Raw genomic sequence first — 115,343 nt, 5'->3', positions numbered from 1 at the left:
ATGCCTTGATAGCAGAAGCGGCACTACCTAGTCAAATCAAGGTAAACTTAATCGCAGAATTGTCGTTAGCGGCTGGAACTTTTGGTATGGTCGGAGGTCAAGTCCTTGATATGCAGGGCGAAGGAAAGGACATCAGTTTAGCAGAGCTGCAGAATATTCATGCCAATAAAACTGGTAAACTCCTGACCTATCCTTTTATTGCTGCGGGTTTGATTGCTGAAGTAGGAGAATCACAGCAGGAAAAATTGAAAGTAATAGGTCAGCTGCTGGGACTAGCCTTTCAGGTGCGAGATGATATTTTAGATATCACAGCAAACTTTGAAGACTTGGGCAAGACACCGCAGAAAGATGTGGCAGCAGAAAAAGCCACCTATCCAGCTATTTTGGGCTTGAATGGAGCAAAGCGATTCTTTGAAGAACAGCTAGAGGAAACAGAATATTTATTGGCAGAAGTAGAAGCAGAGATTGCTTTTTCAGGCGCGGCTATCAGAAAGATAATAGAAAGTTTAAAACTCAATGACGAAAGAAAGAGTAGATGTTCTAGCTTATAAGCAAGGGCTTTTTGAAACAAGAGAACAGGCCAAGCGCGGTGTGATGGCGGGCTTAGTCGTTGCTGTTGCGAATGGTGAGCGTTTTGATAAACCTGGCGAAAAAATTGATGAAGGCATTGAGTTGAAGCTCAAAGGCGAAAAGCTCAAATATGTCAGCCGTGGTGGCTTAAAATTAGAAAAGGCTTTGCAGGTTTTTGAGATTTCAGTTGAAAATCAGATTACGTTGGACATTGGGGCATCAACGGGTGGGTTTACGGACGTCATGCTGCAAAACGGGGCACGACAGGTCTATGCGGTAGATGTCGGCACCAATCAACTGGCATGGAAACTCCGCCAAGATGAACGCGTCATCAGCATGGAGCAGTTTAATTTTCGTTATGCCAAAGTAACTGATTTTGAGGAGACACCTAGCTTTGCTTCCATTGATGTCAGTTTTATCTCGCTTGGTCTCATTTTGCCAGCTCTGTATAAGATTTTGGCTGAAAATGGAAAAGTTGTGGCTCTCATCAAACCTCAGTTTGAAGCAGGAAGAGAGCAAATTGGCAAAAATGGGATTGTGAAAGATAAAAAAGTGCATCAAGCAGTTTTAGAAAAAGTAACGGACTTTATGGTTGAAGCCGGATTTTCTGTCCAAGGTCTGGATTTCTCCCCTATTCAAGGTGGGCATGGGAATGTGGAATTTTTAGCCTATTTAGAAAAAAGTTCTCACCCAGAAAATCTAGTAAAAACAATGATTACAACGGTCGTAGAGACAGCACATAAGGAATTTAAAGATGAATAAAAAGGAAAGATTAGAAAAAATTAGACATTTTGTGTCGGACTATGAAGTTGGAACACAAGAAGCAATTGTAGAATATTTGAAGAAATCAGGAATTACAGCAACACAGGCAACTGTTTCGCGTGATATTAAAGAATTGGGCATTGTCAAAATTCCGCTGAAAAATAACACTTATATTTATGAACTACCGAAATCAGCTAGTACGAGTTTGAAGTTAGCAGACAATAATATCTTAAAGTTTGAGCTATTGGGAAGTATGATCAATCTCAATCTTGTCCCTGGAAGCACAGCTTTTGTGAAGCGACACATTGTAGAAGACTTCTCTGATGACATTTTTAGTATTTTAGCCGATGATGACACGATTCTCCTTATTTTCCGTAGCGAAGAAATGGCTCATCAGGTATTGGAACAAATCAGGAATTGGTAGATAGCCTATGTTACTTGAAATTTCCATTAAAAATTTTGCAATTATTGAAGAGATTTCCCTCAATTTTGAGCAAGGCATGACTGTTTTGACAGGTGAAACAGGGGCCGGAAAGTCTATTATCATTGATGCTATGAACATGATGCTAGGAAGCCGCGCGACAACAGATGTGATTCGTCACGGTGCATCAAAAGCAGAGATTGAAGGGCTTTTTGCAATTGAGCAGAGTAAGGCTTTGGTTGAAATTTTTGAGCAGCAAGGACTTGATATGACAGAGGAGCTGATTATTCGGCGAGAAATTTTTCAAAATGGACGTAGTGTCAGTCGTATTAATGGTCAAATGGTTAATTTGTCTGTCTTGCGAGCTGTTGGACAGCATTTGGTGGATATTCACGGTCAGCACGACCAAGAAGAACTCATGCGACCGCAGCTGCATATTGCCATGCTGGACGAGTTTGGAGATGACGCATTTTTCAAGCTCAAAGCGGATTATCAACAGATTTTTGATCAGTATCGTCAGTTGCGCAAGCAGGTCTTGATGATTCAAAAGAATCAAGAAGAAAATAAAGCGCGGATTGATATGCTGGAATATCAGATTGCAGAGATTGAAGCAGCTAATTTAAAAGCAGGTGAAGATTTAGCTTTAAATCAAGAACGTGATAAGTTGCTCAATCATAAGCAGATTGCGGACACTTTGACCAATGCTTATGCCATGCTGGATGATGAAGAATTTTCTAGTTTAGCAAATGTTCGATCTGCCATGAATGACATGGAAGCTATTGAAGACTACGACGCCACTTACAAAGAAATTGCGGCCAACCTTTCTGAATCTTACTATGTGTTGGAAGATGTGACAAAGCGTTTGGAGGATATTCTAGAAGACTTGGATTTTGATGGCGGTCGTCTCTTAGAAGTAGAAAGTCGCCTAGACTTAATCTATAGCATTACTCGCAAATACGGCGGTCAAGTAGATGATGTCCTAGCTTATTTTGATCAGATTTCTAAAGAATATGCTCTACTTACTGGGAAAAATCTTTCATCAGACGATTTGGACAAAGAGCTGAAAAAGCTGGAAAAAAGCTTGGTTTCTCTAGCAAGCAGTCTTAGTCAGGCTCGGCACGAATTAGCCCAGCAGTTAGAAGCAGAGATTCAGCAAGAACTGCAAGACCTCTATATGGAAAAGGCGAATTTTCGAGTTCAATTTACCAAGGGAAAATTTAGTCGTGAAGGAAATGAACACGTTGAATTTTATATTTCGACTAATCCCGGTGAAGATTACAAACCACTCGTTAAGGTTGCTTCAGGAGGTGAATTGTCTCGTTTGATGTTGGCAATCAAATCTGCTTTTTCTCGTAAGGAAGGCAAGACTAGCATTGTCTTTGATGAAGTGGACACAGGCGTATCGGGACGTGTTGCACAAGCTATTGCTCAAAAGATTCATAAAATTGGCTCAAACGGACAAGTCCTCGCAATTTCGCACCTGCCACAAGTGATTGCCATTGCGGATTATCAATTTTTCATTGAGAAAATATCTGATGAACATTCGACTGTTTCAACTGTTCGTTTGTTATCAGATGAGGAGCGTGTCGAAGAAATTGCCAAAATGTTGGCGGGTGAAAATGTGACCCAAGCAGCCCTCACGCAGGCTAGAGAGCTCTTGAAAAAATGAAACACTTCTTGGCTTGTGCTAAATGAGTTGTTATCAGGAGGTAATCATGACAAATTATTTTGTAATTGGTGACGTACATGGAAAAGCAAAAATGCTAAAAGAATTACTCAAAAAATGGGATGGAGAGAGCCAACTCATCTTTTTAGGGGATTTGATTGACCGTGGGGAAGCTAGCCGCGCTGTTTTGGAGTGTGTGAAAGAACTTGTTGAAAAGCAAGGAGCGATTTGTATTTCTGGAAATCACGAGTACATGTTTTTAACTTGGTTGGACAATCCTGAGAGCGGCTATGCTCATTATCGTCGCAATGGCGGAGACACAACAATCAATTCCATTTTGGGGCGACCTTTAGATACTCCTGTTGATGGAGTTGAAGACGCAAAGCGCGTGTCGGAAGAAGCGCCAGACCTCGTGTCTTTTATTCGTCAGATGCCTTTCTTTGTTGAAACAGATAACTATATTTTTGTACACGCTGGAGTTGACTTAACTTTAAAAGATTGGCATGAAACAAGCGATTATCAAAAGGTTTGGATACGTGAGCCCTTTCATCAAGGTCTTAATCAAACAGGAAAGATAATTGTATTTGGGCATACTCCGACTTTTTATCTTTTTTCTGAGATGCCTGGGACAAGTCGCCTTTGGCAAACGCAGGATCAAAAAATCGGTATGGATGGCGGAGCTGTCTATGGCGGTGTTCTCCACGGAGTTTTATTTGGAAATGAGGGAATTTTAGAACATCATTTCATCACAAATGATGGTTTCGCGGTAGAAGATGATTAGAAGTTGGGGACGATAAAAGAGCTGGAGAAAATTCATTTAAGGTTTTCTTCAGCTCTTTTATATTATTTCCCAGCTACATTTTTTACATCTTCAATCATCAATTTTGTTGATTCGAGTCCGCCTCCGCTGAGGTACCAAAGGTCAGATGTCAAGTTTACAATAGTTTTATTTTTAGCTGCATTTGTTTCTTGGATCAGTGAGTTATTCAGTAAGTCTTTATTGGCTGAATTGTCCCCACCGATAGCAAGAGTGCGGTTCAGAACAAAGATAATTTCTGGATTGATTTGTTTGATACTTTCAAAGCTGACTTCTTGTCCATGTCTTGATTCCTTAATTTTAGCATCTGTTGGTTTGAACTTCAAAGTGCTGTAAAGAAAAGAAAAACGTGATTTAGCTCCGAAAGCAGACATTGCACCTTCATTTAACATCATCGTCAGAGCCCTTTTATTTGATTTTTCATTGGCAGCAGCAACAGTTTGAATTTCTTTGTCTAATTTAGCTAATTCACTTTTAGCTTTTTTGGTTCCGTATTCCTCAAAGATACTTGCTAAAGAAAGGATGTTTTTCTTGGTAGAACCCCAGTAGTCTTTGTTGTCTGTTTGGAATAATACAGTAGGGGCAATCTCCTTGAGTTTCTTGACATATTGAGCTGTACGACCAGAAGCAATAATCAAGTCTGGTTTTAAAGCTGCGATAGCTTCCATATCTGGTTCTTTCATGTTACCTACATTTTTAATGCTACTTGGTAAATTTTTTAAGTAAGTAGGAAGAGTTTTCTTTGGCATACCGACAATGCTGCTTTCTTTACCTAAAGCACGAATGGTATCAGCTGCACCTAAATCCAGTGTTACAATTTTTTTAGGGTTGGTAGGGACTTTCACATCTCCATTTGCTGTTTTGATAGTGACTTCACTAGAAGCAGATGAAGAGTTTGTCGTTTTTGAATTGGACTGTTTATTGTCGCTGCAAGCAGCGAGTAGCACAACTGCAACAGCTGCGAAGAGAGATAGAAGTAGTGTTTTTGTATTCTTTTTCATTAAAATTCCTCCAAAATTAATATTTATAGGTAAATACAAACTTTTTTACCATTGATTTCTCCAAGGGTAATGTCCATTTCATACAATGGATCTAAAATTTCTTTTCTCATGACCTGATTGGTTGTACCTTGATAAAAGACTTTTCCGTCTTTAAAGGCGACAATTTCATCAACATACTGACTGGCAATATTGATGTCATGAATGACAATGATAATCGTTTTTCCTAAGTCATCAACGAGAGAACGCAAGATTTTCATCATAGAAATACTTTGCTTAATATCTAGATTGTTTAGTGGCTCGTCCAAAAGGATAAAATCAGTGTCTTGAGTGAGCACCATAGCGATAAAAACGCGCTGCAATTGACCTCCGGATAGTGTATCAATAAAACGGTCTCTTAAATCAAGAATGTCCAGATATTCAAGTGCTTGCTCTACTTTTTTGAAATCTTCTTTTGTCAAACGATCCTGACTATAAGGAAAGCGACCGAAAGAAACCAATTCTTCAACCGTTAATTTAGATTGGTAATTGATTTTTTGTTTTAAAATGGTTAATTCTTTGGCGAGCTCTTTTGAGTTCCACGCTTCAATTTCTTTTCCCTTGATACTGAGAAGCCCCTGATCTTTCTTGAGCAAACGGCTCATAATAGAAAGCAGCGTTGATTTTCCAGCACCATTTGGTCCAATAAAGGCGGTGAATTTGCTCGGTGAAATATTCAGTTGAATATCTTCTAAAATTGCTTGATTTCCAAATGATTTGCCAACATTTTTAAATTGCATTCTAGCGTTTTGCCTCCTTAGCTAAAAGATAAAAGAAGAATAGCCCTCCGACAAGCTCAATGACCATGCTGACATTGATTTGGAGCTGAAAGACGCGCTCTACCAGCATTTGCCCAGTGGTCAGAGAAAGAAAACCGAGTAAAATTGCTACTGAGAACAACCATTTGTGTTGGTATTCTTTGATTAACAGATAGGCTAAATTGGACATCATAAAGCCGAAGAACATCATAGGTCCAACGAGAGCAGTTGTCGTTGAAGTCAGCAAAACAATTGCCCATAGTATCTTTTTTTGCTCTTTTTCAACTTCTACACCTAAAATAGTCGCTGTCTTTTTATCCAAATGAAAAACATTCAAAATAGCGTTCTTCTTTAACAAATACAAACCTGCTAGTCCAATGATGATTGTAGCGACAGATAGAATATCCATATTCATTCGTTGAAAGGAAGGAAAAAGTTTTGTCTGCAGTTTATCATATTCGTTAGGATCCATTAGCACTTGCAAGAATGTACTAGCGCTTCTAAATAGCGTCCCTAGTGCCATACAAATCAATAAAATAAATAGAAATCCTTGCTGGAGTAGCTTTTTTAATGCAGGTTGCAGGCAGAAAAAGAAGCCGCACTGTATGAGTAAGACTAAGATAAACTCAAGCAAAGGATGACTGGTATTGCCGATGAATTTGCTAGCAAAGAAAAGATAAATCGTCTGCATAAAGACATAGAGAGATTCTATTCCAAGAATGCTTGGTGTTAAAAAACGATTTTCTGTGATTGCTTGAAAGCTGATTGTAGCAAGACTTCCAGCTATGGCGACTAAGAGATAGGCTAGTAACTTTTGCAAGCGCAATTTCATAATAAAACCTGTTAAAGGATAGTCCATCGGCATGAGATATAACAAGCCACTCAAGCTGGCTAACAAAAGCAATAGAAGTAAGAGATTTCTTGTTTGACTCTTCATTTTATTCATGAGCAGCACCTCGCCACAAAAGATACACGAACGCCAAACTACCCAAAATTCCTAAAATCAAGCTGACGGAGACTTCGTAGGGACGAATGACTAGACGCGCTACAATATCACAGGCTAAGATGAGACAGGCACCAGTTAATGCGGTCAGTCCCTTAATGCGCGTGATATGGTCACCATAAAATTTCCGAATGATGTTTGGAACAATGACTCCGATAAATGGAAGAGAGCCGACTGTAATCATCGTCACACTTGTTGTCAATGCAATGAGAAACAACGTCATTCCCTCCATTTGGTAAAAGGAAATGCCTAGATTATGACTGGCGTCTTCCCCTAGATTCATAATGGTAAACGTGGCTGATAGTTTCCATACCGCAATCAAGATGATTAAGCTTAAAAATAACCATTCATATTGATGTTTCTGAATCATGGAAAAAGAGCCTTGTGTCCATGAAGCCATGCTTTGGATAAGATCAAAACGATAAGCAATGATTTCTCCAGCTGCGCTAATCACCCCACTATAAATAATTCCGACAAGCGGTAACAACCATTTTTCTTTAAATGAGAATTTTCTGATAAATCTAATAAAAATAATTGTAAAAAAAATAGCAGATACAAAAGCAAATAGCATTTTTTGCGCTAATGTGGCTGACGGAAAGAAAAATAAACTGAGCAACATACCAAATTTCGCAGCCTCGACCGTTCCAACTGTACTAGGAGCAGCAAAATGATTTTGTGTAACAGTCTGCATAAGAAGCCCGGCAATGCTCATACTAGAGCCTGCTAGGAGAATACTAATTGTCCTTGGCAAGCGTGACTCCCAAAATAGCAGCCCGGTCTGCTTATCTCCATATAGCAGTTGCCACCACGAAAAGTGGCTAGAACCAACTGTAATTGAAATCATAACCTGAGCAAGACAAAGAATTCCTAAAAATTTTGTCTGTTTCATTTATCAACCCTTTCTTAAAAGCAATTGCTTCAGCATGATACATCACTAGGCTAACAAAAAAATAAAAGACTGTCAATTATTTTCTGAAAATTTAATAATTATGTCTATTTAGAAAAGTAAGAGGTTCTTACACAACTTTTACATATTTTATCCAGAAAAATTATTCCACAAAAAGTTATTTTTTTGATATAATAAATTAAATAGATAAAATTTATAAAAGTAGGAAAACCATGACAAAAATCAAAATTGTAACGGATTCATCTATTACGATTGAACCGCAAGTTGTAGAGGATTTAGAGATTACAATCGTCCCTTTGTCTGTAATGGTAGACGGTGTTGTTTATTCAGACGCTGACTTAAAAGAAGGAGAATTTCTTCATTTGATGCAGTCAAGTAAAAATCTACCGAAGACCAGTCAACCACCAGTTGGTGTTTTTGCAGAAATCTTTGAAACACTCGGAGAAACTGCCGATAAAATCATATCTATTCATATGTCGCATGCTTTATCTGGAACGGTCGAAGCTGCACGTCAAGGTGCAACCTTGGCAAATGTGGATGTAACAGTGATTGATAGCTCCTTTACGGATCAAGCATTGAAGTTTCAAGTGGTTGAAGCTGCAAAACTAGCAAAAGAAGGTGCAGACTTTGATGCTATTTTAGCAAAAATCGAAGAAGTGCGCGAAAAAACAGAATTGTATATTGGTGTTTCAACGCTTGAAAATCTTGTAAAAGGCGGTCGTATTAGTCGTGTGACTGGTCTTCTCAGTTCGCTGCTTAATATTCGAGTGGTTATGCAAATGAAAAACCACGAATTACAACCGATTGTTAAGGGGCGTGGTGTAAAAACCTTTAAAAAATGGGTCAATGATTTAGCTGAAGGCTTAAAAGATAAAAAAGTGGCTGAGATTGGAATCTCGTATGCAGGGACTGCTGAGTTGGCAAATGAGATGAAACAGGTGTTGCAACAATTTGTGACAGCTCCGATTCCTGTTTTAGAAACGGGTTCTATTATCCAAACACATACTGGGGAAAATGCTTGGGCAGTTCTTATTCGCTATGAATAAGTTGGATATTTTCGGAAAGATAGAAAAAAGTTCGTTTTGTGCTTGACCTAATAGTAATTTTTAGATATGATAATACTTGTTAGAGTTAGTAACTGCTAACTCATAAAATTTTTTGGAGGATTTGTTAAATGGCTAACAAACAAGATTTGATTGCAAAAGTAGCAGAAGCTACAGAATTGACTAAGAAAGATTCAGCAGCAGCAGTTGACGCTGTATTTGCAGCAGTAACTGAATACCTTGCAGCTGGTGAAAAAGTTCAATTGATTGGTTTTGGTAACTTTGAAGTTCGTGAACGTGCAGCTCGTAAAGGTCGCAACCCACAAACTGGTGCAGAAATCACAATTGCAGCTTCTAAAGTACCAGCATTTAAAGCAGGTAAAGCTCTTAAAGACGCTGTTAAATAATGCAATTTTTAAAAAAACCTATTGTTTCAACGTTTCGGCGTTGAACAATAGGTTTTTTTCTTGTAAAAGGGCAGATAAGGAGACTAACTTTATCATTTGCATTTATTTGCAATCATTCTAAATACGCATTTTCCTATTTTCGTGATATAATAAAGGAAAAAATTATGAGCAGGTAGGAAATGAAGTCACATCCTTATTTAGAACTCACGGTTCAAGGTGATTATGAAAACGTTATTCAACGATTGAAAACAAAGGGAGTCCGTATTACAGAGACTAGAAAGGCAGTCATTGACTATATGATTCGGACGCATGAACACCCAAGTGCGGAAGCAATTTATCATGATTTACTTCCTGACTTTCCTAATATGAGTTTAGCAACAGTTTATAATAATCTCAAAGTTTTGGTGGAAGAGGGCTTTGTAGAAGAAATTAAGATTAGCCATGATAAAACGACTTATTTTGATTTTATGGGGCACGAACATCTGAATGTTGTCTGTGAAAAATGTGGTCGAATTGCAGACTTTGAAGATGTAGATATACCTGATTTGAAGCGCGAAGCTGAAGAACAAACAGGTTATAAAATTACAAAGACACAAGTCTTGATGTACGGAATTTGTCATGAGTGCTCGAAAAATAGTTAAGGAATTGATGTATACGCTTGAATAAAGTAAATTATCAAAAATCAAATATTCTCCCACTGATACTGGATTTTTTTGAAAAAATTTTGTAAAATATAGTAGTGACTGTGAGACAGTTTTCAAAAATCAAAGGAGAATTTCTAATGGTAAAATTAGTTTTTGCTCGCCACGGTGAGTCTGAATGGAACAAAGCAAACCTCTTTACAGGTTGGGCTGATGTTGATTTGTCTGAAAAGGGAACGCAACAAGCTATTGATGCTGGTAAATTGATTAAAGAAGCTGGTATTGAGTTTGACCAAGCATACACATCTGTTTTGACACGTGCTATTAAAACAACAAATCTTGCTCTTGAAGCAGCAGATCAACTTTGGGTACCAGTTGAAAAATCATGGCGCTTGAATGAACGTCACTATGGTGGTTTGACAGGTCAAAACAAAGCTGAAGCAGCTGAAAAATGGGGTGACGAACAAGTTCATATTTGGCGTCGTTCTTATGATGTATTGCCACCAGCTATGGCAAAAGATGATCAATATTCAGCACATACTGACCGTCGCTATGCAAACCTTGATGACTCTGTTATTCCAGATGCAGAAAACTTGAAAGTAACCTTGGAACGTGCTCTTCCATTCTGGGAAGATAAAATCGCTCCAGCTTTGAAAGACGGTAAAAATGTATTCGTAGGTGCACATGGTAATTCTATCCGTGCCCTTGTAAAACATATCAAACAATTATCAGATGATGAAATCATGAATGTGGAAATTCCTAATTTCCCACCGCTTGTATTTGAATTTGATGAAAAATTGAATCTTGTCAACGAATACTATCTTGGGAAATAAGCCCAATAAAATATTGTAAGCTCTGCGTAAGCAGGGCTTTTTAATATCATGCAAAGCTTTCATTTTTTAGCTGTGTATTTTATCAATTTTTTCCATTTTCCACGACTTCATTTAGGTGGATTTATGGTACAATAAAAGATAGCATTTTGACTAGAATGAGAGATACCATGTCTAAGAAAAAAAGAACATTTAATAGCCATTCAATCCCACGACGCTTGAATTTATTATTTGGAATTGTGATTTTACTGTTTATGAGTTTGATTGTGCGTTTGGGCTATATGCAGGTTATCCATAGGAGTTTTTATACAAAAAAATTAGCGACAGCTAGCAAGACTAAAGTGACGACCAGTTCGGTTCGTGGTCAGATTTATGATGCGAGTGGGAAACCGTTGGTTGAGAATACAACTAAGCAAGTTGTCTCTTTCACACGTAGCAACAAAATGACGGCTGCAGAGATTAAAGAAATTGCTCAAAAATTGCTTCCATTGGTTTCTATTTCCAACGCAGATGTTACTGAGCGTCAACAAGTAGATTATTATTTGGCAGACAGCGAGGTTTATAAGAAGGTCGTTAATCAGCTGCCTAAAAATAAAAAATATGGTACAGATGGAAATCGTTTGGCAGAGTCTAAGATTTATAATAATGCTGTTAAGAGTGTTGATGTAGCAAAGTTAAACTACTCAGATGAAGATAAAAAAGCTATTTATTTGTTCAGTCAGATGAATGCTATTTCTAATTTTGAAACGGGAAATATTCGTACGGATAATTTATCAGCTGATCAGATTGCGACAATCGCCTCTAGCTCGAAAGAACTGTCTGGTATCAGTATCACCACCAGCTGGGACAGGAAAGTGTTGGATACTTCTTTGGCTTCTATCATCGGAAGTGTTTCAAGTGAAAAGGCAGGGCTACCCGCAGAAGAAGTGGATACTTATTTGAAAAAAGGATATTCCCTTAATGATCGTGTTGGGACGAGTTATTTGGAAAAACAATATGAGTCTACACTTCAAGGAAAACGCGCAGTCAAAGAAATCAATCTTGATAAAAATGGAAATATGGAAAGCGTGAAAAATATTTCCAATGGTAGTAAGGGAAATAATTTAAAATTAACAACAGATTTAGCTTTTCAGAACGGTGTAGAAGACATTTTGAGAAAGTATTTTAGTGCGGAATTAGCGAGCGGAAATGCGACATATTCTGAAGGGGTCTATGCTGTTGCGATGAATCCTAAAACAGGTGCTATTTTAGCCATGGCTGGTCTGAAGCACGATACCAATACAGGAGAACTAACAACAGACTCTCTTGGAACGATTATGAACAACTTTGTACCGGGTTCTGTGGTGAAAGGAGCTACTTTAACAGCTGGCTGGGAATCTGGAGCCATCACAGGAAATCAAGTCATGACGGATCAACCAATTTCTTTTGGAGGCTCCTCTGCCATCACTTCTTGGTTCACACAATATGGAGCTCGTCAAATTACGGCTTTAGAGGCACTAGAATATTCATCCAATACTTATATGGTTCAACTAGCTTTAAATATGATGGGAACGCCTTATACGCCCAATATGGCGATTGATTTGACGAATTTGGATTCCTCTATGGACAAATTGCGTAAAGCTTTTGCTCAATATGGTTTGGGAGCATCTACAGGAATTGATTTACCAAGTGAATCAGAAGGTTACACACCTAAGAAATATACGTTTGCGAACTACTTAACCAATGCTTTTGGGCAGTTTGATAACTATACTCCAATGCAGTTGGCGCAATATGCTGCAACGGTGGCTAATGGCGGTACTCGTATTGCACCACACTTAGTAGAAGGAATTTATGACAATAATGAGATGGGTGGTCTTGGAAAGCTGATTGAATCCAAGTCAACCAAAGAGCTGAATAAAGTTGATATTTCAAAAGAGAATATGGATTTGATTCAACAAGGTTTTTATCAAGTAGTTCATGGTACAAGCGGATTTACTACAGGGCGTACTTTGTCACAAGGTGAAGCAGTGTCGATTAGCGCCAAAACAGGGACAGCAGAAACCTTCGCGGGTGGAAAGGAAGCTATTAATACGAATGTAGTGGCTTATGCGCCAAGTAACAACCCGCAGATTGCAGTGGCAGTTGTGTTCCCGCACAATACAAACTTATCATCAACCGTTAGCCATAGTATAACTCGTGATATTATTAACTTGTATCAACAACAACATCCAATGAATTAGAAAGGATACTATGCTTTATCCAACACCGATTGCAAAATTGATTGATAGCTTTTCTAAATTACCAGGAATTGGTATAAAAACAGCAACGCGTTTGGCGTTTTATACGATTGGTATGAGTGATGATGATGTCAATGAATTTGCTAAAAATTTGCTTGCAGCAAAACGTGAGCTGACCTATTGTTCTATTTGTGGTAATCTAACAGATGATGATCCTTGTGCTATCTGCACCGATGAGACACGGGATCAATCTACTATTTTGGTTGTAGAAGATAGCCGAGATGTTTCTGCTATGGAAAATATTCAAGAATACCATGGCTTGTACCATGTTTTGCAGGGATTGATTTCTCCTATGAATGGTATTGGACCAGACGACATCAATCTGAAAAGTCTCATTACACGGTTGATGGATAGTGAGGTAACGGAGGTAATTGTGGCAACCAATGCGACAGCAGATGGGGAAGCGACTTCCATGTATATCTCGAGGGTGTTAAAGCCAGCTGGTATCAAGGTAACGCGCCTGGCTCGTGGATTAGCAGTTGGTTCTGATATTGAATATGCAGACGAAGTAACACTGCTTCGGGCTATTGAGAATCGCACAGAATTGTAAAAAAGAAAATAGAGCTTTCCTTTAAAAGAAAATGGAAGCTCTTTTTCTATTCAAAAACAATCTAAAATATGATATACTAAAAAGCGATTAAATTTGTAAATTTCTTTTAAGATAAGAAGGTTAGGTATAAAAATGGCAAAACAACAAATTATTCTCCTTTACGGTGGTCGTAGTGCCGAACGAAAGGTCTCTGTCTTATCAGCGGAGAGTGTCATGCGTGCGATTGACTATGATAAATTCTTTGTGAAGACTTATTTTATCACACAAGCGGGTGACTTTATCAAGACGCAAGAATTTTCAAGCAAACCTGCTGACAATGAAAAATTAATGACAAACGATAGTGTTGTTGAAAGTCAAAAGATTAAACCAAGTGATATTTACGAAGAAGGGGCAGTTGTGTTCCCCGTTCTTCATGGTCCAATGGGAGAAGACGGGTCTATCCAAGGATTTCTTGAAGTGTTGAAAATGCCTTATGTGGGTTGCAATATCCTTTCTTCTAGTGTTGCTATGGACAAAATCACGACAAAACGAGTGTTAGCTTCTGCTGGCATTCCGCAAGTTCCCTATGTAGCAGTGATTGAAGGGGAAAATATAGACGAAAAGATTGCAGCAGTAGAAGCCAATCTAACTTATCCAGTTTTTACAAAACCGTCAAATATGGGCTCTAGCGTCGGCATTTCTAAGTCTGAAAATCAAGATGAATTGCGCTCTGCTCTTGAATTGGCTTTCAAATATGATAGCCGTGTCTTGATTGAGCAAGGTGTCAATGCGCGTGAAATTGAAGTTGGTTTACTTGAGAATGAAGGAGTCAAAAGCAGTTTGCCAGGTGAGGTAGTGAAAGATGTTGCTTTCTATGACTACGAAGCCAAGTACATTGACAACAAAATCACCATGGATATTCCTGCAAAACTCTCTGAAGATGTCATTGCCACTATGCGACAATATGCAGAAAAAGCTTTCCATGCTATTGGCGGTGTTGGTTTAGCTCGCTGCGATTTCTTTTATACTGATAAGGGCGAGATTTTCCTTAATGAGCTAAATACGATGCCAGGTTTCACTCAATGGTCGATGTATCCGCTGCTTTGGGAAAATATGGGCATTTCTTATACAGATTTGATTGAGAAATTAGTTCTCTTAGCGCAAGAAACATTTACAAAACATGAAGAGCATTTGTTGTAAGACAAGATTGAAAGAGCCAAAAGGTTCTTTTTTCTATTGTTTTAGTATGTCTTTGGCGAGTGTGTGTAAAAGTAGGTTATTCTGTGGTATAATGAGAGAGTTAGAGAAATTTAAGACATATAGGTGAAAAAATGCAATTAACGTTCTATGAAGTAGCTTCTGTATTGAAAGCACAAAATGATGTTCATCAATTTCCAGATTGTACATTTGGAAAGGTAGAATTTGACAGCCGATTGATTGGAGAGGGAGACTTGTTTTTTCCTCTTAAAGGAGCACGTGACGGGCACGATTTTATTGTGACGGCATTTGAAAATGGTGCTGCGGCAACCTTGTCAGAAAAAGAATTGGACGACTATCCTTATATTTTAGTTGATAATGTGTTGGCAGCATTGCAGCGTTTGGCACAGTATTATCTGGAAAAAATGAAGGTAGATGTCTTTGCAGTTACGGGTTCTAACGGTAAGACGACGACTAAAGATATGCTGGCTCACCTCTTGTCAACAACTTACAAGACTTATAAAACGCAAGGAAACTACAATAATGAAATTGGTCTTCCTTATACGGTTTTACACATGCCAGATGACACCGAAAAATTGGTTTTGGAAATGGGGCAAGATCACATGGGGGATATTCACCTTCTGTCCACAATTGCGCAGCCAAAAGTAGGTATTGTGACGCTGATTGGCGAAGCGCATTTAGAATTCTTTAAAAGTCGTTATGAAATTGCAAAAGGAAAAATGCAAATTGTCGACGGCATGAAAGACGGGGCTCTTTTGGTTGTTCCAGCGGACAAGATTATTAATGATTTTCTACCGAGCCAGCTAAATGTAGTCCGTTTTGGTCCAGACGAAGATATTTTCCTAACGAAATTAGAAGAACGAAAAGATAGTTTGAGTTTTGAAACCAATTTCTTAGATAACGCCATTGACCTTCCAGTAACTGGAAAATACAATGCAACAAATGCCATGATTGCAGCTTATGTGGCATTGAAAGAAGGAGTAACACAAGATAAGATCCAAAAAGCATTTGCCACGCTTGAATTAACACGAAATCGCACCGAGTGGAAGAAAGCTAAAAATGGTGCAGATATCCTTTCAGATGTTTACAATGCCAATCCAACCGCTATGCGATTGATTTTAGAGACATTTTCAACGATTCCGTTTAATGAAAAAGGTCGGAAACTGGCAGTTTTAGCTGATATGAAAGAATTGGGGGCTGATTCTAAACAAATGCACGGTGCCATGATAACCAGCCTAAATCCAGAAATTCTCTCAGAAATTTTCCTTTATGGAGAGGACATGGCTGCTCTATTTGCCTATGCTAAGGAAATTTTCCCGCCTGGGAAAGCCCATTATTTTGTAAAAAATGCTGAAAAAGATCAATTTTCTGACTTAGTAAAAGCTGTTAAAGAAGCACTCAAACCAACGGACCAATTGCTGATAAAAGGAAGTAACTCTATGAACTTAGCTAGTTTAGTGGAGAAATTGGAGAATGACGGATAACAATAAAGTACAGTATCTTGCCCTCCTTCGTGGCGTGATGCCAACAGGACCAAATCGGATCCCTAAGATGAGTGATTTGGTTCAAATGTTGGAACAATCTGGTTTAGATAATGTTTCAAGTTATATTCAATCAGGTAATGTGATTTGCGAAACAAGCCTACCAGCTGAAGAATTAGCACAACACATGCATCAGGTGATATTGGAAAGCATTGGTGCAAATTTATCCATTATCGTAAAAGAAAAGTCCGATTTAGAAAGGGCTATTTTAGGAAATCCCTTTTCTGAGGAGTTGGATTCGTCACGGATTCATCTCGTTTTTACAAACAATTACATTTCAACGGAGCAATTGGCAGAACTGCAAGTAATGAACTTTATGGACGAAATATTTGCAGTTGGAACTGCTTGCCTTTATATGTATTTACCAAGAGATGCCAAAAAAAAGAAGTTAAATAATAATTTTCTTGAAAAGAAGTTAGGTATTGTCGCCACAACAAGAAAGCTGAGTGTTATCAAAGAATTAAGTAATAGGATGGTTGAGTAGGAGATGAATCTACAAGAATTTTTTACAAGTCATAAAACGGAGGCCCCTCAATTAACTCCATTTTGGTATGGAATGATGTTTTTAGGAATCATTTATGTCATGTATAGTGCTGTAAAATATCATAAAAACAGGCGCTATCAGAACTTTTTGAAAGCTGTACAAGGTTTACAAATTTTAGTGCTTTATGGCTGGTATATTGTGACCTTGTCACCAATTTCTGAATCACTTCCTTTTTATCATTGCAGATTGGCGATGTTTGCTGTTTTGCTACTGCCTGATTCTTCAACCTATAAACAGTATTTTGCGCTTTTAGGAGTATTTGGACCTATTTGTGCATTGGTCTATCCTTTATTTGACCCATTTGCTTTTCCTCACATCACTTTAGTCTCCTATTTGATTGGTCACTATGCTCTTTTAGGAAATTCTCTCACCTATTTGCTGAATCATTATGATAGCGAGTTATTGAGTTTACGGCGAATTGGAGAGATTAGCTTTAGTATGAATCTTTTATTACTATTTGTAAATTTGGTGAGTGGTGGAAATTATGGATTTTTGAAAGTACCACCTTTAGTTGGAAGTCATGGAATGATTGCTAACTATATTTTTGTTTCATTGATCTTGATTTTAGCAATTTTCGTGGTTTCTCTGATCTTTAAACAAATTAGACGAGAACAAGGAGAAACAGTAAGACAGGAAAATTAAGCTATGCTGAATGATTTTTTAACGACTCAAAAGACAGCACCGCCTCCCATTTCTGCTATGGGCTATGTGACGATGATAGGAATTCTCTTGTTCCTCATTTATATTTCAGTTCGCTATGCGCAAACCCCACTGTATCAGAAAACTTTTAAATATTTACAAGCTTTTCAATTAGTTATACTTTATTCTTAGTATTTTGGTTTCCATATTTCATTTGCAAATAATCTGCCTTTTTATCATTGCCGCTTAGCCATGTTTGCCATGTTGCTGCTGCCAGATAAATGCCGAAGCAAGCAGTATTTTGCACTTTTAGGTGTCAGCGGGGCAATTTTTGCCATTGGTTATCCAGTTTTTGATCCCTATGATTTTCCGCATCTCACCAGCTTTTCTTTTCTTCTGGGGCATTACTGTCTCTTGGTTAATTCGCTGGTTTATCTTATCAACCACTATGACAAGCAGCTGTTGGAGAAGTATGAGATTGTGGGCTACACATTTGCTTTGGATTTGTTTTTAGTTGGTGTCAATGCCGTAACTGGTGGAAATTATGGATTGATGACTCATCCCCCGATTATAAAAGGAGACCGAATCTGGGTGAACTACGTACTTGTCTCACTGGTTCTGGCCACCACTTTGCTCCTTTTTGATGAATATTTTAAAAGGCGATGGAAAAAGCAATCAAAATTAGTTTAAAGCTTTAAGCATTACATCTTCTGTCAAGTTTATTTGGCAGGATTTTTTCTAAATGTAAAAAAAATTTTGCTAGATTTTATAAACGAAAATAGTAAAATAAAGGTAGAAAGATAGGAGAGGGATAATGGAAATTGGGAAAAAATTAAAAGAAGCACGTCAGATGAGTGGTTTGACACAAGAAAATGTCGCAGAAAAATTAAATGTATCTAGACAAACCATCTCAAATTGGGAAACAGAAAAATTTTATCCGGATATTTTGTATGTTTTGCAGTTAAGTGATTTGTATTAGGTTAGTTTGGATGAATTGCTGAAAGGATATGAGCGCATGATTCAGCACTTAGAGGATTCGACAAACGTTGTAAAGAGCAACAAAAAGATTTTGCTGGCCTTTATATGTAATATTTGTCTCTTGTTTCTTTTCTTTATTTTTATCATTCCAATTTCTAAGAGTTATCTGCTGACCTTGATTGGTTTACTCGTCGTAACAAATGGGCTGTTTGTGTATCAATTGTTTAAACTAGTTGAATTAGACGCTGCGGTTCGCGTGGGATGAAGCATCCTAATTTCTGGGGAGTTTTGGCAGCTGGCGGTCAACGGGGAGAAGGCTTGATTTTGTACTTATTAAACCGAAACAAGGCTGTTTTTTCCATGACGACAGAAGAAAAAGAAGAACTTCAAATGAGGAAACAACGGATTATCTATTTACTGGTTTTAATCGTTATATTGGTAATTTTTCTCTTTGCTAGTGTGATTGTGAGATTCTAAAATGTAGTCTCTTATATCAAGAAACTGCGTCTTATAATTATGACTATACAAACAAAGGAAGCTGAGTCTTTTGCCCCAGCTTCTTTATATGTTCTAAGCAATTGAAAAAATCCTTTAAATCCGCTATAATAGGTAAGTTGAAACAAGTTAGGAGTAGTCCAATGTAATAAGAATTTTCACAGAAATCGAAAGAAAAAGTATAAAAAAGAAAAAGAGGACAAAATGACGATTCAAGACGAAATTAAAAAACGCCGAACTTTTGCGATTATCTCTCACCCGGATGCAGGGAAGACCACGATTACAGAGCAGTTGCTTTACTTTGGAGGCGAGATTCGTGAAGCGGGTACGGTCAAGGGTAAGAAGACCGGGAACTTTGCAAAATCTGACTGGATGGATATTGAGAAGCAGCGGGGGATTTCAGTGACCTCTTCTGTCATGCAGTTTGACTATGCCGGAAAACGGGTCAATATTCTTGATACGCCTGGGCACGAAGATTTTTCAGAAGATACCTACCGCACTCTCATGGCCGTGGATGCCGCAGTCATGGTGGTGGACTCTGCCAAAGGGATTGAGGCTCAGACTAAAAAGCTCTTTGAAGTTGTCAAACACCGCAATATCCCAGTCTTTACGTTTATCAATAAACTGGACCGCGACGGGCGTGAACCCCTTGATTTGCTGGAAGAATTAGAAGAAGTACTTGGCATTGCCAGCTATCCGATGAATTGGCCAATTGGGATGGGGAAATCCTTTGAAGGTCTCTATGATTTGCACAATCAGCGACTGGAGCTTTATAAGGGTGATGAGCGCTTTGCCAGCATCGAAGAGGGAGAAAAAATATTTGGCAACAATCCATTTTATGCTCAGGTTTTAGAGGATATTGAACTCCTACAGGAAGCAGGAAATGAATTTTCACAGGAAGCTATTTTTAATGGGGAATTAACCCCTGTCTTCTTTGGTTCAGCCCTGACCAATTTTGGAGTGCAGACTTTTCTTGACACTTTCTTGGAGTTTGCACCAGAACCTCACGGACACAAAACCACAGACAATCAGGAAATCAGCCCGCTGGATAAGGATTTTTCAGGATTTGTCTTTAAAATCCAAGCCAATATGGATCCAAGACACCGTGATCGCATCGCTTTTGTCCGCATCGTATCGGGCGAATTTGAGCGCGGCATGAGTGTGAATCTGACCCGTATCAAAAAAGCTGTCAAACTCTCAAATGTCACCCAGTTTATGGCTGAGTCACGTGAAAATGTAGAAAATGCGGTGGCTGGAGATATTATTGGAGTTTACGATACCGGCACTTACCAAGTTGGCGATACCTTGACTGTCGGTAAAAACAAATTTGAGTTTGAACCGCTTCCAACTTTTACCCCGGAAATTTTCATGAAGGTTGCAGCTAAAAATGTCATGAAGCAAAAATCTTTTCACAAAGGGATTGAGCAATTGGTACAGGAAGGAGCTATCCAGCTTTATAGCAATTACCAGACTGGTGAATATATGTTGGGAGCTGTTGGTCAGCTTCAGTTTGAGGTCTTCAAGCACCGCATGGAAAATGAATATAATGCCGAAGTAGTCATGACACCCATGGGCAAAAAGACTGTTCGCTGGATTTCACCAGATGATCTGGACGAGCGAATGTCCTCAAGTCGCAATATCTTAGCCAAAGACCGCTTTGACCAGCCAGTCTTTCTCTTTGAAAATGACTTCGCCTTGCGCTGGTTTGCCGATAAATATCCAGATGTCAAGTTGGAAGAGAAGATGTGAGAGCGTTAAAAATCCGACAGAAAATTAGGAAATCTGGAGAAGAAGCAATTGCTTCTAGGAGGATTTATCTATTTTCCGAGGATTTAGTTTGAACTCAGTTAAAGAAAATGTGAGACTTGCACGGCATATGAGCAAAGTTTGAAAATTACGCTATTATTCGAGCTTTCTCATAATAATTTTTGAAACAGAACTGGGTTTTAAGTGAGTTTGTTTGTTAGAATCTTAAGCGTTTAGATAGATAAAGAAGTGTAATAACGATTGGTGAAGAATTGAGCATCTTTTTCAATTCTTTATATTAAAAGTCAATAAAGGAGAAAAGGGTGTTTATTGAAAAAGAATTAAAAGATGGAATGTCTTGGATAAACTTAGATGCAGATATTTTAAGTCAACATCCAGATTCTTATAAGGAATACAATATTGATGAAGAAACGATAGAGTACGCGTTAGATAAAAATGAACGAGCACACATGGATTACAATCGTGAAACAGGAACAGTCGTTTTTATTTTCAACGTATTAAACTTAAAAAGGGATAAGGATTATTATGAAACTATTCCTATGACCTTTATTGTACAGAAAGATAAACTCTTAACAGTTAGCAATAAAGCAAATACTTATGTTGTAGATATGATGAAAAATTATGTTGAACACCATGAGCCTGTAACAGTTTATAAATTTCTATTTGCTAGTTTAGAATTAGTGTGTAATTCTTATTATCCTGTAATTGAAAAAATGGATGAAACAAAGGATAACATCAATAGTCTATTGCACAAAACAACCACTAAGAAAAATCTCTTTGCTTTAGCAGACTTGGAAACTTCCATAGTCTACTTGGTAGCAGCTGCAAAGCAAAATCGTATGCTGTTAGAGCACATTAAAGGACATGCACTTTATCGTCATTTAGATGAAATTGAAAAAGAGCAGTTTGACGATGTCATGATTGAAGCTCGCCAATTAGTAGCAATGACAGACTTGATTTCTCAAGTTCTCAGTCAATTGTCAGGTTCTTACAACAATATTTTGAACAACAATCTGAATGATAATTTGACTGTTTTAACAATCATTTCAGTCCTCCTAGCAGTCCTAGCAGTTATCACGGGATTCTTTGGTATGAATGTGCCACTTCCGTTGTCTAATGATAAAAATGCTTGGATTTATATAGTTATTATCAGTCTTATTCTTTGGATTGTATTGACCAAAGCTTTGAAATGGTTGGCTAATAAAAAATAAAAATGATGTAGCCTTACCCCAATTTAGGACCTAGCTTCATCACTTTTATTTCTTTTTTTGCTTTCCAAATACCAGCCCAGCAGCCGGAGCAGAACCAAAAAATAGTTTTCCAGCCAGCCTAGAAGGTTGGCATTATTAGGCAGTTGTAGGTAGCCTAGCAGATAGTTGGTTCCAAAACCTAGCCCGCCAAGAATTAGTGCTAAGAGTACTAGACGCAGATAAAACCAGTCATATTTAATGAGAACACCAATCAGCAGAGGCAGAAGGGCTAAGTTCCAAAAGTCGATTTCTCGCTGCCAGTAGACGGAAAGACCGTAAGCTGAGTCAGAACCTAAAAGTTGGGGTTGGAAAATTTGAATAACAGCAGCCCCTAGCATGGCTACAATCAGTAGGATAAAGGCAAAGCGTAAAAACTTATTCATAGTGACTCTTTTTTATTTTTTTTCATTATAAAAGAAAATAGTACATTTTCAAGTTAAATCTTATATCAAAAAAGAAAGTTAGCAGAAATCCTATCTTTTTATCATTCTTTGTGTTATACTAGATAAGTTACAAAATAGTCAGCTTTCTCAGTTGCTTTTGGCAAGTAATTAAGATAAAGTCTTTTCTATTGGAATACTGGTATCAAATTTACTGAATGAGAAAGCAAAATATGTTTTATAAGGTAGCTTCGCACTACCTTTTTAGAAAGAAGAAAAAATTGAAATTTAATGAATTACATTTGTCTGCTGAATTGTTAGCAGAAATTGAAAAAGCAGGCTTTGTTGAAGCCAGTCCAATCCAAGAACAAACAATCCCGCTTGCTATGGCAGGGAAAGATGTGATTGGACAAGCTCAGACTGGTACAGGAAAGACAGCTGCTTTTGGTTTTCCAACTCTCGAAAAAATTAACACAGAAAATCCTGTTGTTCAGGCTTTAGTCATTGCACCAACTCGTGAATTGGCTGTTCAAAGTCAAGAGGAACTCTTCCGCTTTGGTCGAAGCAAAGGAGTGAAAGTTCGCTCGGTTTATGGTGGATCTAGCATTGAAAAGCAAATCAAGGCTCTCCGTTCAGGCGCGCACATTGTCGTTGGAACTCCAGGACGTTTATTAGACCTCATTAAGCGCAAAGCACTGAAACTCAATCATGTAGAAACGCTAATTTTAGACGAAGCGGATGAAATGCTCAATATGGGTTTCTTAGAAGACATTGAAGCAATCATCTCACGCGTGCCGGAAGAGCGTCAGACCCTTCTCTTTTCAGCTACTATGCCAGATGCTATCAAGCGGATTGGCGTGAAGTTTATGAAAGAGCCAACACATGTCAAAATTGCAGCAAAAGAATTGACAACAGAACTGGTGGATCAATATTATATCCGTGTAAAAGAAAATGAAAAATTTGATACCATGACACGTCTCATGGATGTGGAACAACCAGAACTTTCTATCGTTTTTGGGCGTACCAAACGCCGAGTTGATGAATTGACTCGTGGACTTAAAATCCGTGGTTTCCGCACAGAGGGGATTCATGGCGATTTAGACCAAGGAAAACGTCTCCGTGTTCTTCGTGACTTCAAAAATGGTAATTTAGATATTCTTGTTGCAACGGACGTCGCAGCACGTGGATTGGACATTTCTGGTGTCACGCATGTTTACAATTACGATATTCCACAAGATCCCGAAAGTTATGTGCATCGTATCGGACGGACAGGTCGTGCTGGGAAATCTGGTCAATCCATTACATTTGTTGCACCAAATGAAATGGGGTATCTTCAAGTCATTGAAAGCTTAACTAAAAAACGGATGAAAGGTATGAAGCCAGCAACGGCAGAAGAAGCCTTTCAAGCTAAGAAAAAAGTTGCACTCAAAAAGATTGAGCGAGATTTTGCAGATGAAAGTATTCGCAACCAATTTGAAAAGTTTGGCAAAGACGCTCGCAAGCTGGCAGCTGAATTTACACCGGAGGAATTGGCTTTATATATATTGACCTTAACCGTACAAGATCCAGACACTCTACCAGAAGTAGAAATTGCGCGTGAAAAGCCATTACCATTTAAGTATGTTTCGGGAGCTAATAAAGGCAATCGTAACAGCAAAAATGGGCGTCGTAGTAATGATCGTCGTGACCGTACTAATGGGCGTGACAATTACAAAAAGGGTGGTCGCCACGATCGCTTTGACAAAGAAAAGCGTTACCGCAAAGACCACAAAAAACCTCGTAATACTTCAAGTGAGAAGAAAACAGGATTTGTCATCCGTAATAAAGGTGATAAGTAATTATACAATAATAAAAAGGCGAATAGAAGTTCGTCTTTTTATGTTTTTATAAGGAGATACAAAGTTATTTAAATACAATAGGCGTAGCAGTCTCTTGGAGAACTGCATCTAATTCAACGATATTTTGTTTACCTATTGTTTCAAGCCATTTAATTGTAGCAGCTTCGCCACCTTCTTGATAGGCTTTGGTAGCACCAGCCCAAGTTGCACGACCGCAAAGGACACCGTTGAAAGTTGAGCCGGATTCCTTAGCAAAGCGAAGTGTATCTTGGAAAAGCTGTGCGGATACTCCAGCAGATAAGAAAATAAATGGAAGAGAAGTGGCATCACTTTGTTCTTTGTAGAAGGCAGCAGCTTCTTCTTTGGTGTAAAGAACTTCATTTTCTGCGAATCCTTCAACATATTTCATATTGACTGGAACTTCAACTTTGAGAACATCTACACCAAATCGTTCTTGTGAGTAAAGCTTCATTGCTTCAATGACTTTGCGAGGTTTGAGTTTAGCATATTCTTTTTCATCCGTCACCTTGGCATCGTAAGAAACTAACTCAAGGAAAAAAGGTATGTCTTCTGCTTTGCATTCAGAAGCTATTCGCTCAATAAAGGCTTCTTTGACGTCATTGACTGCTCTATCTTCGTCAATATCTATATAGAGTAAGACTTTCACAGCATCAGCACCGTTTGCTTTGAGACGTTGGACGGAGACATTTTCGACGAGGTCAGGATAGCGACCGGGAACAGTTTTGTCATAACCTGTTTTTTCATAGGCAACTAATAATCCAGCGTTTTTATCACGAGCTTCCGCCGCTTTCCAACCTAACTCTGGATCAAGAAGGATAGAAGAAGCGTATTTTGTTAAGTATTTCGAAACTAGCACTTTAAAGGTTTCCAATTGCTCAACTGGAGTGTCTTCACCAAGCATACGACGCAAAGCCCCTCGTTGGTCAATAGCCAAAGCGCCGATAATTCTGTTTTTATCACATAAACGTTTTAATTTTTCTTGTTTTGTTGTCATCTTTAGACTCCTTTTGTTTTGTATAGTTTAATTATAGAATACAAATAAAACAAAGTCAAACAATATTTTACAAAAATCAAAAAAATATTGTTTTTAATTTTTCAAAATGAATAAATTGTTGTATAATATATTTGAGGAATAAAATTATATAAAACTAGAAAGGAGACAAAATGAAAGAAGGACGGCATAGAGTGATTCTCCAAGAATTGGATCAGCAAGGAGTGGTTTCTGTCAAGAAATTAAAAGAGTTACTAGATGTAACAGATATGACAATACGTCGTGATTTGATTGACTTGGAAAAGCAAGGTTTGTTGACTCGTGTTCATGGAGGAGCTCATAAAAAAGTAAAAAATGGCTTGAACGAAGCCTCCCATACTGAAAAAACAATGTTAAATATTGAAGAAAAACGAACAATTGCTCAAAAATGTGCCAATTTGATTTTTTCTGGTGATACAGTTTTTATCGGTTCGGGAACAACGACGGATTTTATCGGAGATTATTTGGCTGATAAAAGTGTGAGTATTGTGACAAATTCGCTTCCTATTTTTGAAAAATTAAAAGATAATCCCAATTGTGACATTATTCTGATTGGCGGTCGTTATCGGGTGAAAACACAAACGTTTGTCGGACAATTTGCTAATAAATTATTGAAAGAAATCAAAGTTTCTAAAGCATTTATTGGTGTCAATGGAATTGACGGTCATAATGTCACGACTGCCAATGAAGAAGAAGGAAATGGCAATGCCATTATCTTGAACAATGCGATTGAAAAGTACATTGTGGCAGATAATAGCAAATTTGACAGCTATTCTTTCTATTGTTTCTATCAGTTGGATGGTTTGGATGCAGTAATCACAGATGATCATATCTCACCAAAGGTCAAGGAAAAGTATAAATCATATACAAATGTTTTATAGTTAATATTTTTATCACCTGTTCATATAGGAGCAGGTGATTTTTGTTTTGTATCTTTCGTGCGGTATTGATACATCCTATTAAAAAACAGGCCTCGTCCATATTAGACTGAGCCTGATTTTCTGAGTATTGAGTTTTTAGTCGTGGTATTCACCGCGAGCCCATTTAGCATTTTCTTCATCGAAAATATGGTTATTTTTAGCGATTTCAGGGCTAACTTCAATGCTATTATCGATTTTTTCAATCAATTGTTTGTTGGTTTCTGTTGGTTCATACTCTGTTTCAAGAAAGACATCAACGATATTGTGAATAAGATTTTGACCAAGAATACGTCCACCAAAAGCGATGATATTTGCATTGAGTTCTTTCTTTGCATAGTGTGCGGTTAGAACGTCACCAACAAGAGCTACACGAGTACCGGGAACTTTGTCAGCAGAAGCAGAAATACCGACTCCTGTACCGCAAAGGGCAATTCCAAGATCAGCTTTTCCTGAAACAACATTTTCTGCAATCAGACGACCAAAGATTGGGTAATGAGTCCGGTGAAAGTCGTAGGTTCCGACATCAATGACTTCATGACCGAGGTCTTTTAAATGTTCAGAAATTTTCATTTTTGTATCTGTTACGATATGGTCACAGCCGAGAGCGATTTTCATAATTTTTCCTCCTACCCTTTAACATAATTTATTAAGCATATCAATGCGAACTTGGTGACGCCCAGCATCATAGTCAGCTTTTAAATAAGCTTCTGCACAGGCATTTGCCAATTCTTCACCGAGAATAGCTGTACCGAGAGTGATAATGCGTGTAGAATTGTGGCGAATGGTCATCATGGCAGAATGCTCATCTGAAACAGCAGCACAAATGATCCCACGGTGTTTATTCGCAACCATATAAGAACCAACTGCAAAACGGTCAAACAAAATACCACGGGCAGTATCATCTTTTCGTAATTCTTCAACAAGAGCGTCTGTCGAGTCGACAAAATCAGCAGCACCTTCTTGTTCGTTGAGATCTTTAATGTCATAACCAAGTTGGAGTAAATGAGTTTTTACTTTATTTTTTAACTCAAAACCATCACGGTCTGTACCTAGTATAACTTTCATTGTTATACCTCCTTTTTTTATTTCACAACAACATCATAACATCTCACACAAATATTGTCAAACAAAAAATAACATAAAAAAACAAAACAAACTATTGACACCGTTTACATATAATGATATACTTTGTTTATAAACAAAATAAAACAAAATAGAAGGGGGAATATGATGGAACTTTATCAGTTATTCGATAAAGATTTAGTCTTTTGTCTGCAAGCCGACAGTCAGGAAGACCTTTTTAATCAAGTTGCTGACCTTCTTGAAGATAGACACATTGTAACGTCTTCTTATAAGAATGCCTTAATTGAACGAGAGAAGTCCTTTCCTACGGGGCTGGACATGGAATTTTTAGGGAAAGATTTGCCGAATGTAGCAATTCCGCATACGGATATTGTTCATAATTTAGCAGAAAAAGTGGTTGTAGTCCGCTTGGATCAGCCGGTGACTTTTCATAATATGATTGTTCCGTCAAATGAAGTACAAGTATCGCTTTTGTTCTTCATTATCAATAATTCTAATGCCAGTCAAACGAATATCTTGGCTCAATTGATGGACTTCTTTACTGCTGACGGCAACCTAGAGTCCTTATCCAAGTTGGATGAGGAAGATAAACTATTTCATTATATATCGGAAACAATAAATCATTAAAAATAAAAATGGAGGATTTTACAATGATTAAAATTTTAGCAGCCTGTGGAGCAGGGGTAAACTCAAGCCACCAAATCAAAAATGCTCTTGAAGAAGAACTTTCAAATCGCGGCTATGATGTCCAATGCGATGCGGTAATGGTCAAAGATGTGAATGAAGACTTGATAAAAGGTTATGATATTTTCACCCCAATAGCAGCCACGGATTTGGGATTTGAACCGGGGATTCCTGTTATTGAAGCAGGACCAATTTTATTCCGTATTCCAGCCATGAGTGCACCAGTATATGACAATATTGAAGCAGCTATTAAGGAACATGGACTTAGTTAAAGTAATTCATTAGAAAAAATGAAAAATTGAAACGCTAGATAAAAACAATTTTTATCTACTGAAATAGTTATTTCACTTTTCGTTCACTATCTTTCAAAAAATAAAATCGGGAGGATTTTTTATGAATGTCATTATTGACTTAGCCAATCGCTTCTTTAAACCCATTTTAGATATGGGGGCACCAATTATCATGTTGATAGTCTTAACGGTGCTTGCTTTATGCTTTGGAGTGAAGTTTTCCAAAGCTTTAGAAGGCGGTATTAAACTTGCCATAGCTCTTACGGGGATTGGTGCTATTATCGGTATGTTAAATGGCGCTTTCTCGGCTTCACTTGCGAAATTCGTTGAAAACACAGGAATTCAACTTAATATTACAGACGTTGGTTGGGCACCATTGGCGACGATTACATGGGGTTCTGCTTGGACGCTTTACTTCTTACTCATTATGCTCATCGTTAATGTCGTGATGTTAATTACGAAAAAAACGGATACCTTAGATGTTGATATTTTTGATATTTGGCATTTATCAATTACAGGTCTATTGATTAAGTGGTATGCGGATAATAATGGTGTTAGCCAAGGTGTGTCGCTCTTTGTAGCAACGCTTGCAGTCGTACTTGTCGGAGTAATGAAAATTATTAACTCTGACTTAATGAAACCAACATTTGATGACTTGCTTAATGCGCCTAGCTCCTCGCCAATGACCTCTACTCACATGAACTACATGATGAATCCAGTTATCATGGTTTTGGATAAGATTTTTGATAAATTCTTCCCTTGGTTGGATAAATATGACTTTGACGCTGCAAAATTGAATAAGAAAATTGGTTTCTGGGGCTCTAAATTCTTTATTGGATTTATCCTTGGGATTGTGATAGGGATTATGGGAACGCCACATCCAGTATCTGGCATTGCCGAAGCAGCAAAATGGTCACTTGTTATCAAAGGTTGGTTGTCTCTTGGTTTGACAGCTGGTGTCTGCTTGGAATTGTTCTCACTTATTGGTTCTTGGTTCATCGCGGCAGTAGAACCTCTTTCACAAGGAATTACAAATGTTGCAACAAAACGTCTTCAAGGACGTAAATTCAATATTGGACTTGACTGGCCATTTATCGCAGGTCGTGCAGAAATCTGGGCATGTGCTAATGTTTTAGCACCAATTATGCTAGTAGAAGCAGTCCTTCTTTCTAAAGTCGGAAATGGTATTTTGCCACTTGCTGGGATTATTGCAATGGGGGTTACTCCAGCGCTTCTGGTTGTTACACGTGGTAAACTCATTCGGATGATTGTATTTGGAACTCTATTGCTTCCGCTCTTCCTTCTATCTGGAACCCTTATTGCGCCATTTGTTACGGACTTAGCGAAAGGCGTAGATGCATTTCCTAAAGGGGTAGCTAGCACACAATTGATTACCCACTCTACTCTTGAAGGTCCAATTGAAAAATTACTTGGTTGGACAATCGGAAATGCTACAACAGGCGATATCAAAGCTATCTTTGGTGTTATTGTCTTTCTAGTGTTCTATATTGGTATCTTTGCTTGGTATAGAAAACAAATGATTAAGCGAAATGAAGAATACGCTACAAATGCAAAATAGAATAATAAGATAACAATAAGCTAGACTATTCCTTTTGAAATAGTCTGGCTTTTGATTGAAAAAAAGAAAGGAAGAAACATGATTCATTTAGTTTGTCCAAATCCAGCTTTGGATCGGACAGTTTTACTTAGTCATTTTAAAGAAGATGTGGTCAACAGACCAAATCAAGTGCATGAGAATGCTGGCGGAAAGAGTTTTAATGTGGCTTATGTCTTGAATTGCGAGAAGGGCGAAGAGCAAGGAAATTTTTGCATTCATACAATGTTAGGTGGCAAAATGGGCGAATATATTCAACAATTAAATGAAGAAGATGGTATTCCGCTCGTTGTGACAGAGGTTGATAAAAATACGCGTACTTGTACAATTATGATTGATACAGAATTAGGAAAGACCTATCTTGTGTATGAAGCTGGATTTGAGCTGAATAAGGATTTATTAGAACAATTCACCACAAATCTTATAAAGCACATTCAACCTGGCGATAGCGTTGTGTTTTCTGGCTCTTTGATGAAAGGGATGCCAGATGATTATATTGCACAAATTGGTCGTCTTTTGCCAGAAGATGTGAATTTAGTAGTAGATACAAGTGGTGCCGCACTAAAAGCAGCTTTCACAGCACAGCCTGACATTGTAAAAATTAACGATGAAGAATTAGCAGAATTAACAGGATGTCCAGTTGAAACTGCAGAAGAAGCAGCAAAACTTCTCAAAGAATATACTAAAATTCCTTATTTCATTGTGACAATGGGAGGAAAAGGAGTCGTAGCACGCCTGCAGGATGATATTTTCCAACTGACGTTTCCAGCAATTCATGTCAAAAATCCTATTGCATCAGGCGACTTTTTCCTTGGAAGTCTCTGCCATGCTTTAGAAAGTAAGGGGAGAGTTGATAGAGAAGCTGTCATTCGTGCCTGTGCTTATGCAACAGCTAACTGCCTGCAATGGACTCCAAAAGTAGACCTAGCCGATGTAAAACGAATTGTAGACGAAATCGAACTAACAACTTTGTAAATTCTTTCTACAGTTTATATGATATTTTTTGAATGTATTGACTTAGAAAATCCCCTCTTTATATAATAAAATAGATTATTTTATTATAAGGAGGTCGTATGACTTTATCAGGACTTATTGTTTTAGCGGTATTTGTATTTCGGTTGGTATTTCTAAAAATATCGATGAAGAATGAGAAAGCGATATTGGCAAATGGTGGGCGCGAATATGGCGTGTAAAATACCAAGTATATCACTATTCTTCACATTTTATTTTACCTTTCTTGCTTTGCTGAAGCTACGATACGTCAGGTTCGGTTTGACGCGCTTAGTGCTATAGGATTTGGACTGTTGCTATTTTCAATGTTTATGCTCTATGTTGTGACACAGCTCTTAGGTGAAATTTGGACTGTAAAATTAATGCTGGTTAAGAATCATAAATTTGTTGATCACTGGCTTTTCCGCTATGTGAAACATCCCAATTATTTCTTGAACATCGTTCCAGAGTTGATTGGTTTAGCATTACTTTGTCATTCACTAATTTCATTTTGTATTCTATTTCCTCTATATGCGGTAGTTTTGTATAATCGCATCAAGGAAGAAGAGAAATTACTCAAAGAAGTCATTATCCCAAATGGTATTGCACAGAAGTAAGCTATTTTTTTAAGTATAAAATGAAAGATTTTAAATTTACACAAATTATCCATTTTGTATAAATTTTTAAAAAATAAAGCAAGAAAGGGTTTACAAAAGTTTGAAAATGTGTTAAACTCTATTCATAAAGTTAAATAAAACATGGATTGTGACTAATGAATTAGGCGAGACCATAAATGACCCAAGTAAAAAATCTTGGTTTGTTTATGGTTTTTTTATGTTTTACAAAAAGATTGTTAGGAAGGAGGACATGAATGTTTCGAATTGTCCAGCCACTAAATAATAATGTTGCGGTGGTCAAAAATGAAAGTGGTGAACAGGCTGTTGTCATGGGGCTCGGTATCATTTTTAAAAAGAAAAAAGGGGATTTGTTGGCAGAAGAACGAGTAGAAAAAGTCTTTCAACTGAAAAGTGAAGAATCGCGCGAAAACTTTTCTGCTTTGTTAAAAGATGTTCCCTTGGACTTTATCACGACTAGTTATGAAATTATTGATTATGGTATTCAACAGTTCCAATTTCCAGTTCAAGAGTACATCTATGTAACTTTGACAGATCATATTTATTGTAGTTATCAAGCGCTGCAAAGAAATACTTATAAAAGTAATCACTTGCCGGATATGTCGGAGCAATATCCGACGGAGTACAAAATTGCTGAGCACGCTTTGGTGATTTTAAAAGAAAAATTGGATGTGGATTTTCCAAAAGATGAGATTGGGCGGTTGGCCTTACAGTTTATCAATGCGAAAGGCGAAGATGTCGTGATTAGTAAAGATGAACAAACACTGACCCGACAAATGATTGCTTTGGTGCAAGAGGAACTTTTAAAACATGGTATTAAGCGGACAAAAAAGAATAGTAATTTTTACGACCGTTTGATGATTCATTTGACATACTTTATTGAGCGTTTGGATCAGGATGACAGTGATTTAAAAGCCTCCATGAAGAATTTAGAAGAACATATCAAAAAGGATTATCCAGAAGCCTATCAAATTGGCGAAGATATTTATGAAGTCATTCGTCAGCATTTGGGTGGAGGACTTCATCCAAATGAAAAGGTATATTTGGTGATTCATATTCAAAGATTATTGTAAAGGAGAAGACATGTTTCAATTACCAGAAGATTTTATTTTTGGCGGTGCAACAGCTGCTTATCAAGTAGAAGGAGCTACAAAAGAAGGTGGAAAAGGTCCGGTAGCTTGGGATGAATTTTTAGAAAAACAAGGACGTTTTTTGGCAGATCCAGCTAGTGATTTCTATCATCAATATTCAAAAGATATTGAGTTGTGTGAGAAGTTTGGCGTCAATGGCTTGCGCTTGTCTATTGCTTGGAGCCGTATTTTTCCAGAGGGATGTGGCAAGGTCAACCAAGAAGGAGTAGAGTTTTATCACCGTGTATTTGCTGAATGTGCGAAACACCATGTCCTGCCATTTGTTACACTGCATCACTTTGATACTCCGAAAGTTTTGTTTGATCAAGGTGATTTTCTCAATCGTGATACGATTGAAGCGTTTGTGGAATATGCTGAATTTTGTTTTCAAGAATTTCCAGAGGTTCATCATTGGAGCACTTTTAACGAAATTTATCCTGTTGCGACCAATCAATACTTGCTCGGTGTCTTTCCTCCGGGGATTCAGTATGATTTGAGTAAGGTGATTCAATGTCTTCACAATATGATGTATGCGCATGCGCGTGTAGTAAATCTTTTCAAGGAGAAAGGTTACCTTGGTGAAATTGGAGTGGTGCATTCTTTGGAAACAAAATACCCAGCAACAGACAGCGAAGAAGATAAGCATGCAGCTTTTCTGGATGATGCGCTTTCTATTCGTTTCTTGCTAGATGCTACTTATCTGGGGTATTATTCTGAGGAAACAATGGAAGCTCTTAATGAAATTTGCGCTGCTAACAACGCTAGTTATGAATTCCTTGAAAGCGACTTTGAAGAAATGAAAAAAGCTAGTCATCGAAATGATTATCTTGGAATCAATCATTATCAATGTCATTTTGTTAAGGCTTATCAGGGCGAATCAACTATTCATCATAATGGAACGGGTGATAAAGGCACTTCGGTTTATAAAGTGAAAGGCATTGGAGAACGGATTTATAAGGAAGGGATTGAACGAACAGACTGGGATTGGATTATTTACCCAGAAGGTTTGTATGACCTTTTATTGAGAATTAAAAAAGACTACCCACATTATCAAAAGATTTATATCACTGAAAATGGAATGGGCTATAAAGACGAGTTTGACAATGGCATCATTATGGACAAGCCGCGGATTGATTATTTGAAAGTGTATTTGCAATCTTTAAGCAAAGCTATTGATGCTGGTGTTGTGGTAAAAGGATATTTTCTTTGGTCTTTAATGGATGTTTTCTCGTGGTCAAATGGCTACAATAAACGTTATGGCTTGTTTTACGTTGATTTTGAAACTCAAAAGCGTTACCCTAAGGAATCAGCTTATTGGTACAAGCATGTTAGTGAAACAAAGATTGTGATTTAAGAAGGGAGATAAGATGAATAAAAACGAATTACAAATGTTAGGATTTGAAATCGTAGCTTATTCGGGGGATGCACGTAGTTGTTTACTGAATTTGCTGAAAGAGGTTCGTCAAGGTAATTTTACAAATGTAGATGCTGCTTTAAAAGAAGCAGATGAAAATTTAAATTTAGCCCACAATTCACAAACGCAGATTTTAGCACAAGAGGCAGCTGGGGAAGATTTAGATTTAGGATTTATCTTTATTCACGGTCAAGATCATTTGATGACGACATTATTGTTAAAAGAATTGATCGTAGATTTTATTGAATTATATAAAAATCAATACAAGGAGGACTAATTCCATGAACGGAATTATCAAACAAATTGAGAAAGGAAAACCTTTCTTTGAAAAAATATCACGCAATATTTATCTTGGCGCTATTCGTGACGGCTTTTTAGCCGCCATGCCTGCCATTTTATTTTCAAGTATTTTTATCTTGCTAGCAGCAATTCCAGAAATTTTTGGATTTAAGTTGCCAAATGATGTTTCCACCTGGCTTTGGAAAGTATATGGCTATTCTATGGGGGTAGTAGCTATTCTCGTGTCCGCTACGACTGCTCGTTGTTTGTCAGAATCAATGAACCGCAATATGCCGACCAACAAGACTATCAATTCGGTTTCTGTTATGTTGGCTTCCATTGTGAGCTTCCTCCTTTTAAGTGTGGATCAAATTGAAAACGGTTTAGCCAATGGCTACATGGGAACAAAAGGGATTTTAGCGGCTTTTGTAGCAGCTTTTATCACGGTGAATGTTTATAAATTCTGTGTATTGAAAGACATTACTATTAAGATGCCAAAAGAAGTCCCTGGAACAATTTCTCAAACTTTCCGTGACGTCTTTCCATTTTCATTTGCAGTATTTGCTGCTGTTTTGATTGATACAATCGTGCGTTATTTCTTTGGGCATTCGTTTGCAGAAGCCGTTATCACACTTCTCCAACCTTTATTTACCGCAGCTGATGGCTATTTAGGAATTTCGATTATTTGGGGAGCAATGGCACTCTTCTGGTTTGTTGGTGTGCATGGTCCTTCAATTGTAGAACCAGCTATTGTCGCGATTATTTATGCAAATGTGGAAACGAATTTACAGTTGGTAAAAGCAGGTCACCATGCTTCAAACGTGTTGACAGTTGGACTTGGAAACTTTGTTGGCACAATGGGTGGTACAGGTGCAACATTGGTTGTTCCATTCCTCTTCATGCTCTTTGCAAAATCTAAGCAATTAAAAGCTGTCGGGAAAGCTTCCTTTGTTCCAGTTTGCTTTGCAGTCAATGAACCATTGTTGTTTGCAACACCGATTATTTTAAATCCTTATTTCTTTATTCCATTTTTAATCACTCCAATGATCAATGTTTGTGCTTTCAAGTTCTTTGTTGATGTGTTAGGTATGAACAGTTTTATGTATGTCCTTCCTTGGGCAACGCCAGCACCGATTGGCTTGATTTTAGGTACGGGTGCAGGAATCTTATCTATTGTCTTGATGCTGCTGTTGATTGTAGTTGATTCTCTCATCTACCTTCCATTTATTAAAGCGTACGATGATTCATTAGTAGAAGAAGAAGCGAAAAAGGCAGAAGTGATTGAGCTTGAAGAAGCAGCAGAAGCTGAAATAGACGATCAAATTCAAGCGGTTGCAGATGGCAAGCATCATAATATTTTGGTTCTATGTGCCGGTGCAGGGACAAGCGCCATGCTAGCAAATGCACTAACAGAAGGCGCAGCAGAGTTAGGCATAGACCTCAGTTCAACAGCTGGTGCTTATGGTTCGCACTACGATATTATGAAAGATTTTGACATGATTGTGCTAGCTCCACAAGTCAATTCTTACTATGAAGATATTAAGAAAGATACGGATAAATTGGGCATCAAACTTGTTGCGACAAAAGGTGCTGAATATATCAAATTGACACGTGATCCTAAAGGCGCTGTGCAATTCGTTCTTTCGCATTTTGAATAACTAGCCTTCTTATAAAATGTTCGTTTAAAAACTGATAAAACCTATTTCTTGTTTTATCAGTTTTTTAAAGCGAACACTAAAATATTAAACTAAATAGAAATAGGAAAACTGTATGAAAATAGGATTAAGATTGTCGCTTGTTTTTGCTGCTAGTCTTTGTTTGCTTGGAGGAGTCATTCCTATTAAAGCTAATGAAAATACTAAAATACGTGTTGATAAAGTAGAAAATTTATCATCTGATTTTATCATGGGGACGGATATTTCAACAGTAATTGCTCAAGAACAAAGTGGTGTAGAGTACAAAGATGAAAATGGGAATGTCAAAGATATCTTTGATATTTTGAAAGAAAATGGTGTGAATTACATTCGCGTCAGAGTATGGAATAATCCTTATGATCATAACGGACATGGTTATGGCGCTGGAAATAGCGATATAGAAAAGGCGATTGAGATTGGAAAACGAGCTACAGCACATGGTATGCGGCTACTAGTGGACTTTCATTATTCAGATTTTTGGGCTGATCCAGGACGTCAAGTTCCACCAAAAGATTGGACAAATATGAATGTGTCTGAAAAATCAGAGGCTTTATATCAATACACCAAAGCTAGTCTTGAAAAAATAAAAGCAGCTGGTGTAAATGTAGGAATGGTTCAAGTTGGTAATGAAACAACGAGTAGTGGGATAGCAGGTGAAGCAGGAGAGGAACGCTATCAGTTGTTTGCAGCAGGCGCCAAAGCAGTGCGAGAAGTGGATGCAACTATATTGATAGCTTTTCATTTTACTAACCCAGATAAAACGGAAACGATACTGAATTACGCAAAAGGTTTATTAGATCACCATATTGATTATGATGTGTTTGCTACTAGTTATTATAGTTTTTGGCATGGTAATTTAGATAATCTGACTTCAGTTTTAAAGACAGTGACCGAAAAGTATGGGAAAAAGACACTTGTAGCAGAGACTTCTTATGCCTATACATTAGAAGATGGAGATGGTCAACAAAATGTTATCCGAACACAAAATCAAATGCTGGTGGGTGGCTATCCTGCCTCTATTCAAGGGCAATCGCATGCCTTACGAGATGTCATTGATGCAGCCAATAAAGCAAGTGCATTAGGCATCTTTTATTGGGAGCCAGCTTGGATACCGGTTAGTTCCAAAGGAAAAGAAGTAAATACACCTATTTGGGAAAAATACGGTTCGGGCTGGGCTTCTAGTGCCGTCATTGGGTATGATCCAAATGTTAATCAGGAAAATTACGGTGGCTCTGAATGGGATAATCAAGCATTGTTTGATTTTACAGGAAAAGCTTTGCCGTCACTTGCGACATTTAAATATGTTTATACTGGGTTGAATACAAATCTAGAATATGATAAGAATGAAGAAACAGAGCTGCAAGAGAGTTTGTTATCCAATTCTAGCTTTGAGGAAGAAGATCTTTCAGATTATACTTTTAACGATTTTATCAAGCGTAGACAAGACACGCCTAAAACAGGCAAGTATGCCATGAATTTCTACAATGGCACAAGCGATTATACAACTGGCGTTGAAAGAAAGATAACACTTCCAGCAGGAACTTATCAATTTTCTGCTCAAATTCAAGGTGGTGATACGAATGGCTCTGAAGATATTTATGCTTTTGCTCGTGCTGAGGCAGTAAATGTTCAAAGTGAAAAAATCAAACTAGCTAGTTGGTCAAATTGGCAGACAGCTAAATTGAGCTTTACATTAACAAAAGAGACAGAGGTGACACTGGGAGTATTTGTGAAAGCAAATAAAGGTTCATGGGGAACAATTGACGATTTGCTTTTAACCAAAGAAGGAGTAGATAAGACAAAGTTGGGAACCACTCTTTCTTCGGCAAAAGAAAAATTAGCGGAAACTATGCATTATACAAAGGATTCACTTGCGAACTTAAAAGAACAAGTAGAAGAAGCACAAGTTATTTTACAAAAAGATGATGCGACACAAGCAGAGATTGATGCAGAATGTGAAGCATTACAGACTGCCATTCGAGCCCTTGTACCACTAGAAAATCAATCTTCATCTAATGTTCAGCATGAAGATAGCAAAAAAACAAATGAAAATTCTAATAGCAAAGAACAAAAAGGAGAAAACTCCCATGCTGGGTTGACAGATTCTGATTCGTCTAATAAAAATGGGAAGTTTTCTCAAACGAATAGGAACAAGGAAACTTTGCCTACTACAAGTGACAAAAAATTAACTAAAACCAAAGAATTATTACCAAGTACAGGGACTAGCATGTCATATTTAGCTGGTATCGGTGTTGTTTTTCTGAGTGTCTTTATTGCTGTCATTTCTAAGAAAAATAACCAATAAATCATTGAAAAAAGTAGAAAGACCTCCCGCTTTCTACTTTTTCTTATCTGCAATATATTCTAATTTTTGTTGTCGTGTTTTTCTTTTAAAGAGGGCTTCGGCTGACATGGCAGAAGGTTTGTCGGGAAATTCTTCTTGATACAAAAGAGTAACGGGTAATCGTGTACGCGTGTATTTGGCGCCTTTTCCAGTATTATGCGTATAAAGTCGTTTTTTGACATCGGTCGTGTACCCTGTGTAGAGAGAGCCATCGGCGCATTCCAGAACGTACATGTAGGCTTTAGTTTCCATAGTAAATCTCATGAATTTCTGGAGTGTAGCTGCCATCTTCATTATGAATGAAAAGCGGTGGCAGGATTTTTAGCCCGTCACGAGAACCATCTTTAATAGCTTCAATGAGGAGCATATTGGCTTTTCGATTTGCCTTTGGGTAAACAAATTGAATGCGTTTTGGTGCTAAATTGTGAGCAGTCATAGTGTCAACAATATCAAGGAATCGTTCAGGACGATGCACCATTGCTAAACGTCCGTTGGACTTTAAAACTCGTTGGGAGATTCGACAGATTTCTTCCAGATTGGTCGCAATTTCATGTCGTGCAAGCAGATAGTGTCGGCTTGCGTTGAGATTAGAATGTTCATCTACTTTAAAATAAGGCGGATTGCATAAAATCATGTCCACTTTACTACCGTCAATATAGTGGGTGAGATATTTCAAATCATCCTGAATGACCTGCATTTGGTGGGTTAGACCATTTAGCTCAATAGAGCGCTCTGCCATATCTGCCAGTCTCTCTTGAATTTCAACCGCTATGATTTGAGCCTTGGTTCGGGTGCTTGCAAAAAGTCCAACAGCACCATTTCCAGCACAAAGATCCACGATAAGACCGCGCTTAGGTAAGTTTGGGAAACGGGAGAGGAGTACACTATCTACTGAGTAGCTAAAGACCTCTCGATTTTGAATAATTTTGACGTCAGTAGAAAAGAGCTGATTGACTCGCTCACCGTCTTTTAAAAGAATTTCTGCCATATACCCTTATTATATCATGATGTAGAGGAAAAGAAGTAACAAAAATAAGCAGTAAGACAAAAATGTACGGTTTTTCTTACTGCCTGTAGGTATTATTCTTAAGATTTATAAACTTTGCTCCCGTTTGTTCTGTATGTGTGTCACGACAATAAAAGTAATTGTAAAGAGAATCATCAGAATAATGTAGATAGGGAAGCTATTGCTGGTTAGAGTAGCGATTTCAATGTATTTTTGTAGAAGAATGGCTGTTCCAAAGAAGCCTACGAGGGACCAGAGGATCAGCAGAATCCGCCAGAGATTAAGTGGCAGGCAGGCACGAACAACAGATAGAAAGCCGATAGAGCCTAATAAATAATAAAGTAAAGTTGAGATTTCCACTTGTGACCAGCCATGCAGTCCACCAAAAATATTGACAAATAAAACGCTAAAGACGACCATTAGCCCGCTAGGTAGTGCCTTGAAAATTGCTTTTTTAAGGAAATCTTGTTCAACAGGTTTGATATTTCGCTCAAAGGTGAGGACAAAGGGCGGCAAACCTTCAACAAATTGGTCAATCAAGGTGATTTGAATGGGGATAAATGGAAAGACTAAGAGCCATTCTGCTCGTCCCAACAGAATACTAGAAATACAAATGATTGTCAAAATGAACGAATAGGTTGTTTTAATGAGGAAAATCGGTGCAATGCGGGCGATGTTATTAACGACGCGGCGTCCTTCAAAGAGAATTTCAGGAACATCGTTAAAGTCAGAATTGAGCAAAACGAGATTGGCAACTTGTCGTGTTGCAGGATCCCCTTCAGCCATAGCAATGGAGCAGTCTGCTTCACGCAAGGCCAGAATATCATTGACCCCGTCACCGGTCATAGCTGTGGTATGCCCTGCTTTTTTCAGGGTTTGAATGATAAGTTTCTTTTGATGAGGAGAAACGCGGCCAAAGATAGCAGTCGTTTCTATCAGCTCAATCAACTCTTGATCTGTTACTTTTGAGCAATCAACATAACTTTGGTAGTTTGCAAAACCTGCCTTTGCAGCAATATTTGATACAGTAATCGGATTGTCACCTGATATGATTTTTAAGCCAACTTCTTGTGAGCGTAAATATTCCAAGGTATCAGCTGCCCCGTCACGAATCGGATCTGTAATTTCTAAAATAGCAATAGGTTGAACATTATTAGGTAAGTGAATGTGTTTATGGTCAATGCGTTCAGGACTAATGGCTAAAGCGAGTACGCGCGAACCTCGCTGTTGGGCTGCTTGGGCAATCTCAATCTCTTTGTTAAAGAGCATTTCAGGCGCACCGAGAAAGACAGTACCTAAGTCCGACATTTCCATAGCTCCCCATTTACGGTCACTAGAAAATGGAATAGCGTTACTCGTTTGGTAATTAGAAGAACTTGTAAATTGTTTGCGGATTGCTTGGGCGGTCGGATTGTTGTCATCGCTTGCAGCGATATAAGCGCTAAGAATTTCAGAGATTGCTTGTTCTGATAAATCTTCTGTGAGCGGGCTGACTGTTTCGACGTGCATTTTTCCTTGTGTAATGGTGCCTGTCTTATCAAGACAGAGCATATCAACACGAGCCAACGTTTCAACGGAGTACATTTCCTGTACGAGGACTTTTCGCAAGCCCAGCTTGATGACTGCTGTTAAAAGCGAGGTAATTGTTAAAAGTGCAATTCCTTTTGGCAACATTCCCAGAAGAGCTGTCGAAGTATTGACAACCGAATCTTTGACAGGCAAGTGTTTTACCAAAAGTGCTTCTAGAAAGAGTGCAATTCCAAAAGGAATAATGATTTTCCCTGTGAAACCTGCAATTCTGTCCATGGATTTCATGATGCGAGAATTGATTGGTTTAACGGTTTTAGCCTCTAGCATGAGCTTAGAGGCATAATTGTCAGCTCCGACATGAGTAATTTCAGCTATTACATGACCACTGACAAGAAAACTTCCTGAGAGCAGTTGATCCCCAATCTCCTTTTGGACGAGGTCACTTTCTCCTGTCAGCATAGCTTCGTTTACTTCTGCAAAACCGTCTAAAACAGTTGCATCGCTTGGAATTTGCTCACCTGCGTTCAAACGAATCACATCACCTAGAACCAATTCTTCTGGATTAATAGATGTGGTTTGCCCATTACGGATAACACTAATCTTTTCTTTATTTAAGAGACTGAGCTTATCAACCATGTGCTTGGCGCGCAATTCGGTGACAATTCCAGAAAAAGCATTAAAGCAGATAACAGCGAAGAAAACTAAGTTGCTCCATGCTTGAACAGAAACGAGAGCGACAGCGATTGCAAAATTTAACGCATTAAATAGCGTAAAAACATTACGCTTGATGATTTGCCAAGTGCTGATACTTGTATTGACTGTAAAATCATTGGTGAGTCCTTGTGAAATTTTTTCTTGGACTTGCTGGTGGGTTAATCCCGTAAATTCTTTCATGTTCATGAGGATAATCATACCATTTTTTTAGTAAAATTTCTAATAGAATCCATTCAGCTGTAACAGTTTTAAAGCAAAAAAAGTTTGCGAGTGGGCATTGGATAAGGTATAATGAAAAGGATAAGAAGGGAGAGCCTATGTTTTATAGATATTTAAGAAGATTGGTGATGTTGATTTTATGGGCTTTAAATGGTAATGCTCACTACCACCATTTAGAGAACATTCCAGACCAAGAGGAAAATTATATTTTAGTGGCTCCACACCGTACTTGGTGGGATCCTGTTTACATGGCTTTTGCAACAAGGCCCAAGCAATTTATCTTTATGGCAAAGAAAGAACTGTTCACAAATCGCGTTTTCGGCTGGTGGATTCGCATGTGTGGCGCATTTCCAATTGACCGTGAAAATCCAGGAGCATCTGCTATTAAATACCCTGTCAAGATGTTGAAATCAAGCAATCGGTCTTTGATTATGTTTCCAAGTGGAAGCCGACATTCGACAGATGTGAAAGGTGGCGTTGCACTGATTGCTAAAATGGCAAAGGTGCGCATTCTTCCAGTTGTTTATGTAGGACCGATGAGTCTGAAAGGTTTAGCAAAAGGCGAACGTGTAGACATGGATTTTGGACAACCTATTGATATTTTAGATATCAAAAAAATGAATGATGAAGGCGTGGAAGAAGTCGCACATCGTATTCAGACAGAATTTAATCGCTTAGATGCCGAAGTAACTGCACTTCAAGTGAAAAAAAATCCAAATATATTATTGCTACTCCCCCGTTTGATCGCTCTGTTACTGTCAATTGTTGTTGGCTTACTAACATTTGCTTTCAGTTTCATCGCAAGTTTCGTTTGGGATCCTGACAAACATAGGAAATAAAAATCTTGTAAAAGAAGCATGTCTCACCTTTTCTAGAAGGAGCATCTATGAAAATAGCAATTTTGCTGTATCCAGCATGTTCATTGCAGGAAATCACAACTTTGACATCAACACTTTGTCTTTCTTTTGGACAATCTTTGGATTATCTTGCTTCAGAAAAGAAAGTCTATACGAGTGAAGAAGGATTGCAAGTTATTCCAGATTTTACTTTTGCAGAAGTACAAAATGTAAAGTATGATTGTATCATATTGCCAGGCACACTAGAGCCATTTGTTAGCCTTTATGATTCCAGACTAATCTCTTTTTTGGAGAGGGTAGACACAAAGCGGACGATAGTAGCGGCTATTTCCTCATCTCCTATGTTTTTAGGAAAAGCTGGTTTGTTGAGAAGCCGGTATTACACAGGTGGTCTGTATATGGAGTTGGTAGAGTATTTTTCTTTTTTGGAAAAAGAAAATTTTCTCCATCAGCCTGTTGTAAAAGATAAGAATGTTATTACAGCCATTGGATTTGCTTATGTAGAATTTTCTCAGACCGTTTTGGATGCTTTAGGATTAGAAGTGCCGAGCGATTTCTTTTTGAGAAAAAATTCTTACACTCCCGAAGAGTTAACGTATCATTTAGAGACAACTGATTATCAAGAAATACTGCAAGAAATTTTACGATATGAACAAAAATTCCAGAAATGATTTTCTGGTTTTTTTACTATGAATTTTGAGATAAAAAGAACCTAAACACACAAAACATACATGAAAGCGCTTGCTAAAATAGACTTAAAATAGTATACTAAATTTAAGGTATACGGTTTAAAAAAGGTGATAAGAGTGATGCTCACTCTTAAAAGTTGATGTATTCAACATGCAATCATAAAAGGAGAAATATATGAAAAAATTGATTTTTCGCTTAACAATTCTGTTATCTGCTCTTATGCTCTTTCCTTTTCAAGCAGTAGAAGCCTGTACAGGTTTCATTGTCGGGAAGAACTTGACGGCAGACGGCTCGACTTTGTATGGTCGTACAGAGGATTTGGAGCCTAATCATAACAAAGTCTTTAAGGTTCATCCAGCCAAAGAGAACAAGGCAGGAGAAAAGCTGATTGATGAAGCCAATGGCTTTGAATGGCAATTACCCGCACATAGCTATAAATATACTTCTGTTTCGGATGTTACACCAAAAGAAGGTATTTTTGATGAAGTAGGCTTCAATGAGCATGGAGTTTCCATTTCTGCTACAGTGTCAGCTAAGGCGAATAAAGCTATCCAGAAAGTTGATCCTTATGTGGAAAAAGGTCTGGCAGAATCTATCATGACAACGGTTGTTTTGCCGCATGTAAAAACGGCTCGTGAAGGTGTGGAGCTCATCGCAGAAATTGTCAGAAAGCAAGGAGCTGCTGAAGGAAACATTGTGACAATTGCAGATAAGACAGGTGTCTGGTACATGGAAATCTTGTCTGGTCATCAATATGTTGCCATTAAATATCCAGACGACAAATACAGTATTTTCCCTAATACCTTCTTCTTAGGAAGTGTTGATTTTAATGATAAGGAAAATGTTATTGCCTCAGAAAATGTGGAAAAAGTAGCGCGTGATGCTAATTCTTATAAGGAAATCGATGGTAAATTCCATATTTCCCAATCTTACAATCCGCCAATGGCAGAAGCTGATCGTTCACGGGCTTGGGCTGGTATTAAGGCTTTGAACCCAGACGCACCAGTCAATTATGATGATAAATATTTTGATTTGTTGCAATCTAGCAATAAAAAAATCAGCGTTGCAGATGTGATGCGGATGCAGCGGAACCGTTTTGAAGGAACGCCATTTAAGCCCCTTGATCAAATGGAATTGGACGGGAAAGGCATTCCTCAACGTGGAAAAGTAGATCCAGTCTACAAATATCCTCTTGGCAATCCAAATGTAATGGAAGCCCATATCTTCCAATTGAAAGATAATATCCCTGCCAGCATGGGTGGTGGCACAATGTGGCTTTCTGTTGGTAGTCCTCGATTTGCACCATACTTGCCATACTATGGAAATATCAACAATACTTATGCTGCTTATCAAGTTGATACAACGAAGTACGACAAAAATTCTTGGTACTGGGTTGCGTCACACATTTACGATATGGCAGCCAAACATCAAAAATTATTTGGCAATAGCATTCAAGAAAAATGGAAAGCTTTGGAAGCACGATTGATTGAAGAACAAGCCAAATTAGATGAACAATACGCAGCTGCAGGTGGAGCTTCGTCAGAAGAAGTGACTGCGTCTAGTATGGCGCGTGCAGAGGAAGTCTTTAAAGAAATGAAAGCTCTAGAAGCTGAAATGGAAGAAAAGATTAAAAATGAGCAAACGCCACCAAGCTCTAGCTCAGAACCATCTTCAAGTACAAGTGAGTCATCTTCAACTTCGTCTACATCTCAATCTTCGTCAAATACAAACGAAACTTCTACATCTAGTTCATCAGATACTGAAAAACCTAAACCAAGCGAAACTTCTGATACCTTAGTGGATACAGCCACAGGGGTTCGCTTGCAAAATGCAGATTTGGTGAAAGCTAATCTCAAATTAGCAGTTAAAAAGACGATTGAAGAAAACGCAGATAGCTATGACATTACCTTGACCAATCCAAAAGGCGAAGCAGTGTCACAAGTCAGTTCAACAGTAGTGACAGTACCAGTGAAGCAAGGTGCTACGGTGGATTCTGTTTATGCTATGAAAGACGGCAAGCAAGCGGAAAAATTTGATTTTGTTCTCAACAAAGATCAAACGATTAGCTTTAAAACAACACACTTCTCTACTTACAAAGTAAATTACAAAGTTGTCAAAGAAACGCCAAAACAAAATAAACGTGGCTTCCTTCCGTCAACTGGTGAAAAAGTAACCTTCCTTGGTTTAGTAGGAATTGTCATTTTAGGAGTTGTCATCTTCATCTTAGCAAAACGTTCAAAAAAGAATAGTGACTAGTTGAAGCAAGAAAATCAACATCATGTTGAAGAATTCCCTCAAAGTTGGATACAAAACTAACTTTGGGGGATTTTTATATGAATTGAATAAATTTCTACATTAAATTGACAATGATAATATTATTTTTGACAATAATAGTTGACAAAGTGACACGAATGAGTTACAATAGAGATGAAAGGAGAGGAGCATATGAAGCTGGAAAATCGATTAAAAGAACTTCGAGCGCGAGATAGGTTGAATCAAACAGAGTTGGCTAAAAAAGCAGGAGTTTCTCGACAAACCGTCAGTTTGATTGAGCGGGGAGAGTATGCTCCGTCTGTCATCATTGCCTTGAAGATTGCACATATTTTTGGAGAAAACGTAGAAAATGTATTTTATCTAAAGGAGAATAGCGATGAAAAAATGGATGAAAATTAGTGGTTTACTAGTAGTGAGTGTTTTGCTAGGAATTTTTGTAGCAAGTAGTTGGCTCGGAAATTTCCATTTTCCAATCTTTTTAAATAGCATACTTTGGGGTTGGATTATTCGTGTGCTCAATCTGCTTTTATTCTGCATGACGATTTATTTACTACAGTCTAGTCGAACAATTCAAAAGCAGTCAACAAATGGAGATGAATTAAATGAACAACTTTATCAGAAGATGTTCAAAAATCTGGAATATGGTACTATTTTATTAGACGTTGTGACAATCTTGACGATTTTTGATATACTAACATCATTTAATGTATTCATTACTAAAAATAGTGTTTTGATTACAGGCAGTTTATTTCCTTATGTAGCACTTACTTTTATTCTATATGGACAATATTGTCTCCAAAAGACAATTGAGCAGGTTCGGCATTTTAAATTGCCAATCGTTACATTTCCTGAAGATGTTTTAGCCTTGATGAAGACCTATGATGAAGCAGAAAGAGAAGCACATTATGAGCAGAGCTTTAAGATTCTTTTTCAGTTAAATCAGTTCATTTTGCCAGCGTTTTACATCCTCCTGTTCACTATTTCGCTTCTGTTACGTGAAGTTCAATACCTTCCTATTGCAATCGTGGTCTTTATCCACCTTTACATCAATGTAGTAAATATTTCTATGATAAAGAAATACTTTAAATAAGGCTGGTCAAAAAGTATCTCTGCCTCTATCTCATTTAGTGATAAGTGAATGACATGGTAGGTGATTGAGAGTGGGACTACGAACTTAAATTTTTCAAGATAAGTTCTGTCCCAATCTTATGAAATATAACTAGTTATACGAGGAGAATTTTAATGAAAAAAATAGCCCATATTGGACTTGGAATTGTAAAATTATTGGGACTAATTGTGTTAGTCATGGCTATCAATGGCATTCCTATGTTGTTTCTAGCTAGAGGGCAAGATTTGCCCGTGTATATAGAAATTTTACTGGTTTTAGCCTACCTTGTGCTCGTGTTTTTTGCTATCCGCACTTTATGGAGGAGATACCAGACACATGTCTCAGAGGATATCAAAGTCCTGTCATTTTCTTGGGGAGATTTTGGGAAAGCATTGTTGTTCTTTTTAGCGGCAAGAGTAGTAGCGGTTTTAGGAACTTATCTAAACATCTTTTTAACAGGGCAAAGTACGACCAGTAACGATAGTGCTTTACAAAATCTAGGAAAAATTATGTCTGTTAATCATATCTTTTTTGCTCTGTTATATGTAGTAACTGTTGCAATAATAGCTCCGGTGATTGAAGAATTAGTATTCCGTGGTTTTGCGACAATCTTTTTCTTTGAGAAAGATCAAAAAATATCAGCAGCCATCATAACATCTATCATTTTTGCACTTCCTCATATCTCAAAATGGACAGAGTTTCCACTTTATTTTGCCATGGGATTAGTCCTTTATGCTGCCTTTGCACGTCGAGGAAATCTGAAAGATTCAATAGCTGTGCATATTTTAAACAACACACCAGCAGCTCTCGTTATGCTGTTTGCGATGTTTCGATAGCGATGTAAAAATAGTACAATCATTTACAATAATATAATAAAAACACGAACGATTTTAGTTTCAGCTACTTGCTAGTCTTGCTTCATTCGTGTTTTTGTGTTATCAGATGTTATTTTATAACCCGTAATTGTAATCATCATCTTGCATGGCTTCAACTTCACCAAGAAGATAACCGTTTCCGACTTGAGAAAAGAAGTCGTGGTTAGAAGTTCCGGTTGAAATACCATTCATGACAATCGGATTGACGTCATCAGCTGTGTCAGGGAAAAGTGGGTCTTGACCAAGATTCATGAGAGCTTTATTAGCATTATAACGAAGGAAAGTTTTGACTTCTTCTGTCCAGCCGACACCGTCATATAAGGTTTCTGTGTAGCCTTCCTCATTTTCATAGAGGGTGTAGAGCAGGTCGTACATCCACTCTCGGAATGTTTCTTGCTCTTCTTCTGGTAATTCGTTAAAGCCTAATTGGAATTTATAGCCAATATACGTTCCGTGGACAGATTCATCGCGGATAATCAATTTGATGATTTCAGCTACATTGGCTAATTTGTTATTTCCAAGATAGTAGAGCGGAGTAAAGAAACCAGAGTAGAAGAGGAAGGTTTCTAGAAAGACACTGGCAACCTTCTTCTCAAGAGCATTTCCATTGAGGTAAATCTCGTTGATAATTTCTGCTTTCTTTTGCAAATAAGGATTTGTATTGGTCCATTCAAAAATTTCGTCAATTTCTGATTTCGTGTTAAGGGTTGAGAAAATAGATGAATACGACTTAGCGTGAACAGACTCCATGAATTGGATGTTATTTAACACAGCCTCTTCATGAGGTGTGCGAATATCTCCTCGGATAGCTTCGACACCTGATTGGGATTGCATCGTATCCAATAATGTTAATCCGCCGAAGACCTTACCAACAAGGTCTTTTTCTTCAGGTGATAATTTTCTCCAGTCGTCCAAATCGTTGGAGAGGGGGACTCGTGTATCGAGCCAGAACTGCTCGGTCAGTTTTTCCCAAGTAGATTTGTCAATGACATCTTCAATGGCATTCCAGTTTATGGCTTTATAATAGGTTTTCATGTTGATTACTTTCTTTTATTCCAGTTGATTCTTATTGTTTACAGATAGTTTAAATTTGTTCTGAAAGGCTTTTAGAAATTTTAATTCTCGTTAAATCACGCAGCTCTCACACTGGTTGGCTCCAACTTCGCCGCCGTCATCTGTAAAGGTACGGACATAATAGATTGATTTGATGCCCTTGTTAAAGGCATAGTTGCGCAGGATAGACAGGTCGCGTGTCGTTTGTTTGCATTCGGTTTTCCATTCGTAGAGTCCTTGTGGAATGTCGCTGCGCATAAAGAGGGTCAGAGATAGTCCTTGATCTACATGCTCAGTCGCTGCTGCATAGACATCAATGACCTTGCGCATATCCATGTCGTAAGCGCTAGTATAGTAAGGAATAGTCTCAGTTGACAGTCCTGCTGCTGGGTAGTATATTTTTCCGATTTTCTTTTCTTGGCGTTCTTCAATGCGTTGTGTAATTGGGTGGATAGAAGCAGAGACATCATTGATATAGCTGATAGAGCCATTCGGCGCAACAGCTAAGCGATTTTGGTGATAAAGACCGTCTGTCATGACTTTCTCGCGTAGCTCAGTCCAATCTTTTGCAGAAGGAATAAAGATATTTTCAAAGAGTTTTTTCACTCGGTCAGATTTTGGTACAAATTCACCGGTCACATATTTGTCAAAGTATGAACCATTTGCATAATCAGACTTTTCAAAGTTATGGAAAACCACCTCGCGCTCGTGGGCAATATTATTGGACTCAACAAGTGTCCAATAATTCATGAGCATAAAGTAAATGCTGGTAAACTCAACAGATTCAGCTGATCCGTATTCAATCAATTGTTGAGCCAGATAACTGTGCAAGCCCATGGCACCTAGCCCAAAAGTGTGAGCTAAGCTGTTGCCGTGGTCAATAGTCGGAACAGCTTTGATGTGAGAACTGTCTGTAACAAATGTCAGCGCACGTGTCATGGTACGGATAGACTTACCAAAATCTGGCGAAGTCATCATATTAACCACATTGGTAGAGCCGAGATTGCAAGAAACATCTGTTCCTAAACGAACGAATTCTTGAGCGTCATTCAAGAGGCTTGGTTCTTGGACTTGCAGGATTTCGGAGCAGAGATTGCTCATGATAATCTTGCCGTCTACTGGATTCGCACGATTAGCAGTATCGATATTAACTACATAAGGATAGCCAGATTCCTGCTGCAACTTGGAAATTTCAGTTTCTAAATCACGAGCTTTAATCTTCGTTTTACTAATCTTAGGATTGGCAACCAATTCGTCATATTTTTCGGTAATGTCAATGTAGGCAAATGGAACGCCATACTCCCGTTCGATAGAATACGGACTGAAAAGGTACATTTCTTCATTCTTACGAGCCAATTCATAAAATTTATCTGGAATGACAACACCTAAAGAAAGGGTTTTTACCCGTACTTTTTCATCGGCATTCTCTTTCTTAGTTGAAAGAAAAGCAATAATATCTGGGTGAAAGACATTAAGATAAACAACACCAGCTCCTTGACGTTGACCTAATTGATTAGAGTATGAAAAGCTGTCTTCAAAGAGCTTCATAACTGGTACTACACCAGAAGCAGCCCCTTCATAACCTTTGATAGGGGCACCCGCTTCCCGCAGGTTACTGAGGGAAATTCCAACGCCACCGCCAATCCGAGATAATTGCAGAGCTGAATTGATAGAACGACCGATTGAATTCATATCATCAGTGACTTGAATCAAGAAACAAGAAACTAATTCACCACGCCTAGCACGTCCGGCATTCAAGAAACTTGGAGTTGCTGGTTGATACCGTTGATGAATGATTTCATTGGCAATATCTTTGGCAATTGCTTCATCACCGTCGGCAAAATAGAGCGCGTTAAATAGAACACGATCTTCCATGCTTTCTAGATAATATTCACCGTCATTTGTTTTAAGAGCATATTGATTGTAGAATTTATAAGCTGCCATAAAAGATTTAAAATGGAAATCTTGTGCATGAATGAAAGCAGCTAATTCTTCAATATATTCAGACGAATAAAGCTGGATGAATTCTTTTTCTAAATAGTTTTCTTGAATTAAATAGTGAATTTTTTCAGTAATAGAAGAGAATTTTTTCGTATTTGGTTCAACATTTTCTTTAAAGAATGCTTCCAAGGCTTCCTTATCTTTGTGAAGCATAATCTGTCCGTTGATTGGACGGTTGATTTCATTATTGAGACGGAAATACGTCACATCTTCTAATTGTTTGAGTCCCATAGTGTTCCTTTTCTAAGTGTTAGGTTTGATATTTGGCAAAAGAAAGAGGGGCGGGCAAGAACTAAAAATTGCAAATTTTAGTTCGTAGTCTCACCCCACAAAGTTACTCAACAGTTTTGAAAAGTGTTGAGGTGGTGAACGAAGAAAACAAAGTTTTCATCAAAGGTACTCTTCCGAGTATAAAAAGTGAACGGAGAAGGTCTTGTCTAGTTATCGCAGTTTTAACCATTTCTCCCATTATGTACATGTCATAAATTATGATAATTTTTTCAATTTACCTGGTTGAAAACCGGAAAATGCTTCCGTTGGAGTCTGAACGACTGGAGCAGCATTAAAGCCTAAGCTTTTCACATGATCGATGTATTCGGGCTGTTCGTCCAAATTGATTTCACGATATTCTACATGGTTAGTGTCTAAGAAGCGTTTTGTCATTTTGCATTGAACGCAATTATTTTTTGAATAAATAGTTACCATAATGAACTCCTAATTTCTTTAAATTCAGTATGGAATTAGTATATCCAAAGCAGGGAATTTTGTCAACTATTATGTTCTAAATATTGTGTTTTGTTTTGGGGTTTTAAATACCATGATACTAGATATAGTGTTTTATTGGAAAAAGAAAAAGATAGGATGAACTCCTGTTTTGGGCTTCGTTAGACTAAGCTTTCCTTAGGGAACAATGGATTAAAAATGTGTCAATCAATTGGATAGTGAAAATCTCGTTTTAATGAAATTTCAGTAATTCTCATAAAAAAGACTTGCTGAATACACATAAAATTCTTGAAAAAATTTTACAAAGATGTTATAATCTAGAATTGTAAGGGTTATCACATGAGACCCAAAAAAGATTACATTAAAGGAGAGTCAAACTATGGCTTCTAAAGATTTCCACATTGTGGCAGAAACAGGTATTCACGCACGTCCAGCAACTTTGTTAGTTCAAACTGCTAGCAAATTTGCTTCAGATATTACTCTTGAATACAAAGGTAAATCAGTAAACCTTAAATCAATCATGGGTGTTATGAGCCTTGGTGTTGGTCAAGGGGCTGATGTAACAATTACTGCAGAAGGTGCAGACGCTGATGATGCAATTGTAGCAATCGCAGAAACAATGACAAAAGAAGGATTGGCTTAACATGACAGAAATGCTAAAAGGAATTGCAGCATCTGACGGTGTTGCTGTTGCTAAGGCATATCTACTCGTTCAACCGGATTTATCATTTGAGACTGCTTCAGTCGAAGATACAAATGCAGAAGAGGCTCGTTTGGATGTAGCTCTTGAAGCTTCACAGAACGAGCTTTCTGTTATCCGTGAGAAAGCAGTAGAAAGCCTTGGAGAAGAAGCAGCTCAAGTATTTGATGCTCACTTAATGGTACTTTCTGACCCAGAAATGATTGGTCAGATTAAAGAAACAATTCGTGCAAAAAAAGTGAATGCTGAAGCAGGTCTGAAAGAAGTAACAGACATGTTCATCACTCTCTTTGAAAATATGGAAGATAATCCATACATGCAAGAACGTGCAGCAGATATTCGCGATGTGACCAAACGTGTGTTGGCTCACTTGCTTGGTGTACGCTTGCCAAACCCTGCTATGATCAATGAAGAAGTGGTTGTGATTGCCCATGACTTGACTCCTTCTGATACCGCTCAATTAGATAAAAACTTTGTTAAAGCTTTTGTAACTAATATTGGTGGACGTACAAGCCACTCAGCTATTATGGCTCGTACTCTTGAAATTGCTGCGGTTCTTGGAACAAATAATATTACCGAATTAGTAAAAGACGGTGATATAGTTGCCGTGAATGGAATTACTGGTGAGGTTATTATCAATCCAACAGAAGAACAAGTTGCAACCTTTAAAGCAGCGGGTGAAGCCTATGCAAAGCAAAAAGCTGAATGGGATTTGCTGAAAGATGCTGAAACAGTAACAGCTGACGGAAAACATTTTGAATTGGCTGCAAATATCGGTACACCTAAAGATGTCGAAGGTGTGAATGCAAATGGCGCAGAAGCTGTCGGGCTTTACCGTACTGAGTTTCTTTATATGGATTCGCAAGATTTCCCAACAGAAGATGAGCAGTATGAAGCTTATAAGGCTGTCTTGGAAGGAATGAATGGCAAACCAGTTGTTGTCCGTACAATGGACATCGGTGGAGACAAAGAACTTCCTTACTTTGATTTGCCAAAAGAAATGAATCCGTTCCTTGGATTCCGTGCTCTTCGTATTTCTATTTCTGAAACAGGAAATGCAATGTTCCGCACACAATTACGTGCACTTTTGCGTGCATCTGTGCATGGACAATTGCGTATCATGTTCCCAATGGTTGCTTTGTTGACTGAATTCCGTGCCGCAAAAGGTATTTTGGAAGAAGAAAAAGCTAAATTGCTCGCGGAAGGTGTTGCAGTTGCGGACAATATTCAAGTTGGTATTATGATTGAAATTCCAGCAGCAGCTATGTTGGCTGATCAATTTGCAAAAGAAGTTGACTTCTTCTCAATTGGTACTAATGACTTGATTCAATACACAATGGCTGCTGACCGTATGAACGAACAAGTTTCTTACTTGTACCAACCATACAATCCTTCTATCCTTCGCTTAGTGGATCGAGTAGTTAAAGCTGCTCACGCTGAAGGTAAGTGGGCTGGTATGTGTGGTGAAATGGCAGGTGACCAAACCGCTGTTCCACTTCTAGTTGGTATCGGTCTGGATGAGTTCTCAATGAGTGCAACATCTGTTCTTCGTACACGTAGCTTGATGAAGAAATTGGATACGAAGAAGATGCAAGAACTCGCTCAACGTGCTCTTACAGAATGTGCAACGATGGAAGAAGTTCTTGAACTTGAAAAAGAATATCTTGATTTTGAATAATATCGAAACGAAGACCATTGTCAATTAAGACAATTGGAATCTCAGTTATTGAAAGAGGGCGTTGTTGTCCTCTTTCTTTATATTGCAAATCATTTAGGCTTTCTGTGTTCCCTTTTACTTCCTTTTGCTCATTTTTGCTATAATGATAATTATGAATAACTTGATTCAATCAAAATTAGAATTGCTGCCAACCAGTCCAGGTTGCTATATTCACAAAGATAAAAATGGTACCATTATTTACGTAGGTAAGGCTAAGAATTTGCGCAATCGGGTGCGCTCTTATTTTCGTGGGAGCCATGATACTAAGACCGAAGCGCTGGTATCTGAGATTGAGGATTTTGAGTTTATTGTCACGGAGTCTAACATTGAAGCTTTGCTGCTTGAAATCAATCTCATCAAGGAAAATCAGCCTAAGTACAATATCATGCTCAAGGATGATAAGTCCTACCCTTTTATCAAAATTACCAATGAGACATATCCGCGTCTAATTATTACGCGTCAGGTCAAAAAGGATGGGGGGCTCTACTTTGGTCCTTATCCTGATGTAGGTGCTGCCAATGAAATTAAGCGCCTGCTGGATCGAATTTTCCCTTTTCGCAAATGCACTAATCCGCCTGAGAAGGTTTGTTTCTACTACCACATCGGGCAGTGCCGAGCTCACACTATCTGCCATAATGAACCACATTTTTTTCAAGATATGGCTCAAGAAGTATCAGACTTTCTCAAAGGGCATGATGATAAGATTATTGATGAGCTGAAAAGGAAAATGACTAGTGCGGCTGAGAAAATGGAGTTTGAAAAAGCGGCTGAGTACCGCGACTTGCTTCAAAGCATTGCGACGCTTCGCACTAAACAACGAGTCATGGCGAAGGATTTGCAGAATCGGGATGTCTTTGGTTATTATGTAGACAAAGGCTGGATGTGTGTGCAGGTGTTCTTTGTCCGTCAAGGAAAACTCATTGAGCGAGACGTAAATATGTTTCCTTATTACAATGACCCTGACGAGGATTTTTTGACCTATATTGGACAATTTTATCAGAATAAATCTCATCTGGTGCCCAATGAAATTTTGATTCCGTCTGATATTGATGAGGAATCAGTACGGGCTGTGGTGGATACAAAAATTCTCAAGCCTCAACGAGGAGAAAAGAAACAGCTGGTCAATCTGGCTATTAAAAATGCGCAAGTTAGTTTGCAGCAGAAGTTTGATTTGTTGGAGAAATCTGTTGAAAAAACGCAAGGAGCTATTGAAAATCTAGGTCAGTTGCTCAATATTCCCACCCCAGTTCGGATTGAGTCCTTTGATAATTCCAATATTATGGGAACCAGTCCTGTTTCAGCTATGGTGGTCTTTATCAATGGGAAACCCAGCAAAAAGGATTATCGCAAGTATAAGATTAAGACAGTTGTCGGTCCTGATGACTATGCTAGTATGCGAGAAGTGATTAAGCGTCGCTATAGCCGAGTCATGCGCGATGGTTTAATACCGCCTGATCTTATTGTCATTGATGGTGGTCAGGGTCAAGTCAACATTGCTAAAGACGTCATTCAACATCAATTAGGATTAGATATTCCTATCGCTGGTTTGCAAAAGAACGACAAGCACCAGACGCATGAATTGCTCTTTGGCGATCCTTTGAAAGTGGTCGAATTGTCTCGCAATTCACAGGAATTTTTCCTTTTGCAACGCATCCAAGATGAAGTCCACCGCTTTGCCATTACCTTCCATCGCCAGCTCCGGTCTAAGAATTCCTTCTCATCACAACTAGATGGCATTGAAGGACTGGGGCCCAAGCGCAAGCAAAATTTGATGCGACATTTTAAATCTTTGACCAACATCAAGAAAGCCAGCGTGGATGAAATTGTCGAAGTGGGTGTACCGCGAAAAGTGGCGGAGGCTGTGCAGGAGAAATTGAGCAAATCTACAGATAAAAAGATAACCAACTCCTAGATTTTAGGGAAGCAAGTTCATCAGACTATTTCTCGTGAAAAACCTCTGCAAGCTCTTCCAATTTATGGTAAAATAAAATTAGTATAATAAGAAAAGGAAAGTCCCTATGAAATTTCTTGAATTAAATAAAAAGCGTCATGCAACGAAGCATTTCAATGATAAAGCAGTTGATCCGAAAGATGTGCGGACGGCGATTGAAATTGCAACTTTAGCGCCAAGTGCTCACAATAGCCAGCCTTGGAAATTTGTAGTTGTGCGTGAGAAAAATGCAGAATTGGCTGAGATTGCTTTCGGTGCAAACAAAGACCAAATCACAGAAGCACCTGTGACGATTGCTCTTTTTACAGATACAGACTTAGTTAAACGAGCTCGGAAAATTGCTCGTGTAGCTGGGGTCAATAATATGTCCGACGAATTGTTGCAATATTATATGCAAAATTTACCGGTTGAGTATAGTCATTATTCTGAGCAGCAAAAAAGCGATTATTTGGCTTTAAATGCTGGTTTGGTGGCAATGAATCTTATTTTGGCTTTGACTGACCAAGGAATTGGTTCCAATATTATCCTTGGATTTGATAAGTCAAAAGCTAATCAAGTGCTAGATATTGACGAACGCTTCCGTCCAGAACTTTTAATTATCGTTGGTTATACAGATGACAAACTGGAGCCAAGCTATCGTTTGCCAGTGGACGAGATTATTGAAAAACGTTGATAGAAAGGAATCTGATTTTATGACGATTGATTTTAAAGCAGAAGTTGAGAAACGTCGCGACGCTCTATTGGCTGACTTGTTTAGCCTTTTGGAAATTAACTCCGAGCGAGATGACATGAAAGCAGATAAAAAACATCCTTTTGGGCCTGGACCTGTTAAGGCTTTGGAAAAATTCTTAGAACTAGCTGCGCGTGATGGCTATCCAACAAAGAATGTGGACAATTATGCAGGGCATTTTGAATATGGCGAAGGAAACGAAGTGCTTGGAATTTTTGCGCATATGGATGTTGTGCCGGCTGGAAGCGGCTGGGATACGGATCCGTATACACCAACTATCAAGGATGGTAAATTATTTGCGCGTGGTGCGAGCGATGATAAAGGACCGACGATGGCTTGCTATTACGGCTTAAAAATTATCAAAGAATTGGGCTTACCGACATCTAAGAAGGTTCGTTTTGTAGTTGGTACAGATGAAGAATCCGGCTGGGCTGATATGGACTATTATTTCAAGCATGTTGGCCTGCCAGAGCCCGATTTTGGCTTTTCACCAGACGCAGAATTTCCAATTATCAATGGTGAAAAAGGAAATATCACTGAATATCTTCATTTTGCAGGGGAAAATAGCGGAGCTGCGCGCTTGCATAGCTTTACTGGCGGACTTCGTGAAAATATGGTTCCTGAATCTGCAACAGCAGTGGTATCAGGAAATGTGCCAAATCTTGTAGATAAATTGGACGAATTTGCAAAGGAACACGAACTTCGATTTGAATACCAAGAATTACCGAGTGGACAAATAACAGTTACGATTGTTGGGAAATCCGCCCACGGAGCTTCTCCACAATCTGGTGTCAATGGCGCGACTTATTTGGCGAAATTCTTGACCCAGTTTGACTTTGCAGGTTCTGCTAAGGATTATCTTGAAGTGGCTGGGAACATTCTTTTAGAAGACCACGCAGGAAAAGCTTTAAAAGTGGATTATATAGATGAAAAAATGGGTGCTCTTTCTATGAATGCAGGAGTCTTCCGCTTTGATGAGGCAAGTGATGACAACACCATTGCCCTTAATTTCCGCTATCCACAAGGAACCAATCCAGAAATGATCAAATCTAAATTGGAAAACTTACCTGTGGAGACAGTGACATTGTCCGAGCACGAGCATGTTCCCCACTATGTTCCAATGGAAGATCCGCTTGTGACAACGCTTTTGGACGTGTATGAAAAACAAACAGGTCTGAAAGGTTATGAGCAAATCATTGGTGGAGGAACGTTTGGTCGTCTCTTGAAACGCGGTGTTGCTTATGGTGCCATGTTCCCAGGCTATACAGATACCATGCACCAAGCAAATGAATTTATAGATGTAGAAGATCTTTTCCGTGCAGCAGCTATTTATGCTGAGGCAATCTATGAATTGATTAAATAAAGGACGTAAACTCAGCTAGAAATAGTTGAGTTTCTTTCAAAGAAAGAGGACCATTATGATTTATACAATTACAAGTGCGACAGGTCAATTGGGGCAAAAGGTCGTTGCTGAAGCACAAAAATATTTAAATTCTAATGACATTCGGCTATCTGTTCGGAGTCCCCAAAAAGCGAGCCAGTATGCAGCAGCAGGGATTGATGTCAGAGAAGCTGATTATTTAGATGTGGATTCTATGGTCGAGGCTTGGCGTGGAACGGATGTTTTGATTTACATTCCAAGTATTTCTCATCCAAGTATTGTGCGTGTACCCGAGTTTGAAAATTCAGTTATTGCGGCAGAAAGAGCTGGAGTTAAGCACTTTATCTTTGTTGGATTTTTCGCCGATCAAGTTAATAGCCCTTTTCACATGGCGGCTTTCTTTGCTTATGCCAATACTCGTCTAGCATCAGCTGGATTTTCTTACAGCATTATCAAAAATGCTATGTATGCTGATCCATTGGTACCCTATTTACCTGAGTTAATAGAGCGCAAGGCGGTCATCTATCCAATGGAAAATGCCAAAATGAGCTTTATTTCGCGAGAAGATAGTGCAGAAGCTATTGTCAAACTGGCTATGTCGCCTGTCCTACAGGGAAAGACGTATGTTTTGACTCAAGAACGCAATTACACAATGTTGGAGCTGGCTAATCTTTTGTCCGAGGTTTCTGGTCACGAGATTAGCTATCAGCCGGTGACAGTTGAGGAATTTGCTGTCCTTTATGACCAACCAAAAGGTTTCGGTGTTGTGCTGGCTTCTCTTTACCAAGCTGGAAGCCGAGGCTGTTTGGACATTGTGACAGATGATTTTCGGACAATCACAGGACGGCAAGCAACTGATTTGAAAAGCTACATGATGAAAAATTATCAAAAATAGAGGCAAGAAATGGAAACGCTAGAAGATATTAAGAAAGCTATTATGGCTGATTCACAAAATCAAGCATATACCGAGCGAGGAATTGAGCCACTTTTTGCAGCGCCTAAAACGGCACGTATTAACATTGTCGGTCAAGCGCCGGGCATCAAAGCGCAGGAAACACGCTTGTACTGGAATGATAAGAGCGGAGATCGCTTACGTGAATGGATGGGGGTTGATTATGATACTTTTTATCATTCAGGTTATTTTGCTGCGATTCCAATGGACTTTTATTTCCCAGGTCATGGAAAATCAGGCGATTTACCGCCTCGCAAGGGCTTTGCTGAAAAATGGCATCAGCCGATTTTAGAATTGCTGCCAGATCTTGAATTGACGATTCTTATTGGTCAATATGCTCAGAAATATTATCTTCATCAAAAAGGAACTGTAAAACTAACTGATACGGTAAAACATTATCAAGACTACTTGCCAGAATTTTTCCCGCTTGTCCACCCCTCACCACGAAATCAAATTTGGATGGCTAAGAATCCTTGGTTTGCAGAAACCGTAATTTCTGATTTAAGGGAACGGGTACAAAAGATTATTTCATAGTGTGGAACAAAAGTTAATCATTTAAAAGTTTTTGATTTTGTTGCTCCACAGTGGTTCATTAGTACGGAAGCGCCTAATGAATTTCTCCAAACCGCTGCGCTTTGCAAGCATAACGCATAAATAATAGAAGCTAGGCACTTTTGCCCCAGCTTCTTTTTTTAAACAAAATCTTTGACAAAAAATGTTCTATATAATAGAATAAGCACAAACTTCTATATCGTATATTTTAGAAAGAAGAAAAATGAGTAAAAAAGTAATCAATGGTGGGTTTTACATCGGGAAAATTCATCGTTTGTCCAATCGACTGATGAATCACATTTTGTTAGAACGAGGAATTCAAGCCTTTAATGGAGAGCAAGGACGCATTTTACATGCGCTTTGGCAAAAAGATTATCAGACTCAAACCGAATTATCGGAGCAGACTGGCTTGACGTTGAATACTCTTACGAAAATGATTGACCGAATGATTAGCATGAACCTTGTGGAGCGGTGCTATCATGAAAAAGATAAGCGAAAAAAGATGATTTGTTTGACGGGCTATGCCAAAGGTTTGCAAGATGAGTATAATGCGATTTCTAAGGAAATAATTGAAATCTTTTACAGCGGATTTTCTGACTTAGAAATTGATGAATTTGAGACTTATTTGGAGCGTATCGTGGCAAATTTAACCAAGCCAAGAAAGGATGAAGCATGAACGAGTTAATCAAATTAGTTACCAATCAATGGCAGTTTCTATTTAGTCTGGTGTGGGATCATATCTGGATATCGGGCTTGTCTATCTTGCTTGCTTTAATTTTGGGAGTTGGGCTTGGAATTTTCATCAGTTTCAAAAAAAGCTGGGCTGGTGTCGTTATCGGAATAGTGAATATTCTTTATACAATTCCCTCTATTGCCCTTTTAGGGATTTTGATTTCAATTACAGGAATTGGTAACAAGACAGCAATTGTAGCTTTAACCTTGTATGCACTGTTACCCATGGTACGGAGCACTTATACAGGGATTACAGGTGTTGATCCGCTTCTCGTTGAAGCAGCAGAAGGAATGGGTTCTACTCGCAAGCAGATTTTAACCAAAGTGCAATTGCCGCTTGCCTTTCCGGTCATGATGGCAGGTTTTCGAAATATGGTGACGATGACCATTGCGCTAGCCGGGATTGCTTCTTTCGTTGGTGCTGGTGGTCTGGGGGTTGCAATCTACCGTGGGATTACCACTAATAATCAAACCTTGACCTTGGTCGGAAGTATTTTAGTAGCTTTGTTGGCATTGGTCTTTGATTTTCTCCTTTCTTTGGTCGAAAAATCAATCTTAAACCATAAAAAAGTATCTAAAAAATGGCTGTCTATTGTAGGCTTCATAGCTCTATTGGCGGCAGGAACAATCGCATTTTTCCAAATGAATCCAATGGGTGGAACGGTCAAGATTGCGACCAAGCCACAGACAGAAAACTATATCTTAGGAGAAATGCAAAAACAAGTCATTGAAGAATACACCAATCTGAAGGTCAAAATGACTAAAGGTGTCGGTGGTGGGACTGCCAATATCCATCCAGCGATGGTTAAAGGTGAATTTGATATTTATGCCGAATACACCGGTACAATCTGGGAAGTTATTCTCAAAAAATCAGGCTCGTATGATGAAAGTCAATTTAAGACGCTTGAAAGTCAATACCGCAAGAAATATCAACTTGCTTGGGTAAATACATTTGGCTTTAATAACACATATGGCTTAGCCGTTCGCAAGGATGTAGCAGAAAAATACAATATTAAAACCTTTAGCGATCTTGCTAAAGCTAGTCCTAATTTAACTTTTGGTGCGGAGTATGATTTCTTTGGTCGTGAAGACGGTTTTGCACGTTTACAATCTACCTATGGTATGAAGTTCAAATCTCAAGTGGATATGGATAGCGGACTGAAATATCAGGCTATTAAATCCGGAAAAGTTGATGCGATTGATATTTTTACCACAGATGGACAGCTTTATGGTGCCAATCTAGTGGTTTTGAAAGATGATAAAAAAATCTATCCTTCTTATCAGGCAGGGACAGTTGTTCGAGAAGCTACTCTAAAAAAATACCCACAATTGAAAAAAGCATTAGCGAAATTAGACGGTATTTTAACGGATAGTAAAATAGCAGAACTAAATCATAAAGTAGAAAATGACAAAGAAGAGCCAGCTAAAGTCGCTCGTGACTATCTTATAGAGAAAGGAATTTTGAAGAAATGATTGAATATAAAAATGTCAGTAAATCATATGGAAATCAAGACATTATTAAACAATTGGATTTGAAAATTGAAGACGGTGCCTTTCTGACGATTGTAGGAACTTCTGGTTCAGGTAAAACGACATTGTTAAAGATGATAAATGGTTTAGTCAAACCGAGTCAAGGGCAAATTCTTATCAATGGACAAGATGTTCAAGAAACAGATTTGATTGAATTGCGGCGTAACATCGGTTATTCAATTCAAGGAAATGGGCTTTTTCCGCATTTGACAGTTGCTGAGAATATCGCTTATGTCTTGAATTTGCAAAAGAAAAATCAAGCGGAAATAGAGAAAGTTGTAGATGAAAAGTTAGCTATGCTTGGTTTAGATATTCAGCTAAAAAATCGCTATCCAGCAGCTCTTTCGGGCGGACAGGCGCAACGAGTGGGGATTGCCCGTGCACTCGCTGCAACGCCTGATATTTTGCTAATGGATGAGCCTTTTGGAGCAGTGGATGCTATTACGCGCTATCAGTTACAGCGTGAATTAAAATTACTGCATGAAGAAACTGGCATTACAGTTGTGTTTATCACACACGATATAACAGAAGCCTTGAAACTAGGCACGAAAATCCTCGTTTTAGATAAGGAAGAAATCCAGCAATATGGCACGCCACAGGAAATAAAAATGCAGCCTGCAAATGACTTTGTACGAAAACTACTAGAATTAGCAAGCTAAAGAGAAGTTCTATGAATCAAAAAATGAAAGCCATGGTGATTTATGATCCTGCTGCTCCAGAAAAATTTGTTCTAGAAGAACGAGAAATCCCGAATGTAAAAGCAGGATGGACTCTAGTCAAGATTAAAGGTTTTGGGATCAATCATTCAGAAATTTTCACTCGGAAAGGTCTATCTCCCGATGTTCAATTTCCTCGAATTTTGGGGATTGAGTGTGTAGGACAAGTGGTTGAAACGACAAGGAGAGATTTACAAATTGGACAAAAAATTGTCTCTATCATGAGTGAAATGGGACGTGCCTTTGACGGTTCTTATGCTGAATATGCTCTACTTCCAAATGAGCAGATTTATCCCGTAGATAGCCAATTACCTTGGTCTGAGATAGCAGCAGTACCAGAGACCTATTATACCGCTTTTGGCTCCTTCAAAAATCTGCAGATAAAAGAAGGAGACTCAATCTTAGTCCGAGCTGTGACAAGTGGTGTTGGATTAGCTTTCTTAAAATTGGTAAAGGCGCAATTCCCACAGAATCGTATAGTTGGCGCAGTTCGTTCTCTCGCTAAAAAAGATTTGCTTTAATATCGAGGTTTTGATGAGATTATTTTAGATGAAAAAGGAGTTTTGCAAACTGAGGAAAAGTTTGATAAAATCCTTGAATTAGTCGGTCCGGCTACTCTAAAAGATTCATTTGACCATATTCAAAGTGCAGGAATTATCTGTAACACTGGTCAATTAGGTGGCAAATGGTATGTAGAGGAGTTTGATCCAATCGTAGAAATAAAAAATAATAGTTTTTTGACGAGTTTTTATTCAGGCAATGTGAGCCAGCAGCTTATTGATGAACTTTTGAGCTATATTGATGCTTACCAAATAAATTTATCTCCTCAACGAATCTTTTCGTTAGAGCAAATCCCAGCAGCCCATTCTTATATCGAAAGTCAAGCGGGATTTGGGAAAGTGGTCGTCTTAAATGATTAACTAGAAAAAATGAAAAGTGTGCAAATGTATGCTTTTTTGAATTGACATACAGTATATCTACGCCTATAATGAAAATTAGAAAATTCTATAAATGAGGCGATACAGATGAAAAAAAGGATTGGGATTTTATTAGTAGCGAGTTTGTTTCTTTTGACAGCTTGTGGGGGAAAGAAAACGAATGTGGAAACGAAACAAGAAGGAAAATCAACGTCTGCAAAAGTTGCATCCTCTGAGCAAGTAAAGAAAAAAGCAAAAGTTCATTATAATGGTTCTTACTATAGTGTAAAAGGAAAATACGATGAAATTGTCATCGCAAATAAACATTATCCATTATCTTCAGATTACAATCCTGGTGAAAATCCTACTGCTAAAGCAAAATTGCTGGAGTTGATTGCTGCTATGCAGCGCGAAGGCTATCCTATCAGTAATCAATATAGCGGTTTCCGTAGTTACCAAACGCAGGTTACTCTTTATCAAAATTATGTCAATAAAGATGGAAAAGAAGCAGCAGATCGTTATTCTGCCCGACCTGGCTATAGTGAACATCAAACGGGCTTGGCATTTGACTTGATTGGCACAGACGGAAATCTAGTAACAGGAGAAAAGGCGAGCCAATGGCTTTTGAAACATGCAGCCGAGTATGGATTTGTCGTGCGCTATCTAAATGGTAAAGAAGACAAAACTGGATATATGCCAGAGCAATGGCATCTTCGTTATGTTGGGAAAGAAGCAAAAGAGATTGCGGATTCAGGACTATCTTTAGAAGAGTATTTCGGCTTTTCTGGGGGAGATTATAAGGATTAAAGTTGAACACAAGGAGACAATACACATGAAAATCTACACAATGAACCCTACTATTGATGTCGTGGAAACACCTGTTGAAGAAACTAGCCGCATCATCCGTCACCTTCACTTAGAAGAAGGAAAAATAATTCCTGAACACAAGACTGATGCTTTGGTGACTGTTGTCTGTCTAGAAGGAAAGGTTGATTTTACATCATCTGGTCAAACAATTCAACTTGTTCCCGGAAGTTTTTTAACCATGGAACCAAATGAACTTCATAGTTTATATGGTGTAAAAGATAGCCATGTATTGGTTATTCAACAATTAAAATACTGAATGTGAAAAAAGGTAAAAACTTGGGAGTCATACTGTCGTAGATTCCAAGTTTTTTTGATTATATAAAAAAACCTTTCCCAAAATTGGAAAAGGCTTATTATCAACATTCTTTGTAATGTAAATATGATCTTTATTTGAGACCGTATTTTTTGTTGAAACGATCCACACGTCCATCTGCTTGAGTGAATTTTTGACGTCCAGTGTAGAATGGATGTGAGTCTGATGAAATTTCCACACGGATCAAAGGATAAGTGTTTCCATCTTCCCATTCAATAGTTTCGCTAGAATACTTAGTAGAACCACTAAGGAATTTGTAGCCAGTTGAAGTATCCATAAAGACAACAGAACGGTATTCAGGATGAATATCTTTTCTCATTTTTAAAAATTTCCTTTCTGCCATGGTCTCTCTGCGAGCCATAGATTCGTTACTTTGATAGTTTACCAAATTCTAGCGGATTTGACAAGTCTTTTCTACCAAATTATTTCCTTTTTGCCAATTCTTTCAATTCTTGATAAACTTCTTCGATTTCTTCTTTGGAGTAAGCATTGGCACCACTGGCAAGAGGATGACCGCCTCCGTCGTGTTTTTTAGCTACTTCATTAATCGGGATAAATTTACTCCGCAACCGAACGCGATAATTGCCATTTTCTTGCTCAACAAAAATTCCCCATAATTCAACGCTGTCAATACGCCCTGGAGCTGAAACGATAGCAGAAGTGTCAGCATCTGTTAAATGATTGGCTTTGAGAAGTTCCTGAGTTAAAATGACACGAGCTGCACCATTTCCATCGACTTCTAAATGGTCATAAACATAGCCTTGAAGTTTAGCGATTTGATAGCTGAAAGAGTCCATTTTCCGCGCTAAAGCAGCAAAGTCAAAAGGATATTCGCGAAGTTTGCTGGCGATAGCCATAGTTCGGGCGGTTGTGGCAGGATATAGGAAACGCCCAGTATCACCAACGATTCCAGCATAAAGTAACTTAGCAGAATAATCATCTAGTTTCAGTTTATTTTCTAATGCAAAGAGAGCAATTAACTCACTAGCACTGCTAGAGCTAGTATCCACCCAAGAAATGTCTCCGTAAATGTCATCGTTTGGATGATGATCGATTTTGATGAGAAAATCTCCTTTGTTGTACCGTTCGTCATCAATCCGAGCAGTATTTGCTGTATCACAAACAATAACTAAAGCATTCTTGTAATCATCATCTGAAACATCATCCATTTTAGCCAGCCAAGCAAGAGTAGGTTCAGTCTTTCCTGCTACTTTAATCTTTTTCTCAGGGAAATTGACTTGAAGTAATTTTTTCAAACCGACTTGACTTCCTAATGCATCAGGATCGGGTCGCATGTGACGATGGATGATGATTGTATCATATTCTTTAATTTTATGTAAAATTTGCTTGAAAATTTCCATATGATAACCTCCGCTCTACCTTTTATTCATTGTATCATAAGATGATTATTTTAAAAAGTAAAAGGGAAAAGTAGGGAACTTTAAGAGATTTGAAGTGCAACAATTTGTTCAATGTGTTATAATAAACTGATAGAATTTTTTGGAGGAAATTATGGCTTTAGCAAAAATTGTATTTGCGAGTATGACAGGAAATACAGAAGAAATCGCAGATATTGTAGCTGATAAATTAAAAGAACTTGGTTTAGAAGTAGATATTGATGAATGCACAACGGTTGATGCAGAGGAATTTCTAGAAGCAGATATCGCAATCGTTGCTTCTTATACATACGGTGACGGCGAGTTGCCTGATGAAATTGTTGATTTTTATGAAGATTTAGCTAGTCTTGACTTGACTGGAAAGATTTACGGTGTTGTTGGATCAGGCGATACATTTTATGATGAATTTTGTAAGGCAGTAGATGATTTTGACCGCGCTTTTGCAGCGACAGGTGCTGAAAAAGGCGCTGAAAATGTCAAAGTCGATCTATCAGCAGAAGATGAAGATATTGAAAATCTGGAGAAATTCGCTGAAGCATTAGCCGAAAAAGTACGGTAATCATGTAAGAAGGCTGGGAAATTTTCCTAGCCTTTTTTAGCTTAATTTATTCGATTTTAGGCATATATTCTGACATTTCTAATATAGAATAGTATAATAAGAGAAGAGAAATTGTATCAATGGGAGGAATGAGATGACGAAAGAACGAGATTATGCTTTTGGATTTCACGATGATGTAAAACCGTTATTTTCTACTGGTAAGGGCTTGACAGAAGAGGTTGTTCGTGAAATTTCTGAAATTAAAAATGAGCCGCAATGGATGTTGGATTATCGCTTGCGTTCTTTAGAATTGTTCCATAAATTGCCCATGCCTGATTTTGGGCCAGATTTATCCGGCATACGATTTGATGATATTGTCTATTATCAAAAATTAAGTGGGGATCGGGCTAGAAGTTGGGATGAAGTGCCAGATGAAATAAAGAAAACCTTTGAGCGTTTGGGTATTCCTGAGGCGGAACGTCAATTTTTGTCAGGAGCAGTTGCTCAGTATGAATCTGAAGTAGTCTATCACAACATGAAAGAAGAATTTGCCAAGCAAGGCATTATCTTTACCGATACCGACACGGCAGTACAAGAATATCCGGATTTGGTCAAAAAGTACTTTGGCACAGTTATTTCTAATGCAGAGCATAAGTTTTCCGCTTTAAACAGTGCGGTTTGGTCGGGTGGGACCTTTATCTATGTGCCAAAAAATGTTCAATGTCAGGTGCCGGTTCAGACATACTTTCGTATCAATGGAGAAAATGCTGGTCAATTTGAACGCTCGCTCATTATCGTAGAAGAGGGTGGCTCTATTCAATACATTGAGGGCTGCACAGCGCCGACTTATACGACCAATAGTCTTCATGCTGCAAATGTAGAAATTATTGTTAAAAAGGATGCTTTCTTCCGCTATACAACGATTCAAAACTGGTCGGATAATGTTTATAATCTGGTGACCGAGCGTGGAACGGTTGAAGAAGGCGGTACTCTGGAATGGATTGACGGAAATCTAGGCAGCAAGGTTAATATGAAATATCCTTGTAGCATTCTTAATGGTCGTAATGCAAGAACTTCGGTCCTTTCTATGTCCTTTGCTAATTATGGTCAGCATTTGGATGCGGGTTGTAAGGTGTTCCACAATGCGCCAAAGACTTCCAGCACATTAATTTCTAAGTCTGTTGCAAAAGACGGAGGTAAGACAGATTACCGCGGTCAAGTCCGTTTTGGCAAGAACAGTGCTGGTTCAAAGTCTCACATTGAGTGCGACACGATTCTCATGGATGGTGAATCCAGCTCGGATACGATTCCATTTAATGAAATTCACAATTCAAATGTTGCACTTGAACACGAAGCCAAGGTTTCTAAGGTTTCAGAGGATCAGCTTTATTACCTCATGAGCCGTGGTATTAGCGAAGAAGAAGCAACTGCCATGATTATCAATGGCTTTATGGAACCGATCACCAAAGAACTTCCAATGGAATACGCAGTGGAGCTCAACCAACTCATTAACATGAGTATGGAAGGCTCAGTAGGATAAAAGTAAAAACAGTCGTGAGGCTGTTTTTTGTTGAAACAAGAGAAAGAAAAAAGCACCGAATCGGTGCCACTTTTTCAAGTTGGATACGGACAAAGCCTTATTTTAACTTGCTGTGTTGTTTCGAATGATTCCAAAACTGTTTTTATAAAGCGGATTTGAATATCAAAGTTTTAGAGCTGTGCTGTTTCGAATGGTTCCAAAACACAATACATTTTAATCATAGGGCTTGCAAATTTTTCCAATCGTGTTATAATACTTTTTAGAGACATATCACCTACAGGAAATCTTTCAGAGAGCGTGTGGAGCTGGGAATCACGCAGAGGATGTAGCTGGGACTACTCGATTTGTTTTTATGCAAACATAAAACGGTGGCTACGTTAGAGCCAATCAGAGGTGTCAACAAACTTTTTTGTTGTACATGAATGAAGGTGGAACCACGTTGCGACGTCCTTTTAGGATTGTCGCTTTTTATTTTGTCGGAAGGAGGAAGAGTTATGCTCTATATGATTGGTGGATCGCCTTGCAGCGGGAAGTCAACAATTGCCTCCCTTCTTACTCAGCAGTATGGGCTGCTTCATATCAAGTTAGATGATTTGACAGACCAGATGATGGATCAAGCAAGAGCGAACGCAAAGCCGATTTCCCTTCTGAGACAAGACAGAAGGCCGGATCAAATCTGGTTGAGACATCCAGAGGAGATGGCGGATGAAGAATGGCGTTTTTATGAGGAGATTTTTCCTTATGTAGCGTCTTACTTGCTAGAACACCAAGAGAAGCCACTTTTGGTAGAGGGAGCAGGGCTGTTGCCTCACTTGGTAAAAAGCCTAGACGGACCAGCGGTTTCCTATCTATGCTTGACTCCGACAGCTGATTTTCAGACAAAGCATTATCAGCAGAGAGAATGGGTTCCCTATGTTTTAGAGGACACATCCAATCCTGAGCAAGCTTTTGAAAACTGGATGCAGCGGGACATTCTTTTTGCCCAAATGGTGCGGAAGGAAGCAAAAAAATTAGGCTATCCCTAGCCTTATGACAGACGGCAGTCGATCGGAAAAGGAGACCGCTGAAGAGATTGCTCGGCTCTTAAAATTGCCCAATACAAATAAAATAGATATTAAAGGAGAAAACTATGATTAAGATTACTTTCCCAGATGGCGCTGTTCGTGAATACGAAAGTGGCAGCACGACTTTTGACATTGCCCAATCTATCAGCAATTCCTTGGCAAAGAAAGCCTTGGCTGGTAAATTCAACGGCAAGCTCATAGATACCACTCGCCCTATCACAGAAGATGGTAGCATCGAAATTGTCACACCTGACCATGAAGACGCCCTGCCTATCTTGCGTCACTCTGCTGCTCACCTCTTTGCCCAAGCTGCTCGTCGTCTTTTCCCAGACATTCACTTGGGAGTTGGTCCAGCTATTCAGGACGGATTTTACTATGATACGGACAATGCTGCTGGTCAGATTTCCAACGAAGATTTGCCTCGTATCGAAGAAGAAATGAAGAAGATTGTCAAGGAGAATTTCCCGTCAATTCGCGAAGAAGTGACAAAAGATCAGGCACGAGAAATTTTCAAGAATGATCCTTACAAGTTGGAATTGATTGAGGAGCATTCAGAAGACGAAGGAGGACTTACAATCTACCGTCAAGGAGAATATGTGGATCTCTGTCGTGGACCTCATGTACCGTCAACTGGGCGTATTCAAATTTTCCATTTGTTAAATGTAGCGGGTGCTTACTGGCGTGGAAATAGTGATAATGCTATGATGCAACGGATTTATGGTACAGCTTGGTTTGATAAGAAAGATTTGAAAAACTATCTTCAAATGCGTGAAGAAGCGAAGGAACGTGACCACCGTAAGCTCGGTAAAGAGTTGGATCTTTTCATGATTTCTCCTGAAGTTGGGCAAGGTCTTCCATTCTGGCTTCCAGATGGTGCGACTATTCGTCGTATCGTGGAGCGCTATATTACAGACCGTGAGGTCAATGACGGCTACCAACACGTGTATACGCCACCGCTTGCAAGTGTGGATTTATACAAAACTTCTGGTCACTGGGAACATTACCAAGAAGATATGTTCCCGCCAATGGATATGGGAGACGGTGAACAATTTGTTCTTCGTCCGATGAATTGCCCACACCATATTGAGGTCTATAAAAACCATGTGCATTCTTATCGTGAGCTGCCAATTCGCATTGCAGAACTTGGTATGATGCACCGTTTTGAAAAATCAGGTGCGCTCTCAGGACTCCAACGTGTTCGTGAAATGACGCTGAATGATTCTCACTTATTTGTCATGCCAGAGCAAATTCAAGAAGAATTTAAACATGTGCTAGATTTAATGATTGATGTTTACAAAGACTTCAATATCACAGATTATCGTTTCCGTCTGTCTTATCGTGACCCGAATGACAAGCATAAATATTTTGATAATGATGAAATGTGGGAAAATGCTCAACGCATGTTAAAAGGAGCAATGGATGACTTAGGTTTGGACTACTTTGAGGCAGAAGGCGAAGCTGCTTTCTACGGTCCTAAGTTGGATGTCCAAGTAAAAACGGCTCTTGGAAATGAAGAAACTCTTTCCACTATTCAATTAGACTTCTTGCTACCAGAACGTTTCGACCTTCATTATGTCGGAGCAGACGGTGAAGAACATCGTCCAGTCATGATTCACCGTGGTATCGTGTCTACGATGGAGCGCTTTATTGCTTACTTGATTGAAACTTACAAAGGTGCTTTCCCAACTTGGCTTGCTCCTCATCAAGTGACAGTCATTCCGATTTCTAATGAAGCACATGCTGACTATGCTTGGAAAGTGGCGAAAGAACTGCGCAATCGTGGTGTCCGCGTGGATGTCGATGAGCGTAATGAAAAAATGCAATACAAGATTCGGCAAAGTCAAACCCACAAAGTTCCTTACCAATTGATTGTAGGGGACAAGGAACAAGCAGACGGTACGGTGAATGTTCGTCGTTATGGTCAAAAACAAACGCATACAGAAACAATTGCAGAATTTGTAGACCATATTTTGGCTGATATTGCTAGAAAATCACGCATAGATGATAAGGACAACTAAGCTAAAAAGTAGATGATAGGTTGCAATGATGACATGACTGGTTATAAAGATATGCAATAGAACATCATAGTCTGTATGCTGTCATCTCACTTTACAATCTTTCAATTTCTGAGCTTAAGCTAGAAAAGATATAAATCAAAAACCCTATTTCTAAAAGGAATTTTCCCGATTAGAAATAGAGTTTTTTAGTTTACAATCGCCAAGCATCGTAATCAAAGGTTTGTAAAATCATATTCGTCATTTCTTCAGGCGTTTCTTTAGTGCCGCTTGAAATCCAGAGTGAGATAATGCCCTCTATGCTAGATAGAAAAACTTCAAGTGCATATTTTTCAGAAATGGGGAAATTTTCTTTTAAAAAGTGTTCGGTTTGAACTTTGTGCTGATTGTTCGTTAAAATACTAAGCATAAATTCACGGATTGTTTCACGGAAATTGAGGTAATGACTTTGAGAAACAGCATAAATCAGGTCATGGTTTTGTTGGAGATAGCTTAGATTGGTAATGATTAAGTCATGTGTGTTTGTAGTTTCTTCAAAATTTTTACGTAATTGGGAAATAATTTCTTCTTTTAGTGTTTCAATTAGGTCGAATTTATCAAGATAATGAAGGTAGAAAGTTCCACGGTTGATACCTGCTCGTTGACAGAGTTTACTAACGGAAATTGTTTCAAATTTTTCTTCTAACAAGAGCTGAATGAGGGCTTCTCTGATATGCTGCTTGGTTGCTGTTTGTCGATTTTGTACCATAATACTCCTTAAATGAACACTCTGTTGATGATTGATGATTGCCTTTATGTTGAGTCTATTTTATAATAAAGATAGGAACAAATCAACAGCTTGTTTATTTAATTGGACATGGAAACTGAAAGAGGAAAAGGCGATGGCTTATATTGAAATGAAGCATAGTTACAAACGGTATCAAATGGGAGACACAGAAATCATTGCTAACAATGACATTTCTTTTGACATCGAAAAAGGAGAATTAGTCATCATTCTTGGAGCTTCTGGCGCTGGAAAATCGACGATTCTGAATATTCTTGGCGGAATGGACAGCAATGATGAGGGAGATGTGTTGATTGACGGGCAAAATATAGCGCATTACAACGCTCACCAACTGACAGACTATCGGAGAAATGACGTTGGCTTCGTCTTTCAATTTTATAATTTAGTTCCCAATCTAACGGCGTTAGAAAATGTTGAATTGGCTTCAGAAATTGTTCAAGATGCACAGGACGCAGCAGAGGCATTAGCAGCAGTTGGTTTGGGAAATCGGCTGCATAATTTTCCTGCTCAATTGTCTGGTGGCGAGCAACAGCGGGTTTCTATTGCGCGTGCTGTGGCGAAAAATCCCAAAATTTTGCTTTGTGATGAACCAACAGGCGCACTGGACTATAAAACAGGTAAGCAAGTGCTGCAAATTCTTCAAGATATGTCGCGAAAGCAGGGAGCAACAGTCATTATCGTAACTCATAATGGTGCATTGACTCCAATCGCAGACCGCGTGATTCGCATGCACGATGCACGGATTCAGTCCGTCACTTTGAATGAACATCCTCAAGACATTGCAAGTCTAGAGTATTAGCAAGGAGTGGTGATATGAAAAAATCCATTCTAAATAAGGACATCGGGCTCTCTTTTCGTCAGTCCAAAGGACGCTTTCTGTCCATTATGTTCTTGATGATGTTAGGCTCTTTTGCACTAGTAGGACTGAAAGCAGCTAGTCCAGATATTGAAAATTCAGCCAATCGTTATCTTTCACAGATGAAAATGATGGATTTGGCAGTGATATCAGACTATGGCATTAGCAAAGCTGATCAAAAAGAACTGAATACAATTTCAAATGCACAGGTAGAATATGGTTATTTCACAGATACAGTGATTGGGGATAGTTCAACTTCTGTTCGAGTTTTTTCTAAGACAACTAATATTTCCAAGTTCAAGCTTGTTTCAGGTCATTTTCCAAGCAAGGAAAATCAAGTGGCTTTGGCTAGTTTTTATCAAGGAAAATACAAGATTGGTGATAGCATTACTTTGAACGAGGAAGGAACTACTAATTATGCTCTAAAGCAGCATACCTTTACGGTGGCAGGGTTCGTCAATTCAAGTGAATTGGCTTCGACGATTTCTCTTGGCAATTCTAACTCAGGGAGTGGTACCTTGTCTGCTTATGCAATGGTGACGCCAAAAACATTTCAAAGTTCAGTCTATACAGTTGCTCGTTTGAGGTATGATGATTTAAAAACACTCAATTCTTTTGGAGATTCCTATCGAAAAAAGGTCAAACAGCATGAGAATGAGCTGGAAAAGCTACTGGCTGATAATGGGAAAAATCGTTTATCAGAGATAAAAGCCCAAGCACAGACAAAAATTGCGGACGGCGAAGCAAACATTCGAACTTCTCAACAAGCATTGACAGATGCCATGCAGCAACTAACGACTGCGCAGAATCAAATTGATCAAAAAAGAGCAGATTTAGAGGCTGCCCAAGGTCAGATAACTGAAAAAGAAAGCTTGCTTGCGCAAGGAGCTACTCAAATTGCACAGGCTGAGCAGACTTTGGAAAATACGAAAGAAAAATTAGATACAGCCGCCGCTCAACTGTCTTCAGGTTGGGCACAATTGAACCAAACGAAAGCCCAATTAGATCAGGCAGCTAGTCAGTTGTCTGTTGCAAAAGAAAATGGAACAAATACTCAAGCTACATTAGCCATAGCGCAGGCGGAATTGGAAAAAGGTCAAACGCAACTTGCAGCAGCTAAAGCGGATTTGCAGAAAAAAATGACCGCGCTTCAAGCACAAGGAATTGATCCAGCAACAGTGCCTGAAATTGTGGCAGCACAAACTCAACTAGCACAAGAAGAAGCGAAATTAAATCTTGCTCGTGCAGAATTAGAGAAAAAGCAGGCTGAATTTCAAGCTGGATTGTCACAGTACCGAAGCCAAGAAACGGTTTATCAAACGATACTTGCCCAATACCAATCTGCTGTCGTGACATTGCGTGCAAAACAAGCTGAATATGACGCAGGCTTGGCTCAATATCAAAGTGGTCAGGCAACCTTAAGAGATAAGCAAGCTAAGTACCAAGCAGGCCAAGCCCAATTGGCGCAAGCAAAACAACAAATTGCAGATGGTCAGACGCAATTAAACCAAGCTCAGGCGACATTGAACGATAAAAAAACTGAATATGCGAAGCAAAAGAAAGATGCTGGAACAAAAATAAAAAATGGTCAAGCGGACATTCAAAAGGCAAAAGATGAAGTAGCTAGTTTGTCTGTGCCAACCTACCGCGTGTATACACGCCGTACATTTCCAGGAGCGGACGAGTACACAACAACTGGCAATCGTGCTTATGGCATCTCAGCCGTAGGGAATGCTTTTCCGATTGTACTGTATCTGGTAGCGGCCCTTGTAACAGTCACAACGATGACACGTTTTGTCAGCGAAGAACGCACAAATGCTGGCGTTTTAAAAGCCTTAGGTTATCGAAACCAAGATGTCGTTAAGAAATTTGTCATCTATGGCTTGGTTTCAAGCTTGCTAGGTACAGTAATAGGAAGTTTTTTAGGTACTTATTTCTTACCCTACATCTTAGGGAAAACGATTTTTAAAACCTCCACTTATCCAGCATTGCGATTAGACTTTTATTGGGTAATTAGTCTCATTGCTTTCGTGTGCTCGGTCTTGTGTGGTGTTGTACCAGCCCTTTATATTGCTCACAAAGAGTTGAAAGAAAAACCATCTCAATTATTGTTGCCTAAGGCACCTACCAAAGGCTCAAAAATCTTGCTAGAGCGGATTGACTTCATTTGGTGTCGACTCAGCTTTACGCAAAAAGTGACAGCTCGAAATATCTTTCGTTACAAGCAAAGAATGTTGATGACCATTTTTGGTGTGGCAGGCTCCGTCGCTCTCTTATTTGCCGGTCTGGGGATGTCTTCTTCCATGGAAGGTATAGGAAATCGGCAGTATGGAGAAATTATCAAATATGATGCTGTTATTTCGCAAAAACATCATCTCAAATCAGACGAGCAAGCAGCAATCAATCATTTATTAGCAGATAAAAAAATAGCTAAAAAGCACGGTATTTATCAAGAAACATTTACCAAAAAAATTAAAGGAGCAAAAGATGAACAATCTCTCGCGTTATTTGTGACAACAGGCAAGGATTTTTATCATTTCATAGAGTTATATGATAGTCAAAGCAAAGCGAGCTTGAACTTGTCTTCGCATGGAGCAGTCATTTCTCAGAAATTAGCAACCATTATGCATGTTTCTGTTGGAGATGCCTTTGAGCTGAAATCCGACGAAGGAAAACGCTATAAAATCAAAGTTTCTGGTATCGCTGAAATGTATGCAGGGCATTTTATCTTTATGAATCAGGACTATTATCAAACGGTATTTGCTCGCAAATTCCAAGAAAATGCTTATCTGATAAAATTGAAAGATTCCTCTAGTAAAAATATACAGGATACCGCAGCAGCCTTCATGAAATTAACAGGTGTGCGAGCAGTCGTACAAAATACAGGCATTTTGGAACAAATTGATGTCATTGTCAAATCTCTTGGCTTTGTAATGCAGATTTTAACTGTTGCCTCTATTTTACTAGCCATTGTGATTCTTTATAACTTGATGAATATCAATGTTGCAGAGCGGATTCGAGAATTATCAACGATTAAAGTATTGGGGTTTCATAATAAAGAAGTCACGCTTTATATTTATCGAGAGACCATTCTTTTGTCTGTTATTGGTATTATCGTAGGCTTGTTTTTGGGGAATATCTTACATCGCTCCCTTTTAGAGACGATTGCTCCAGATGCCTTTCTTCTCAATCCGACCGTATCGGTGTTTGTATATCTTGTGCCAGTCTTTTCTATCATCATGATTTTGATTGTCTTAGGCTTTATGGTCAATGCGATATTGAGACGCATTGACATGTTGAAAGCATTGAAATCAGTAGATTGATGAGGCAGTAAAACTTTCACTCAAACTTGGGAGTGGAAGTTTTTTCTTGGTTTGTTATAATATTTTTATAAAGGACAGACGAAACGATACAATGAAACGAAAAATTGCTTTATTATCAGATATTCACGGGAATACGACAGCTTTAGAAGCTGTGTTAGCAGATGCCAAAAAGGAACAGGTGACCGATTACTGGTTTTTGGGAGATTTGTTGGCGCCGGGAACGGGGCGAAGGAAGATTCTTGACTTAATGGCTGCTTTGCCAATCAGTCTCCAAGTGCGGGGAAATTGGGAGGATAGCATTTGGAATGCTCTTCATGGGAAATTAGATATCAGTCGCCCTAGTCATTTATATATGGTTTGTTTATGCCAGTATCTTTTAGAAGAAGTCACACCTGAGGAACTGAACCGATTGCATGAGCTGCCTTTGCAGCTTTTGACAAAAGTTGGCGATTTAGAAATTGCTGTGACTCATCATTTGCCAGATAAAAATTGGGGACGAGAGCTGATTCATATTGGTCAACAAGAGAATTTTGATCGCCTGTTTGAAGGTAACAATTGTGCCATTGCCATTTATGGTCATATTCATCAGCAATTTCTTCGTTATGCGACGGGGGGACAGATGATTATCAATCCAGGCTCTATCGGTCAGCCGTTTTTTCTAGATGCTTGTTTGCGAAAGGATCTGCGAGCTCAGTATGCTATTTTAAAAATTGATGAACAGGGCTTAGCAGATGTCGATTTTCGACGAGTCGCTTATGACGTAAACAAAGAATTGGAACTGGCGAGAACAATGAAGTTGCCTTATTATGAAGTGTATTACGAAAGTCTGGTCAATGGAATTCATCATACGCATAACCATGATTTACTTCGGGCAATTAGTGAGCGAGAAGATTATGTTGCACATCTCAAGGAGTTTTTTGAGAAGTAACACTTGAAGTTACAACGTAAATGAAGTATACTAGTAATAGAATCAGCAAATGAAAGGAGTTTTACATGCAAATTTCGAGTCGTTTTACCATTGCTACGCACATGTTGACTGTTATAGCACTAGAATGTCAAGAACATAAGGTAACTAGTGATTTTTTAGCTGATAGCGTTGGAGTAAATCCTGTCATTATTCGCAAGACATTATCACAGTTGAAAAGCGCAGGCTTGATTTCCGTTGCGCGTGGAACGGGCGGAGCTGTCATTATGAAAGATTTAAAAGACATTACCCTCTTGGATGTCTATCAAGCAGTAGAATGCCTAGGCAAATCTGGACAACTCTTTAGCTTTCATGAGCATCCTAATCCATCTTGTCCCATTGGCAGAAATATTCATTTAGTTTTAGATGATAAATTAGCAGAAATTCAAGCAGCAATGGAAAAAGAATTGAGTAAAACCAGTCTTGCAGATGTCGTTGCATCCGCCCAAGAAGAGATACAAAAACAATCCGTTTCGTGAGAAATGGATTGTTCAGACTGAAGACAAACTTGCTTTTGTGGTTTGTCTTTTTTGATGTTCCTAATCTTTGCAGTTTTGGGAGAAAAAGAGGAGCTAAAAATAACAGTTGATTTCATAATCAAGAAAAACTTGCTGATAATCATAGAGGTCTTCCGGATGTAGAGCTTGCACATTTTCCATTTCATAAGAACGTTTTAGTAATTTATACTTATTTTCACCGAATTGATGAAAAGGTAAGAGTTGTACTTGGTCAATAGATAATTTTTTAAATAAAATAGCAAATCGTTCGGCATCTTCTAGAGAGTCATTAAAGCTAGGGATAACAGGAATACGCAGGACAATGGTTTTTTGTTGCGAAAAAGCATAATGAATATTTTTGATAATTAGTTCATTTTTGACCCCTGTGACTTTGCGGTGATTGATGGTGTTGTAATGTTTTAAGTCAGTATAGATAAAATCTACATACTGGAGCAAATCAACGAATTTGTTATGATCTACAAAGGCTGTCGTTTCAATCGCTGTATGGATACCTTTTTCTTTGGCAGCTTTAAGGATTGCTTTGGCAAATTCAAACTGAGCAAAAATTTCTCCGCCAGACAAGGTCAGGCCTCCACCTGATTCTTCATAAAATTCTCTATCTTTGAGAACTTCTTTGATAATCTCTTCAACGCTTTTTTCCTCTCCCATGGTGATAGTCTTTTTGCTAGAAGCGTCTAACATGGGCTCAGGTTTAAATTTCTGAGATTCTGGATTGGCACACCAAGGACAGCGTAAGGGACAGCCTTTTAGAAAAACAGTTGTCCGAATTCCTGGTCCGTCGTGAATACTAAAATGTTGAATATTAAAGATGATTCCTTTTTCTGCACTCATGATGTACACTCTTTTCTTGCTTATTTTCTTTTATTATATCAAACAAACGAAAGAAAAACAATTACGAATGAAACTATTTTTTATTTTATTTATTCCTTAAATTCTGTTAAAATAAAGAATGAGGTGAATAAAATGGAACGTTTAGATGAAATCGTTAAGCTCGTTTCGGAGTTTGAAAAAATTGATGTTAATACTTTATCTGATAAATTAAAAGTCTCTAAAGTTACGATTCGGAAAGACTTGGATAAGCTGGAAATGAAAGGCTTGCTTCATCGGGAGCACGGTTATGCGGTCTTAAATAGTGGTGATGACTTGAATGTCCGGCTTTCTTTTCATTATGATACCAAGCGAAAGATAGCACAAGAAGCGGCAAAAATTGTTGCAGACAATGAAACGATTATCATTGAATCTGGTTCAACTTGTGCTCTGTTAGCTGAAGAAATCTGTCGTACTAAGAAGAACGTGAAAATTATTACAAATTCTTATTTTATCGCAGACTATGTGAGAAAAGTAGATTCTTGCAAGATTATCTTGCTAGGCGGTGAATTTCAGAACGATTCGCAAGTTACGGTCGGTCCTTTACTTAAGGAAATGATTCAATTTTTCCATGTAGAACATGCTTTTGTAGGGACTGATGGCTATGATGAAGAGCTTGGTTTTACAGGTAAGGATTTAATGCGTAGCGAAGTGGTGCAATATATGTCGGAAGCATCTGACAAAATGATTGTGTTAACAGATTCGAGTAAATTTGACAAAAGGGGGACTGTCAAGCGTTTTGGTTTGAAACAGGTTTCGCAGGTGGTAACAGATCAAGCTATTCCGACAGCCGCGGTTCAACGCCTAAAAGCAGCCAATATAAAATTGACTCTAGTCTGATAAGTAGAGGGAGATAAGATGAAAAGTGAAAGAAAAAGGCTATTAGCTAAGATTGCTTATCTTTATTATGTAGAGGAGAAAAGTCAGGCAGAAATTGCAGCAGAGACAGGGATTTATCGGACAACTGTGAGTCGTATGCTGGCTGAAGCTAAAAAGGAAGGCATTGTCAAAATCGAGATTGAAGCCTTTGATACTCGTTTGTTTCATTTAGAAAATGTAGTGAAAGAGAAGTATGGGTTAAAAGGACTTGAAATCGTAGCAAATCAAGTGGATGATTCACCTTCTGATTTGGAGCAGCGGTTAGCTCAATCAGCGGCAGGAATGCTTCGGGGGATGATTGATGACAATGCTAAAGTTGGATTTTCATGGGGAAAGAGTCTTAGTCTCTTGGTAGAACACTCGGGCAGTCGGCACTTGAATAATGTGCATTTTTTTCCATTGGCTGGCGGACCTAGCCATATTCATGCTCGTTATCATGTTAATACCCTCATTTACAGTATGGCTAATAAATACCATGGGGATTGTCGCTTTATGAATGCGACGATTATACAGGAAGACGAGATCTTAGCAAAAGGAATTTTGTCTTCTAAATATTTTGAGGACTTAAAAAGAAGTTGGCAAGAACTAGATGTGGTTGTTGTTGGTATTGGTGGACAAGTGGATGAAAAGAATCGGCAGTGGTTGGATATGCTGACGGCTGAAGATTTTCGTACAGTGGAAAATGAAGGAGCTGTCGGAGAAATTTGTTGCCGCTTTTTTGATGAAAATGGTGAGTTGGTTGATGAACAGTTGCAAAATCGAACAGTTGCTATTTCTTTAGATTATTTAAAAACAGTTCCTCACAGTCTGGCTTTTGCCTATGGTCGTCAAAAAGCTGCCGCTATTTTGGCGGTTTTACGTGCTGGGTATGTCAACCATTTAGTTACAGATGAAGCAACTATTTTAAAAGTGTTGGAATTGGATAATAGTGTAGTTAATTAGTAGTTTATAAAAGTTCTCCTTTTCCTCGTTACTTCATCTTCAAAAGGTCAAGAATAATGATTCTGACCTTTTTTATTTCACTTGACAAGCACAAATGTGCGATAAATATAAAAAAAGAGAATTTGTTCAGTGATATATTGACGGAATAAGAGAAAGATGATAAATTTGAGTTACAAACAAAAATAAAACGCTTTCAAATAAAAGAAAGATATATTTTGTAAATAAAAATAGGAGTAACGTTAAATATGGAAGTGATTGTAGCTGATCAAATCATTATGGGGTTAATCTTGCATGCTGGGGATGCTAAACAGCATATTTACCAAGCTTTATCATTAGCAAAAAATGGTGAGTTTGAAAAGTGTAATGAGTATCTAGAATTGGCAGATCAGGCATTATTAGAAGCTCATAATCTTCAAACGGAGTTTTTGGCACAGGAAGCGGGGGGAACAAAGACAGAAATTACAGCTTTGTTTGTCCACTCTCAGGATCATTTGATGACCAGTATTACAGAAATTAATCTTATCAAGGAAATCATTGACTTGAGAAAAGAATTACAAGTGAAAAAATAAATCATCAGGAGGATGAAGATATGATTAAAATTGGGTTGTTTTGTGCAGCAGGTTTTTCAACAGGAATGTTGGTCAATAATATGAAAATAGCTGCGAAAGAAGCTGGTTTAGAGGTTGAGATTGATGCTTATTCTCAGGCCAAGTTAGCAGATTATGCACCAAACTTGGATATTGCTTTGTTAGGACCACAAGTAGCTTATACTTTGGATAAGTCAGCTGCCATTTGCGAAGAGAACCATATTCCAATTGCGGTCATTCCAATGGCGGACTATGGCATGCTAGATGGTAAAAAAGTATTGAATCTCGCTTTGGGGCTTTTGGAACAAAAATAAGGAGCTTAGTTATGGCTAAAATAGATACTCAAAAAATTATTGCGCCGATTATGAAATTTGTCAATATGCGCGGTATTATTGCCTTAAAGGATGGTATGTTGGCAATTCTGCCCTTGACAGTTGTTGGAAGTATCTTTCTGATTGTAGGACAGTTACCATTTGAAGGCCTCAATCAGGCGATTGCAGGCATTTTCGGGAAAAATTGGACCGAGCCATTTATGCAGGTTTACTCAGGAACTTTTGCGATTATGGGTTTGATTTCCTGTTTTTCTATAGGATATTCTTATGCTAAAAATAGTGGTGTAGAGCCTCTGCCGGCAGGTGTGTTATCTGTGTCTTCTTTCTTCATTCTTTTAAAATCTTCTTATATTCCAGAAAAAGGTGAAGAAATTACAGACGCGATTGCCAAGATTTGGTTTGGCGGTCAGGGGATTATTGGAGCCATTATTATTGGTTTGGTTGTCGGTAGTATCTATACCATGTTTATTCAAAAACATATTGTTATTAAGATGCCAGAGCAAGTTCCTCAAGCGATCGCCAAGCAATTTGAGGCTATGATTCCAGCTTTTGTGATATTCTTCCTTTCCATGGTAGTCTATATTCTTGCTAAAATGCTGACAAAGGGTGGTACTTTTATCGAAATGATTTATGGTGTGATTCAAGTACCGCTGCAAGGATTGACTGGTTCCCTTTACGGTGCAATCGGTATTGCCTTTTTCATCTCTTTCCTATGGTGGTTTGGTGTACACGGACAATCTGTTGTCAATGGTGTAGTGACCGCTCTCTTACTTTCAAATCTGGATGCTAATAAAGCCTTGCTTGCTGCTGGAAAGTTATCTGTTGGAAAAGGTGCTCACATTGTCACTCAGCAATTCTTGGATAGTTTCCTTATTTTGTCTGGTTCTGGTATTACTTTTGGTTTGGTGGTAGCCATGCTCTTTGCAGCTAAGTCTAAACAATACAAAGCACTAGGAAAGGTTGCTGCTTTTCCAGCAATCTTTAATGTCAATGAACCAGTTGTGTTTGGGTTTCCAATTGTTATGAATCCCGTCATGTTCTTGCCTTTTATTCTTGTACCTGTTTTAGCGGCTGTAATTGTTTATGGTTCTATAGCAATTGGCTTTATGCAGCCATTTTCAGGGGTGACCTTGCCATGGAGTACACCAGCTATTATTTCTGGTTTCTTAGTGGCAGGATGGCAAGGTGCTCTCATCCAAGTTGTCATTTTAGCTATGTCAACTCTCATCTATTTCCCATTCTTTAAATTCCAAGACAATCTTGCTTACAGTAATGAACTGAAAGCGGAAGGATAAACTACATTGTATCACTGTAAAGAAATTATTTTAACGTTGATTGAGCACAAATGTGCAAAAAATCTTTAATTCGATAATTGATTATAGATGATTGAATTTTTGCATCTTGCATGCTACAATAGTTACGAAAGAAATAAAAATAATTTCATAAGAAAGGTTGTGCTGTGATGCCTAATGTAAAAGAAATAGAAAAAACGACGATACAAACAAGTTATTTTGGTAGTTTAACGGACCGAATGAACAAGTATCGGGAAGATGTGCTGGACAAGAAACCTTATATTGATGCTGAACGTGCTGTTCTTGCAACAAGAGCTTATCAAGAGCATAAAGAAAAGCCAAATGTTCTGAAGCGTGCTTATATGCTTAAGGAAATTTTGGAAAATATGACGCTTTATATTGAAGATGAGACCATGATTGTTGGAAATCAGGCTTCATCTAATAAAGATGCACCTATTTTCCCAGAGTATACTTTAGAATTTGTACTCAATGAATTAGATCTTTTTGAAAAGCGCGACGGTGATGTTTTCTATATTACAGAGGAAACCAAAGAACAAATCCGGAACATCGCTCCCTTCTGGGAAAACAATAACCTCCGTGCTAGAGCTGGGGCTTTACTTCCAGAAGAAGTTCAGGTTTATATGGAAACTGGCTTCTTTGGCATGGAAGGAAAGATGAACTCTGGTGATGCTCACTTGGCAGTCAACTATCAAAAATTGCTTCAATATGGTTTGAAAGGTTTTGAGGAAAAAGCTCGGGCAGCTAAGGAGACCTTGGATTTAACAGATCCGGCTAGTATTGATAAATATCATTTCTATGATTCAATTTTCATTGTAGTGGATGCTGTGAAAGCTTATGCGAATCGTTTTGTCAAATTAGCTCAAGATACGGCAGAGTCTGCAAGCCCAGAGCGCCGTCAGGAATTATTGGAAATTGCTCGAATTTGCTCCAAGGTGCCTTACGAACCAGCGGAAACGTTTGCTGAAGCTATTCAGTCTGTCTGGTTTATCCAGTGTATTTTACAGATTGAGTCTAATGGTCACTCCCTCTCTTATGGGCGCTTTGACCAATACATGTATCCTTATGTTAAGTCGGACTTGGAAGCTGGTCGCGAGACGGAAGAAAGCATTGTCGAACGCTTAACCAATCTTTGGATTAAGACGATTACGATCAATAAAGTACGCAGTCAGGCTCATACTTTCTCATCTGCTGGTAGTCCTTTGTATCAAAATGTGACAATTGGTGGACAAACACGTAATAAGAAAGATGCTGTAAATCCCCTTTCATATCTGGTTTTGAGATCTGTTGCACAGACGCATTTGCCACAGCCGAACTTAACAGTTCGCTACCATGCTGGTCTAGATGCTCGTTTTATGAACGAATGCATAGAAGTTATGAAACTAGGTTTTGGAATGCCTGCTTTCAATAATGACGAGATTATCATCCCATCCTTTATCGCAAAAGGCGTTTTGGAAGAAGATGCATACGACTATAGTGCCATCGGTTGTGTGGAAACTGCCGTGCCTGGTAAATGGGGCTACCGTTGTACGGGTATGAGCTACATGAACTTCCCTAAAGTGCTTCTCATCACTATGAACGATGGAATTGATCCCGCATCTGGCAAGCGTTTTGCACCAAGCTTCGGTCATTTTAAAGACATGAAGAGTTTTGCTGAGCTGCAAACGGCTTGGGACAAGACTTTGCGCCACTTGACTCGTATGAGTGTTATCGTGGAAAATTCTATCGACCTGTCTCTTGAAAGAGAAGTGCCGGATATCCTCTGCTCAGCTTTGACAGATGATTGTATCGGACGCGGTAAGCATTTGAAAGAGGGGGGAGCTGTCTATGACTATATTTCTGGTCTCCAAGTCGGTATTGCCAATCTATCAGACTCACTAGCAGCAATCAAGAAGCTAGTCTTTGAAGAAGGAAAACTGACTCCAGCTGAACTCTGGCATGCGCTTGAAACGGACTATGCAGGTGAGCGTGGCAAGGAGATTCAAGAGATGTTGATTTCTGATGCACCGAAATATGGTAATGATGATGATTACGCTGATAAGCTGGTGACTGATGCTTATGATATTTATGTGGATGAAATTGCTAAATATCCAAATACCCGTTATGGACGCGGTCCAATTGGCGGTATCCGCTATTCAGGAACATCTTCTATTTCAGCCAATGTTGGTCAAGGTCGCGGTACTTTGGCGACACCAGATGGCCGCAATGCAGGAACACCGCTCGCTGAAGGCTGTTCTCCATCTCACAATATGGACAAGAATGGTCCGACTTCTGTATTGAAATCTGTTTCTAAATTGCCGACAGATGAAATCGTTGGGGGGGTTCTGCTCAATCAAAAAGTGAATCCTCAGACCTTGTCTAAGGAAGAAGATAAAATTAAATTGATTGCTTTACTTCGTACGTTCTTTAACCGTTTGCACGGTTATCATATTCAATACAATGTTGTTTCTAGAGAAACCTTGATTGATGCGCAAAAACATCCTGAAAAACACCGTGATTTGATTGTGCGTGTTGCAGGATATTCGGCATTCTTCAATGTACTCTCCAAAGCAACACAAGATGATATTATCGGACGTACAGAACACACATTATAAAAGAGGTCCAGTTTATGGAATTCATGCTTGATACATTAAATGTAGAAGAAATAAAAAAATGGTCGCAAGTTCTCCCCTTGGCAGGAGTGACTTCTAACCCGACCATCGCTAAAAAAGAGGGGAAGATTAATTTCTTTAAACGCATCCAAGAAGTTAGAGAAATTATTGGGGAAGCTCCTTCCATTCATATTCAGGTTGTTGCCAAAGATTATCAGGGAATTTTAAAAGATGCCGCTGAAATTCGCAAGCATTGTAGTGGAAATGTGTTTGTCAAAGTACCTGTAACCCCTGAAGGTTTAGCCGCTATAAAGGTTTTAAAAGCAGAAGGTTACAAGATTACGGCAACTGCTATTTATACCATTTTCCAAGGCTTGTTAGCCATTCAAGCTGGTGCGGATTATTTAGCACCTTACTATAATCGAATGGAAAACTTGAACATTGATGCAGATGCAGTCATTGAGAAGTTAGCAACGGCGATTGCATTAGAAGGTTCGTATAGTAAAATCTTAGCAGCTTCCTTTAAGAATGTAGGTCAAGTCAATCAAGCATTTGCAAATGGTGCTCAAGCTATCACAGCAGGCGCAGATGTGTTTGAATCAGCTTTTGCTATGCCGTCTATTTCAAAGGCAGTAAATGATTTTGCAGCAGATTGGTCATTCATTCATGGTCAAAAGTACATCTAATCTCCATTTTTGCGTAGGAAGAGGTATTTTATGAGAACTTTTGCAAGCCCTTCTCGCTATATTCAAGGTGAAGATGCCTTATTTGAAAATGCAAAACAGATTTTGAACTTAGGAAACCATCCAGTTTTGCTTTGTGACAACACTGTTTATCAAATTGTAGGAAAGAAGTTCCAATCCTGTCTTACTCGCTATGGACTTCATGTATTGCATGTCAGTTTTAATGGTGAAGCTTCGGATAATGAAATCAATCGGGTAGCTACTTTAGCTGAAAAAGATGGAGCAGATTTAGTGATTGGTCTTGGTGGTGGAAAAACAATTGACAGTGCTAAGGCAATTGCTGATTTATTAGAAGTGTCTGTTGTCATTGCACCGACTATTGCTTCAACAGGTGCACCGACTTCAGCCCTTTCTGTAATTTATACTGAGGAAGGTGCATTTGAAAAATATATCTTCTACAGTAAGAATCCAGAGCTCGTCTTAGTAGATTCAAAGGTCATTGCTCAAGCTCCAAAGCGCTTGTTAGCTTCTGGAATTGCAGATGGTTTAGCGACTTGGGTTGAAGCGCGTGCGGTTATGCAGGCAAATGGAGAGACCATGCTAGGACAAAGACAGACTTTAGCAGGCGCAGCTATTGCCCGAAAATGTGAAGAAACTCTTTTTGCAGATGGTTTACAAGCACTGGCTGCTTGTGAGGCGCAGGTGATAACACCAGCCCTTGAGCATATCATTGAGGCTAATACGCTTCTCAGCGGTGTTGGTTTTGAAAGTGGTGGATTGGCTGCGGCTCATGCCATTCACAATGGATTTACAGCTCTGACTGGTGATATTCATCATCTGACTCATGGAGAAAAAGTAGCTTATGGAACGCTAACACAGCTCTTTCTTGAAAAACGTCCAAAAGAGGAGTTGGAAAAATATATTCGTTTCTATCAGAAAATTGGTATGCCTACGACTTTGGCAGAAATGCATTTAGAAAATGCCAGCTATGATGATTTGCTCAAGGTTGGTAAGCAAGCTACTATTGAAGGTGAAACCATTCATCAGATGCCGTTTAAGATTTCAGCATCTGATATTGCAGGTGCTATCCTAGCAGTCGATCGTTATGTAAACTCCTTATAAAAATAAAAAGAAACAAGTCCGATTAGATTGGACTTGTTTTTTCGTGTAGTGATAGCTAAAAGTTTTAATCAGAAATAATAAACGCCTGATGCACATTGAAAATGTTATAATGATAATAAATGTGAGAAATAAATGCAAACTAGTGGAGGACAGATTGAGTAAAAAATTAGAAGATATGAGTTTAGAAGAATTATGGCAGTTGTTTCCCATATTTCTTGTAAAACATAATAAAGAATGGGCGGATTGGTATGATGAGGAAGCAACTGCTATTTTGTCCCTGATACCAGCTAAATATATAGTAAGAATATCTCATATTGGTAGTACCGCTGTTCAAAATATATGGGCAAAGAATATAGTAGATATATTACTTGAGGTTCGATTAGCAGAAGAACTAGAAATAGTGAAAAATATTCTTGTTGAAAATAAGTGGTTATGCATGAGTCAAAGTACACAGCGAATCTTATTAAATAAAGGATACACAGAGCAAGGTTTTGCAGAAAAAGTCTTTCATCTTCACATTAGAGTTGTCGGAGATAATGATGAACTATATTTCAGAGATTACTTACGTGAGAATCATAATGTAGCGAAAGAATATGAACATTTAAAGCTGAACTTATGGAAGAAATTTGAACATGATAGAGACGGATATACTGATGCAAAGCGTAAGTTTGTTAAACGATACACTAAGGTTGCAAAAGAAAAATTTATAGGAAGATATTAAAATAGACACGAGCGCTGTGATGGTGCTTTTTTCCTTACTTGAAATGTGGTAAAATGAATGTAACTAAAATATGAAAAGAGTATAAAATGGCGAAAAAATCAAACGCAAATATTGGATTTGAAAAGGAACTATGGGATGCTGCAGATTCACTTCGGGGGCACATTTCAGCGTCAGAGTACAGAAAAGTTATTGTCGGTCTAATCTTTTTAAAATATGTATCAGATGCTTTTGAAGAAAAATACCAACAATTACTTGCAGATGGTGACGGATTTGAGAATGATCCTGATGCATATTCAGAGGAGAATATTTTCTTCGTCCCTGAAATAGCTAGATGGCAATTTATTGCGAGTCATGCCCATTCTTCGGAAATTGGCACAGTCTTGGATGAAGCCATGCGTGAAATCGAAGAGGATAATCCGAGTCTAGAGAATGTCCTTCCTCAAATCTATGCCAGTCCAGACTTAGATAAGCGAGTTTTAGGGGAAGTTGTAGACATTTTTACTAATATTCAAATGTATGAAGGTGAGAATGAAAAAGATTTACTTGGGCGTGCTTATGAATATTGTATTGAACAGTTTGCGGCATATGAAGGAAAAACGAGGAGGTGAATTTTATACTCCGACCAGCATCGTAAAAACGATTGTAGAAATATTAAAGCCTTATAGAGGCCGTGTTTATGATCCTGCTTGTGGGTTTCGTGTCATAATAATGACACGGGCAAATAGTCAAGTAAATACAAGGGGTTTAGAGCTTTTACCAAAGTTTAAAATCAAAAAAATGAATAGTGGTGTGCTGTTTAGAACAGTTAGTACGGAAATAAATGTTGTAAACAGTACATCAGCATAAAGGAGGAATTCACATGTCTAAGGTGAAAAAAGACATGATTAAAGCAAAAGGTTTTGCTGTTCAAATTTATACTGAAGACGTTAGAAATGACTATATAAGTTTAACGGATATTCCAAGATATAAAAGTGATGAACCATTTATTGTTATTAATAACTGGTTGAGAGGCAAAGACAATATTCAATTTTTAGGTTTATGAGAATCAATGCATAATCCAGATTTTAAACCTATCGAATTCGATAGGTTTAGAAATGAAGCAGGTAGTAACGCATTTACATTGTCACCACAAAAATGGATTGAAAAGACAAATGCAATAGGTATGTTTCTAAGTAAGGACTATATGGAGGCACATTTGCTCATACTGATATAGCAATGGAATTTGCTTCATGGATTTCGCCAGAATTTAAGCTTTACATTATTCAAGACTATAAAAGACTTAAATCAGATGAAGATTCAAGTTTGTCACTGGGATTGAATCTTAATCGAGAAATTTCCAATATTAACTAAAAAATCCATACAGATGCAATTAAAGAATATCTCTTCAGAGATCTAACAAACTAGCAATTATCCTATAGATACGCAAGTGAAGCAGATATGCTCAATGTTGCCTTATTTAACAAAAGAGCAAAACAGCGGCAGGAAGAAAATCTAGATTTAAAGGGTAATATGAGAGACTATGCAAGTTTAAATGAATTATTGGTACTTGCCAATATGGAAAGCAACAATGCAGTTCTTAGTGGTAAATGAATGGACCCAAAAGAAAGAATGATAGAACATAGAAAGCTTGCAAGAACTCAACTGATGTCACTTGAAAAACTTAATTAAAGTGGTATAAAAAGATTAGAAGAAAAGAAATAATTGTTTTCAAAGAATAAAAAGCTAAACAAATTTGAATTTGCAAGTGAAAAAGAGAAGCAATAAAGGAATTAAAATAATGAACGATATAAATTTAGGCAGACTCATTGTTCCGATATATATAAATGAAAAAATTGTTTTAGATATGCTTGCTATTATGGAAGATGGTTTTTCAATGGTGAGTCAGATCAATTATACAGAACATAAAGAAAATCATTCTGCTCAAAAGGTCGATGCAGGAGTTTCAACATCTGCTACTATTTTAAGTAAACTATTAAGAATTAATATTTCTGGTGGATTAAGCCATGATGGAAACAAGGGTGAAAATGAAAGTGTTGTTAAAGAAAAGGTACACACAAATGTTTCTCTTTTGTCCAAGTTCCGTGGATTTTTGTTAGAACATAAGATGTTGAATTCAGATTTTAATTTTTCTAAAATGAAAGTAGGTGATTTTATTGAAGTTGAAGGAGAATTACAAAAAAATCCGCTAATAAATTATATGGATATTTTTATTGACCTTTTTCGTATGGTTGAAATTTTTGCTGAAAAACCACAGCTAGGTAATAAAAAACAGGCAAATAATCAAAAGCAAAAAGAAAATGAAACTATAAAACAAATTGAGTCATTTGCTAATGAGTTAAAACATAGTGGTACAATTGATTTTATTTTGTCTGATTCCAAAGGAATGACAGTGCTATCGGTACAAGAACAATATCTTACAAATGACAATATATCGGAAATTATTGGTGGTCGTTTTAAAGTTCTTGGTAAAGTAATATCCATATGTGAAAAAGATACGGAAAACATTGATCTTCTTAGAAAAACTTCATTATCTATCCTATCAGAAGAATTATTAAATAAGATGTTTTCAGCATTTAAAACAACTGATATGCAACAATTCAATTTGCCTGAGTTGAAAACAAAAATAACTGGTCCTGCTGTTATTGTAATTCCTATTGCAATTTATATTTAAATAAAGAAGAATACTAACAGTAAAACGAGTATTTCTAAGAGGTAAATTTTTCAAATATGTGGATTTCTAAATCCCAGTTTATAGGATTAACAATCTACTTGAATAGACGGAAAATTTATTAGCTGTAAGTATTGATATGACCATATGATTAACAGGTGGATCTCGCGTCATAATTACGACAACGGCAGATAGTAACGATGAACACTGGGTTTAAGGACTAAATTTATAGAAAAATTATTAATAGGAGGAAGGTAAAATGAAATTTACACCAGAAAACAAAACAATTAAAACAATGTTTCGTTCATATCCTATGATGAGTATTCCGAATTTTCAACGAGAATATAGCTGGGATAAGTATTACTATAACACCTTTTTTATAGATATACTTGAAGGAATAAAACAGGAAGATAAAAAGCTAATTAACACAGATTACTTTATAGGCACTATGGTTTTCTCAGGATCTGAAAAAAAGATGAAAGTATAGAAGTTATTGATGGTCAACAAAGACTTACAGTTATTACTATATTGTTATCAGTTCTAACCAATAAATTCAAAAATATAAAAGAAGAAGATTTAGCAGAAGCAACATTTGAATATATTAAAACAAAAGATGATTATGGAAGGCCTATTCCTAAGTTAAAAAGTATTACCTCATACCCATATTTTGAAGCATATGTTCAGTCAATTGAAAAAACAGATGTTGAACCTGTAACCGAAGAAGAAATTAACATAAAACAAACCTATAATTATTTTGAGTCAGAGTTGGAGGAGATGAAGTTAAAAGGGAAATATGATTTCAATGAAAATACTCTTTATAAAGATTTGTTGATAGCAATTAGAGATCAGATTCTTCAGATGAATGTTATATCTATTTTAACTGAAGAAAAAGATTCGGCTTATGAGATATTTGAAATATTGAATGCAAAGGGAAAAAACCTTGCGAGTATTGATTTAATTAAAAATAGTATATATTCTAAATTTCATGCTGACGATAATGCAAAAGATAAGATTATAGAAAATAAATGGGAGGGAATTAAAACTACATTGAGAAGTAGAAATCCCAATATTGGATTTGCTACATTTTATAGGCATTATTGGATTTCAAAATATCAAAAGACAACTAATTCAAAGCTATATGATTCTTTTAAAAAACATATTAAATCTAATAAAAAATCATATGAGGAATTTGTTGAAGATTTAAGTACTATAGCAGAGACGTATATGAAAATAGTAAGTCCTAATATAGATGATTATGATAACAGAAAAGAATGTAATTGGTTAATCCAGAGTTTAAAAGCTATAGAGAAAACATTTGGCGTTACACAAGCAAGAATAGCACTATTAGCATTATTTGAACTTAAATCAAATGACAAAATATCATCAAAAGCTTTCAAGGATGCGGTTAATTACATTGAAAATTTTATTTTCGCATATACAGGAGTATTAAAAAATCAAGCAAATATTTATGAGTCAAGATTTTCTAAGCTAGCAATAAAATTGCGAGAAAGCGAAAATAAAAGTGATACAAATAATATTTTAAAGGAATACTTATATCAAGAGTTTGAGGACAGATATCCCCAAAAAGAAGAGTTTCTTTCAGGTTTTGTACGTTTAAGGTTTTCTAAAGAAGAGTCTCCAACTAATACAATAACAAAATATGTATTGAATAAAATTTCATCAAAATTAAATAATAGCGAAGTTTATAGTATAGATTCATCTATAGAACACATAATTAACGAAGATATATCAAACGATAACACATTATTCATTGGAAATTTAATATGTTTAGAAATTGATTTAAATAATGAAGCTAGTGATCTAGCCTATGAAGAGAAATTAGAAGTATATAAAAAATCAAAATATAATCAAATTCGAATTTTTTGCAATAATTATCCAAATTTTAATGAAAATGATATAGAGGAAAGATCCAAAATATTGGGAGAGTATTATTATGATAATATATTAAATAAAAGCAACTAGTGAGAGTAACTAGATCTTTTACGATTTATTAGTTGGGTCAGGCGGTATGTTTGTTCAGTCAGCTAAGTTTATAGAGAATCATAGTGGAAATATTAATAATTTATCTGTTTTTGGTCAAGAATCCAACGCTGATACTTGGAAGATGGCTAAGATGAACATGGTTATCCGAGGTATTGATGCGGATTTTGGTGAGCATCAAGCGAACAGTTTTTTCAATGATTTACATCCAACACTAAAAGCTAATTATATCATGGCTAATCCACCCTTTAATTTTTCTAACTGGGGAGTAGATAAGCTGCAAGATGATATTCGCTGGAAATACGGAACGCCACCTAATAGCAATGCAAACTATGCTTGGATTCATCACATGGATCCTAGTAATGGCAAGGTTGGCTTTGTTCTGGCGAATGGCTCACTCTCATCGACTCAGAGCGGTGAAGGGGACATTCGTAAAAAAATTATCGAAGATGACTTAATTGAGGGGAGTATAGCTCTTCCTGCTAATCTCTTTTAAGATTGCTATCGTCGTTGATATGTGGCTGACTGGATTTGATGTTCCTAGCCTTGCAACCATGTATGTATATAAGCCAATGCAAGGTCATAATCTTATGCAGGCAATCGCTCGCGTTAATCGTGTATACAAAAATAAAGAGGGTGGAGTTGTAGTTGATTATATCGGTATTGCAAGTGCTTTAAAGCAAGCCATGAACGATTATACAAATCGAGACAAAGGTAACTTTGGGGACACTGATATAGCTAAGACAGCTTTACCAAAGTTTGTCGAAAAACTAGAGGTCTGTCGTGATTTGTTTTATGGGTTTGACTATTCAGAATTCATGCTCTCTAAATCAAGTGATTTAATCAGAGCTAAAACAATTAGTGGCGGGGTAAACTTCTTGTCAAGTGTAGACAAGGAGAAGAAGAAAGAGCTCTTCATAAAAGAGTCGTTACTCTTACGCCAAGCGTTATCACTTTGTCGTTCTTTGCTTACTCCTGAGCAACGTTTTGAAGCAGCTTATTTTGAAGCAGTCAGAACATTGCTAACACGAATAACTGGGGAGGGTAAAAAGCTTTTTTTGAAAGATATTAATGATCGTATCAATGAGTTACTAAAAGCTTCTATCAAGAGTGAAGGCGTCATTAATTTATTCTCAGATATTGATACAGGATTTTCGTTATTTGATCCTAAATTTTTAGATGAAATTTCTAAAATGAAGGAAAAAAACATAGCGGTAGAACTCTTAAAAAAATTATTACAGGAGCAGATTACCTTATATCAAAGAACTAATTTAGTCAAATCCGAAAAGTTCTCTGAAATTCTTTCGCGAGCGATGAGAGCATATCTGAATGGCATGCTTTCGAATGAAGAAGTTATTGCTGAATTAATGAAAATGGCCAAAGAAATGGCGAAGGCTCACGAAGAGGGGGATTCTTTAGGTCTTACCGATGAAGAATTAGCTTTCTATGATGCTTTGACGCAACCACAAGCAGTCAAAGATTTTTATGAAAATGATGAGCTTGTTGCAATGACTCATGAATTAACTGAGACATTGCGCAAAAGCAGAACTATTGATTGGCAGAAAAAACATTCTGCGCGTGCTCGTATGCGCATGCTTGTTAAACGGCTCCTTAGGAAATACAAATATCCACCGGAGGGTGTTGAAGACGCTATTGTGACAGTTATCAAGCAATGTGAAATGTGGACAGATAACCCTGATAATAACTATGAAAGTTATTCTTTTCTAGACGGATTGATGGTTGCTGAAAAATAAAAGAATCATTGTAGTAGAATGAGAATATCTTAGCATTGGGAGAGAAAATGGTTAATTCTCTCCTTATTGTGCTTTTAAGTTGAGTTTTTATACTGTAGCGTTTATAAATCTATATATAAATAAAAAGAAAGCTCTATAATATCCAAATGGAGTTACCCACTATAGAAATTATAGAGCCTTATTATTGATAGCGAGTAGCTTGAAGACAGCTGCTCTTTTTGTAGATTTACTTCATCGTAGGGAAAAGCAATACATCACGGATAGAAGTGACATCTGTCAACAGCATAATCAAACGGTCGATTCCAATTCCGAGACCTCCAGTTGGTGGCATGCCGTATTCAAGAGCTTCTACGTAATCGTAGTCAATGCCAGTTGCTTCGTCATCTCCGAGTTCCTTAGCTTTGGCTTGTGCTTCAAAACGCGATAATTGGTCGATTGGGTCGTTCAACTCTGTAAAGGCATTGGCAAATTCGCGCCCAACGATAAAGAGTTCAAAGCGGTCGGTAAAGCGTGGATCATTTGCATTTTTCTTAGCTAGTGGAGATACTTCTACCGGATGACCATAGATAAATGTAGGCTGAATTAAGGTATCTTCAACGAAGTCTTCAAAGAAAGCATTGATAATGTGACCAACCGTAAAGTGTTTTTCAACTGTTACATGATGTTCCTGAGCCAGCGCAGTCGCTTCTTCGAGAGTCATATCTTTCCAGAAATCAATGCCAGTTTGTTCTTTAATGGCTTCTAGCATGTGTTTACGTGCAAATTTGCGACCGATAAAGATTTCAGTACCTTGATAAGGGACACTTTCAGCATCTGTGACAGCTTTCGCCGCACTTTGGATAATTCCTTCCGTCAAGTCCATGATATCTTCAAAGTCTGCGTAAGCCTGATAAGCCTCGATTGTAGTGAACTCAGGATTATGAGTAGCGTCCATACCTTCATTACGGAAAATGCGTCCCATTTCATAGACACGCTCCATACCACCGACAATTAGGCGTTTTAAGTGCAATTCGGTTGCGATACGAAGTACCATGTCAATATTTTGTGCATTGTGATGGGTGATAAACGGACGAGCAGCAGCACCACCAGCTTCGTTATGTAGCACAGGCGTTTCAACCTCAAGGAATCCTTGATTGTCAAGATAACGGCGGATTTCAGAAACGATGCGGCTACGAGTCACGAAACGCTCAAAGCTTTCACGATTGGAAATCAAATCCAAATACCGTTTACGATAAATCGTTTCAACGTCTGTCAGTCCATGGAATTTTTCTGGTAATGGACGAAGTGCTTTAGAGAGGTGTGTGATGTGAGTTGCTTTGATTGACAGCTCTCCCATATCTGTGCGCATAACCTCACCTTCAATACCAAGGAAGTCCCCAATATCTGCTTTTTTGAAAATTTGATAATTCTCTTCGCCGACAGTATCTTTTCTGACGTAGATTTGAATTTGACCTTCGCGATCTTGGATATGAGCAAAACCGACTTTTCCTTTACCACGCTTGGTCATAAGGCGGCCAGCAATTGTAGCAGTTTCAGCTAATTCATGTAGCTCTTCTTTTGTTTTATCACTATATTTTTCTTTTAATTGGGCAGAATCTGCGGTACGTTCAAAACGTTTACCAAATGGGTCAATACCTTGTTCTGCTAAAGCAGCCATTTTTTCACGACGAATCAGCTGCTGGTCATTTAATTCTTCAATATGTTCAGTAGTCATATTCTTCCTCCTAAAGTTTACCTTCCTCATTCTATCATAAATAAGGCAGAAATTCACCTATAAATAAAGAAAAAACCGTGATTTTATACGCTCACGGTTTCAATTGTTTTTAAGTGATCAACATTGTTCCAATCAAGAAGTGTAAAATGCTCAAAATCTTGTGTTTCAAGAATAGTGACACTTCCATTTGTAAGACCGCCCTGCTGACGAAGTTGAGCAAAGTCATAACCTAATAACAAACGTAAAGAAGCAGTTAAATTCGCTCCATGACCAACAAAAAGAAGATTTTCATAAGATTGTTCTTTTTGTGATTTAATGAAGTCTATTGTACGTCGTGTAGTATTGTAGACTGATTCTGCACCAAAAATAGAGTTGTTAAATTTCGCCAGATTATGACGGAAAGCTTCCATTTGATGAGGATAGATAGCCGTAATCGTAGAGATTTTCTGTCCTTCTAGGGAGCCAAGCTGCCATTCGCGTAGCTCTGTATGTGGTTCAACAACTGATGAATATTGATTTTCACTACAGATGATCTGTGCAGTTGCCATTGCGCGTGGTAAATCACTTGAAAAAATCTTGTCAAATTTAATGTGAGCCATGTGTTTTCCAAGCAAGTGCAATTCTTCAATAGAAGTCTCAAGCAGCGGTGAATCACCATTGGCTCCTTGAAAGCGTCCTTCTAAATTCCATTGAGTTTTTCCGTGTCGAACGAAGTAGAGTTTCATACAGTTTCCTTTCTATTTTGAATCCTCTTTTATGTCTGCAAAGGTTGCCTCGACAAAATTTGCTAATTCCTTTGCGTTTATTTCAATACTGTGTCCTAATTCTCCAGCTGAGACAATAATAGTCTCGCGTGTTAAAGCTGAATTGTCAATGTAAATAGGAAAGTGGTGTTTTTGCCGAATGCCGACAGGATTATTTGCGCCATGGATATAACCCGTTGTTTTTTCCAACTCCTTTTGCGGAATCATGCTGACTTTTTTGTTGCCAGATATTTTAGCTAGTTTTTTTTCTGCAAGGTGTTCTGTTATGGGCACAATTCCAATGACTGTTCCTGTTTTATCACCTGTTAGAGCTAATGTTTTATAAATTTGTGAGCGCTCTATTTCTTCAGGTAATTGTCCTTCTAAAGCATTAATTTGGAGGCCTTTGTGAGGAATTTTTGATTTTGTTAAAATTTGCTCTACAAGAGTTTTCTTAATTTTTGTTTTTTTAGCCATTATTTATACTTTTCCTCCAATTGGTTCATCCAAGCACCCAGCCAAGTTCCTAATCCAAAGAAGAACGCAGCAGTAACAAAGGTAATGATAGAAGTATTAGCATAATGAATACTTTCGCTATTCCCATGATTTGGTACCAAGATGAGAATGGTACTCGACAAGACAATACCGATGATAAAATGATATACTCGAGAATGATAATTTTCTAAAGCATAATGCATAGATTTTGAAAAAATTACAAGTGCGAGTAGACCGCCGATTCCAATTGGTAAAAAAGTTCCTAAAATATCTAAAGATTTGAAACCGATGAGCATAGGAGAATACAGTCCCAAAATTAAAAGTAAATTTGAAGGACTCAAGCCTGGAACGAGAATTCCCAGTGCGATAAGGGCACCAGCTAAAATAAAAGTCAAGAAATTTGCTGGCAATGTTCCGACGAAGCTATTGAGGAAATAAAGGCAAACCCCAGAAATGAAAAAAGTGGCTACGAACCAAATGACATCGGTTCGATCGCGATCAGATTCTCTAGTAGATTCCTTTAGCAAACTTGGAATCGTACCAATAATCGCTCCTGCAAATCCCCATAAAACAATGATTTTATAATGCTCTAAGAGATATTCAACTGGCAGGGAAAATAGTGCAATCCCTAAAACTATTCCAATACCAACAGGTAAAAAATAAAGTACATTTTCACAAAAATTCTCTTTTATATGCGCTAAAAAATAAATCATCCGCTCGTAAATCCCCAAAATAGCGGCTAAAACTCCACCAGATACCCCGGGAAGAATAAATCCTAGCGCGATGACAATTCCCTTAAAAATTCTTATCAACCAAGAAATCATCCATTACTCCCTAAACTTTTCTATGTTAATTATTATATCATATTTAGAAACAAGAAAGTAGTGATAACTGGACGAGAAGAAAAGAAAAACTCTGCAAAGTTTTCGATTCAAACTATTACAGAGTTATTATTTTCCATTACCAAATAACTTTTTAAATGTTTTTGTCTGATTTTTTAAAGGAGATAGCTGATTGAGATCGACATCATGTGCAAAACCACTAATTGAGCCTTGTGATGTGTATTGATGTAAATCATATTTCAAGTCTGTCTTAGGGGCAGCGTTGTAATAACCGTCATTATAGCCGTAAGTTGGAATCCAAATAGCTGTGAATTTCTTAGTTGAGATACTGTGTTCTTCAAGGAAATAGGTTCCAACATAAATTCCGATATTCTTAGCACCCAATGATGCTAACTTAGCGCGAAAAGCTTCAACACCAGCATTCATGTCATCAATAGTTTTTTCTTCAACATCTAGCCAGTAGTAGGTAGGTTTGTATTTTGAAGCAGCTTTATAAAAATTTTCGGCAGCTTTTTGCATTTCTTTCTTGTTGCTACCAGCCACATAAGCATAGACAGCGACAGGAATATTTCGTTTTTGAAATTCTTCTATGTGGCGTTGATAGGATTTATCAATTCCGTTTAAGTGTGTAGCTGCATTTTCTTTTTTTGCTTGTGCTCCGCTATGCACGCGTATAATGGCGCCAGAAACATTTTTTGCTAGTACATCATAGTTAATATCACTTGGCAATTGCCAGCCGGACAAGTCAATGATTGGTTTATAGGATTTGTCTGCTTCATCGGAATCTGAAGTATCAGTTGACTGAGAAGTAGCTGATGTTTGTGTAATAGCGTCCTTTTGCTGTTTAGTTTCCTTGCTCTCTGAATAATGCTTCGCTCCTAAAATAATCGCAATGAAGCTAACAAAGAAAACAAAGACAACAAGCGGTTTAATCCTCTTTCTCATATAATTTCATTTTAACGTAAAGTCAGATAAAAAGCAAAATAAACTAGTAGAAAATAAGTATTTGTCATCAAATTGAAATATTAAAGAAAACGGTTTATTGGACATAATGGTGAAGAATGCTTATAAATCCTTTTCATAGACTCAGCTTATTGTTCTTTTTTTAGTTAAAGTTTAGCCTAGATACTGCAAGGATTTAAAAAATACCGTTCGTTAAATACTTTTTTTTTACCTTGGAAAATGGTATAATGTTCGGTGAAAATTTAATAATATTAGGTGAACTATGAAAATTGATAAACGCCACCTGCTGAATTATTCCATTTTGATTCCTTATTTGATTTTATCTATTTTGGGATTGATAGTTGTTTATTCGACATCAAGTGCCACTTTAGTACAGGTGGGAGCAAATTCGCTCAGATCTGTTTTAAATCAAGGAATTTTCTGGGTAATCAGCTTACTTGCTATTGCTTTGATTTACAAAATAAAGTTAGATTTCTTAAAAGACAATCGACTGATTGTCATTGTTATTTTTGTGGAAATCTTGCTTTTAATTTTATCTCGCTTCCTTGGTGCCCGAATCAATGGTGCACATGGTTGGTTACGATTTGGTCCGATTAGTCTCCAGCCGGCTGAGTATTTAAAAATTATTCTGATTTGGTTTTTAGCACAGCGATTTTCTCATCAGCAAGATGAAATCGCAACGTATGACTATCAGGCTTTAACACGAAATCAACTGATTCCACGCGCACTGAACGATTGGCGAATTCTGGTCGTGGTGCTCATTGGGATTGTGGCAGCGCTGCCTGACTTGGGGAATGCGACCATTCTTTTGCTGACGACCTTAATCATGGTAACGGTTAGTGGGATTGGTTATCGCTGGTTTTCAACTCTTCTTGGGATATTGGTCACTCTTTCCACAGCGGTTTTAGCAGGCATCTGGTTGATTGGTGTGGAAAAAGTTGCTCAGGTTCCTGTGTTTGGCTATGTAGCAAAACGATTTAGTGCCTTTTTTAACCCCTTTAAAGATTTATCAGGTGCAGGTCACCAGCTAGCTAATTCCTATTATGCCATGAGTAATGGCGGTTGGTTTGGCTTAGGATTAGGAAATTCTATCGAAAAACGTGGTTATTTGCCAGAAGCACAGACAGACTTCGTCTTTTCCATTGTTATTGAAGAATTTGGATTTATCGGTGCCAGCTTGATTTTAGCCCTCTTATTTTTCCTTATTTTGCGGATTATTCTTGTGGGAATTCGAGCGAAAGATCCATTTAATTCTATGATGGCTCTTGGTGTCGGTGGAATGCTACTGACACAGACGTTTGTCAATATTGGAGGAATTTCCGGTTTGATTCCTTCGACGGGTGTCACCTTCCCCTTCTTATCACAAGGTGGAAATAGTTTGTTGGTATTATCCGTAGCGATTGCTTTTGTGTTAAACATTGATGCCAATGAAAAACGAGAAAGTTTGTATAGAGAAATCGAAGAAACCAATCACGGTTTAAGAATTATTCGCTAACGTTAGATTGAGCAAAAGCTTATTGAAAGGTGTAGATTATGTCACTTCAAAAATTAGAAAATTACAACAATAAAGAAGTTATCAAAGAAGAAGTTACGATTCTGACGGACTTATTAGAAGAAGTTACAAAAAATATGCTGAGTCCTGAAACCTTTGAAAAAATCATTGCTTTAAAAGAATTAGCAGCAGTTGGAAATTATGAAGGGTTAAATGAGATTGTTCAAAGTCTATCGAACAAGGAAATGTCCTATATTTCTCGTTATTTTTCAATCCTGCCTCTTTTAATCAATATTTCAGAAGATGTGGATTTGGCTTTTGAGATTAACTATCAAAATAATGTGGGGCAAGATTATCTTGGGAAATTATCCACAACGATTGATTTGGTTGCTGAAAAGGAAAACGCTGCTGAAATTTTGGAGCATTTGAATGTGGTCCCTGTTTTAACAGCTCATCCAACTCAAGTGCAACGAACGACTATGCTGGATTTGACCAATCATATTCACGTTTTGTTGCGTAAATACCGCGATGTGCGAATGGGCTTGCTCAATGAGCAAAAATGGCACAATAATCTTCGGCGGTATATCGAAATTATCATGCGGACAGATATGATTCGTGAGAAGAAATTAAAAGTGACCAATGAAATCACCAATGTGATGGAATACTACAATAGCTCTTTCTTGCAGGCGGTGACTAATTTAACAGAAGAATACAAGCGCTTAGCCAAACAGCACGGGATTGACTTGAAAAATCCAACTCCCATAACAATGGGAATGTGGATTGGTGGCGACCGAGATGGAAATCCGTATGTCACATCTGAAACGTTGAAAAAATCCGCTTTGACCCAATGTGAAGTGATTATGAACTATTACGATACGAAAGTTGCTAATTTGTACCGTGAATTTTCTTTGTCAACAGGTATCGTAAAAGTTAGTGAAGCGGTGCAGGAAATGGCTTATCTGTCAGAAGATAATTCTATTTACCGCGAAAAAGAATTATATCGTCGAGCCTTCTACTATATTCGAACAAAACTGAAAAATACAAAGACTTACTTTATTAACCAAATCAAAACAGAGCCACATTACCACAAAATTGAAGAATTTAAACATGATTTACTAGCTATCAAGCAGTCTCTTCTTGAAAATAAAGGCGAAGCAATGATTTCTGGTGAGTTTACTGAGTTGCTTCAAGCAGTGGAAGTATTCGGTTTTTACCTTGCTTCCATTGATATGCGACAAGATTCTAGTGTTCATGAAGCCTGCGTTGCGGAGTTATTAGCGAGCGCAGGAATTGTGGAGCATTATAGCGAGCTTTCTGAAGACGAAAAATGTCACGTTCTGCTAAATGAACTTCTCTATGATCCGCGGATTCTTTCTGCTACACATGCTAAAAAATCTGCCCTTTTGCAAAAAGAATTAGAGATTTTTCAAACGGCGCGTGAGTTGAAAGATAAGCTAGGAGATGCTGTCATTAAGCAAACCATTATTTCTCATGCTACGAGCGTGTCTGACCTTTTAGAGTTGGCTGTTATGCACAAGGAAGTTGGTCTCATTGATAAAGAATTTGCGCGTGTACAGATTGTGCCACTCTTTGAAACCATTGAAGACTTGGATAATTCCTATGACACGATGAAGAAATACTTATCTCTTCCAATTGCCCAGAAATGGATTGCCTCTAATAACAATTATCAAGAAATCATGTTGGGCTATTCGGACAGCAATAAAGACGGTGGCTACTTATCATCCTGCTGGACTCTTTATAAGGCTCAACAGCAACTGACCGCTATCGGAGATGAATTTGGTGTGAAAATCACCTTCTTCCACGGTCGTGGTGGAACGGTTGGTCGTGGTGGCGGACCTACTTATGAAGCCATTACCTCTCAGCCTCTTCGCAGTATCAATGATCGGATTCGCCTGACAGAGCAAGGAGAAGTCATTGGCAATAAATACGGAAATAAAGACGCAGCGTATTACAATTTAGAAATGCTAGTGTCGGCAACGATTAACCGTATGATTACTAAGAAAAAAAGTGATACCAACACGTCTAATCGCTACGAGCGCATTATGGATCAGATAGTGGAACGAAGCTATCAAATTTATCGTGATTTGGTTTTTGACAATGAGCATTTTTATGATTATTTCTTTGAATCAAGCCCGATCAAAGCTATTTCCAGCTTTAATATTGGTTCGCGACCGGCTGCGCGTAAAACCATTACTGAAATCGGTGGCTTGCGTGCCATTCCGTGGGTCTTTTCATGGTCACAAAGTCGGGTGATGTTCCCTGGTTGGTATGGTGTTGGATCCAGCTTTAAAGAATTTATTGATGAAAATCCAGAAGAAAATCTAGCTTTCTTGAGAAAGATGTATAAAAATTGGCCGTTCTTCCAATCGCTTTTGTCCAATGTAGACATGGTGTTATCAAAGTCGAATATGAATATCGCCTTTGAATATGCTCAATTGTGTGAAGATAAAGAAGTACAAGAAATTTATTATACAATTTTGGATGAGTGGCAATTAACCAAGAATGTTATTCTTGCCATTGAAGATTATGACGACCTGTTAGAAGAAAATCCCTACTTGCGAGACAGTTTGGATTACCGCATGCGTTATTTTAATATCTTGAATTATATTCAGCTAGAACTCATCAAACGCCAACGCCGTGGAGAATTATCCTCGGATGAAGAACGATTGATTCATATCACAATCAACGGAATTGCGACAGGACTGAGAAACTCAGGCTGATGAAGAATAAAAAATCGGAATAGTCCGATTTTTTTATATCTTTGTAACCAAAAACGCTTTCAATTCGTTATACTAGTGAAGGAAGGGGGATGAGAATATCAAACTAGATGATTATGAAAAAGTCTTGATTACCTTTGCGAAAGAAATCGTCTATTATCTGCAAGGCTCAGGCGTTCCAAAAGAGCAAGCAGAAGATGTTGTTCAAGATGTTTTTATCAAAATGCTAGAGTCTGATTTTGTCATCCCTGCTGAAAAAATGCGAGCTTGGATGTATCGTGTGTCTATTCGCCGCTATATTGACAAATACCGGCGTGATAAGCATTATATGGAAATCCTGCGACGAGATTTTTTTACAAAGGAAAATCAATTGATTGTTGAAGGAGCAGATTATGACTTTCTCATGGAGGAAGTAGAAAAGTTGCCAACACAGGATAAAATCATGTTGGATCTTTATTATTTTCAAGGGTTTTCAACAGGAGAAATAGCAGAAGTACTCCATTATTCTAAGAGCAAAGTCAAAGTTCAGCTCATGCGCAGTCGAAAGAAACTTCGACAGATTTTGGAAAAGAAAGGATATCATCATGGAAACATTTGAAATTGTTGCAAAGAAAAACAAAAAGAGAAATATCAAGCGGATTATCCTCTGGTCAACAACAGTAGTGGTAGTATTTTTTGGAATATATATTGCTGCTCGTATGATTACAGGAAAACTCATCAGCTACCAAGCTTGGAAGGTGGTCAATGAGGTACAATTAGTTGAAAGCGTCGCCTTTCCTAATATTGAAACGTATACATGGTCTGCTAATGGTGGGGATATGTTCCACGGTGGTATTAAAGGTAGACAAGCCAAAGATATTTATGGGATTCCGCTAGACTATGGTGAATACAAGACAGATTTTGGAATTTTTAATATCGATCGAGGAACTCTTTTTCATGCAAATTCTGGAAGATATACAGAATCCGGGGCAACTATTCAAATAGAAAACAATCAGAAAGTGCCACAATTCTACAATAAAAAAGCTAAAGAAGAGAAAGGAGAACCTGTCCATGAACCAACCCAAGAACTTCCTTATATCAAAGAAATGAAAAATCAACTGGTAGAAGTGGCTCTGACCTTTGATAAACCATATAGTTTAAAAGAAATTCGGGCAATGATACCTAAGAACCTCAAGACCAATTGGTATTGGATTGGTACAAATTCAACAAGCGATCCAAGCTGGTGGCAACCAAGCAATCTATATGGTACGAGTCCAGATTATCTAACGCAAAAAGAATATGTTCACAAAAAGGAAGCAGAAGAAGCTATTAAAAACCTCAAAGAAGGAGAGAAACTGAGTGACAGACTTTCCGAAATGAAGGATGTAGATGGATTCTTGGCTAATCTGAAGAAATATATTAAAAGTGGATTTGGAAAAAGCAGCTACAATAATGTAACTCCGTCAGATGACATTAAAACCTACTTGAAAAAATTTGGTAAGCTAGACTTGTCTAAGAAAGAAGACCTAGAAAAATTAGAGTTCTCAGGCGTCATCTTGACAGGAAAAGCTGAAAATTTTGCTCAGTTGGAAGGTAAGGAGTGGATTTACGCATCAAGTATTGGGGCTTCTACACCAAATCAACCATACTACAAGTTGGACAAAGAATAAATTGATAAAAAAGGCGTAAAATGCTTGCAATTTGAAGAAAATTTGATAAAATAGTAAGGAAAGTTAGACTGTATTGCCTACTGTCTATCTATAAAATATATTTTATTGGAGGCTTTTACTCAAATGGCAAAAGAAAAATACGATCGTAGTAAACCACACGTTAACATCGGTACAATCGGACACGTTGACCATGGTAAAACTACCCTAACTGCAGCTATCACAACTGTACTTGCACGTCGTCTTCCAAGTTCAGTTAACCAACCAAAAGATTACTCATCTATTGATGCTGCTCCAGAAGAACGCGAACGCGGAATCACTATCAACACTGCACACGTTGAATACGAAACTGCTAAACGTCACTATGCTCACATCGACGCTCCAGGGCACGCGGACTACGTTAAAAACATGATCACTGGTGCTGCTCAAATGGACGGAGCTATCCTTGTAGTAGCTTCAACTGACGGACCAATGCCTCAAACTCGTGAACACATCCTTCTTTCACGCCAAGTAGGTGTTAAATACCTTATCGTCTTCATGAACAAAGTTGACTTGGTTGACGATGAAGAATTGCTTGAATTGGTTGAAATGGAAATCCGTGACCTTCTTTCAGAATACGATTTCCCAGGTGATGAAATCCCAGTTATCCAAGGTTCAGCTCTTAAAGCTCTTGAAGGTGATGAAAAATATGAAGACATCATCATGGAATTGATGGATACTGTTGATGAATACATTCCAGAACCAGAACGTGACACTGACAAACCATTGCTTCTTCCAGTCGAAGATGTATTCTCAATTACTGGACGTGGTACTGTTGCTTCAGGACGTATCGACCGTGGTACTGTTAAAGTCAACGACGAAGTTGAAATCGTTGGTATCCGTGACGAAATCCAAAAAGCAGTTGTTACTGGTGTTGAAATGTTCCGTAAACAATTGGACGAAGGTCTTGCTGGAGATAACGTAGGGGTTCTTCTTCGTGGTATCCAACGTGACGAAATCGAACGTGGACAAGTTCTTGCTAAACCAGGTTCAATTCATCCACACACTAAATTCAAAGGTGAAGTTTACATCCTTACTAAAGAAGAAGGTGGACGTCATACTCCATTCTTCAACAACTACCGTCCTCAATTCTACTTCCGTACTACAGACGTTACAGGTTCAATCGAACTTCCTGCAGGTACTGAAATGGTAATGCCTGGTGATAACGTAACAATCGACGTTGAATTGATCCACCCAATTGCCGTAGAACAAGGAACTACATTCTCTATCCGTGAAGGTGGACGTACTGTAGGTTCAGGTATGGTTACAGAAATCGAAGCTTAATTCAATTAAGTTCCCAGATGAACAATTAAAGTCAGACAAATGAGCTCCGCTGTTGCGGGGCTTTCTTTTTTATGATTTCATTCGACTCAGTCTTTATTTCTCTATTAAATTATGGTAAAATAATAGATGTAAATAAAAAAAGAAGAGGTATGTGAAATGTCACGTAAACCATTTATTGCTGGTAACTGGAAAATGAACAAAAATCCAGAAGAAGCTAAAGCTTTTGTAGAAGCAGTTGCAAGTAAACTTCCTTCATCTGATCTTGTTGAAGCAGGTATCGCAGCTCCTGCGCTTGATTTGACGACAGTTCTTGCTGCAGCAAAAGGTTCAAATCTTAAAGTTGCTGCACAAAATACTTATTTTGAAGATGCTGGTGCATTTACTGGTGAAAATAGTCCCAAAGTTCTTTCTGAAATGGGTCTTGATTATGTTGTAATTGGTCACTCTGAACGTCGTGACTATTTCCATGAAACAGACGAAGATATCAACAAGAAAGCTCATGCTATCTTCCGCAACGGTCTTCTTCCAATCATCTGCTGTGGTGAATCTCTTGAAACTTACGAAGCTGGTAAAGCAGTGGAATTTGTAGGTGCTCAAGTATCTGCAGCCCTTAAAGGATTGACAGCAGAACAAGTGTCTTCTCTTGTCATTGCTTATGAACCCATCTGGGCTATCGGTACTGGTAAATCAGCTACTCAAGATGATGCTCAAAAAATGTGTAAAGCAGTTCGTGATGTTGTAGCAGCTGACTTTGGTCAAGAAGTGGCTGACAAAGTACGTGTACAATACGGCGGCTCAGTAAAACCGAACAATGTAGCTGAATACATGGCATGTCCAGATGTTGACGGTGCCCTTGTTGGTGGAGCATCACTTGAAGCAGAAAGTTTCCTTGCATTGTTGGACTTTGTAAAATAATTTCTTAAAAGAAATAGTTAGCTTGCCATATTTTATGGCAGGCTTATTTTAAAATGGAGAAATAAAATGAAAAAGAAAAGTTTATTTTATTTAGCAAGCACAGCTATTTTAATTGCAGCTAGTTCACAGCAAATTTTTGCTGATGAACCTGTAAAAACTTCTACGCCACAGCCGACAGTAGAAGTCAATAAACAAGAAGCTCATTCTTCAGTTGAACTCCAAACAAAAGAAGTAACTCAAACTGCTCCAATAAATCAAACAACTTCATCTTCTTCATCTAAAAATGAAGCAACTGCTTCATCAACCGCTTCAACTGAAGCTAAAGTTTCAGAAGAACAAAATGTTGTAAAAGAAAATTCGACAACTACAACTGAGACTAAAAAAGACAACAAGTCAACTTTTTTTGCTGCACAGAATAATCAAGCAACAGCTAGAAGTAATCCTGATGCACAAGTGAAAAAATCAACTTTTGTGGATGTCAGCAGTCATAATGGACATATCAGCAAAGAGGATTATCAACATTTAGCTGAAAAAGGGGTAAATGGGGTTGTTGTCAAATTAACAGAAGGAACGAGTTATAAAAATCCTTATGCGGCTTCTCAAACACAGAATGCACAAGCGGCAGGTATGCAAGTGTCGGCTTATGCTTTTTCTCATTATACTAATGAAGCAGAAGCAAGAGCAGAAGCGCGCTATTTTGCAGAGGAAGCAAGGCGATTGAACCTTCCTTCCTCAACTGTTATGGTAAATGATATTGAAGATTCTGATATGCGTCCGAATATCAATGCAACTACTCAAGCTTGGGCAGATGAAATGCGGCGTATGGGTTTTTCAAATTTGATGTACTATACAAGTGCAAGTTGGATTGATCGAAATAATCTCAGAACGAAAGGACCAATCCAAACAGAGCAATTTGGCTTGGAAAATTTCTGGGTAGCGCAATATCCAACTTCAAAATTAAGTGCAGATGATGCGAAAATACTGAAATATAATAGTGAAGCGGGTGCTTGGCAGTTTACTTCGCAAGCTGAACTACTATCTGGTCGTCATGTATTTGATCAAAGCGTGGATTATACTGGACGATTTACGAATAAGGCAACTCCAAGCAACCGTGCTGCAAATCAGCCAATAAAGGGAAAAATCACGGTTCAAAACAAGAATCCTAACACAGGAACCTTTGATGTGATTGTGTCAGATGTTTCTGCTCCTTATGGCGTTCGTGAAGTGAAAGTACCGACTTGGTCTAATGTCAATGGTCAAGATGACATTATTTGGTATACAGCTGCTAAACAGACTGATGGAACCTATAAAGTAACAGTAAGGGCAGTAGATCACAAATTTTCTACAGGACTCTATCACATTCACCTTTATTACATCCAAAATAATGGGAAATTGGTTGGCGTAGGTGGAACAACTACCGAGCTTTCATTAGGACGACCTCAAGGAAAAGTGACCATTGCTAATAATAATCCTGACACAGGAACATTTGATGTCCTTATTTCCAATGTTTCTAGTCCTTATGGTGTTCGTGAAGTGAAAGTTCCAACTTGGTCCAGCATCGGTGGTCAAGATGATATTATCTGGTATACTGCTAAGAAGCAAGCCAATGGAACCTATAAAGTAACAGTTAAAGCGACTGATCATAAAAAATCAACTGGAGAGTATAATATTCATGTATATTATATCCAAGAAAATAATCAGTTGGTAGGAGTAACAGGAACAACGACAACAGTTTCGATTGCGCATCCTAAAGGTACTTTGACTATCACAAATAACAATCCAGACGCAGGAACTTTTGATGTGATTGTCTCAGGCGTTTCCAGTCCAGATGGTGTTCGTGAAGTGAAATTACCGACCTGGTCTAATGTGGATGGTCAAGACGACATTATCTGGTATACCGCTAAAAAACAAGCTGATGGGACTTATAAGACAACTGTCAAGGTAAGTGATCACAAATATTCAACAGGTCTATATAATGTTCATCTATATTATATCCAAGGCAATGGCAAAATCGTTGGAGTAGCTGGAACACAAGTAAATGTTTCTTTAGCGAGAGCAAAAGGGAATCTTACCATTCAAAATAATAATCCAGACACAGGAACATTTGATGTGATTGTTTCAGGTGTTTCTAGCCCTTACGGCGTTCGTGAAGTGAAATTACCGACCTGGTCTAATGTCAATGGTCAGGACGATATTATCTGGTACACTGCCACTAGACAGGCCAATGGAACTTACAAAACGACTGTCAAAGCGAGTGACCATAAAAGAAGCACAGGTTTGTACCATATTCATCTTTACTACATCCAAGGAAATGGTAAAATCGTTGGGATTGGTGGCACAACGACAGAAGTTTCAATTGCACGTCCAAAAGGTACGTTAACAATTCAAAATAAAGATGCCAATAAAGGTACTTTTGAAGTAATTGTTTCCAATGTTTCTAATCCAGATGGTGTCCGTGAAGTGAAATTACCGACCTGGTCTAATGTCAATGGTCAGGACGATATTATCTGGTACACTGCTACTAGACAGACCAATGGAACTTATAAGGCACTCATTAAAGCAAGTGATCATAAGAATTCAACCGGTTTGTACTATATTCATTTGTACTATGTTCAAAACAATGGAACATTGATTGGAGTAGGCGGTACATCAACCAATGTGACAATTTCTGCGGAAAACCTTAAACTAACTGGAAAAATCACGATCCAAAATAATAATCCTAAAACAGGAACATTTGACGTGGTAGTGTCTAATGTTTCCAGCCCTCATGGTGTTCGTGAAGTGAAGCTGCCAACGTGGTCTAGTGTAAATGGTCAAGATGACATCATTTGGTATACTGCTGCAAAACGAGCTGATGGTACCTATAAGATAACTGTCAAAGCGAGTGACCATAAGAACTCAATCGGCGAATACAATGTTCATTTGTATTACATTCAAAACAATGGTAAGCTGGTTGGAGTAGGCGGTACAACAGTACAAGTTTCTAAAACGTCTTATCCGACACCATATTTTTCTCAACGTGATGGTCGTTGGGCAGGACGAACTTATGGTGGCTACACATTTGCTGCAACGGGTTGCGTGCCAACAACGGTTGCTATGGCAATTTCTGGTACTACAGGACAGACTGTTTTACCAACGACTGTGGCAGATTATCTCTATCATTCTACGAATGAATTTAATAAGAGAAGTTACGGCACAACGAGCCATGGTATTGTATTAGCAGCTCGACATTGGGGCTTGAAAACAGATGTTTTAGGTTCAACCGCAGCTGTGCGAGAAGCGCTTGCTATGGGACACCATGTGCTTGGCGCAGTAGGAACCAGTGTGTTTGCAAATTATCCTGTTACTCATGAACTGGTTATGAAAGGCTATAACAACGGAATGACTTATGTAATGGATCCTTATAATGCTAATAATAATGGCTATTATTCAGTAGATTATTTATTTAGAGTACGGAGTTTGGATCCAACTGATAATACAGAAGGTTCTCCGTTCATGACAATTAGAGCATAATATTGTGTCTGCTCTGTGAGAACGAAGGTTCTGCCATTTTATCGGTTTAGTAATGAAAGGCTGAAACTACGAACTAAATATTTAAAATTTTTAGTTCTGTCTTATTCTCTTTTTGATGAGAAGTAAAAAGCTCTATGATTTCTAAGGTTATTCCTATAGGAATCATAGAGCTTACTTGTTTTTGTTCGAATTTGTTTACTATTATTTTCCTAAGCAAAATTGGCTGAAAAGTTGGCTAATGAGTTCATCAGGAGCGGCGTCACCTGTGATTTCACCAAGGATTTCCCATGTTCGGGTGAGATCCACTTGCACTAAGTCAACAGGCATTCCTAAATCCAGTCCCTCATTGACAGCGTGGAGACTTTCGACAGCTTTTTCAATCAGAGAAATATGGCGAGCGTTAGAGAGATAAGTAGCATCTTGTTCTACAATACCTGCATTTTCAAAGAAAAGTTGGTTGATTCGTTCTTCGATTTTATCAATATTTTGATTTTGGAGAACAGAAATCTTGATAAAGTTATCGGGAATCTGGTTAACTTCAATCTTTTCTTCTAAGTCGGTTTTATTGAGCAGCAAGATACGATTGGTGTCTTGACTGATTTCTAACAGTTTGCGGTCTTGTTCTGTTAATGGCTCGCTTGCATTTAGCACAAGAAGCACAAGGTCAGCGTCTTGGAGCGCTTTTTTAGAACGTTCTACTCCGATTTGTTCGACAATATCATCTGTATCACGAATACCCGCAGTATCAATCAACTTGAGTGGCACTCCGTTGATGTTGACATATTCTTCAATGACATCGCGAGTGGTTCCAGCAATGTCCGTTACAATAGCCTTATCTTCACGGAGCAAGTTGTTAAGGAGACTAGATTTTCCGACATTAGGGCGACCAATAATAGCAGTCGAAATTCCTTCGCGTAGAATCTTACCGCGGCGAGCTGTTTTTAAAAGTTGAGTCAGCAGTTTTTCAAATTCAGCAGTTTTTTCACGCAACAGTTTGGTAGTCATTTCCTCAACGTCATCATATTCTGGATAGTCAATATTGACCTCGACTTGAGCTAGTGTGTTAAGAATTTCCTGACGTGTGTTGTTGATGAGGTCGGACAGAGAACCGTCCAGTTGCTTGACGGCGATATTCATGGCTTTGTCCGTTTTTGCCCGAATAATGTCCATGATAGCCTCTGCTTGCGTCAAATCCACACGTCCATTGAGAAAGGCGCGCTTGGTAAATTCACCAGGTTCTGCCATTCTGGCACCTTCGCGAATAGCTAATTGGAGGATTTCGTTGGTCACAGCAATCCCTCCGTGGGTGTTAATCTCAATCACGTCTTCACGTGTGAAGGTTTTCGGAGAACGCATAGCTCCAATCATAACTTCATCTAAAATTTCGTTTTTTTCTGGGTCAATAATATGCCCATAATTTAGTGTGTGACTGGCAACCGTACTTAAATCTTTTCCTTTGAAGATTTTTTGAGCAATGGCAAAGCTATTCGTCCCGCTCAGTCTAACAATGCCGATAGCCCCTTCACCAAGAGGAGTGGAAATGGCAGCAATCGTATCAAATTCTTTGGTTATCATCAATTTAATCCTTATAATGTGTTTATGCAATCTATATTCATTGTAACGCAAAACAAGGTTAGTCGCAAGGTTTTTACATGCTATTTTTGTTCAGATAAGTTCATCATCTCTCTTTAATACAATAAAATAAATTTTAAGAAAGGTTCAATCATCATTCGCTTATTCGTTTGATATATCAAATTATAACGGAGAAAATTTGGAATTTTTGGTGTCTTATAATCAAGAAAAATAGAATATTCGGATTTTAGAATGTTTGTAAAAAAGGGATTATTTAAAAAGAAAGTGGTTTCATTTTTGGGGTGCTAAAGTTGGCAAATCATGGTATACTAGAAGCAGATTGAATAAAGGAGCAAAAATGGAAAACCTCAAAAAAATGGCAGGAATCAAAGCTGCAGAATATGTGAAAGACGGTATGGTAGTTGGTTTAGGAACGGGTTCGACTGCCTATTATTTTGTGGAAGAAGTTGGACGGCGTATCAAGGAAGAAGGACTGAAAATAACAGCAGTTACAACTTCAAGCACAACGAGTGAACAAGCTCGGCGTTTAGATATTCCTTTGAAATCAATTGATGAAGTAGATGAAGTAGACGTGACCGTTGACGGAGCTGATGAGGTGGATACTGACTTCAACGGTATCAAAGGCGGTGGCGGCGCTCTGCTTATGGAAAAAGTTGTCGCAACTCCAACCAAAACCTACATTTGGGTAGTTGATGAAAGTAAAATGGTTGGTAAACTAGGTGCTTTCAAATTACCGGTAGAAGTCGTACAATACGGAGCAGAACAGCTTTTCCGTCGTTTTGAACATGCAGGCTATAAACCGTCATTTCGTGAAAAAAATGGGAAGCGCTATGTCACGGATATGCAGAATTTCATTATCGATCTTGACTTAGGCGTGATTGAAAATCCAGTCGAATTTGGGCAAAAGCTAGATCATGTAGTCGGTGTGGTAGAACATGGACTCTTTAATCAAATGGTGGATATGGTCATTGTTGCTGGAAGAAACGGCGTGCAAATTTTAAAATCAACCAAATCAAAAGGAGAATAGAATTTTATGTCACATGTTATTATATTTATGTCATTGTCATGGATTCAGTCCGAATTAGTATTGCACTAAATGCTGTTCAAAAAGAACAAGAAAGATTAGAATATGCTCTTGAGAGTGGGATGTAATTGTGTCATTCAGCATTTTTCGAATGAAAATTAAAAAAGATATAAAAGGATAAAGATATGAATTTAATGGATAAAATTAACGAAACAGCACAGTTTTTAAAAGATAAAGGAATTACTGCACCAGAATTTGGTTTGATTCTCGGTTCTGGTTTGGGAGAATTAGCTGGTGAGATTGAAAATGCTGTCAGCATTGACTATGCAGGCATTCCAAATTGGGGTCGCTCAACAGTGGTGGGGCATGCTGGTAAATTGGTTTATGGCGACTTAGCAGGTCGGAAAGTACTGGCTTTGCAAGGACGTTTCCATTTTTACGAAGGCAATCCAATGGAAGTAGTGACTTTCCCTGTCCGTGTAATGAAAGAGCTAGGCTGTGAAGGTGTCATTGTTACCAATGCCGCTGGAGGGATTGGATATGGTCCAGGGACGTTAATGGCTATTTCAGACCATATCAATCTGACGGGGCAGAATCCTTTGATTGGAGCGAATTTGGATGAATTTGGTCCACGCTTCCCAGATATGTCTGATGCTTATACAAAAGCTTACCGTGAAAAAGCCCACATCGTAGCAGAAAAATTAGGCATTGAATTGAAAGAAGGAGTTTATCTGGGTGTGACGGGACCAACGTATGAAACACCAGCAGAAATCCGTGCTTTCCAAACATTAGGTGCAAGTGCTGTTGGTATGTCAACTGTTCCGGAAGTAATTGTGGCAGCGCACTCAGGTTTGAAAGTATTGGGAATTTCAGCTATTACAAACTTTGCAGCTGGTTTTCAAAGCGAGCTAAACCACGAAGAAGTCGTAGAAGTGACAGAACGTATCAAGGAAAACTTTAAAGGACTTGTAAAAGCAATCCTTGCAGAACTATAAAAAACATAAATGTAAAAAGAGTCGAAGATTGAGCTTACAATCACATCTCTTTCTGAACTCAACTAAAAACGAAAGGAATAAAACCCACACGCAATCCTTTCTGAGATGAATAAGCTCCTAAGAAAAGTTTTTTAGCGCTTGTACTTTTCAGTTTGGTTTTTGACGGGCTTGGTATCTTACTTATGTCAATCCATATTGCAGCAAAACAAGGCGAAATTGCCGATAAAATTTTACTACCTGGAGATCCACTTCGTGCTAAGTTTATTGCCGAAAATTTCTTAGAAGATGCTGTGTGCTTCAATGAAGTTCGCAACATGTTTGGTTATACAGGGACTTATAAAGGTCATCGTGTTAGTGTGATGGGAACTGGAATGGGAATTCCGTCCATTTCTATCTATGCGCATGAATTGATTGTGAACTATGGTGTGAAACGTTTAATTCGTGTAGGAACGGCTGGTTCGTTGAATAAAGACGTTCATGTACGTGAATTGGTATTAGCGCAAGCAGCAGCGACAAATTCAAATATCATTCGTAATGATTGGCCTCAATATGACTTTCCGCAAATTGCAAGTTTTCGTCTTTTAGATAAGGCTTATCACCTTGCCAAGGATTTTGGTATGACAACGCACGTTGGAAGTGTCTTATCATCAGATGTTTTCTACTCAAACTATGGTGAAAAAAATATCGAACTTGGTAAAATGGGAGTTCTGGCTGTGGAAATGGAAGCGGCAGCTCTTTACTATCTAGCTGCTCAATATAATGTCGAAGCACTTGGCATTATGACCATTTCAGATAGTTTAGTTCATCCAGATGAAGACACAACAGCGGAAGAACGACAAACGACTTTTACAGATATGATGAAAGTCGGTTTAGAAACGCTTATTTCAGAATCATGATTGAAAATTTAGACGTCAAAGAAGAGATAATTTACGCTATTTCTCGCTATGATTATGCTCATGCTTATAAATTGACTAAAAGGCTAGATAATGTAGAAGCAAAGCTCGTTGAACTTTTGTATATCATGGCAGAGCGGAGAGAGTTGAATATCCGCCCTGCTATGGAATATCAGTTGAAAATTAGAAATGATTTTCAACTTTTTTGTCATGAGTCTGAGGAAGATGAGCAATTAGCAAATTATCTCTATGATTTAGAAGCAAAACTGAAGAATGAACAAGTGATTGATTTTATTCGTGCTGTTAGTCCAGCTATTTATCGGATTTTTATGCGTTTAATCAAGCTGGAAATTCCTGATATTGAATCCTACATTCATAATTCCAGAGAAGCGAGTTACGATCGTTGGAATTTTGAAAAGATGAAAAATACAGATCATCCTATTT

The 115,343-nt window shown here is 38.1% G+C and carries 100 protein-coding genes and 10 pseudogenes (2 of these 110 cut by a window edge); 86 read left to right on the top strand and 24 right to left on the bottom strand.

The genetic code is table 11. From position 1 onward, the window contains the following. The 5 genes in view from RG565_RS03805 to RG565_RS03785 are tightly spaced (at most 46 nt apart) and all read left to right on the top strand, a layout consistent with a single transcriptional unit that may run on beyond the window. A protein-coding gene (locus RG565_RS03805) for a polyprenyl synthetase family protein (protein WP_247936951.1) crosses the window boundary here: on the top strand, positions 1–551 show its 3' portion. Its footprint begins 352 nt before the window's first position; the window shows 551 of its 903 coding nt (coding positions 353–903); its start codon lies off the left edge, out of view; it ends in the stop codon at positions 549–551. Further along, complete coding sequence (locus RG565_RS03800; RefSeq protein ID WP_247936952.1) at positions 517–1,332, top strand: TlyA family RNA methyltransferase; 816 nt, start codon at positions 517–519, stop codon at positions 1,330–1,332. The genes RG565_RS03805 and RG565_RS03800 overlap by 35 nt, the downstream gene beginning before the upstream one ends. Next, positions 1,325–1,756 carry an arginine repressor gene (locus RG565_RS03795; RefSeq protein ID WP_247936953.1) on the top strand — a complete coding sequence of 144 codons (432 nt, stop codon included), beginning with the start codon at positions 1,325–1,327 and terminating at the stop codon, positions 1,754–1,756. Before RG565_RS03800 ends, RG565_RS03795 begins: the two co-directional genes overlap by 8 nt. Positions 1,757–1,763: 7 nt before the next feature. Further along, positions 1,764–3,422, top strand: a complete 1,659-nt coding sequence (gene recN, locus RG565_RS03790; protein WP_247936954.1) for a DNA repair protein RecN — start codon at positions 1,764–1,766, stop codon at positions 3,420–3,422. 46 nt (positions 3,423–3,468) lie between these two features. Further along, positions 3,469–4,200: a metallophosphoesterase gene (locus RG565_RS03785; RefSeq protein WP_247936955.1), complete on the top strand. Its 732-nt coding sequence runs from the start codon at positions 3,469–3,471 to the stop codon at positions 4,198–4,200. Between the two features lie 62 nt (positions 4,201–4,262). Here the strand turns inward: RG565_RS03785 and RG565_RS03780 are convergent, their stop codons facing one another. Genes RG565_RS03780 through RG565_RS03765 form a run of 4 tightly spaced genes read right to left on the bottom strand, consistent with a single transcriptional unit; the run spans position 4,263 to position 7,923 of the window. Continuing rightward, positions 4,263–5,237: a siderophore ABC transporter substrate-binding protein gene (locus RG565_RS03780; protein WP_247936956.1), complete on the bottom strand. Its 975-nt coding sequence runs from the start codon at positions 5,235–5,237 to the stop codon at positions 4,263–4,265. Positions 5,238–5,260: 23 nt separating this feature from the next. Continuing rightward, positions 5,261–6,013, bottom strand: a complete 753-nt coding sequence (locus tag RG565_RS03775; RefSeq protein WP_247936957.1) for an ABC transporter ATP-binding protein — start codon at positions 6,011–6,013, stop codon at positions 5,261–5,263. A gap of 1 nt (position 6,014) precedes the next feature. Continuing rightward, positions 6,015–6,977: an iron chelate uptake ABC transporter family permease subunit gene (locus tag RG565_RS03770; protein WP_003041111.1), complete on the bottom strand. Its 963-nt coding sequence runs from the start codon at positions 6,975–6,977 to the stop codon at positions 6,015–6,017. Next, positions 6,970–7,923 carry an ABC transporter permease gene (locus RG565_RS03765; RefSeq protein ID WP_247936958.1) on the bottom strand — a complete coding sequence of 318 codons (954 nt, stop codon included), beginning with the start codon at positions 7,921–7,923 and terminating at the stop codon, positions 6,970–6,972. The genes RG565_RS03770 and RG565_RS03765 overlap by 8 nt, the downstream gene beginning before the upstream one ends. Before the next feature lie 230 nt (positions 7,924–8,153). On the opposite strand from RG565_RS03765, the gene RG565_RS03760 reads away from it, so the two are divergent. From RG565_RS03760 to RG565_RS03690, 15 genes and pseudogenes are all read left to right on the top strand, one after another. Then, on the top strand, positions 8,154–8,987 hold the full coding sequence (locus RG565_RS03760) for a DegV family protein (protein WP_049534555.1): 834 nt from the start codon (positions 8,154–8,156) through the stop codon (positions 8,985–8,987). Between the two features lie 128 nt (positions 8,988–9,115). After that, complete coding sequence (locus tag RG565_RS03755; protein WP_003023726.1) at positions 9,116–9,391, top strand: HU family DNA-binding protein; 276 nt, start codon at positions 9,116–9,118, stop codon at positions 9,389–9,391. 179 nt (positions 9,392–9,570) lie between these two features. Next, positions 9,571–10,032: a Fur family transcriptional regulator gene (locus RG565_RS03750; protein ID WP_049534552.1), complete on the top strand. Its 462-nt coding sequence runs from the start codon at positions 9,571–9,573 to the stop codon at positions 10,030–10,032. 140 nt (positions 10,033–10,172) lie between these two features. Continuing rightward, positions 10,173–10,865 carry a phosphoglycerate mutase gene (locus RG565_RS03745; RefSeq protein WP_022525049.1) on the top strand — a complete coding sequence of 231 codons (693 nt, stop codon included), beginning with the start codon at positions 10,173–10,175 and terminating at the stop codon, positions 10,863–10,865. A gap of 155 nt (positions 10,866–11,020) precedes the next feature. Continuing rightward, a complete protein-coding gene (gene pbp2b / locus RG565_RS03740; RefSeq protein WP_247937033.1) occupies positions 11,021–13,081 on the top strand; it encodes a penicillin-binding protein PBP2B in 2,061 nt (686 codons plus the stop codon). A 10-nt stretch (positions 13,082–13,091) separates the two neighbouring features. Continuing rightward, positions 13,092–13,688: a recombination mediator RecR gene (gene recR, locus RG565_RS03735; protein ID WP_021001926.1), complete on the top strand. Its 597-nt coding sequence runs from the start codon at positions 13,092–13,094 to the stop codon at positions 13,686–13,688. A gap of 132 nt (positions 13,689–13,820) precedes the next feature. Continuing rightward, the gene (locus tag RG565_RS03730) at positions 13,821–14,867 is read left to right on the top strand and encodes a D-alanine--D-alanine ligase (RefSeq protein WP_021001925.1); all 1,047 of its coding nucleotides are present in this window, start codon (positions 13,821–13,823) and stop codon (positions 14,865–14,867) included. Positions 14,868–14,998: 131 nt separating this feature from the next. Then, positions 14,999–16,369, top strand: a complete 1,371-nt coding sequence (gene murF, locus RG565_RS03725) for a UDP-N-acetylmuramoyl-tripeptide--D-alanyl-D-alanine ligase (RefSeq protein WP_049516659.1) — start codon at positions 14,999–15,001, stop codon at positions 16,367–16,369. Then, positions 16,359–16,910 carry a DUF1697 domain-containing protein gene (locus RG565_RS03720; RefSeq protein ID WP_021001923.1) on the top strand — a complete coding sequence of 184 codons (552 nt, stop codon included), beginning with the start codon at positions 16,359–16,361 and terminating at the stop codon, positions 16,908–16,910. The genes murF and RG565_RS03720 overlap by 11 nt, the downstream gene beginning before the upstream one ends. A 3-nt stretch (positions 16,911–16,913) precedes the next feature. Then, positions 16,914–17,612: a TIGR02206 family membrane protein gene (locus tag RG565_RS03715; RefSeq protein WP_003023748.1), complete on the top strand. Its 699-nt coding sequence runs from the start codon at positions 16,914–16,916 to the stop codon at positions 17,610–17,612. A gap of 6 nt (positions 17,613–17,618) precedes the next feature. Further along, positions 17,619–18,299: pseudogene (locus RG565_RS03710) on the top strand (YwaF family protein). Positions 18,300–18,423: 124 nt separating this feature from the next. Next, positions 18,424–18,822 (top strand): annotated as a pseudogene (locus RG565_RS03705) (helix-turn-helix transcriptional regulator); the annotation flags it as partial. Next, positions 18,799–19,064: pseudogene (locus RG565_RS03700) on the top strand (hypothetical protein). The pseudogenes RG565_RS03705 and RG565_RS03700, both read left to right, overlap by 24 nt. A gap of 222 nt (positions 19,065–19,286) precedes the next feature. After that, positions 19,287–20,831, top strand: a complete 1,545-nt coding sequence (locus RG565_RS03695; protein WP_003041312.1) for a peptide chain release factor 3 — start codon at positions 19,287–19,289, stop codon at positions 20,829–20,831. A gap of 320 nt (positions 20,832–21,151) precedes the next feature. Beyond that, positions 21,152–22,060: a magnesium transporter CorA family protein gene (locus tag RG565_RS03690; protein WP_003030058.1), complete on the top strand. Its 909-nt coding sequence runs from the start codon at positions 21,152–21,154 to the stop codon at positions 22,058–22,060. Positions 22,061–22,083: 23 nt separating this feature from the next. Here RG565_RS03690 and RG565_RS03685 read toward each other — a convergent pair whose 3' ends face one another. Next, positions 22,084–22,482: a hypothetical protein gene (locus RG565_RS03685; protein WP_003030057.1), complete on the bottom strand. Its 399-nt coding sequence runs from the start codon at positions 22,480–22,482 to the stop codon at positions 22,084–22,086. A gap of 278 nt (positions 22,483–22,760) precedes the next feature. Between RG565_RS03685 and RG565_RS03680 the strand changes: the two genes are divergently transcribed. Continuing rightward, complete coding sequence (locus RG565_RS03680; RefSeq protein ID WP_022525047.1) at positions 22,761–24,317, top strand: DEAD/DEAH box helicase; 1,557 nt, start codon at positions 22,761–22,763, stop codon at positions 24,315–24,317. 64 nt (positions 24,318–24,381) lie between these two features. Here RG565_RS03680 and lacD read toward each other — a convergent pair whose 3' ends face one another. Continuing rightward, positions 24,382–25,332, bottom strand: a complete 951-nt coding sequence (gene lacD, locus RG565_RS03675) for a tagatose-bisphosphate aldolase (RefSeq protein ID WP_003030055.1) — start codon at positions 25,330–25,332, stop codon at positions 24,382–24,384. Positions 25,333–25,502: 170 nt separating this feature from the next. Between lacD and RG565_RS03670 the strand changes: the two genes are divergently transcribed. Continuing rightward, positions 25,503–26,249 (top strand): DeoR/GlpR family DNA-binding transcription regulator, encoded by a 747-nt coding sequence (locus RG565_RS03670; RefSeq protein WP_003030054.1) that lies wholly within the window; start codon positions 25,503–25,505, stop codon positions 26,247–26,249. Between the two features lie 135 nt (positions 26,250–26,384). Here the strand turns inward: RG565_RS03670 and lacB are convergent, their stop codons facing one another. Both lacB and lacA read right to left on the bottom strand, forming a co-directional pair. Further along, entirely contained in the window at positions 26,385–26,903 is a 519-nt protein-coding gene (lacB, locus tag RG565_RS03665; RefSeq protein WP_247936960.1) for a galactose-6-phosphate isomerase subunit LacB, read from the bottom strand. 18 nt (positions 26,904–26,921) lie between these two features. Beyond that, positions 26,922–27,353, bottom strand: a complete 432-nt coding sequence (lacA, locus tag RG565_RS03660) for a galactose-6-phosphate isomerase subunit LacA (protein ID WP_059220965.1) — start codon at positions 27,351–27,353, stop codon at positions 26,922–26,924. Between the two features lie 165 nt (positions 27,354–27,518). On the opposite strand from lacA, the gene RG565_RS03655 reads away from it, so the two are divergent. The 10 genes and pseudogenes from RG565_RS03655 (at position 27,519) to RG565_RS03610 (ending at position 38,407) form a co-directional block, all read left to right on the top strand. Then, complete coding sequence (locus RG565_RS03655) at positions 27,519–27,998, top strand: PTS sugar transporter subunit IIA (protein WP_022525046.1); 480 nt, start codon at positions 27,519–27,521, stop codon at positions 27,996–27,998. Between the two features lie 23 nt (positions 27,999–28,021). Continuing rightward, the gene (locus RG565_RS03650) at positions 28,022–28,327 is read left to right on the top strand and encodes a PTS sugar transporter subunit IIB (protein ID WP_003023769.1); all 306 of its coding nucleotides are present in this window, start codon (positions 28,022–28,024) and stop codon (positions 28,325–28,327) included. Positions 28,328–28,448: 121 nt separating this feature from the next. Next, positions 28,449–29,924 carry a PTS galactitol transporter subunit IIC gene (locus RG565_RS03645; protein ID WP_204982646.1) on the top strand — a complete coding sequence of 492 codons (1,476 nt, stop codon included), beginning with the start codon at positions 28,449–28,451 and terminating at the stop codon, positions 29,922–29,924. Positions 29,925–30,002: 78 nt separating this feature from the next. Next, positions 30,003–30,935, top strand: a complete 933-nt coding sequence (locus RG565_RS03640) for a 1-phosphofructokinase family hexose kinase (RefSeq protein WP_247936961.1) — start codon at positions 30,003–30,005, stop codon at positions 30,933–30,935. A 98-nt stretch (positions 30,936–31,033) separates the two neighbouring features. Further along, a pseudogene (locus RG565_RS03635) lies at positions 31,034–31,567 on the top strand (isoprenylcysteine carboxyl methyltransferase family protein). Positions 31,568–31,821: 254 nt separating this feature from the next. Further along, entirely contained in the window at positions 31,822–32,658 is an 837-nt protein-coding gene (locus RG565_RS03630; RefSeq protein WP_126407515.1) for a PRD domain-containing protein, read from the top strand. A gap of 10 nt (positions 32,659–32,668) precedes the next feature. Then, entirely contained in the window at positions 32,669–34,069 is a 1,401-nt protein-coding gene (lacG, locus tag RG565_RS03625; RefSeq protein WP_247936962.1) for a 6-phospho-beta-galactosidase, read from the top strand. A gap of 13 nt (positions 34,070–34,082) precedes the next feature. Further along, on the top strand, positions 34,083–34,406 hold the full coding sequence (locus tag RG565_RS03620; RefSeq protein WP_003030041.1) for a PTS lactose/cellobiose transporter subunit IIA: 324 nt from the start codon (positions 34,083–34,085) through the stop codon (positions 34,404–34,406). Between the two features lie 4 nt (positions 34,407–34,410). Further along, on the top strand, positions 34,411–36,066 hold the full coding sequence (locus RG565_RS03615) for a PTS lactose transporter subunit IIBC (RefSeq protein WP_003041218.1): 1,656 nt from the start codon (positions 34,411–34,413) through the stop codon (positions 36,064–36,066). Positions 36,067–36,178: 112 nt separating this feature from the next. Beyond that, positions 36,179–38,407 carry a glycosyl hydrolase 53 family protein gene (locus RG565_RS03610; RefSeq protein WP_247936963.1) on the top strand — a complete coding sequence of 743 codons (2,229 nt, stop codon included), beginning with the start codon at positions 36,179–36,181 and terminating at the stop codon, positions 38,405–38,407. A gap of 33 nt (positions 38,408–38,440) precedes the next feature. On the opposite strand, the gene RG565_RS03605 is transcribed toward RG565_RS03610, so the two are convergent. From RG565_RS03605 to RG565_RS03595, 3 genes are all read right to left on the bottom strand, one after another. Continuing rightward, on the bottom strand, positions 38,441–38,698 hold the full coding sequence (locus RG565_RS03605; protein WP_003030037.1) for a GIY-YIG nuclease family protein: 258 nt from the start codon (positions 38,696–38,698) through the stop codon (positions 38,441–38,443). Further along, a complete protein-coding gene (locus RG565_RS03600; RefSeq protein ID WP_195323202.1) occupies positions 38,688–39,434 on the bottom strand; it encodes a tRNA1(Val) (adenine(37)-N6)-methyltransferase in 747 nt (248 codons plus the stop codon). Before RG565_RS03600 ends, RG565_RS03605 begins: the two co-directional genes overlap by 11 nt. A 105-nt stretch (positions 39,435–39,539) precedes the next feature. After that, positions 39,540–41,894 carry a cation-translocating P-type ATPase gene (locus RG565_RS03595; RefSeq protein ID WP_195323203.1) on the bottom strand — a complete coding sequence of 785 codons (2,355 nt, stop codon included), beginning with the start codon at positions 41,892–41,894 and terminating at the stop codon, positions 39,540–39,542. Between the two features lie 119 nt (positions 41,895–42,013). Between RG565_RS03595 and RG565_RS03590 the strand changes: the two genes are divergently transcribed. From RG565_RS03590 to RG565_RS03565, 6 genes are all read left to right on the top strand, one after another. After that, the gene (locus RG565_RS03590) at positions 42,014–42,754 is read left to right on the top strand and encodes a 1-acyl-sn-glycerol-3-phosphate acyltransferase (protein WP_195323204.1); all 741 of its coding nucleotides are present in this window, start codon (positions 42,014–42,016) and stop codon (positions 42,752–42,754) included. A 47-nt stretch (positions 42,755–42,801) separates the two neighbouring features. Next, positions 42,802–43,443 (top strand): DJ-1/PfpI family protein, encoded by a 642-nt coding sequence (locus RG565_RS03585; RefSeq protein ID WP_106082628.1) that lies wholly within the window; start codon positions 42,802–42,804, stop codon positions 43,441–43,443. A gap of 193 nt (positions 43,444–43,636) precedes the next feature. Continuing rightward, a complete protein-coding gene (locus RG565_RS03580; RefSeq protein WP_247936964.1) occupies positions 43,637–45,718 on the top strand; it encodes a C69 family dipeptidase in 2,082 nt (693 codons plus the stop codon). Positions 45,719–45,907: 189 nt separating this feature from the next. Continuing rightward, entirely contained in the window at positions 45,908–46,135 is a 228-nt protein-coding gene (locus RG565_RS03575) for a helix-turn-helix transcriptional regulator (RefSeq protein ID WP_037607910.1), read from the top strand. Beyond that, the gene (locus tag RG565_RS03570) at positions 46,113–46,826 is read left to right on the top strand and encodes a DUF3169 family protein (RefSeq protein WP_224785079.1); all 714 of its coding nucleotides are present in this window, start codon (positions 46,113–46,115) and stop codon (positions 46,824–46,826) included. The genes RG565_RS03575 and RG565_RS03570 overlap by 23 nt, the downstream gene beginning before the upstream one ends. Before the next feature lie 152 nt (positions 46,827–46,978). After that, positions 46,979–47,680, top strand: coding sequence for a CPBP family intramembrane glutamic endopeptidase (locus RG565_RS03565; protein ID WP_247936965.1), 702 nt, complete (start codon positions 46,979–46,981; stop codon positions 47,678–47,680). Between the two features lie 114 nt (positions 47,681–47,794). Here RG565_RS03565 and nrdF read toward each other — a convergent pair whose 3' ends face one another. From nrdF to nrdH, 3 genes are all read right to left on the bottom strand, one after another. Continuing rightward, positions 47,795–48,754 carry a class 1b ribonucleoside-diphosphate reductase subunit beta gene (gene nrdF / locus RG565_RS03560; RefSeq protein WP_106082631.1) on the bottom strand — a complete coding sequence of 320 codons (960 nt, stop codon included), beginning with the start codon at positions 48,752–48,754 and terminating at the stop codon, positions 47,795–47,797. A gap of 90 nt (positions 48,755–48,844) precedes the next feature. Continuing rightward, complete coding sequence (gene nrdE / locus RG565_RS03555; protein ID WP_247936966.1) at positions 48,845–51,004, bottom strand: class 1b ribonucleoside-diphosphate reductase subunit alpha; 2,160 nt, start codon at positions 51,002–51,004, stop codon at positions 48,845–48,847. Between the two features lie 255 nt (positions 51,005–51,259). After that, a complete protein-coding gene (gene nrdH / locus RG565_RS03550) occupies positions 51,260–51,478 on the bottom strand; it encodes a glutaredoxin-like protein NrdH (RefSeq protein WP_003023812.1) in 219 nt (72 codons plus the stop codon). Between the two features lie 397 nt (positions 51,479–51,875). Between nrdH and RG565_RS03545 the strand changes: the two genes are divergently transcribed. From RG565_RS03545 to RG565_RS03485, 13 genes and pseudogenes are all read left to right on the top strand, one after another. Continuing rightward, positions 51,876–52,139 carry a phosphocarrier protein HPr gene (locus RG565_RS03545; protein ID WP_003023815.1) on the top strand — a complete coding sequence of 88 codons (264 nt, stop codon included), beginning with the start codon at positions 51,876–51,878 and terminating at the stop codon, positions 52,137–52,139. Position 52,140: 1 nt separating this feature from the next. Next, complete coding sequence (gene ptsP / locus RG565_RS03540; RefSeq protein ID WP_003030024.1) at positions 52,141–53,874, top strand: phosphoenolpyruvate--protein phosphotransferase; 1,734 nt, start codon at positions 52,141–52,143, stop codon at positions 53,872–53,874. Between the two features lie 151 nt (positions 53,875–54,025). After that, positions 54,026–55,825: an excinuclease ABC subunit UvrC gene (gene uvrC, locus RG565_RS03535; RefSeq protein ID WP_268732202.1), complete on the top strand. Its 1,800-nt coding sequence runs from the start codon at positions 54,026–54,028 to the stop codon at positions 55,823–55,825. Between the two features lie 106 nt (positions 55,826–55,931). Further along, positions 55,932–56,537 (top strand): nitroreductase family protein, encoded by a 606-nt coding sequence (locus RG565_RS03530; RefSeq protein ID WP_247936968.1) that lies wholly within the window; start codon positions 55,932–55,934, stop codon positions 56,535–56,537. Positions 56,538–56,556: 19 nt separating this feature from the next. Continuing rightward, positions 56,557–57,957: a dipeptidase PepV gene (pepV, locus tag RG565_RS03525; protein ID WP_247936969.1), complete on the top strand. Its 1,401-nt coding sequence runs from the start codon at positions 56,557–56,559 to the stop codon at positions 57,955–57,957. Positions 57,958–58,012: 55 nt separating this feature from the next. Further along, positions 58,013–58,870 carry an SDR family oxidoreductase gene (locus RG565_RS03520; RefSeq protein ID WP_070671034.1) on the top strand — a complete coding sequence of 286 codons (858 nt, stop codon included), beginning with the start codon at positions 58,013–58,015 and terminating at the stop codon, positions 58,868–58,870. Positions 58,871–58,879: 9 nt separating this feature from the next. Further along, a complete protein-coding gene (locus tag RG565_RS03515; protein ID WP_247936971.1) occupies positions 58,880–59,461 on the top strand; it encodes a uracil-DNA glycosylase family protein in 582 nt (193 codons plus the stop codon). A 241-nt stretch (positions 59,462–59,702) separates the two neighbouring features. Then, complete coding sequence (locus RG565_RS03510; RefSeq protein WP_106082636.1) at positions 59,703–60,155, top strand: MarR family transcriptional regulator; 453 nt, start codon at positions 59,703–59,705, stop codon at positions 60,153–60,155. Beyond that, positions 60,152–61,684, top strand: coding sequence for a glycine betaine ABC transporter substrate-binding protein (locus RG565_RS03505; RefSeq protein ID WP_247936972.1), 1,533 nt, complete (start codon positions 60,152–60,154; stop codon positions 61,682–61,684). The genes RG565_RS03510 and RG565_RS03505 overlap by 4 nt, the downstream gene beginning before the upstream one ends. Beyond that, positions 61,681–62,400 carry an ABC transporter ATP-binding protein gene (locus RG565_RS03500; protein ID WP_247936973.1) on the top strand — a complete coding sequence of 240 codons (720 nt, stop codon included), beginning with the start codon at positions 61,681–61,683 and terminating at the stop codon, positions 62,398–62,400. The genes RG565_RS03505 and RG565_RS03500 overlap by 4 nt, the downstream gene beginning before the upstream one ends. A gap of 11 nt (positions 62,401–62,411) precedes the next feature. After that, a pseudogene (locus tag RG565_RS03495) lies at positions 62,412–63,377 on the top strand (zinc-binding dehydrogenase). 105 nt (positions 63,378–63,482) lie between these two features. Beyond that, on the top strand, positions 63,483–64,181 hold the full coding sequence (gene ldcB / locus RG565_RS03490) for an LD-carboxypeptidase LdcB/DacB (RefSeq protein WP_247905789.1): 699 nt from the start codon (positions 63,483–63,485) through the stop codon (positions 64,179–64,181). A gap of 25 nt (positions 64,182–64,206) precedes the next feature. Then, positions 64,207–64,497, top strand: a complete 291-nt coding sequence (locus RG565_RS03485; RefSeq protein ID WP_247905788.1) for an AraC family ligand binding domain-containing protein — start codon at positions 64,207–64,209, stop codon at positions 64,495–64,497. A 130-nt stretch (positions 64,498–64,627) separates the two neighbouring features. Here RG565_RS03485 and RG565_RS03480 read toward each other — a convergent pair whose 3' ends face one another. Further along, on the bottom strand, positions 64,628–64,873 hold the full coding sequence (locus tag RG565_RS03480) for a type B 50S ribosomal protein L31 (protein WP_282187045.1): 246 nt from the start codon (positions 64,871–64,873) through the stop codon (positions 64,628–64,630). Positions 64,874–64,976: 103 nt separating this feature from the next. Next, positions 64,977–65,915 (bottom strand): bifunctional oligoribonuclease/PAP phosphatase NrnA, encoded by a 939-nt coding sequence (locus RG565_RS03475; protein WP_247936975.1) that lies wholly within the window; start codon positions 65,913–65,915, stop codon positions 64,977–64,979. A gap of 151 nt (positions 65,916–66,066) precedes the next feature. Here RG565_RS03475 and RG565_RS03470 point away from each other — a divergent pair, with 151 nt between their 5' ends. The 4 genes and pseudogenes from RG565_RS03470 to thrS all read left to right on the top strand — a co-directional run bounded on the left by RG565_RS03470 (position 66,067) and on the right by thrS (position 71,111). After that, on the top strand, positions 66,067–66,510 hold the full coding sequence (locus RG565_RS03470; protein WP_003030007.1) for a flavodoxin: 444 nt from the start codon (positions 66,067–66,069) through the stop codon (positions 66,508–66,510). Positions 66,511–66,643: 133 nt separating this feature from the next. Further along, positions 66,644–68,029 carry a Fe-S cluster assembly protein SufB gene (gene sufB, locus RG565_RS03465; RefSeq protein ID WP_247936976.1) on the top strand — a complete coding sequence of 462 codons (1,386 nt, stop codon included), beginning with the start codon at positions 66,644–66,646 and terminating at the stop codon, positions 68,027–68,029. Positions 68,030–68,523: 494 nt separating this feature from the next. Beyond that, positions 68,524–69,166, top strand: a pseudogene (locus RG565_RS03455) (AAA family ATPase). Further along, positions 69,159–71,111: a threonine--tRNA ligase gene (thrS, locus tag RG565_RS03450; protein ID WP_247936977.1), complete on the top strand. Its 1,953-nt coding sequence runs from the start codon at positions 69,159–69,161 to the stop codon at positions 71,109–71,111. The pseudogene RG565_RS03455 and the gene thrS overlap by 8 nt, the downstream one beginning before the upstream one ends. 190 nt (positions 71,112–71,301) lie before the next feature. On the opposite strand, the gene RG565_RS03445 is transcribed toward thrS, so the two are convergent. Further along, positions 71,302–71,856 carry a TetR/AcrR family transcriptional regulator gene (locus RG565_RS03445; RefSeq protein ID WP_247936978.1) on the bottom strand — a complete coding sequence of 185 codons (555 nt, stop codon included), beginning with the start codon at positions 71,854–71,856 and terminating at the stop codon, positions 71,302–71,304. 133 nt (positions 71,857–71,989) lie between these two features. Between RG565_RS03445 and RG565_RS03440 the strand changes: the two genes are divergently transcribed. From RG565_RS03440 to RG565_RS03425, 4 genes are all read left to right on the top strand, one after another. Then, positions 71,990–72,691: an ABC transporter ATP-binding protein gene (locus RG565_RS03440; protein ID WP_247936979.1), complete on the top strand. Its 702-nt coding sequence runs from the start codon at positions 71,990–71,992 to the stop codon at positions 72,689–72,691. A gap of 14 nt (positions 72,692–72,705) precedes the next feature. Next, entirely contained in the window at positions 72,706–76,071 is a 3,366-nt protein-coding gene (locus tag RG565_RS03435) for an FtsX-like permease family protein (protein WP_308937453.1), read from the top strand. A 91-nt stretch (positions 76,072–76,162) separates the two neighbouring features. Continuing rightward, positions 76,163–76,999 carry a metallophosphoesterase gene (locus RG565_RS03430; RefSeq protein ID WP_106100955.1) on the top strand — a complete coding sequence of 279 codons (837 nt, stop codon included), beginning with the start codon at positions 76,163–76,165 and terminating at the stop codon, positions 76,997–76,999. Positions 77,000–77,064: 65 nt separating this feature from the next. Beyond that, a complete protein-coding gene (locus RG565_RS03425; protein ID WP_003028975.1) occupies positions 77,065–77,514 on the top strand; it encodes an Rrf2 family transcriptional regulator in 450 nt (149 codons plus the stop codon). A 93-nt stretch (positions 77,515–77,607) separates the two neighbouring features. Here RG565_RS03425 and RG565_RS03420 read toward each other — a convergent pair whose 3' ends face one another. Then, positions 77,608–78,384 (bottom strand): glycyl-radical enzyme activating protein, encoded by a 777-nt coding sequence (locus tag RG565_RS03420; protein ID WP_022525034.1) that lies wholly within the window; start codon positions 78,382–78,384, stop codon positions 77,608–77,610. A 132-nt stretch (positions 78,385–78,516) separates the two neighbouring features. Here RG565_RS03420 and RG565_RS03415 point away from each other — a divergent pair, with 132 nt between their 5' ends. The 16 genes and pseudogenes from RG565_RS03415 to RG565_RS03340 all read left to right on the top strand — a co-directional run. Then, positions 78,517–79,260: a DeoR/GlpR family DNA-binding transcription regulator gene (locus tag RG565_RS03415; RefSeq protein ID WP_003028982.1), complete on the top strand. Its 744-nt coding sequence runs from the start codon at positions 78,517–78,519 to the stop codon at positions 79,258–79,260. 18 nt (positions 79,261–79,278) lie between these two features. Further along, positions 79,279–80,241, top strand: a complete 963-nt coding sequence (locus tag RG565_RS03410) for a sugar-binding transcriptional regulator (protein ID WP_247936981.1) — start codon at positions 79,279–79,281, stop codon at positions 80,239–80,241. Positions 80,242–80,486: 245 nt separating this feature from the next. Continuing rightward, entirely contained in the window at positions 80,487–80,810 is a 324-nt protein-coding gene (locus RG565_RS03405) for a PTS lactose/cellobiose transporter subunit IIA (protein ID WP_003023891.1), read from the top strand. Positions 80,811–80,830: 20 nt separating this feature from the next. Further along, positions 80,831–81,142: a PTS sugar transporter subunit IIB gene (locus RG565_RS03400; RefSeq protein ID WP_247936982.1), complete on the top strand. Its 312-nt coding sequence runs from the start codon at positions 80,831–80,833 to the stop codon at positions 81,140–81,142. Between the two features lie 11 nt (positions 81,143–81,153). Continuing rightward, positions 81,154–82,455: a PTS sugar transporter subunit IIC gene (locus tag RG565_RS03395; protein WP_003032486.1), complete on the top strand. Its 1,302-nt coding sequence runs from the start codon at positions 81,154–81,156 to the stop codon at positions 82,453–82,455. A gap of 167 nt (positions 82,456–82,622) precedes the next feature. Next, complete coding sequence (locus RG565_RS03390) at positions 82,623–85,064, top strand: glycyl radical protein (RefSeq protein WP_247936983.1); 2,442 nt, start codon at positions 82,623–82,625, stop codon at positions 85,062–85,064. 14 nt (positions 85,065–85,078) lie between these two features. After that, positions 85,079–85,747 (top strand): fructose-6-phosphate aldolase, encoded by a 669-nt coding sequence (locus RG565_RS03385; RefSeq protein ID WP_247936984.1) that lies wholly within the window; start codon positions 85,079–85,081, stop codon positions 85,745–85,747. A gap of 30 nt (positions 85,748–85,777) precedes the next feature. Continuing rightward, entirely contained in the window at positions 85,778–86,866 is a 1,089-nt protein-coding gene (locus RG565_RS03380) for a glycerol dehydrogenase (RefSeq protein WP_247936985.1), read from the top strand. 154 nt (positions 86,867–87,020) lie between these two features. Continuing rightward, the gene (locus RG565_RS03375) at positions 87,021–87,587 is read left to right on the top strand and encodes a GrpB family protein (RefSeq protein ID WP_247936986.1); all 567 of its coding nucleotides are present in this window, start codon (positions 87,021–87,023) and stop codon (positions 87,585–87,587) included. 86 nt (positions 87,588–87,673) lie between these two features. After that, positions 87,674–88,387, top strand: a pseudogene (locus RG565_RS03370) (N-6 DNA methylase); the annotation flags it as partial. A gap of 59 nt (positions 88,388–88,446) precedes the next feature. Then, positions 88,447–89,255 (top strand): annotated as a pseudogene (locus RG565_RS03365) (KilA-N domain-containing protein). Positions 89,256–89,364: 109 nt separating this feature from the next. Continuing rightward, entirely contained in the window at positions 89,365–90,258 is an 894-nt protein-coding gene (locus RG565_RS03360; protein WP_247936990.1) for a hypothetical protein, read from the top strand. Positions 90,259–90,514: 256 nt separating this feature from the next. Beyond that, positions 90,515–90,742, top strand: a complete 228-nt coding sequence (locus RG565_RS03355; protein WP_268732201.1) for a DUF262 domain-containing protein — start codon at positions 90,515–90,517, stop codon at positions 90,740–90,742. Positions 90,743–90,783: 41 nt separating this feature from the next. Further along, positions 90,784–92,238, top strand: coding sequence for a DUF1524 domain-containing protein (locus tag RG565_RS03350; RefSeq protein WP_268732200.1), 1,455 nt, complete (start codon positions 90,784–90,786; stop codon positions 92,236–92,238). 19 nt (positions 92,239–92,257) lie between these two features. Next, positions 92,258–92,749 (top strand): annotated as a pseudogene (locus tag RG565_RS03345) (N-6 DNA methylase); the annotation flags it as partial. Then, positions 92,748–94,010 (top strand): annotated as a pseudogene (locus tag RG565_RS03340) (type I restriction enzyme endonuclease domain-containing protein); the annotation flags it as partial. The pseudogenes RG565_RS03345 and RG565_RS03340, both read left to right, overlap by 2 nt. 226 nt (positions 94,011–94,236) lie before the next feature. On the opposite strand, the gene lysS reads toward RG565_RS03340, so the two are convergent. From lysS to RG565_RS03315, 5 genes are all read right to left on the bottom strand, one after another. After that, a complete protein-coding gene (lysS, locus tag RG565_RS03335) occupies positions 94,237–95,724 on the bottom strand; it encodes a lysine--tRNA ligase (protein ID WP_268732199.1) in 1,488 nt (495 codons plus the stop codon). A gap of 83 nt (positions 95,725–95,807) precedes the next feature. Beyond that, positions 95,808–96,449: a histidine phosphatase family protein gene (locus RG565_RS03330; RefSeq protein WP_003029002.1), complete on the bottom strand. Its 642-nt coding sequence runs from the start codon at positions 96,447–96,449 to the stop codon at positions 95,808–95,810. A gap of 12 nt (positions 96,450–96,461) precedes the next feature. Further along, positions 96,462–96,944: an aminoacyl-tRNA deacylase gene (locus RG565_RS03325; protein WP_268732198.1), complete on the bottom strand. Its 483-nt coding sequence runs from the start codon at positions 96,942–96,944 to the stop codon at positions 96,462–96,464. Beyond that, positions 96,944–97,786 carry a DUF368 domain-containing protein gene (locus tag RG565_RS03320; RefSeq protein WP_268732197.1) on the bottom strand — a complete coding sequence of 281 codons (843 nt, stop codon included), beginning with the start codon at positions 97,784–97,786 and terminating at the stop codon, positions 96,944–96,946. The genes RG565_RS03325 and RG565_RS03320 overlap by 1 nt, the downstream gene beginning before the upstream one ends. A 126-nt stretch (positions 97,787–97,912) precedes the next feature. Next, complete coding sequence (locus RG565_RS03315) at positions 97,913–98,749, bottom strand: glycoside hydrolase family 25 protein (protein WP_268732196.1); 837 nt, start codon at positions 98,747–98,749, stop codon at positions 97,913–97,915. A 280-nt stretch (positions 98,750–99,029) separates the two neighbouring features. On the opposite strand from RG565_RS03315, the gene ftsW reads away from it, so the two are divergent. From ftsW to RG565_RS03280, 7 genes are all read left to right on the top strand, one after another. Then, complete coding sequence (ftsW, locus tag RG565_RS03310) at positions 99,030–100,262, top strand: cell division peptidoglycan polymerase FtsW (RefSeq protein ID WP_059220927.1); 1,233 nt, start codon at positions 99,030–99,032, stop codon at positions 100,260–100,262. A 38-nt stretch (positions 100,263–100,300) separates the two neighbouring features. Continuing rightward, complete coding sequence (ppc, locus tag RG565_RS03305; protein WP_247936994.1) at positions 100,301–103,000, top strand: phosphoenolpyruvate carboxylase; 2,700 nt, start codon at positions 100,301–100,303, stop codon at positions 102,998–103,000. 124 nt (positions 103,001–103,124) lie between these two features. After that, entirely contained in the window at positions 103,125–103,595 is a 471-nt protein-coding gene (locus RG565_RS03300; RefSeq protein ID WP_204972621.1) for an RNA polymerase sigma factor, read from the top strand. Next, the gene (locus RG565_RS03295) at positions 103,582–104,646 is read left to right on the top strand and encodes an anti sigma factor C-terminal domain-containing protein (RefSeq protein WP_247936995.1); all 1,065 of its coding nucleotides are present in this window, start codon (positions 103,582–103,584) and stop codon (positions 104,644–104,646) included. The genes RG565_RS03300 and RG565_RS03295 overlap by 14 nt, the downstream gene beginning before the upstream one ends. A gap of 123 nt (positions 104,647–104,769) precedes the next feature. Next, a complete protein-coding gene (gene tuf / locus RG565_RS03290) occupies positions 104,770–105,966 on the top strand; it encodes an elongation factor Tu (protein WP_003023932.1) in 1,197 nt (398 codons plus the stop codon). A gap of 156 nt (positions 105,967–106,122) precedes the next feature. Further along, on the top strand, positions 106,123–106,881 hold the full coding sequence (gene tpiA, locus RG565_RS03285; protein WP_003023935.1) for a triose-phosphate isomerase: 759 nt from the start codon (positions 106,123–106,125) through the stop codon (positions 106,879–106,881). Positions 106,882–106,947: 66 nt separating this feature from the next. After that, a complete protein-coding gene (locus RG565_RS03280) occupies positions 106,948–110,394 on the top strand; it encodes a GBS Bsp-like repeat-containing protein (protein WP_308937452.1) in 3,447 nt (1,148 codons plus the stop codon). A gap of 201 nt (positions 110,395–110,595) precedes the next feature. Here the strand turns inward: RG565_RS03280 and mnmE are convergent, their stop codons facing one another. Further along, a complete protein-coding gene (gene mnmE / locus RG565_RS03275; RefSeq protein WP_247936997.1) occupies positions 110,596–111,969 on the bottom strand; it encodes a tRNA uridine-5-carboxymethylaminomethyl(34) synthesis GTPase MnmE in 1,374 nt (457 codons plus the stop codon). A gap of 355 nt (positions 111,970–112,324) precedes the next feature. Here mnmE and rpiA point away from each other — a divergent pair, with 355 nt between their 5' ends. From rpiA to RG565_RS03255, 4 genes are all read left to right on the top strand, one after another. Beyond that, entirely contained in the window at positions 112,325–113,014 is a 690-nt protein-coding gene (gene rpiA / locus RG565_RS03270) for a ribose-5-phosphate isomerase RpiA (protein ID WP_059220878.1), read from the top strand. 182 nt (positions 113,015–113,196) lie between these two features. Then, positions 113,197–114,006: a purine-nucleoside phosphorylase gene (locus RG565_RS03265; RefSeq protein ID WP_247936998.1), complete on the top strand. Its 810-nt coding sequence runs from the start codon at positions 113,197–113,199 to the stop codon at positions 114,004–114,006. A gap of 182 nt (positions 114,007–114,188) precedes the next feature. Continuing rightward, entirely contained in the window at positions 114,189–114,902 is a 714-nt protein-coding gene (gene deoD / locus RG565_RS03260; protein ID WP_022524449.1) for a purine-nucleoside phosphorylase, read from the top strand. After that, positions 114,899–115,343: the 5' portion of a hypothetical protein gene (locus RG565_RS03255; protein ID WP_247936999.1), read on the top strand. It continues 311 nt past the right edge of the window; the window shows 445 of its 756 coding nt (coding positions 1–445); the start codon lies at positions 114,899–114,901; its stop codon lies beyond the right edge, outside the window. The genes deoD and RG565_RS03255 overlap by 4 nt, the downstream gene beginning before the upstream one ends.

This window comes from Streptococcus sp. IsoGale021 (assembly GCF_031142795.1).
Lineage (GTDB): Bacteria > Bacillota > Bacilli > Lactobacillales > Streptococcaceae > Streptococcus > Streptococcus hominis.
The sequence above is the reverse complement of the archived record's forward strand: the minus strand, read 5'-3'. Positions and strand labels throughout refer to the sequence as shown.

Coding starts and splice junctions, on each gene's coding strand:
- RG565_RS03765 (WP_247936958.1), bottom strand. CDS start 7,923: ATGAAACAGACAAAATTTTTAGGAATTCTTTGTCTTGCTCAGGTTATG.
- ptsP (WP_003030024.1), top strand. CDS start 52,141: ATGACAGAAATGCTAAAAGGAATTGCAGCATCTGACGGTGTTGCTGTT.
- uvrC (WP_268732202.1), top strand. CDS start 54,026: ATGAATAACTTGATTCAATCAAAATTAGAATTGCTGCCAACCAGTCCA.
- ldcB (WP_247905789.1), top strand. CDS start 63,483: ATGAAAAAAAGGATTGGGATTTTATTAGTAGCGAGTTTGTTTCTTTTG.
- RG565_RS03510 (WP_106082636.1), top strand. CDS start 59,703: ATGAGTAAAAAAGTAATCAATGGTGGGTTTTACATCGGGAAAATTCAT.
- RG565_RS03565 (WP_247936965.1), top strand. CDS start 46,979: ATGAAAAAAATAGCCCATATTGGACTTGGAATTGTAAAATTATTGGGA.
- RG565_RS03570 (WP_224785079.1), top strand. CDS start 46,113: ATGAAAAAATGGATGAAAATTAGTGGTTTACTAGTAGTGAGTGTTTTG.
- recN (WP_247936954.1), top strand. CDS start 1,764: ATGTTACTTGAAATTTCCATTAAAAATTTTGCAATTATTGAAGAGATT.
- RG565_RS03585 (WP_106082628.1), top strand. CDS start 42,802: ATGAAAATAGCAATTTTGCTGTATCCAGCATGTTCATTGCAGGAAATC.
- RG565_RS03730 (WP_021001925.1), top strand. CDS start 13,821: ATGGCAAAACAACAAATTATTCTCCTTTACGGTGGTCGTAGTGCCGAA.
- lacG (WP_247936962.1), top strand. CDS start 32,669: ATGTTTCAATTACCAGAAGATTTTATTTTTGGCGGTGCAACAGCTGCT.
- RG565_RS03280 (WP_308937452.1), top strand. CDS start 106,948: ATGAAAAAGAAAAGTTTATTTTATTTAGCAAGCACAGCTATTTTAATT.
- RG565_RS03360 (WP_247936990.1), top strand. CDS start 89,365: ATGAACGATATAAATTTAGGCAGACTCATTGTTCCGATATATATAAAT.
- RG565_RS03380 (WP_247936985.1), top strand. CDS start 85,778: ATGAGAACTTTTGCAAGCCCTTCTCGCTATATTCAAGGTGAAGATGCC.
- ftsW (WP_059220927.1), top strand. CDS start 99,030: ATGAAAATTGATAAACGCCACCTGCTGAATTATTCCATTTTGATTCCT.
- RG565_RS03580 (WP_247936964.1), top strand. CDS start 43,637: ATGAAAAAATTGATTTTTCGCTTAACAATTCTGTTATCTGCTCTTATG.
- RG565_RS03325 (WP_268732198.1), bottom strand. CDS start 96,944: ATGGCTAAAAAAACAAAAATTAAGAAAACTCTTGTAGAGCAAATTTTA.
- RG565_RS03505 (WP_247936972.1), top strand. CDS start 60,152: ATGAACGAGTTAATCAAATTAGTTACCAATCAATGGCAGTTTCTATTT.
- nrdH (WP_003023812.1), bottom strand. CDS start 51,478: ATGGTAACTATTTATTCAAAAAATAATTGCGTTCAATGCAAAATGACA.
- RG565_RS03405 (WP_003023891.1), top strand. CDS start 80,487: ATGGAAGTGATTGTAGCTGATCAAATCATTATGGGGTTAATCTTGCAT.
- RG565_RS03670 (WP_003030054.1), top strand. CDS start 25,503: ATGAAAGAAGGACGGCATAGAGTGATTCTCCAAGAATTGGATCAGCAA.
- RG565_RS03545 (WP_003023815.1), top strand. CDS start 51,876: ATGGCTTCTAAAGATTTCCACATTGTGGCAGAAACAGGTATTCACGCA.
- RG565_RS03390 (WP_247936983.1), top strand. CDS start 82,623: ATGCCTAATGTAAAAGAAATAGAAAAAACGACGATACAAACAAGTTAT.
- RG565_RS03485 (WP_247905788.1), top strand. CDS start 64,207: ATGAAAATCTACACAATGAACCCTACTATTGATGTCGTGGAAACACCT.
- lysS (WP_268732199.1), bottom strand. CDS start 95,724: ATGACTACTGAACATATTGAAGAATTAAATGACCAGCAGCTGATTCGT.
- RG565_RS03595 (WP_195323203.1), bottom strand. CDS start 41,894: ATGATTATCCTCATGAACATGAAAGAATTTACGGGATTAACCCACCAG.
- RG565_RS03655 (WP_022525046.1), top strand. CDS start 27,519: ATGGAACTTTATCAGTTATTCGATAAAGATTTAGTCTTTTGTCTGCAA.
- rpiA (WP_059220878.1), top strand. CDS start 112,325: ATGGAAAACCTCAAAAAAATGGCAGGAATCAAAGCTGCAGAATATGTG.
- RG565_RS03420 (WP_022525034.1), bottom strand. CDS start 78,384: ATGAGTGCAGAAAAAGGAATCATCTTTAATATTCAACATTTTAGTATT.
- RG565_RS03615 (WP_003041218.1), top strand. CDS start 34,411: ATGAACGGAATTATCAAACAAATTGAGAAAGGAAAACCTTTCTTTGAA.
- RG565_RS03430 (WP_106100955.1), top strand. CDS start 76,163: ATGAAACGAAAAATTGCTTTATTATCAGATATTCACGGGAATACGACA.
- RG565_RS03610 (WP_247936963.1), top strand. CDS start 36,179: ATGAAAATAGGATTAAGATTGTCGCTTGTTTTTGCTGCTAGTCTTTGT.
- lacA (WP_059220965.1), bottom strand. CDS start 27,353: ATGAAAGTTATACTAGGTACAGACCGTGATGGTTTTGAGTTAAAAAAT.
- RG565_RS03800 (WP_247936952.1), top strand. CDS start 517: ATGACGAAAGAAAGAGTAGATGTTCTAGCTTATAAGCAAGGGCTTTTT.
- nrdF (WP_106082631.1), bottom strand. CDS start 48,754: ATGAAAACCTATTATAAAGCCATAAACTGGAATGCCATTGAAGATGTC.
- RG565_RS03785 (WP_247936955.1), top strand. CDS start 3,469: ATGACAAATTATTTTGTAATTGGTGACGTACATGGAAAAGCAAAAATG.
- RG565_RS03745 (WP_022525049.1), top strand. CDS start 10,173: ATGGTAAAATTAGTTTTTGCTCGCCACGGTGAGTCTGAATGGAACAAA.
- RG565_RS03520 (WP_070671034.1), top strand. CDS start 58,013: ATGATTTATACAATTACAAGTGCGACAGGTCAATTGGGGCAAAAGGTC.
- nrdE (WP_247936966.1), bottom strand. CDS start 51,004: ATGGGACTCAAACAATTAGAAGATGTGACGTATTTCCGTCTCAATAAT.
- murF (WP_049516659.1), top strand. CDS start 14,999: ATGCAATTAACGTTCTATGAAGTAGCTTCTGTATTGAAAGCACAAAAT.
- RG565_RS03715 (WP_003023748.1), top strand. CDS start 16,914: ATGAATCTACAAGAATTTTTTACAAGTCATAAAACGGAGGCCCCTCAA.
- RG565_RS03695 (WP_003041312.1), top strand. CDS start 19,287: ATGACGATTCAAGACGAAATTAAAAAACGCCGAACTTTTGCGATTATC.
- tpiA (WP_003023935.1), top strand. CDS start 106,123: ATGTCACGTAAACCATTTATTGCTGGTAACTGGAAAATGAACAAAAAT.
- RG565_RS03605 (WP_003030037.1), bottom strand. CDS start 38,698: ATGGAAACTAAAGCCTACATGTACGTTCTGGAATGCGCCGATGGCTCT.
- lacD (WP_003030055.1), bottom strand. CDS start 25,332: ATGACAACAAAACAAGAAAAATTAAAACGTTTATGTGATAAAAACAGA.
- lacB (WP_247936960.1), bottom strand. CDS start 26,903: ATGAAAATCGCTCTCGGCTGTGACCATATCGTAACAGATACAAAAATG.
- RG565_RS03315 (WP_268732196.1), bottom strand. CDS start 98,749: ATGAGAAAGAGGATTAAACCGCTTGTTGTCTTTGTTTTCTTTGTTAGC.
- RG565_RS03780 (WP_247936956.1), bottom strand. CDS start 5,237: ATGAAAAAGAATACAAAAACACTACTTCTATCTCTCTTCGCAGCTGTT.
- RG565_RS03600 (WP_195323202.1), bottom strand. CDS start 39,434: ATGGCAGAAATTCTTTTAAAAGACGGTGAGCGAGTCAATCAGCTCTTT.
- RG565_RS03795 (WP_247936953.1), top strand. CDS start 1,325: ATGAATAAAAAGGAAAGATTAGAAAAAATTAGACATTTTGTGTCGGAC.
- RG565_RS03295 (WP_247936995.1), top strand. CDS start 103,582: ATGGAAACATTTGAAATTGTTGCAAAGAAAAACAAAAAGAGAAATATC.
- RG565_RS03775 (WP_247936957.1), bottom strand. CDS start 6,013: ATGCAATTTAAAAATGTTGGCAAATCATTTGGAAATCAAGCAATTTTA.
- RG565_RS03400 (WP_247936982.1), top strand. CDS start 80,831: ATGATTAAAATTGGGTTGTTTTGTGCAGCAGGTTTTTCAACAGGAATG.
- pbp2b (WP_247937033.1), top strand. CDS start 11,021: ATGAGAGATACCATGTCTAAGAAAAAAAGAACATTTAATAGCCATTCA.
- RG565_RS03530 (WP_247936968.1), top strand. CDS start 55,932: ATGAAATTTCTTGAATTAAATAAAAAGCGTCATGCAACGAAGCATTTC.
- RG565_RS03620 (WP_003030041.1), top strand. CDS start 34,083: ATGAATAAAAACGAATTACAAATGTTAGGATTTGAAATCGTAGCTTAT.
- tuf (WP_003023932.1), top strand. CDS start 104,770: ATGGCAAAAGAAAAATACGATCGTAGTAAACCACACGTTAACATCGGT.
- RG565_RS03750 (WP_049534552.1), top strand. CDS start 9,571: ATGAAGTCACATCCTTATTTAGAACTCACGGTTCAAGGTGATTATGAA.
- RG565_RS03410 (WP_247936981.1), top strand. CDS start 79,279: ATGAAAAGTGAAAGAAAAAGGCTATTAGCTAAGATTGCTTATCTTTAT.
- RG565_RS03395 (WP_003032486.1), top strand. CDS start 81,154: ATGGCTAAAATAGATACTCAAAAAATTATTGCGCCGATTATGAAATTT.
- RG565_RS03685 (WP_003030057.1), bottom strand. CDS start 22,482: ATGAATAAGTTTTTACGCTTTGCCTTTATCCTACTGATTGTAGCCATG.
- ppc (WP_247936994.1), top strand. CDS start 100,301: ATGTCACTTCAAAAATTAGAAAATTACAACAATAAAGAAGTTATCAAA.
- RG565_RS03720 (WP_021001923.1), top strand. CDS start 16,359: ATGACGGATAACAATAAAGTACAGTATCTTGCCCTCCTTCGTGGCGTG.
- RG565_RS03475 (WP_247936975.1), bottom strand. CDS start 65,915: ATGGAAATTTTCAAGCAAATTTTACATAAAATTAAAGAATATGATACA.
- RG565_RS03480 (WP_282187045.1), bottom strand. CDS start 64,873: ATGAGAAAAGATATTCATCCTGAATACCGTTCTGTTGTCTTTATGGAT.
- RG565_RS03445 (WP_247936978.1), bottom strand. CDS start 71,856: ATGGTACAAAATCGACAAACAGCAACCAAGCAGCATATCAGAGAAGCC.
- RG565_RS03770 (WP_003041111.1), bottom strand. CDS start 6,977: ATGAATAAAATGAAGAGTCAAACAAGAAATCTCTTACTTCTATTGCTT.
- RG565_RS03415 (WP_003028982.1), top strand. CDS start 78,517: ATGGAACGTTTAGATGAAATCGTTAAGCTCGTTTCGGAGTTTGAAAAA.
- deoD (WP_022524449.1), top strand. CDS start 114,189: ATGTCAATCCATATTGCAGCAAAACAAGGCGAAATTGCCGATAAAATT.
- mnmE (WP_247936997.1), bottom strand. CDS start 111,969: ATGATAACCAAAGAATTTGATACGATTGCTGCCATTTCCACTCCTCTT.
- RG565_RS03515 (WP_247936971.1), top strand. CDS start 58,880: ATGGAAACGCTAGAAGATATTAAGAAAGCTATTATGGCTGATTCACAA.
- thrS (WP_247936977.1), top strand. CDS start 69,159: ATGATTAAGATTACTTTCCCAGATGGCGCTGTTCGTGAATACGAAAGT.
- RG565_RS03755 (WP_003023726.1), top strand. CDS start 9,116: ATGGCTAACAAACAAGATTTGATTGCAAAAGTAGCAGAAGCTACAGAA.
- RG565_RS03330 (WP_003029002.1), bottom strand. CDS start 96,449: ATGAAACTCTACTTCGTTCGACACGGAAAAACTCAATGGAATTTAGAA.
- RG565_RS03435 (WP_308937453.1), top strand. CDS start 72,706: ATGAAAAAATCCATTCTAAATAAGGACATCGGGCTCTCTTTTCGTCAG.
- RG565_RS03385 (WP_247936984.1), top strand. CDS start 85,079: ATGGAATTCATGCTTGATACATTAAATGTAGAAGAAATAAAAAAATGG.
- RG565_RS03645 (WP_204982646.1), top strand. CDS start 28,449: ATGAATGTCATTATTGACTTAGCCAATCGCTTCTTTAAACCCATTTTA.
- RG565_RS03640 (WP_247936961.1), top strand. CDS start 30,003: ATGATTCATTTAGTTTGTCCAAATCCAGCTTTGGATCGGACAGTTTTA.
- recR (WP_021001926.1), top strand. CDS start 13,092: ATGCTTTATCCAACACCGATTGCAAAATTGATTGATAGCTTTTCTAAA.
- RG565_RS03630 (WP_126407515.1), top strand. CDS start 31,822: ATGTTTCGAATTGTCCAGCCACTAAATAATAATGTTGCGGTGGTCAAA.
- RG565_RS03265 (WP_247936998.1), top strand. CDS start 113,197: ATGAATTTAATGGATAAAATTAACGAAACAGCACAGTTTTTAAAAGAT.
- RG565_RS03440 (WP_247936979.1), top strand. CDS start 71,990: ATGGCTTATATTGAAATGAAGCATAGTTACAAACGGTATCAAATGGGA.
- RG565_RS03500 (WP_247936973.1), top strand. CDS start 61,681: ATGATTGAATATAAAAATGTCAGTAAATCATATGGAAATCAAGACATT.
- RG565_RS03355 (WP_268732201.1), top strand. CDS start 90,515: ATGAAATTTACACCAGAAAACAAAACAATTAAAACAATGTTTCGTTCA.
- RG565_RS03760 (WP_049534555.1), top strand. CDS start 8,154: ATGACAAAAATCAAAATTGTAACGGATTCATCTATTACGATTGAACCG.
- sufB (WP_247936976.1), top strand. CDS start 66,644: ATGACGAAAGAACGAGATTATGCTTTTGGATTTCACGATGATGTAAAA.
- RG565_RS03590 (WP_195323204.1), top strand. CDS start 42,014: ATGTTTTATAGATATTTAAGAAGATTGGTGATGTTGATTTTATGGGCT.
- RG565_RS03470 (WP_003030007.1), top strand. CDS start 66,067: ATGGCTTTAGCAAAAATTGTATTTGCGAGTATGACAGGAAATACAGAA.
- RG565_RS03425 (WP_003028975.1), top strand. CDS start 77,065: ATGCAAATTTCGAGTCGTTTTACCATTGCTACGCACATGTTGACTGTT.
- RG565_RS03320 (WP_268732197.1), bottom strand. CDS start 97,786: ATGATTTCTTGGTTGATAAGAATTTTTAAGGGAATTGTCATCGCGCTA.
- RG565_RS03575 (WP_037607910.1), top strand. CDS start 45,908: ATGAAGCTGGAAAATCGATTAAAAGAACTTCGAGCGCGAGATAGGTTG.
- RG565_RS03650 (WP_003023769.1), top strand. CDS start 28,022: ATGATTAAAATTTTAGCAGCCTGTGGAGCAGGGGTAAACTCAAGCCAC.
- pepV (WP_247936969.1), top strand. CDS start 56,557: ATGACGATTGATTTTAAAGCAGAAGTTGAGAAACGTCGCGACGCTCTA.